114 protein-coding genes, 1 pseudogene and 3 riboswitches (2 of these 118 running past the window's edge) are annotated in these 114,441 nt (G+C 48.4%); of the genes and pseudogenes, 37 read left to right on the top strand and 78 right to left on the bottom strand.

The annotated features are described in order from the left end of the window. From FB479_RS21315 to FB479_RS21295, 5 genes are all read right to left on the bottom strand, one after another. Nucleotides 1–193 carry the 5' end (the start) of a sigma-54-dependent transcriptional regulator gene (locus tag FB479_RS21315; RefSeq protein WP_142066671.1) on the bottom strand. 1,187 nt of this gene lie to the left of the window's left edge, so only the first 193 of its 1,380 coding nucleotides appear in the window; its start codon is at nt 191–193; its stop codon lies off the left edge, out of view. Between the two features lie 8 nt (nt 194–201). Then, a complete protein-coding gene (locus FB479_RS21310) occupies nt 202–2,388 on the bottom strand; it encodes an ATP-binding protein (protein WP_142066632.1) in 2,187 nt (728 codons plus the stop codon). Then, complete coding sequence (locus tag FB479_RS21305) at nt 2,385–3,380, bottom strand: ABC transporter substrate-binding protein (protein WP_142066631.1); 996 nt, start codon at nt 3,378–3,380, stop codon at nt 2,385–2,387. The genes FB479_RS21310 and FB479_RS21305 overlap by 4 nt, the downstream gene beginning before the upstream one ends. Nucleotides 3,381–3,510: 130 nt before the next feature. Next, on the bottom strand, nt 3,511–4,236 hold the full coding sequence (gene yunB, locus FB479_RS21300) for a sporulation protein YunB (protein WP_142066630.1): 726 nt from the start codon (nt 4,234–4,236) through the stop codon (nt 3,511–3,513). Nucleotides 4,237–4,303: 67 nt separating this feature from the next. Continuing rightward, nucleotides 4,304–5,479 (bottom strand): MFS transporter, encoded by a 1,176-nt coding sequence (locus FB479_RS21295; RefSeq protein ID WP_142066629.1) that lies wholly within the window; start codon nt 5,477–5,479, stop codon nt 4,304–4,306. A 403-nt stretch (nt 5,480–5,882) separates the two neighbouring features. Between FB479_RS21295 and FB479_RS21290 the strand changes: the two genes are divergently transcribed. After that, nucleotides 5,883–6,362, top strand: coding sequence for a cysteine dioxygenase (locus tag FB479_RS21290; RefSeq protein WP_106657601.1), 480 nt, complete (start codon nt 5,883–5,885; stop codon nt 6,360–6,362). A gap of 16 nt (nt 6,363–6,378) precedes the next feature. Here FB479_RS21290 and FB479_RS21285 read toward each other — a convergent pair whose 3' ends face one another. Continuing rightward, complete coding sequence (locus tag FB479_RS21285; protein ID WP_142066628.1) at nt 6,379–7,695, bottom strand: globin-coupled sensor protein; 1,317 nt, start codon at nt 7,693–7,695, stop codon at nt 6,379–6,381. Nucleotides 7,696–7,818: 123 nt separating this feature from the next. After that, nucleotides 7,819–8,610: a hypothetical protein gene (locus tag FB479_RS21280; RefSeq protein WP_142066627.1), complete on the bottom strand. Its 792-nt coding sequence runs from the start codon at nt 8,608–8,610 to the stop codon at nt 7,819–7,821. Between the two features lie 436 nt (nt 8,611–9,046). Here FB479_RS21280 and corA point away from each other — a divergent pair, with 436 nt between their 5' ends. Beyond that, a complete protein-coding gene (gene corA / locus FB479_RS21275; RefSeq protein ID WP_106657598.1) occupies nt 9,047–9,982 on the top strand; it encodes a magnesium/cobalt transporter CorA in 936 nt (311 codons plus the stop codon). On the opposite strand, the gene FB479_RS21270 is transcribed toward corA, so the two are convergent. Next, nucleotides 9,983–11,077 (bottom strand): HD-GYP domain-containing protein, encoded by a 1,095-nt coding sequence (locus tag FB479_RS21270; protein WP_142066626.1) that lies wholly within the window; start codon nt 11,075–11,077, stop codon nt 9,983–9,985. It lies immediately after the preceding gene. Nucleotides 11,078–11,236: 159 nt separating this feature from the next. Here FB479_RS21270 and FB479_RS21265 point away from each other — a divergent pair, with 159 nt between their 5' ends. Beyond that, nucleotides 11,237–12,250 (top strand): DUF2804 domain-containing protein, encoded by a 1,014-nt coding sequence (locus FB479_RS21265; RefSeq protein WP_142066625.1) that lies wholly within the window; start codon nt 11,237–11,239, stop codon nt 12,248–12,250. Between the two features lie 72 nt (nt 12,251–12,322). Here FB479_RS21265 and FB479_RS21260 read toward each other — a convergent pair whose 3' ends face one another. From FB479_RS21260 to FB479_RS21240, 5 genes are all read right to left on the bottom strand, one after another. Further along, nucleotides 12,323–12,625 (bottom strand): YunC family protein, encoded by a 303-nt coding sequence (locus FB479_RS21260; protein WP_047073052.1) that lies wholly within the window; start codon nt 12,623–12,625, stop codon nt 12,323–12,325. A gap of 70 nt (nt 12,626–12,695) precedes the next feature. Beyond that, nucleotides 12,696–12,935, bottom strand: a complete 240-nt coding sequence (locus tag FB479_RS21255; RefSeq protein ID WP_142066624.1) for a DUF6154 family protein — start codon at nt 12,933–12,935, stop codon at nt 12,696–12,698. Between the two features lie 46 nt (nt 12,936–12,981). Next, a complete protein-coding gene (locus FB479_RS21250; RefSeq protein WP_142066623.1) occupies nt 12,982–14,436 on the bottom strand; it encodes a bifunctional metallophosphatase/5'-nucleotidase in 1,455 nt (484 codons plus the stop codon). Between the two features lie 24 nt (nt 14,437–14,460). After that, on the bottom strand, nt 14,461–15,285 hold the full coding sequence (locus FB479_RS21245; protein ID WP_142066622.1) for a sulfite exporter TauE/SafE family protein: 825 nt from the start codon (nt 15,283–15,285) through the stop codon (nt 14,461–14,463). A 19-nt stretch (nt 15,286–15,304) separates the two neighbouring features. Then, nucleotides 15,305–16,162: a DUF72 domain-containing protein gene (locus FB479_RS21240; protein WP_142066621.1), complete on the bottom strand. Its 858-nt coding sequence runs from the start codon at nt 16,160–16,162 to the stop codon at nt 15,305–15,307. 52 nt (nt 16,163–16,214) lie between these two features. On the opposite strand from FB479_RS21240, the gene FB479_RS21235 reads away from it, so the two are divergent. Next, nucleotides 16,215–16,721: a M67 family metallopeptidase gene (locus FB479_RS21235; RefSeq protein ID WP_142066620.1), complete on the top strand. Its 507-nt coding sequence runs from the start codon at nt 16,215–16,217 to the stop codon at nt 16,719–16,721. Here the strand turns inward: FB479_RS21235 and FB479_RS21230 are convergent. Further along, a complete protein-coding gene (locus FB479_RS21230; protein WP_142066619.1) occupies nt 16,652–18,055 on the bottom strand; it encodes an aspartate kinase in 1,404 nt (467 codons plus the stop codon). The two genes, FB479_RS21235 and FB479_RS21230, sit on opposite strands and share 70 nt — an antisense overlap. Before the next feature lie 188 nt (nt 18,056–18,243). On the opposite strand from FB479_RS21230, the pseudogene FB479_RS21225 reads away from it, so the two are divergent. After that, nucleotides 18,244–18,845: pseudogene (locus FB479_RS21225) on the top strand (polysaccharide deacetylase family protein). Between the two features lie 62 nt (nt 18,846–18,907). Here FB479_RS21225 and FB479_RS21220 read toward each other — a convergent pair. From FB479_RS21220 to FB479_RS21210, 3 genes are all read right to left on the bottom strand, one after another. Beyond that, a complete protein-coding gene (locus tag FB479_RS21220) occupies nt 18,908–20,449 on the bottom strand; it encodes a flotillin lipid rafts scaffold protein FloT (RefSeq protein WP_142066670.1) in 1,542 nt (513 codons plus the stop codon). Then, nucleotides 20,449–20,988 carry an NfeD family membrane protein gene (locus tag FB479_RS21215; RefSeq protein WP_106657588.1) on the bottom strand — a complete coding sequence of 180 codons (540 nt, stop codon included), beginning with the start codon at nt 20,986–20,988 and terminating at the stop codon, nt 20,449–20,451. The genes FB479_RS21220 and FB479_RS21215 overlap by 1 nt, the downstream gene beginning before the upstream one ends. Before the next feature lie 87 nt (nt 20,989–21,075). After that, nucleotides 21,076–22,512: an aminotransferase-like domain-containing protein gene (locus tag FB479_RS21210; RefSeq protein ID WP_142066618.1), complete on the bottom strand. Its 1,437-nt coding sequence runs from the start codon at nt 22,510–22,512 to the stop codon at nt 21,076–21,078. 146 nt (nt 22,513–22,658) lie between these two features. Here FB479_RS21210 and FB479_RS21205 point away from each other — a divergent pair, with 146 nt between their 5' ends. Then, nucleotides 22,659–23,600: a DMT family transporter gene (locus FB479_RS21205; protein ID WP_142066617.1), complete on the top strand. Its 942-nt coding sequence runs from the start codon at nt 22,659–22,661 to the stop codon at nt 23,598–23,600. Between the two features lie 50 nt (nt 23,601–23,650). Here FB479_RS21205 and FB479_RS21200 read toward each other — a convergent pair whose 3' ends face one another. Beyond that, nucleotides 23,651–24,115 carry an NUDIX domain-containing protein gene (locus FB479_RS21200; RefSeq protein ID WP_007715608.1) on the bottom strand — a complete coding sequence of 155 codons (465 nt, stop codon included), beginning with the start codon at nt 24,113–24,115 and terminating at the stop codon, nt 23,651–23,653. A 16-nt stretch (nt 24,116–24,131) separates the two neighbouring features. Then, nucleotides 24,132–24,668 carry a suppressor of fused domain protein gene (locus FB479_RS21195; protein WP_106657584.1) on the bottom strand — a complete coding sequence of 179 codons (537 nt, stop codon included), beginning with the start codon at nt 24,666–24,668 and terminating at the stop codon, nt 24,132–24,134. Nucleotides 24,669–25,025: 357 nt separating this feature from the next. Here FB479_RS21195 and FB479_RS21190 point away from each other — a divergent pair, with 357 nt between their 5' ends. Beyond that, nucleotides 25,026–25,445, top strand: a complete 420-nt coding sequence (locus tag FB479_RS21190; protein WP_142066616.1) for a hypothetical protein — start codon at nt 25,026–25,028, stop codon at nt 25,443–25,445. Between the two features lie 827 nt (nt 25,446–26,272). Here FB479_RS21190 and FB479_RS21185 read toward each other — a convergent pair. After that, nucleotides 26,273–26,458, bottom strand: coding sequence for a hypothetical protein (locus FB479_RS21185; protein ID WP_142066615.1), 186 nt, complete (start codon nt 26,456–26,458; stop codon nt 26,273–26,275). 317 nt (nt 26,459–26,775) lie between these two features. Here FB479_RS21185 and FB479_RS21180 point away from each other — a divergent pair, with 317 nt between their 5' ends. After that, the gene (locus FB479_RS21180) at nt 26,776–27,180 is read left to right on the top strand and encodes a hypothetical protein (protein ID WP_142066614.1); all 405 of its coding nucleotides are present in this window, start codon (nt 26,776–26,778) and stop codon (nt 27,178–27,180) included. A gap of 798 nt (nt 27,181–27,978) precedes the next feature. Here the strand turns inward: FB479_RS21180 and sufB are convergent. The 5 genes from sufB to sufC are packed head-to-tail and all read right to left on the bottom strand — an operon-like array spanning nt 27,979 to nt 33,174. Further along, on the bottom strand, nt 27,979–29,376 hold the full coding sequence (sufB, locus tag FB479_RS21175; RefSeq protein WP_048034589.1) for a Fe-S cluster assembly protein SufB: 1,398 nt from the start codon (nt 29,374–29,376) through the stop codon (nt 27,979–27,981). Between the two features lie 39 nt (nt 29,377–29,415). Next, nucleotides 29,416–29,853, bottom strand: coding sequence for a Fe-S cluster assembly sulfur transfer protein SufU (gene sufU, locus FB479_RS21170; protein WP_007726380.1), 438 nt, complete (start codon nt 29,851–29,853; stop codon nt 29,416–29,418). Then, nucleotides 29,840–31,066, bottom strand: coding sequence for a cysteine desulfurase (locus tag FB479_RS21165; protein ID WP_142066613.1), 1,227 nt, complete (start codon nt 31,064–31,066; stop codon nt 29,840–29,842). Before FB479_RS21165 ends, sufU begins: the two co-directional genes overlap by 14 nt. Further along, a complete protein-coding gene (sufD, locus tag FB479_RS21160) occupies nt 31,066–32,364 on the bottom strand; it encodes a Fe-S cluster assembly protein SufD (protein ID WP_047073087.1) in 1,299 nt (432 codons plus the stop codon). Before sufD ends, FB479_RS21165 begins: the two co-directional genes overlap by 1 nt. 21 nt (nt 32,365–32,385) lie before the next feature. Beyond that, complete coding sequence (gene sufC, locus FB479_RS21155; RefSeq protein ID WP_047073088.1) at nt 32,386–33,174, bottom strand: Fe-S cluster assembly ATPase SufC; 789 nt, start codon at nt 33,172–33,174, stop codon at nt 32,386–32,388. Nucleotides 33,175–33,456: 282 nt separating this feature from the next. Between sufC and FB479_RS21150 the strand changes: the two genes are divergently transcribed. Further along, entirely contained in the window at nt 33,457–34,032 is a 576-nt protein-coding gene (locus FB479_RS21150; protein WP_185746396.1) for a stalk domain-containing protein, read from the top strand. A gap of 99 nt (nt 34,033–34,131) precedes the next feature. Here FB479_RS21150 and pckA read toward each other — a convergent pair whose 3' ends face one another. From pckA to FB479_RS21120, 5 genes are all read right to left on the bottom strand, one after another. Further along, nucleotides 34,132–35,715, bottom strand: a complete 1,584-nt coding sequence (gene pckA / locus FB479_RS21145; protein ID WP_142066611.1) for a phosphoenolpyruvate carboxykinase (ATP) — start codon at nt 35,713–35,715, stop codon at nt 34,132–34,134. Between the two features lie 293 nt (nt 35,716–36,008). Further along, a complete protein-coding gene (locus tag FB479_RS21140) occupies nt 36,009–37,151 on the bottom strand; it encodes a M20 peptidase aminoacylase family protein (RefSeq protein ID WP_142066610.1) in 1,143 nt (380 codons plus the stop codon). Nucleotides 37,152–37,210: 59 nt separating this feature from the next. Next, a complete protein-coding gene (locus FB479_RS21135; RefSeq protein ID WP_142066609.1) occupies nt 37,211–37,552 on the bottom strand; it encodes an SCP2 sterol-binding domain-containing protein in 342 nt (113 codons plus the stop codon). Nucleotides 37,553–38,064: 512 nt separating this feature from the next. Then, complete coding sequence (locus FB479_RS21125; RefSeq protein WP_007726371.1) at nt 38,065–38,457, bottom strand: VOC family protein; 393 nt, start codon at nt 38,455–38,457, stop codon at nt 38,065–38,067. Nucleotides 38,458–38,479: 22 nt separating this feature from the next. Further along, nucleotides 38,480–38,920 (bottom strand): hypothetical protein, encoded by a 441-nt coding sequence (locus FB479_RS21120; protein ID WP_007726368.1) that lies wholly within the window; start codon nt 38,918–38,920, stop codon nt 38,480–38,482. A 309-nt stretch (nt 38,921–39,229) separates the two neighbouring features. On the opposite strand from FB479_RS21120, the gene FB479_RS21115 reads away from it, so the two are divergent. Continuing rightward, nucleotides 39,230–41,284 carry a methyl-accepting chemotaxis protein gene (locus FB479_RS21115; protein WP_142066608.1) on the top strand — a complete coding sequence of 685 codons (2,055 nt, stop codon included), beginning with the start codon at nt 39,230–39,232 and terminating at the stop codon, nt 41,282–41,284. A gap of 54 nt (nt 41,285–41,338) precedes the next feature. On the opposite strand, the gene gcvH is transcribed toward FB479_RS21115, so the two are convergent. The 7 genes from gcvH to FB479_RS21080 form a co-directional block, all read right to left on the bottom strand. Next, nucleotides 41,339–41,719 carry a glycine cleavage system protein GcvH gene (gene gcvH, locus FB479_RS21110; protein ID WP_106656278.1) on the bottom strand — a complete coding sequence of 127 codons (381 nt, stop codon included), beginning with the start codon at nt 41,717–41,719 and terminating at the stop codon, nt 41,339–41,341. Nucleotides 41,720–41,778: 59 nt separating this feature from the next. Beyond that, nucleotides 41,779–42,231: a redoxin domain-containing protein gene (locus tag FB479_RS21105; RefSeq protein WP_106656277.1), complete on the bottom strand. Its 453-nt coding sequence runs from the start codon at nt 42,229–42,231 to the stop codon at nt 41,779–41,781. A gap of 33 nt (nt 42,232–42,264) precedes the next feature. Continuing rightward, on the bottom strand, nt 42,265–43,455 hold the full coding sequence (locus tag FB479_RS21100; protein ID WP_106656276.1) for an aminotransferase class I/II-fold pyridoxal phosphate-dependent enzyme: 1,191 nt from the start codon (nt 43,453–43,455) through the stop codon (nt 42,265–42,267). After that, nucleotides 43,452–43,817 carry an arsenate reductase family protein gene (locus FB479_RS21095; RefSeq protein ID WP_106656275.1) on the bottom strand — a complete coding sequence of 122 codons (366 nt, stop codon included), beginning with the start codon at nt 43,815–43,817 and terminating at the stop codon, nt 43,452–43,454. Before FB479_RS21095 ends, FB479_RS21100 begins: the two co-directional genes overlap by 4 nt. Before the next feature lie 58 nt (nt 43,818–43,875). Next, on the bottom strand, nt 43,876–44,724 hold the full coding sequence (locus FB479_RS21090; protein WP_142066607.1) for a hypothetical protein: 849 nt from the start codon (nt 44,722–44,724) through the stop codon (nt 43,876–43,878). An 83-nt stretch (nt 44,725–44,807) separates the two neighbouring features. After that, nucleotides 44,808–44,999, bottom strand: coding sequence for a hypothetical protein (locus tag FB479_RS21085; RefSeq protein WP_106656273.1), 192 nt, complete (start codon nt 44,997–44,999; stop codon nt 44,808–44,810). Between the two features lie 47 nt (nt 45,000–45,046). Beyond that, nucleotides 45,047–45,859, bottom strand: a complete 813-nt coding sequence (locus tag FB479_RS21080) for a DUF2797 domain-containing protein (protein WP_106656272.1) — start codon at nt 45,857–45,859, stop codon at nt 45,047–45,049. A 141-nt stretch (nt 45,860–46,000) separates the two neighbouring features. On the opposite strand from FB479_RS21080, the gene FB479_RS21075 reads away from it, so the two are divergent. After that, nucleotides 46,001–46,702 (top strand): polysaccharide deacetylase family protein, encoded by a 702-nt coding sequence (locus FB479_RS21075; protein WP_106656271.1) that lies wholly within the window; start codon nt 46,001–46,003, stop codon nt 46,700–46,702. Nucleotides 46,703–46,758: 56 nt separating this feature from the next. Here the strand turns inward: FB479_RS21075 and FB479_RS21070 are convergent, their stop codons facing one another. Further along, nucleotides 46,759–47,487, bottom strand: coding sequence for an amino acid ABC transporter ATP-binding protein (locus FB479_RS21070; RefSeq protein WP_106656270.1), 729 nt, complete (start codon nt 47,485–47,487; stop codon nt 46,759–46,761). A 210-nt stretch (nt 47,488–47,697) separates the two neighbouring features. On the opposite strand from FB479_RS21070, the gene sppA reads away from it, so the two are divergent. The 3 genes from sppA to FB479_RS21055 all read left to right on the top strand — a co-directional run bounded on the left by sppA (nt 47,698) and on the right by FB479_RS21055 (nt 50,313). Next, on the top strand, nt 47,698–48,663 hold the full coding sequence (gene sppA / locus FB479_RS21065) for a signal peptide peptidase SppA (RefSeq protein WP_106656269.1): 966 nt from the start codon (nt 47,698–47,700) through the stop codon (nt 48,661–48,663). A 30-nt stretch (nt 48,664–48,693) separates the two neighbouring features. Beyond that, nucleotides 48,694–49,185: an RDD family protein gene (locus tag FB479_RS21060; RefSeq protein WP_142066606.1), complete on the top strand. Its 492-nt coding sequence runs from the start codon at nt 48,694–48,696 to the stop codon at nt 49,183–49,185. Nucleotides 49,186–49,302: 117 nt separating this feature from the next. Beyond that, nucleotides 49,303–50,313, top strand: coding sequence for a CAP domain-containing protein (locus tag FB479_RS21055; protein ID WP_255438480.1), 1,011 nt, complete (start codon nt 49,303–49,305; stop codon nt 50,311–50,313). Nucleotides 50,314–50,379: 66 nt separating this feature from the next. Here the strand turns inward: FB479_RS21055 and FB479_RS30575 are convergent, their stop codons facing one another. The 9 genes from FB479_RS30575 to FB479_RS21015 form a co-directional block, all read right to left on the bottom strand. Next, the gene (locus FB479_RS30575) at nt 50,380–50,532 is read right to left on the bottom strand and encodes a hypothetical protein (protein ID WP_170154334.1); all 153 of its coding nucleotides are present in this window, start codon (nt 50,530–50,532) and stop codon (nt 50,380–50,382) included. Nucleotides 50,533–50,668: 136 nt separating this feature from the next. Beyond that, the gene (locus tag FB479_RS21050) at nt 50,669–51,853 is read right to left on the bottom strand and encodes an MFS transporter (RefSeq protein ID WP_106656266.1); all 1,185 of its coding nucleotides are present in this window, start codon (nt 51,851–51,853) and stop codon (nt 50,669–50,671) included. Between the two features lie 28 nt (nt 51,854–51,881). Continuing rightward, complete coding sequence (locus FB479_RS21045) at nt 51,882–53,966, bottom strand: ABC transporter ATP-binding protein (protein WP_142066604.1); 2,085 nt, start codon at nt 53,964–53,966, stop codon at nt 51,882–51,884. A gap of 16 nt (nt 53,967–53,982) precedes the next feature. Further along, a complete protein-coding gene (locus tag FB479_RS21040) occupies nt 53,983–55,725 on the bottom strand; it encodes an ABC transporter ATP-binding protein (RefSeq protein WP_142066603.1) in 1,743 nt (580 codons plus the stop codon). A 136-nt stretch (nt 55,726–55,861) separates the two neighbouring features. Then, nucleotides 55,862–56,437: a GNAT family N-acetyltransferase gene (locus FB479_RS21035; RefSeq protein ID WP_142066602.1), complete on the bottom strand. Its 576-nt coding sequence runs from the start codon at nt 56,435–56,437 to the stop codon at nt 55,862–55,864. A gap of 99 nt (nt 56,438–56,536) precedes the next feature. After that, on the bottom strand, nt 56,537–57,577 hold the full coding sequence (gene mtnA / locus FB479_RS21030) for an S-methyl-5-thioribose-1-phosphate isomerase (protein ID WP_142066601.1): 1,041 nt from the start codon (nt 57,575–57,577) through the stop codon (nt 56,537–56,539). Further along, nucleotides 57,574–58,803, bottom strand: a complete 1,230-nt coding sequence (mtnK, locus tag FB479_RS21025) for an S-methyl-5-thioribose kinase (protein WP_142066600.1) — start codon at nt 58,801–58,803, stop codon at nt 57,574–57,576. The genes mtnA and mtnK overlap by 4 nt, the downstream gene beginning before the upstream one ends. 136 nt (nt 58,804–58,939) lie before the next feature. Further along, a riboswitch (SAM riboswitch) is annotated at nt 58,940–59,085 on the bottom strand. Between the two features lie 96 nt (nt 59,086–59,181). Beyond that, nucleotides 59,182–60,366, bottom strand: a complete 1,185-nt coding sequence (locus FB479_RS21020; protein WP_142066599.1) for an anti-sigma factor — start codon at nt 60,364–60,366, stop codon at nt 59,182–59,184. Beyond that, nucleotides 60,363–60,839: a sigma-70 family RNA polymerase sigma factor gene (locus FB479_RS21015; RefSeq protein WP_142066598.1), complete on the bottom strand. Its 477-nt coding sequence runs from the start codon at nt 60,837–60,839 to the stop codon at nt 60,363–60,365. The genes FB479_RS21020 and FB479_RS21015 overlap by 4 nt, the downstream gene beginning before the upstream one ends. A gap of 173 nt (nt 60,840–61,012) precedes the next feature. Beyond that, nucleotides 61,013–61,189, top strand: a riboswitch (SAM riboswitch). 86 nt (nt 61,190–61,275) lie between these two features. Between FB479_RS21015 and FB479_RS21010 the strand changes: the two genes are divergently transcribed. The 4 genes from FB479_RS21010 to FB479_RS20995 are packed head-to-tail and all read left to right on the top strand — an operon-like array spanning nt 61,276 to nt 64,341. Beyond that, nucleotides 61,276–62,490: a 2,3-diketo-5-methylthiopentyl-1-phosphate enolase gene (locus FB479_RS21010; RefSeq protein WP_142066597.1), complete on the top strand. Its 1,215-nt coding sequence runs from the start codon at nt 61,276–61,278 to the stop codon at nt 62,488–62,490. Then, on the top strand, nt 62,487–63,155 hold the full coding sequence (locus FB479_RS21005) for a 2-hydroxy-3-keto-5-methylthiopentenyl-1-phosphate phosphatase (protein WP_142066596.1): 669 nt from the start codon (nt 62,487–62,489) through the stop codon (nt 63,153–63,155). Before FB479_RS21010 ends, FB479_RS21005 begins: the two co-directional genes overlap by 4 nt. A gap of 3 nt (nt 63,156–63,158) precedes the next feature. Beyond that, entirely contained in the window at nt 63,159–63,815 is a 657-nt protein-coding gene (locus tag FB479_RS21000) for a methylthioribulose 1-phosphate dehydratase (RefSeq protein WP_142066595.1), read from the top strand. 13 nt (nt 63,816–63,828) lie between these two features. Continuing rightward, nucleotides 63,829–64,341, top strand: a complete 513-nt coding sequence (locus tag FB479_RS20995) for a 1,2-dihydroxy-3-keto-5-methylthiopentene dioxygenase (RefSeq protein ID WP_047073142.1) — start codon at nt 63,829–63,831, stop codon at nt 64,339–64,341. 42 nt (nt 64,342–64,383) lie between these two features. On the opposite strand, the gene FB479_RS20990 is transcribed toward FB479_RS20995, so the two are convergent. The 9 genes from FB479_RS20990 to FB479_RS20955 all read right to left on the bottom strand — a co-directional run bounded on the left by FB479_RS20990 (nt 64,384) and on the right by FB479_RS20955 (nt 76,166). Continuing rightward, complete coding sequence (locus FB479_RS20990) at nt 64,384–65,502, bottom strand: Ger(x)C family spore germination protein (protein ID WP_142066594.1); 1,119 nt, start codon at nt 65,500–65,502, stop codon at nt 64,384–64,386. Continuing rightward, nucleotides 65,499–66,599 (bottom strand): GerAB/ArcD/ProY family transporter, encoded by a 1,101-nt coding sequence (locus tag FB479_RS20985; RefSeq protein ID WP_106656254.1) that lies wholly within the window; start codon nt 66,597–66,599, stop codon nt 65,499–65,501. Before FB479_RS20985 ends, FB479_RS20990 begins: the two co-directional genes overlap by 4 nt. Continuing rightward, nucleotides 66,596–68,143, bottom strand: coding sequence for a spore germination protein (locus FB479_RS20980; RefSeq protein WP_142066593.1), 1,548 nt, complete (start codon nt 68,141–68,143; stop codon nt 66,596–66,598). Before FB479_RS20980 ends, FB479_RS20985 begins: the two co-directional genes overlap by 4 nt. A gap of 35 nt (nt 68,144–68,178) precedes the next feature. Beyond that, a complete protein-coding gene (locus FB479_RS30570) occupies nt 68,179–68,370 on the bottom strand; it encodes a hypothetical protein (protein ID WP_185746395.1) in 192 nt (63 codons plus the stop codon). 39 nt (nt 68,371–68,409) lie between these two features. Further along, a complete protein-coding gene (locus FB479_RS20975) occupies nt 68,410–70,188 on the bottom strand; it encodes an acyl-CoA dehydrogenase family protein (protein WP_142066592.1) in 1,779 nt (592 codons plus the stop codon). Between the two features lie 25 nt (nt 70,189–70,213). Continuing rightward, a complete protein-coding gene (locus FB479_RS20970) occupies nt 70,214–71,392 on the bottom strand; it encodes an acetyl-CoA C-acetyltransferase (protein ID WP_142066591.1) in 1,179 nt (392 codons plus the stop codon). Between the two features lie 18 nt (nt 71,393–71,410). Continuing rightward, nucleotides 71,411–73,819, bottom strand: coding sequence for a 3-hydroxyacyl-CoA dehydrogenase/enoyl-CoA hydratase family protein (locus FB479_RS20965; RefSeq protein WP_142066590.1), 2,409 nt, complete (start codon nt 73,817–73,819; stop codon nt 71,411–71,413). A 359-nt stretch (nt 73,820–74,178) separates the two neighbouring features. Further along, complete coding sequence (locus FB479_RS20960; protein WP_142066589.1) at nt 74,179–75,300, bottom strand: S-layer homology domain-containing protein; 1,122 nt, start codon at nt 75,298–75,300, stop codon at nt 74,179–74,181. A 449-nt stretch (nt 75,301–75,749) separates the two neighbouring features. Next, nucleotides 75,750–76,166 carry a hypothetical protein gene (locus tag FB479_RS20955; protein ID WP_142066588.1) on the bottom strand — a complete coding sequence of 139 codons (417 nt, stop codon included), beginning with the start codon at nt 76,164–76,166 and terminating at the stop codon, nt 75,750–75,752. 152 nt (nt 76,167–76,318) lie between these two features. On the opposite strand from FB479_RS20955, the gene FB479_RS20950 reads away from it, so the two are divergent. The 7 genes from FB479_RS20950 to FB479_RS20920 all read left to right on the top strand — a co-directional run bounded on the left by FB479_RS20950 (nt 76,319) and on the right by FB479_RS20920 (nt 82,217). Beyond that, nucleotides 76,319–76,936: a hypothetical protein gene (locus FB479_RS20950; protein ID WP_142066587.1), complete on the top strand. Its 618-nt coding sequence runs from the start codon at nt 76,319–76,321 to the stop codon at nt 76,934–76,936. Nucleotides 76,937–77,286: 350 nt separating this feature from the next. Beyond that, a complete protein-coding gene (gene proB / locus FB479_RS20945; RefSeq protein ID WP_142066586.1) occupies nt 77,287–78,387 on the top strand; it encodes a glutamate 5-kinase in 1,101 nt (366 codons plus the stop codon). 37 nt (nt 78,388–78,424) lie between these two features. Further along, entirely contained in the window at nt 78,425–79,693 is a 1,269-nt protein-coding gene (locus tag FB479_RS20940) for a glutamate-5-semialdehyde dehydrogenase (protein WP_142066585.1), read from the top strand. A 20-nt stretch (nt 79,694–79,713) separates the two neighbouring features. Then, nucleotides 79,714–80,556: a pyrroline-5-carboxylate reductase gene (gene proC, locus FB479_RS20935; RefSeq protein WP_142066584.1), complete on the top strand. Its 843-nt coding sequence runs from the start codon at nt 79,714–79,716 to the stop codon at nt 80,554–80,556. Nucleotides 80,557–80,634: 78 nt separating this feature from the next. Continuing rightward, a complete protein-coding gene (locus FB479_RS20930) occupies nt 80,635–81,441 on the top strand; it encodes a hypothetical protein (RefSeq protein ID WP_142066583.1) in 807 nt (268 codons plus the stop codon). A gap of 103 nt (nt 81,442–81,544) precedes the next feature. After that, nucleotides 81,545–81,871 (top strand): ferritin-like domain-containing protein, encoded by a 327-nt coding sequence (locus FB479_RS20925; RefSeq protein WP_142066582.1) that lies wholly within the window; start codon nt 81,545–81,547, stop codon nt 81,869–81,871. A 13-nt stretch (nt 81,872–81,884) separates the two neighbouring features. Further along, entirely contained in the window at nt 81,885–82,217 is a 333-nt protein-coding gene (locus FB479_RS20920; protein WP_106656241.1) for a spore coat protein, read from the top strand. Between the two features lie 43 nt (nt 82,218–82,260). Here FB479_RS20920 and FB479_RS20915 read toward each other — a convergent pair whose 3' ends face one another. Continuing rightward, nucleotides 82,261–83,709: an aminotransferase-like domain-containing protein gene (locus FB479_RS20915; RefSeq protein ID WP_142066581.1), complete on the bottom strand. Its 1,449-nt coding sequence runs from the start codon at nt 83,707–83,709 to the stop codon at nt 82,261–82,263. 147 nt (nt 83,710–83,856) lie between these two features. Here FB479_RS20915 and FB479_RS20910 point away from each other — a divergent pair, with 147 nt between their 5' ends. The 3 genes from FB479_RS20910 to FB479_RS20900 all read left to right on the top strand — a co-directional run bounded on the left by FB479_RS20910 (nt 83,857) and on the right by FB479_RS20900 (nt 86,197). Then, complete coding sequence (locus FB479_RS20910; protein WP_142066580.1) at nt 83,857–84,471, top strand: LysE/ArgO family amino acid transporter; 615 nt, start codon at nt 83,857–83,859, stop codon at nt 84,469–84,471. An 81-nt stretch (nt 84,472–84,552) separates the two neighbouring features. Beyond that, nucleotides 84,553–85,170: a DUF47 domain-containing protein gene (locus tag FB479_RS20905; RefSeq protein WP_106656238.1), complete on the top strand. Its 618-nt coding sequence runs from the start codon at nt 84,553–84,555 to the stop codon at nt 85,168–85,170. A gap of 19 nt (nt 85,171–85,189) precedes the next feature. After that, entirely contained in the window at nt 85,190–86,197 is a 1,008-nt protein-coding gene (locus FB479_RS20900; protein WP_106656237.1) for an inorganic phosphate transporter, read from the top strand. A gap of 117 nt (nt 86,198–86,314) precedes the next feature. Here the strand turns inward: FB479_RS20900 and FB479_RS20895 are convergent, their stop codons facing one another. From FB479_RS20895 to FB479_RS20880, 4 genes are all read right to left on the bottom strand, one after another. Further along, complete coding sequence (locus FB479_RS20895; RefSeq protein ID WP_142066579.1) at nt 86,315–86,872, bottom strand: DUF4825 domain-containing protein; 558 nt, start codon at nt 86,870–86,872, stop codon at nt 86,315–86,317. Nucleotides 86,873–86,982: 110 nt separating this feature from the next. After that, a complete protein-coding gene (locus FB479_RS20890; protein WP_142066578.1) occupies nt 86,983–88,422 on the bottom strand; it encodes a hypothetical protein in 1,440 nt (479 codons plus the stop codon). Continuing rightward, nucleotides 88,403–88,945 carry an RNA polymerase sigma factor gene (locus FB479_RS20885; RefSeq protein ID WP_087343560.1) on the bottom strand — a complete coding sequence of 181 codons (543 nt, stop codon included), beginning with the start codon at nt 88,943–88,945 and terminating at the stop codon, nt 88,403–88,405. Before FB479_RS20885 ends, FB479_RS20890 begins: the two co-directional genes overlap by 20 nt. Before the next feature lie 16 nt (nt 88,946–88,961). Further along, nucleotides 88,962–90,581: a hypothetical protein gene (locus tag FB479_RS20880; RefSeq protein ID WP_142066577.1), complete on the bottom strand. Its 1,620-nt coding sequence runs from the start codon at nt 90,579–90,581 to the stop codon at nt 88,962–88,964. Nucleotides 90,582–90,846: 265 nt separating this feature from the next. On the opposite strand from FB479_RS20880, the gene FB479_RS20875 reads away from it, so the two are divergent. Next, nucleotides 90,847–91,236: a cupredoxin domain-containing protein gene (locus FB479_RS20875; protein ID WP_106656233.1), complete on the top strand. Its 390-nt coding sequence runs from the start codon at nt 90,847–90,849 to the stop codon at nt 91,234–91,236. On the opposite strand, the gene FB479_RS20870 is transcribed toward FB479_RS20875, so the two are convergent. The 3 genes from FB479_RS20870 to FB479_RS20860 form a co-directional block, all read right to left on the bottom strand. Continuing rightward, a complete protein-coding gene (locus tag FB479_RS20870) occupies nt 91,233–92,447 on the bottom strand; it encodes an MFS transporter (protein ID WP_142066576.1) in 1,215 nt (404 codons plus the stop codon). The genes FB479_RS20875 and FB479_RS20870 overlap by 4 nt on opposite strands. Nucleotides 92,448–92,514: 67 nt before the next feature. Beyond that, nucleotides 92,515–93,450 (bottom strand): 4-hydroxy-3-methylbut-2-enyl diphosphate reductase, encoded by a 936-nt coding sequence (locus tag FB479_RS20865; RefSeq protein ID WP_142066575.1) that lies wholly within the window; start codon nt 93,448–93,450, stop codon nt 92,515–92,517. Nucleotides 93,451–93,510: 60 nt separating this feature from the next. After that, nucleotides 93,511–94,440 (bottom strand): ketopantoate reductase family protein, encoded by a 930-nt coding sequence (locus FB479_RS20860; RefSeq protein WP_142066574.1) that lies wholly within the window; start codon nt 94,438–94,440, stop codon nt 93,511–93,513. Nucleotides 94,441–94,665: 225 nt separating this feature from the next. On the opposite strand from FB479_RS20860, the gene glnA reads away from it, so the two are divergent. Continuing rightward, nucleotides 94,666–96,084, top strand: a complete 1,419-nt coding sequence (gene glnA, locus FB479_RS20855) for a type I glutamate--ammonia ligase (protein WP_142066573.1) — start codon at nt 94,666–94,668, stop codon at nt 96,082–96,084. A gap of 121 nt (nt 96,085–96,205) precedes the next feature. Beyond that, nucleotides 96,206–96,913 carry a L,D-transpeptidase family protein gene (locus FB479_RS20850; RefSeq protein ID WP_142066572.1) on the top strand — a complete coding sequence of 236 codons (708 nt, stop codon included), beginning with the start codon at nt 96,206–96,208 and terminating at the stop codon, nt 96,911–96,913. Between the two features lie 391 nt (nt 96,914–97,304). Here FB479_RS20850 and FB479_RS20840 read toward each other — a convergent pair whose 3' ends face one another. From FB479_RS20840 to FB479_RS20800, 9 genes are all read right to left on the bottom strand, one after another. After that, the gene (locus FB479_RS20840) at nt 97,305–97,391 is read right to left on the bottom strand and encodes a YjcZ family sporulation protein (protein WP_106656226.1); all 87 of its coding nucleotides are present in this window, start codon (nt 97,389–97,391) and stop codon (nt 97,305–97,307) included. 318 nt (nt 97,392–97,709) lie between these two features. Next, nucleotides 97,710–98,264, bottom strand: a complete 555-nt coding sequence (locus tag FB479_RS20830) for a delta-aminolevulinic acid dehydratase (RefSeq protein WP_142066569.1) — start codon at nt 98,262–98,264, stop codon at nt 97,710–97,712. 218 nt (nt 98,265–98,482) lie between these two features. Next, the gene (locus tag FB479_RS20825) at nt 98,483–98,977 is read right to left on the bottom strand and encodes a hypothetical protein (protein WP_142066568.1); all 495 of its coding nucleotides are present in this window, start codon (nt 98,975–98,977) and stop codon (nt 98,483–98,485) included. Nucleotides 98,978–99,148: 171 nt separating this feature from the next. Further along, a complete protein-coding gene (locus FB479_RS30565; protein WP_162837769.1) occupies nt 99,149–99,313 on the bottom strand; it encodes a hypothetical protein in 165 nt (54 codons plus the stop codon). 54 nt (nt 99,314–99,367) lie between these two features. Further along, nucleotides 99,368–100,216, bottom strand: coding sequence for an energy-coupling factor ABC transporter ATP-binding protein (locus tag FB479_RS20820; protein ID WP_142066567.1), 849 nt, complete (start codon nt 100,214–100,216; stop codon nt 99,368–99,370). After that, the gene (gene cbiQ / locus FB479_RS20815; protein WP_142066566.1) at nt 100,213–101,010 is read right to left on the bottom strand and encodes a cobalt ECF transporter T component CbiQ; all 798 of its coding nucleotides are present in this window, start codon (nt 101,008–101,010) and stop codon (nt 100,213–100,215) included. The genes FB479_RS20820 and cbiQ overlap by 4 nt, the downstream gene beginning before the upstream one ends. After that, entirely contained in the window at nt 101,007–101,291 is a 285-nt protein-coding gene (locus FB479_RS20810) for an energy-coupling factor ABC transporter substrate-binding protein (protein WP_106656220.1), read from the bottom strand. Before FB479_RS20810 ends, cbiQ begins: the two co-directional genes overlap by 4 nt. Then, entirely contained in the window at nt 101,288–102,052 is a 765-nt protein-coding gene (locus tag FB479_RS20805) for an energy-coupling factor ABC transporter permease (protein ID WP_142066565.1), read from the bottom strand. The genes FB479_RS20810 and FB479_RS20805 overlap by 4 nt, the downstream gene beginning before the upstream one ends. A gap of 149 nt (nt 102,053–102,201) precedes the next feature. Beyond that, a riboswitch (cobalamin riboswitch) is annotated at nt 102,202–102,395 on the bottom strand. A gap of 133 nt (nt 102,396–102,528) precedes the next feature. After that, nucleotides 102,529–103,620, bottom strand: a complete 1,092-nt coding sequence (locus FB479_RS20800; RefSeq protein WP_106656218.1) for a quinone-dependent dihydroorotate dehydrogenase — start codon at nt 103,618–103,620, stop codon at nt 102,529–102,531. Between the two features lie 151 nt (nt 103,621–103,771). Between FB479_RS20800 and FB479_RS20795 the strand changes: the two genes are divergently transcribed. From FB479_RS20795 to FB479_RS20785, 3 genes are read left to right on the top strand one after another with little or no spacing between them, the layout of a single operon-like run. Then, nucleotides 103,772–104,872: a GerAB/ArcD/ProY family transporter gene (locus FB479_RS20795; RefSeq protein WP_142066564.1), complete on the top strand. Its 1,101-nt coding sequence runs from the start codon at nt 103,772–103,774 to the stop codon at nt 104,870–104,872. Then, nucleotides 104,862–106,244 (top strand): spore germination protein, encoded by a 1,383-nt coding sequence (locus FB479_RS20790; protein WP_142066563.1) that lies wholly within the window; start codon nt 104,862–104,864, stop codon nt 106,242–106,244. The genes FB479_RS20795 and FB479_RS20790 overlap by 11 nt, the downstream gene beginning before the upstream one ends. Beyond that, nucleotides 106,241–107,416 carry a Ger(x)C family spore germination protein gene (locus tag FB479_RS20785; RefSeq protein ID WP_142066562.1) on the top strand — a complete coding sequence of 392 codons (1,176 nt, stop codon included), beginning with the start codon at nt 106,241–106,243 and terminating at the stop codon, nt 107,414–107,416. Before FB479_RS20790 ends, FB479_RS20785 begins: the two co-directional genes overlap by 4 nt. Nucleotides 107,417–107,480: 64 nt before the next feature. Here the strand turns inward: FB479_RS20785 and ald are convergent, their stop codons facing one another. The 3 genes from ald to FB479_RS20770 form a co-directional block, all read right to left on the bottom strand. Then, nucleotides 107,481–108,605, bottom strand: coding sequence for an alanine dehydrogenase (ald, locus tag FB479_RS20780; protein WP_047073211.1), 1,125 nt, complete (start codon nt 108,603–108,605; stop codon nt 107,481–107,483). A gap of 131 nt (nt 108,606–108,736) precedes the next feature. Further along, entirely contained in the window at nt 108,737–109,975 is a 1,239-nt protein-coding gene (locus FB479_RS20775) for a PucR family transcriptional regulator (protein WP_142066561.1), read from the bottom strand. A gap of 83 nt (nt 109,976–110,058) precedes the next feature. Next, nucleotides 110,059–110,628 carry a helix-turn-helix domain-containing protein gene (locus tag FB479_RS20770; RefSeq protein ID WP_142066560.1) on the bottom strand — a complete coding sequence of 190 codons (570 nt, stop codon included), beginning with the start codon at nt 110,626–110,628 and terminating at the stop codon, nt 110,059–110,061. Nucleotides 110,629–110,853: 225 nt separating this feature from the next. On the opposite strand from FB479_RS20770, the gene FB479_RS20765 reads away from it, so the two are divergent. Both FB479_RS20765 and FB479_RS20760 read left to right on the top strand, forming a co-directional pair. Beyond that, nucleotides 110,854–112,155, top strand: a complete 1,302-nt coding sequence (locus FB479_RS20765) for an MFS transporter (protein WP_142066559.1) — start codon at nt 110,854–110,856, stop codon at nt 112,153–112,155. 17 nt (nt 112,156–112,172) lie between these two features. Then, nucleotides 112,173–113,159, top strand: coding sequence for an ornithine cyclodeaminase family protein (locus FB479_RS20760; protein ID WP_142066669.1), 987 nt, complete (start codon nt 112,173–112,175; stop codon nt 113,157–113,159). Between the two features lie 67 nt (nt 113,160–113,226). Here FB479_RS20760 and FB479_RS20755 read toward each other — a convergent pair whose 3' ends face one another. Both FB479_RS20755 and FB479_RS20750 read right to left on the bottom strand, forming a co-directional pair. After that, the gene (locus tag FB479_RS20755) at nt 113,227–113,580 is read right to left on the bottom strand and encodes a response regulator (RefSeq protein WP_106656209.1); all 354 of its coding nucleotides are present in this window, start codon (nt 113,578–113,580) and stop codon (nt 113,227–113,229) included. 119 nt (nt 113,581–113,699) lie between these two features. Further along, entirely contained in the window at nt 113,700–113,891 is a 192-nt protein-coding gene (locus FB479_RS20750; protein ID WP_106656302.1) for a hypothetical protein, read from the bottom strand. A 174-nt stretch (nt 113,892–114,065) separates the two neighbouring features. Between FB479_RS20750 and FB479_RS20745 the strand changes: the two genes are divergently transcribed. Further along, nucleotides 114,066–114,441, top strand: the start of a protein-coding gene (locus tag FB479_RS20745) for a BMP family ABC transporter substrate-binding protein (RefSeq protein ID WP_142066558.1). Its footprint extends 635 nt past the window's final position; only the first 376 of its 1,011 coding nucleotides appear in the window; the start codon lies at nt 114,066–114,068; the stop codon falls past the right edge of the window.

The following is a 114,441-nucleotide window of genomic DNA, read 5'->3' as shown; positions in this document are numbered from 1 at the left end:
AGAGACCGTCCATCCCGGGCATTTTCAAATCAAGCAAAATGACGTGAATCGTTTCGCTGGTTACTAGCTGCTGTGCGCTGATTCCGTCAGATGCTTCCAGTGTGGTATATCCCTTCCTCTTTAATCGACTGGTTAATAGATGGCGGAAATCTGCTTCGTCATCAACGATGAGTATACGAGTGTCAGCGCGCATCTTTTTGTTCATTCCCCCTTTGCCAACGGCAGGTTGACCGTAACAGTCGTGCCTTTGTTTGGCGTACTTTCGATCTCGATTTCTCCGCCTAAATTCGTCACAATCCCGTAGCAGACCGATAACCCGAGACCAGTCCCTTTTCCAGGAGGCTTGGTTGTATAAAAGGGCTCCAAAACATGTGGCAATTCTGCTGCAGGTATACCGCATCCATCATCTCTGATCCATAGACGGATTCGATCATTCGAAGGAGAATCCGTTGCTATCTCAATATTTCCTCGCTCCTGGGTCGCGTACAGCGCATTGGTTAACAGATTAAGCAAGATTTGCTGAAGCTGTCCAGGCGTAGCGAGAAGAAACGGAGCAGAGGCCAACAGAGACTGGTTTACCGTTACCTGTTTGACACGTATTTCATGGGACAGAAGAATGAGAATGTCTGATAGGACTTGATGAATATCTACTTTTTCTACGGTAACTGGTGATTTTCCCGAAAAATGCAGCAATCGGGTCGTGATTTCCTTGCAACGGTTAATTTGTTTGTCCATCGTGTCCAAGTATTGGGTAAGCTCTCCTGTGTCCTGTAAATCTCGAATATCCTCGTCCACTAAACGGTCTCGCAAGTCTTGTCCATACAACGACAGAATGCCTAATGGATTATTGATTTCATGGGCGATGCCCGACGCCAAGAGTCCAATAGCAGCGAGCTTGTCTGCTTGTGCGATAGCGGCTTCCAGCTCTCGTTTCTCCGTGATGTCCTCGATGACCTCCAGAAAAGCAGACGACTCTTTCTCCGGATGCAGAGGGAAAACCTGATGTCGATAAAATCGGGCACGCCCATTCTGATCAACTCTGGAGGAAATAAGGTCGGTCTGCTTTTGGTTTACCATTTGTCGCGTTCGGAGCATGCAACTACTGCATGAACTGAATTGCTGACCAATCGTCTGATGGCAGTCTTTTCCCAGGAGATTAGCCGCATCCTGGAACCACGCCGACGCTGTTTGGTTAATCCAGCGAATGCGAAAAGATTCATCTACGAGAATCAACCCCATCCCCATGCCACTGACGACGAGATCAAGCCGTTTTTTTTCTTCGAGAAGCTGATTGGTCTTCATCTCCAAACTTTGAGCCATTTCATTGCAGGACGCTGCTAGCCTGCCAATTTCGTCTGAAGTCGTCACAGGAATACGTACGGATAAGTCACCACCTGCGATTTTTTGCACAGCGGATTCGATCTTTTCCATTAATCGGCTAAACGAGACAGAAAACACAATGCTAATCCCCAGAACGATGAGTGCGATGAATAAGGTCGTAAAGAGCAGAGATTGTTCCAATTTTGAAAAGGCAGCAAACGCCGTTTGACTCGACTGTTCCAGCATAATGACCCAATGTGTGACAGAAGAGCGCATGGCATAGTTGACCATGCTATCTCCATTGGAAGCCTGATACGTACGGATAACAGGCTTATCCGTTCGATTTGGTAGTGTCCAGGCGGGAGGAACCGCTTGTTCATAATAGGTCAAAGAGCCATCAGAAGGCTTGCCCAGCATAAACGGATCTGCAAACATGCCGCTTTTCCCATCTGTGACAAACAAATAGGCCTCATTTTCATATCGAGCTCGCAGTGTGACTTGTTCGAGCAACTGTTTTACATTGAGCTTTGCGTACATGCCGCCTTTTACACCTTTGGCAGATACATGAGGGATTGCGACCGTCACCAGCAGCTTCCCTTCCGCTGATCGGACAATGCTTCCGATGTATGGTTTCCCCGACTGAATGGTGGGGAGAAGTTGGTTGTCCTGCTCCCTGGGTATGTCCAGCCTTTGGTGTTTCCAGCGATTCAGCAAATACTCCGACTCTCCATCCTGATTAAAAAGCGCGACCTCCTCCATATAAGGGGAGGTTTTCAATAACGTATTCAACAAAAAATAAGCATCATCATCGCTAGGGCGCTCATTGAGAAAACGCTGCTGAACCACCTGCATGGATTGGGAAGTATGTAAAAAAAGCATATCTAATTGCGCCAACGTATTTTCCACGTAGATCTGATTGGCTCTGTCTACCTCTTCTCGAACCTTTTCTTTACTGGTATGCAAATTGATATAACCGAGAATCAGAAAAGGGATGATGGACATGCATAGCCCAAACAGGAGCATCTTTGTCTTCAGTCGATTGATGCGCGGTAGTATGCTCCTCCTCATTTATTCTTCACTCCATACCATTCTTGTGCCAGTGACCACTGTTGATCTGTTACGGTAATCGGAAGCTTGGACAGGGAAGTGGCATTGACAGCTAAACGCACGTCATCGGGCCATTCGATTGACAGAGCGGTAGGAGGAACTCCATCCAACACCCGAGCCACCATATGAGCAGCCTGCATGCCTTGTGCATGAAAGGAAACGCCGTAAGCGGCATACAAGCCAGCCTTCACCTGCTCTGGGTAAGAGCCCATGACAAACAATTGCTTATCGATCAAAAGAGGCAAGCAATCGGTGATCGCGTCTTCCAGAACATAGCTAGGTAAAGGAAGCATGGCGTCGTATTCTCCTGGAGAGAGCCTACTGAGCAATTGTTCTAGGTCTTTTGAGGAAGCAACCTGCTTCACCTGCAAGCGAACGCCAAGCAAGGAAGCAGCTGACCCTGCTTCTACGATAGCTTGCTCTGTCGTAGGAGCATGAGAATCGGCAATGATCAGAATGCGCTTGGCATCGGGCAACAAACGAGTTGTCAGCTCCAATCTTTTCCCAATGACATTCATTTGGCCATTGCTGATTCCACACGTAACCGTTCCCTCGGTCTCAACAAGAGGCAGCTCTACCGATGAGGCGACACCAATAAAAACAATGGGAACCGTCGTTGTCTCCTGTTGAATCAAAAAGGTCTCGTGCGCCCCTGTCGTTACGATTACATCAGGCTTTTTTGAAATCAAGTCCTGGACAAGGGAGCGCTCCTCTTCAAGAGTCGGAACCGTATTCAAATACACAGGCACATACTGAACACGTGCTCCTTCACCGAGACCTAGCGATTGCAATCCTGCCTTCAATCCCGCTACTTTATCTTTTCTATCCTCATTGGCAATCACAATTCCTATCGTGTACGGATCGACGTCCTGTTTCTGCTGACTACTGGACCAATCGAGCAGAGTTCCCGCCACTAACAAGATGAGAAAGAGGATTTTCTTTTGTTTCTTCATAGGTATCACATCCACCCTTCATCATAGCGGCAAATGATTGCAGAAAATGTGAATAATTAACAAACCTTGGTCTCTAACGAAAAAACAAAAAAGCACCAGCAACAGACTGGCGCTTTTTCCTGGTTATCCTTTAAGGAGTGCTGGTCGATGTATCCCCAGGGGCACGCGGCACATCCGGCTTGCCTTCCGGGTTGTTGTACAAATACGTCGGTACATCGCCAATGATCAAGGAGTGCGTGATCGGGATTTTCGTCGTGACCGTCTGCTCCTCAGTCGCAAAAGGGATAACAATGCGCAGATCAACCTCCACAAAAATATATACCGTCGCCAGCACCATATTGATGCCTGCTTCCTTCAGCTCTGTCTCCAGCTTGGTCTTAACCGAGCCAATGGGCACGAAAGTCACTGGCAAATTCGGCCCCATTGATGCCAAAAAGGAGTTCCCCGTAGCCAAACCAAGCGGGATCGTGCGGTCTACTTTTTCTTGCTCGAACTCTTGGAGCTTGTTCTGGACTCTCGCTGTTGTTTCTCCCACGATTCTCGCATATTCCTTGAAGTTGAACTGATACGCTTGAATCTGCCCCTCGTTGTTCTTCTCGATTTTGACAATCTGATTGAAGTCGACGCCTTGCTGCGAAATCCGCTTGGTTACGGCATCTGTTATCGCTTCTTTCGCCAGTTGCTTGGCTTTTTGTGTCGCCAGGATCAAGAGAGTAGGCTCCAATCGATTTTGCAAAAACACAAGTGTCTGTATCGTCAAAACAAAAAAGATAACCAATGCGATCAAAAACGCTTTCGTACGTGAAAGCGGGTTTCTCCAACGCCGACGGGGTCGAAATACGGCCAATCCCGACACCTCCCAACTGGTACATCCTATGGTTAGAAGGTGGAAAAAAGACTACGTGTATCAAGTAGCCAGATTTCTATTTTTTGGGGGAAAAAACAAGATACAAACTAAATCCAATCAGCCCTGCGACAAACATCAATTGGGCAAAGACCAGCATCCCAAATAAAGTGAAGGCACCCGTCATGAATGGAGCGATGAGAAAACCAGCGAAGTACCCGCTTCGACTCAAGAGCCCCTGCACCCCCATCACCTTGCCGCGCAGCTCATTTTGGGCTTGTTGCAAGAGTGTGCTCTCATAAACCTGTGCTGCGCCGGAAAACAGACCCGCGAAAATCAAGAGCAATAGCACAGACACAGCATGGTTTGCCGCGAATGCCCCTGCAATCCCCACGGAAAAAACAGCATAAGCGACGAGCATCCCATTCACCAGCTTCACCCGCAAGCGAGCTGCCACATAGGAGCCAATCAAGCCTCCGACGCTCATCGCCGTCCACATCAATCCGTGCAAGGTAGCATCACTGCCACGCAACTGATCCGCCAAAAAAGGCAACCCGTAATTATACGCAGACGTGCTGAGCGATACGAGAAAAGCTAACAGGCTAATCGTCAGAAGCACAGGTGTTTCCCGCAAGTAACGAAGGGTGACACGAAAGCCGCTCGCTGCTTTTCCTCTGATACCCGCATCAGATGACGTAGCCAGTGCAGTGATTCCCTTCTCCTCCCAACGAAGTCTCGTCAGAATCCATGCAGAGAAAAGAAAGCTGGCGGCATCCAAAGTGATCACAATCGTATAACCGTAGTGATCTGTCAGCCATCCTCCCAGCATGAAGCCCATGATGCCTACCAATGACTCCAGCCTGACCTTTAATCCATTGACCTGAACCAGTTGCTCACTCCCAAAAATTTGTGGCAAAGATGCCTGAAAGCTAATATGAAACAGCGTATACAGCATTCCATTGAGAAAAGCCGCTGCGATTAAAACATACGGCGTTGGATAAATAGCGATGGCCAAAATAGCAAGACCGGCCCCCAAGTCGCTTGCGATCATGGTACGCCTTCTGTCCATTCGATCAGCCATTATTCCTGCCAGGGGGCTAAACAACATCCCCCCTAGCTGTCTTGCGACGAAAAAAGCGGTCATCCAATAAGCACTATGTTCAAATGTAAAAATCAACGCGCTACACGCGATCAAATTCATCCGTGATCCCAAGGATGACAACGCATTGACATACAAATACCATTTCTTATTCATCTGCATCCAAACCTCCCCGATCATGACAGGTGGTTTGAATCAACGCCCCCCCTCTAGTGGGTGCGTACACTGATTATGGCAGTTGACATGCGCATGCCTCCTCTTGAATGAAAATCAGAAAAAGCTTATGTTTCTCGAAATATTTTGATGGGGGACGTTTCCCCAAATCTTCCTGTACGGCATTTGTTGCCGTACCTCCATAATAGGTGGTTAGTGAGCTGATTGTCGATAGCACAAAAAAGACGCTTTTTCTTTAAAAGCGCCCTAAACTCAAGTAATCCTGTTGATTTACAATACAATAATAATAGTAAATAATTTCCTTTTGGACAAGCTCAGGCTATCACTACTCTTGAAATTTGATCATATGGTGTAGGAAGTATGACTTTCGTTTGGGAGGTTATTTATGAATCTGGCACGTCTGGAACAAGCATTTGGCTCCCTCGTTTCGCCTACTCCTGCCCAGCTTAGACACGCTCTCATTTCCCTGTCTCCTTGCATGGAACAACTCCGTCCATACATCCCGGAGCCGCTAAACCTACCCTATGGACGCAAAGTATTATTCTCCACGCCACATGTAGAGGTTGTCTTGATCCATCTGCCGACAGATCAGGAATCCATCCCCCATAATCACGGTGACTCTTTTGGATGGGAATTGGTAGTCTCAGGCACGCTAACGAATATGATTTATGTCCAAACGAATAATGAAAATGAAGTACAACGAGCACAAACAACGCATGTCAGCACGGGTGAATACTATTTTGTAGAACCTGGGGAAATTCACGCCATTCGCAACAATGGACAAAGTCCTGTTATTTCCGTAAACGTTTACAGTCCTCCATTGCGTAATTGCCGCCAATATTGTCCCTTTGAACCGACAACTTAATACTGATTTTTGTTTTTTACAGGTTTTCTGTTATTTCCGATAGCTCATCCGCAGAGCTGGCTACCTGTGCCACCGCTTGGTTCATATCCTCCATGACTTTGAAGAAGTTTTCCAGCTCACGCTGAATTCGTGAGCTCTGTTCTTTACTGTCAGAGACAGCGCTCATGATTCCTTCAAAAAAGGCATTCGTCTCGTTTACTACCGCCGTGCTTGATTGGACCAGCGCCTGAATTTCTACAACGACAGACGAGAGGACCACTGTCTGTTGGTTCGTCTTCTCGATCAGCTCACGCACACCGAAAACTGACTTTTTGGTCTGTTCTGCCAGCTTGCGTACCTCATCGGCTACGACAGCAAATCCGCGTCCCTGTTCGCCAGCACGTGCTGCTTCAATCGCAGCATTTAACGCCAAGAGATTCGTCTGCTCAGCAATTGCCGTCACGACCTCTACAATGCCTTGGATCTTTTCTGCGTTTTCCTCCATCGCGTTCATTTCTTCCGAGATTTGCTTGACGCTGCTCTGAATCAAGCACATTTGTTCCTGTTGTTTTTCCAGCTTTTCTTTGCCTTCACGGGACAGGTCTTGTGCTTTCGTGGAAAAGCCCGTGCCATTTTCAGCAAAACGAAGCACTTCTCTCGACTGTTCTGTCAATTGCACAACAGACGCGCTGTTTTCTTCTGAGACCGCTGCCAGCTCATGCGCAGAATTGGTCAGGAGGATTCGCAGCTCGTCCTTTTTGTCTTGTTCCGCTCGCCGCGCCTTTTCATGCTCGTTTTCGTATTCCTCCAGCACAATTTGCTGTTCGATGTTGAGAATCTTCGTGACAACCGTGAGGGCTTGTACGAATTCGTCCTTGTCCGCGATGTTTTTATGCAAGAGATCTATCAAGGAAACCTGTATGTTTTGGAACGCACTCAAGTACCATTTTGGTTCCAAGCCAATTCTCATATGAATAACCGCAATTCTACTGCGCTGTTCTATGTAAGCACTGTCGATGCGTCCGCAAAACATTTCGGAGATATGGCGGTTCAGCGTTAATTTCAACCGTTCGATCGTGCTGTTTTGGTTGACAATCTTCATTAAAAGCGGTTCTTTCTCAATACTGGCATAAAAATAGTCGACAATAGCGTCAATATTTTGAATGATAAGTGGCTGAAGTGCTTTCACAATGGTCAGGTCTTCTTCGGTCAGGTTGATCATTGCTAGTTGCTTCGTGAGGGTGCTTTTCCCTACAATTTGCACTTCCCCCTTTTCCTTCACCCCCTGAAAAAAAGATTCACTTTTTCCTTTCCCTTTCAAACCAAAAAAGGTGGAAAACGGACATGTGCTCATAGCCTGAACTCCTTTTATCCGAGTACATATATCTCTGGAATATCCTTTCAATTATATACCCCTTTACAAACGGGTGTAAACCGCCCACCTTGACCATGGGCGGTCGTATGAGCCTAGCTACGCCTACATTTCCGCTTTCCTCACGACTGCCCGTTGCAGCTTCCAGCTTGTCTTGTCCCACTTCCAGTACGACTCCACATACGCGATCGTATCGGCGTTGGCAACACCGCTGACCCTCTGCTCCCCTTTTAATTCACAGATGCCATCGCGGTTCTCATCGATGGGCTTGAGCACGCTGAACGTGTTAGGCATGACCTCTACTGGCGAAACCAGCTTCCCGTTCTTGTAGACACCATTTTCTTCATAGATTTTTTTGCGATCAGACAAATCGAGAACAACAGTCTCCCCCGTCTCCTTGATCGTCAATGGCACTTTGTAATGATCCTGATAGGAGCCCGAAATCGTCAAGGGCTGCGGAACAGGCAGAATCGCCGGCTTGTTGTCCTTGTCTGCGAACAAATAAAACTCAGACGTCCCTGCACTGCCCCCAGTCGGCGCCTGAAGCAAAATTTGCTGCACACTCCCTCCGGTAAAATCACAAAAGAACATCTCCGGCTGATAAGCGCCATACGGTGTGGTAAAAAAGGTTGTTTTTTTCGCAACGGGGTCTTGAACCATGATTTTTACGCGTTCGAAGTAAGGACTGTCTGCCGCAAATCTCTTTCCTAGCAACGTAACGAGATCCGGCCGGCCATCGCCTGTCACATCCTGCCGTTTGATCTGGATTTCCTCGAACACAGTCGGAGGAGGCTGTACGTCTCTTGCCTCCAAGGCAAAAGCTGCTTGTCCCCACCCGGCACCTGTCAACATCCATACGATGCAGCCAATCATACCTGCCCTCTTGCTTGTCCACATGTCGATACATCCACCTTTTCATCTGTTCAGTTTATCTGTAGTATGCAAAAAATGGCTTTGGTCAAACCGTCCGAAACGGTAAAATAAGAGGGAGGGATCGTAGAAAGTGAGGAACACTATGGCAATGAACGTGCGGTATTATTTGGAGCGACTGGACTCGTCGGCCGTGCATTGCTGCAGCTCCTCTTGAAAGATGACATATATGGAAAAGTCATCGCTGTCATCCACAGCGGGAAAAAGGACGAGTTAACGTTCATACGTATAGGGTGAAGACTTTCATCGAGGAGGCGAACTTGCATGACGACTCCCAAGCAACAGCGTGCATCACAGGCTCCGCCCAGCCGCCGAGCGCTTCGCTCTGCTTATGAACTGATCCTCACACAGATCTGGCCCCGTCTACCCGCCGCAACCGAAACCACTTGCAGGAGAAACGATCATGAAGATCAGACTGGTACAAAACGGAATCATCACTGAGATAGAAGACATCGAAGAGGCTGCTACTCCACCTGTAAACGGGTTTTACTGGATTCATGCCGCGCCATTCGATTTGGATATTTTACAGCCGCTGTTCGGACTGCATCATCTGGCTATTGAGGACTGCATCGACGAGGAAGAACAGCGGCCCAAGCTGCAAAATTACGATGATCATTACTTTATGGTCATCAATGGCATTACCTTCCACAATCATGATATCTTCTTGCGCGAAATCAATATTTTTTTGGGCAGCAGCACCATCATCACCGTAACGAAGCAGGAGGCCCCCGAATTCGCTACCATGCTGTCGATCATCCGGGAAAAAGAGGTCAATCGCCCCGACGCGTTTCTGTACTACTTGGTAGATCAAATTGTTGATCGTTATTTTGATGTGACCGAAAAAATTGAAGACCTGCTCGAAGATCTGGAAGAACAAATTTTGATGCACACGAAAAAATCCCATCTGGATCAAATTATCGGGCTACGCAGTGAAATCTTGTACGCCCGTAAAATGCTTGTTCCCCAGCGGGATTTGATTGACGCCCTACATAAAAAAGAACTCCCGCTCATTCAGCCTTATCTGCGGAAGTACTTTGGCGATATTGTAGAGGATGCCAGCAAAATTGTAGAGAGCTTTGAAGCGTTTCGCGACCTCATCGGAAACTTGCGCGAAGCGTATCAAGCGGCGCTTGCCGGCAGAGCCAACGATATTATGCGTGTCTTTACCGCCTTGACGACGATTTTTATGCCGTTGACGATTGTGACCGGCATTTACGGGATGAACTTTGATGTGATGCCTGAGCTGCGTTCACCCTACGGCTACTACATCGTGCTGGGATGTATGGCGGCTATCGGCACGACGATGTTTTTTATTTTCAAAAAGAAGGACTGGCTCTGATTATACCAAATCACCACAGGCGATGATCATAAGCGTCAGCATTTTGGACAAGTCACACTCATAAGGATGCTCGATATCCCTACCTTCTTCATCCACCAGAACTCTGACGATCGGGCGGCTCGGCATTCCTTTGTTCGAGTCGACCACGACACCAGACAGCCCATTGTTCAGAGTGACGGTCAGACCAACAGGGTAGAGTGCAATCGTATTTCGCAAAGCCTCTACATACACATGGTCAAACAGTTTGCCTGAACCGGAGTAGAGCACCTCCATCGCTTCGTGAGGAAGCATTCCGCGACGGTATACCCGATGCGATGTCAGGGCATCGAATACATCAGCCACTGCCATCAAGCGACCAAACGGATGAATCTCTTCTTTTTTCAGGTGCCGAGGATATCCGGAGCCATCCCAGCGCTCGTGATGCTGGAAAGCGCAATGGGCTGCAAGCAACGGGATGTCGTCTTGTCGACGAAGCATTTCAAAACCGATCTCCGTATGTCTTTTCATGATTTCAAATTCTTCTTGCGTAAGACGGCCTGGCTTTTTCAAAATGTTGTCTGGGATATGCACTTTTCCGATGTCGTGGAGCATACCGCCAATACTAATCTCCAACACATCTTTTTCCGAACAGCCGGTATTTATGGCGAGAGCTGTGCTATACAAGGCAACGTTAAATGAGTGCGTGAATATGTAATTGTCGAAGGCGCAAGCATCTGCCAATAAATTCATGGCTGAATCACTGTTGTTCAGTTCATCCGCAACGATCTGCATGACATCTCGCAGCTTACGTCCCAAACCCTTGTCCGAAAAAAGCTGCTGCCATTTGTCCGGGACTTGATGAACGGTTCGGAATGTATCATGAATCATGGACATTGCTTGTCTGCGAGTATTTTCGGAAATGACTGTCTCCACGATGATATCATCGGTACGCTTGTCTTGGATGTAGAGACTGTTCACGTTTTTGCTTTTGAGTCGATCTATCATTCGTTGGGTTAGTTCTACTCCGGCCCCAACGAGAATCGTTCCATTCTCTGTATAGATGGAACGAGCCAGTTTATCACCCGGCTGGCATTTTTGAATGGATTTCAGTCGCATTTCCTTTCCTTCGCCTTTCCTCAGGGTATCCCTATTATAGCGTGATTCGACTTGATTCTACATGAAATTTTTTCTAGATTTTCTTTTCATGTCTACCGAGGAAAGACACTGGTGACGAGTTTGTCTGGAAGAATCCTTGTTTGCAAGGGAGATGGTCGTATGCCGCTTGTCGAAAAAGAATTAACGCAGCCTCTTTCATTATGTGACCAAGATGGCCGCTTGCTTCCAGAATCAATTGGCTGGTCCCGCTACCCACTGCATGACTGCCAATTTAGCGGACATTGGCTTCGCCGGAAAAAATGGAATTTTTGGTTTATCACCGCGCCTGAATGTGCGATGTCGATTGCGATGGTCAATCTGGATTACGCTGGCATTGTCTTTGTCCATTTTATTGATCTGACGACAGGGGAGACCGCGGACAGTGCCGTTACGGTTCCTTTTGGTGCAGGGATTCGGCTTGGTGCCACCGTAGATGAACCTTGCCATTTTGCGAGTCGCAAGCTCTCGGTCTCCTTTCAGCCAGAAGCCAGTGGAACAAGTGTAGAAGCGACTGCCATTTGTCCCGGCGATAAGCCTCTCTCGCTCGAAATCGTGATTGATCCGCCATTCGAGTCCTTAAATGTCGTGATTCCGTGGAGTGCGCAGCGATTTCAGTTCACCTCGAAGCAAACGGCCCGACCTGTGCACGGCACCATTGCCTATAACGGGAAAACCTATTTGCTGGATCGGCAGAATGCCTTTGCCAGTCTGGATTTTGGTCGTGGCGTTTGGCCGTATCACACGCGCTGGAACTGGACGACCTGCTCTTTCCGTCACGCGGATGGGGTCGCAGGCTTTAACTTTGGCAGAGGCTGGACGGACGGAACGGGTATGACGGAAAATGGCTTCATGATCGATGGTGTCCTCTACAAGCTGAGTGAACAAATTTGTTTTTCCTACGATCCTGACAACCGGATGCTCCCGTGGACGCTTGCGAGTGAAGAATCGTCTGCCGTACGTCTTACCTTTACACCGCTCTTTGCTCGAACCGAGCACAAAAATTTTGCGTTGGTGCGGACCACTCTCCATCAAGTAATCGGCCGATATGACGGGACACTCTCAACACCTGATGGAAAAACGATTGCGGTGCAAAGCAAGATCGGAATCTGTGAAGAACAAAATGCCCGCTGGTAAACAAGGCCCGAGAAAACTAAAAAACCTTTGTCATGGAACAAAGGTTTTTTTCTATAGGCAACCATTTGTTGTTTAGAGCATTTTCACGACCGCATCCCGACCAATCATGCCAGCCGTAATCCCCTTCTTCTCCGCCGTTGTCGTCACGGACTCCAGCGGCGCATCCAGCAATTCCTGTATGGTCTTGACCCCTACCGCACGACCAGCAAGAATTTCCCTCGCTGCTAACCGTTCGTTCAAGAGCCCCACATCCAGCGCTCCACACATGATGTAGCCATGATCGGTCGTGACAGCCAATAGCGTCGTCTTAGGCAAACGAACGGTGACAGCAATAGCCGTCCCCTCTGGAAAGTGGATTGGCACTACCTCTACCATCAAGATCCCTCCTTTTCTCCCCTGTCTGTTGGCGTTACCATCCTATGACATTCAGAAGAGAAATGTGAGGTTAATGCATCACGGTTGTGGGGGATTGTTCATCATCCATTGCAACCTTTCGTTTCATGACTTCAATCATATATGTCGCGAGCATGTGAAACAGCTCTTCCTCGTCCATTTCCTTGACCAAGTCCAGCAAATCATCCCGAGACTGTTCCGCGAGAATGCCGACGACAATCGCTGTAATGTCCTCCTCATCGCCATTAAAATGTCCTTTGTACAGCTTGTATACCTCATCAATGAAGCGCATCGCTCGTCTCCTCCCGTTTTCGATAGCATTCCCGAAAACCCGGTCTCTACGATTGGTTTTTTGACGTGGACGATATCTTTTCCCAACGTGGACGAAACGCATTTTGCAGCATGTGCTGGTCCTTTATCGTAGTGGCGAGTACTTCACGCAGCATCTCGGGCAAGAAAAACGTAACCTCACTGCCGAGCAGCAAATCGGGAAAAATCCGATTGTACATAAACATGTCGATCGTCCCGACTCGATACAGACGCTCCCGATCCAGCGGTTGCCCGTTGACTTCAATCTGGATAATTTGCGGTTGGTCATCCTCACTGTAGCGGATGTGCAATCCGTCCACACACATCCAGCCTTCTATTTTGCCGCGAAAACCGTACCCACGCAGCTCCCGATAAACCATTTCCGGTTGAATAGCTTGCTCCAGAACAGTGGTGAGCTGTGCACCTGTAATCGTGACCGCGCAAGCATTGATCGGGTGAGGCATACTGTGCAGCAAGTCGGCAAAAGACAAGCTGCCCCGCGGCAAATCTGCAAGCAACAGCCCTCCATTTGCCATGCCGATCTCAGCCCCCGTCCATTTGCGAATACTTGCTGCGATGAAGGAACCATAGGGGGTCTCCTCCGTCCATCCGATGTGCATGTCTTGTTCCAATTGAACAATCGGCTGAAACAAACGATTCTCTGCCCATACTTTCTCACTCTCAATGAACTGGCTCAATGCTTCGTCTACCTGATACTGTTCTGTCTGGAAAAGCTCTGCTTGCACATCTGTAATCGCTTTACGCTTCTGGTCCCAGACGAGCTTTACATGGCCGACATACTCGCCAAATCGCCCCGCTTGTGTGATCAAGGTGCCTCCCAAACGTTCTCCATGAGGCAGCGTCCGGTGAGAGTGTCCGCCCAAAATGATATCCAGCCCATCGATTTCATTTGCCAGCACACAATCTGTCTGATAGCCGAGGTGCGAAAGCAAAATGACAACATCCACAGACGAGCGCAGCGCCGCAATCTGCTCACGCAGAATCGGGATCGGTTCCTTGATCTCCCATCCCATACTTTGATAGGAGGGGCCAAAGGGAATCGTCATTCCCAAGATGGCCAAACGCAGCTCGCCTACGGTATGAATGGCGTATGGTACTGCCCAAGACGGGACAGAATTTGTTGTCGGTTCAAACAGATTGCCCGTAATGATCGTGAATCGAGCATCTGTGTACAGTTCATTCAGCTTGTCTTTTGGGAGTGTGATGCCTTCATTGTTTCCGATCGTCGCGTATTGAATCCCGCTTCTGTTCATGATCTCGACGTTTGTTTTCCCAAAGCTCGCCTCCGATCGGATATCCATTCGATCCATATGGTCTCCAATGTCGACCGTCAGCACATGCTCGCTCCTGCCCTCCCACTCTTCTCGGTGCATGCTCAGGCAGGTTGCAATTCGCGGCATCGTATCAAAATGGCTGTGCAAGTCATTCGTATGCAAAATGTGTAAGGTACAGGTGTCAGCCACGACTTTCCCCTCCCTCTCGTCTCATTATCCAAAAATCGCTTCTCCGATCATTTGTATGGCAATTCCCAATATCAGAACACGCAAAAACAGCACGATGGTGCGACCCTTCATTTTACTGGCGGCAATCGCTCCGAGCTTTCCGCCCGCCCATGCTCCTGGCGCGAGCATCACTGCATACAACCAGTGTACGTTGTCGTGGAAGATATTCGTGATTGATCCAACCACCGCTGATAAAAAGATGACCACCATGGACGTAGCCGTGGCGATGTGTGGCGGGAAGCGAAACAAAATCATCATGGCTGGAACCATCAGGATGCCGCCACCGACGCCAAATAGCGACGAGGTAATCCCGACAAAGAAGGCAATCGTAATCACGGACCATTTGCTATACCCGTACACATATTCATTTCCTTCGTTGTCGACGAAGTGGCGCTGGACTTCCCACTCGATGCTGCGTGGTTTGATTTTGTCTTTGACCATCAGTACGATGAACATGCAGAGCTGAAACAAGCCAAACAGCAGCGAAAAGCCCTCCACTGCTAGTAATGTATTAAGATATACGCCCACAATAGCACCTGGTGCACTCCCGATAAAAAAGAGCAGGGCACTCTCTTTGTCTACTTTTTTTTGCTTGAGATAAGAAAGGGAGGAAGATAGGGCGGTTACCGCGATTACGATCAGCGAAGTCGCCGCTGCTACTTGCGGGTTCATCGATCCAGGCATGTACCAGTTCGCAAAATACAGCAGAGCAGGCACGAAAAAAATCCCACCACCCAGACCCGCGATACTGCCAATGATGCCAGCCACGACTCCGATGATGACAAACAAGATGGCAATTGCTACAAGCATGAACTCCCCTTCTTTCTTGCTACGTAGAGAACAGGTCCATCTGACGAGGATTCAGACCAGTAGGCGCAAGGCCAAGCATCTCCGAAAACTGCTTCGCATTCGCTGCTGCATCTCCTCCAGAGTTATTGTTGAACAAAATGCAGACTTCATCCGCTTCCCGTTCGAGCAATCTGATGTGTTCAACCCACTCTGCAAGCTCTGTCTCACTGTATCGATATAAATAACGGACATCCCGCCAATTTTGTCCCTCTCCGGGATCACGCCAGCCCGCTTTGTTGCGCCCATGAAAGCGGACCAACGCCAAAGATGACTTCGTCACGGCAGGAACAATCGGGACTGAGGCTTTTCCGACTTGGGGTTCATCACATACGACATGTGTCGCTTCGATCTTGCGCAAGAAATCCAGCGTTCGCTCCGAATATCGCGATTCAAACCAGCTTTGATGGCGAAACTCCACCGCAAAGGGATACGCCTGCATGGCTTGGCGGCAAGCAGTCACATACTGGACATGCTCTCGGGTACAATCAAACCACGGCGGATACTGAAACAGCAATGCTTTGAGCTTGCCAGCCTCCACGACCGGCTGAATGCTCTCTTCGAACTGACGAAACAATTCCCGTCTGCTTCCCGAAGCGTCCCCCCGTTGATGTCCCGTCATCCCTTGATGAGGCTTGACGATAAAGCCAAATCGTTCAGGTGTATCCTTCACCCACGATTCGTAATTTCGCTGTGGTAAAATAGCGTAAAAAGAACTATCCACCTCTACAATTGGAAAGTGGCTGGCATATACGGACAGCTTGTCTCGATTGCGTACACCTTGTACATACAATTCATGCTGATCGCCCCAGCCGCAAACTCCCACTTGTATCCTAGTCATCGATTGCTAACCTCCAAATCATGGCCGAATAGAGAAGAAGGACGGAAGCCGAATGAAAAATCCCGCTTGGTTGGGCGAACCCTTTGCGATTAAGAATAACAAAATATTCCTGACGAAAAAAGTAGCGAAACGCCTCCTGGTCGAAGCACAAGAGGCGTTTCCTTATGAGTATTCTGCTTTGCTCGCAGGTTGTGGAGCAACGATTACGGCCTGTGTACCGATGCCCATCTCACCTGAAAAGCATGTATTCGCTTGGGATGGGGCAACATTTCTTCAAGCCTTGCAGCACATCCGCAAGCACAATCTTCAATGGTTGGGGGTCTTGCATACACACCCCCACACGCCTCCAATCCCTTCTGCACGAGACATAGCTGGCTGGCATTATCCCACACTCAGCTATTGGATTGTGGGACTCGCAACCGCACAGCCAGAATGGCGTGTCTATCAATGGGTACAGGATGGAAATAGCAGCTCATTTGAAGCACGCGACTATACACTGACAGAAGCGGCTTGTGACGATGAGGAAACCATTGGTTCTTCTCCTCCAAAAAACTCTTGATACAAAGCAATCACAGCACGATCTGCCTCTTCGGCTTTTACCCCGAACATCATGCTTACTTCCGATGACCCCTGATTGATCATTTCCAGATTGATTTTCGCAGCAGCCAACGCAGTAGTAGCTCTCGCAGTTGTCCCCACAGATTGACGCATGCCCTCACCGACAATCATGACGAGTGCAAGACTGTGCTGAACAGCGACATCATCAGCGAACAGCTCACGGCGGATGCGCTCTACAATCCGCTGCTCCTTTTCTTCCGTGAGATCGCGCTCTCGCAAAATAACGGAAATGTTATCAATTCCAGATGGAGTATGCTCGTACGAAAGCTCTTCCTCCTCCAGAATTTGCAGCAGTTTACGACCAAAGCCAATTTCGCGGTTCATCAAATACTTGCTGACGTAAATGCTGCAAAAGCCGCCGTCACTTGCAATACCCGACACTCTGTTTGTAGCAGAGCCTCTCTCGGCCACAATCATCGTACCAGGCGCAGACGGATTGTTCGTATTCTTGATACATACGGGTATATCTGCTTGATACGCGGGAATCAACGCTTCCTCGTGGAACACACTAAAACCGGAATAGGACAGCTCCCTCATCTCTCGATACGTAATCTCTGTCACCTTTTTCGGATCGGCAATCAGGTTCGGATTGACCACATACACAGAATCGACATCGGTAAAATTCTCGTAGACCTCTGCCTGAACCGCCGCAGCCAGAATCGATCCCGTAATATCCGAGCCACCTCGTGAAAAAGTAACCAGATCACCGGCACGCGAATAGCCGAAGAAGCCAGGAAAAATGACGATTCCCTCTCGCTCTCGCAATGTCGCCAATTTGGCATACGCTTCGGGGAGGATATGGGCATTGCTTGCTTCATCCGTAACCAGCATTCCTGCATCCTTTGGATTGATGTAGGTCGCTACCTCGCCCAAGCTCTGCAAATAATGAGCGACAACTTTGGCGCACGTATCCTCTCCCGCAGCTTTGACCGCATCCATGAATCTTTCCGCGGACAAGCCCGGCTTGTTTGCGAGAACCTCCCCGAGCTCCCCTTCGATCGCTTGACCAATCTCAGCAGAAAGCCCGAGACCTGCCACGATCTCCCGATAGCGCAAGAAAATGGCTTGTTTCGCTTCTTCTGTAGGCTCCCCAGCCAAGAATCGCTCAGCATATGCGATTAACAAATCAGTAACCTTCGTGTCTTCCTTGTGCCGTTTTCCAGGTGCTGATACAACAATGAATCGTCTGTCCCGATCTGCCATAACAATTTGGCATACTTTTTTTATTTGCTCGGCATTCGCCAGTGATGTTCCCCCAAATTTTGCTACCTTCATGATCGATTCCTCCATCTAACTCTCACGTCTTATGCTGTTACTAGCTTAATTTATCCACACAAAAAGAACAAGTGTCTTTTCCACAAGGACAAAAAAGGATATTCATCAAGATTTGTCGCATAGTAACGGTGAGCACATCATCATGAACTGCTACCTAGCACGAAAGTCTCTGGCAACGAGGTGAACGAATAAAAAAGCATATCCTCTTTTTCCCCCTTTTGCTAGCTGTCATTCTTGCTCCTTCCTTCAACGAAACAGCCAGTGCCATTCGGGGAAAAAATCGCGAGTATTACGAAACAAGAGGAGAAATCGTTTGGGAAGTGCCGACGGAGAGCAAGGTAATTGCCCTTACCTTTGACGATGGTCCTGATCAGGTATACACACCTCAAATCGCAGCACTGCTGAAGCAGTATCAAGCGACTTCTACCTTTTTTGTCGTTGGCAATCGTGTGAGCCAGTACCCGGAAATCGTCAAATCTCTCGGGGATATTATGACGAGACCGTTGTCGATACAGCCAAGCAAGCCGGTTTTCTTATGATCATGTGGTCCTGGCATCAAGACACGCGTGATTGGACCGATCCCGGTGTTTCAAAGATCGTCAACAAGGTTTTGAACAACGCTCGGAATGGAGACATCGTGCTATTTCACGATTACGGAGGCAATCGAAAACAGACTTTACAAGCTCTCGAGCAAATATTGCCTGAGCTGAAAAATAGAGGATATCAATTCGTAACGGTCAGCGAATTGTTGAGAGGATATAGACGTGCGAAGCAGGTAGACTATCCTTGATTTTCTTCCCACGAAAAAGTGCCCCTCGCTTAAAAGGGGCACTTCTCCTCTGATCGATTTCGTTATTGCTTTTCTTCCTCCAAAATAGCATCCGTCTCTACCTGAACTTTTACGGGTACAGGCTGTTGCTGTGTGGGCGCGGTACCACCCTTTTGCATAAAGTCTGAGATCATTTTGTTCATATCCAAACCGGATACGTCTTTCAGCATTTCTGGCAGCTGGGCCATCAGCTTCGTAACATTCCCGCTCAGACGATTGACGCCATCTCCCTGACCGCCTCCTGCATCCACGATCGTTACCTTGTCGATCGCCTTCATTGGCTCTGCAATTTTCTCAGCCAGCTCAGGGAGCATTTTCGCAATAATATCGAGTACAGCCGCATGACCGAATTTTTCAAATGCTTCAGCCAGCTTCTCTTTCCCTTCTGCTTCGGCTTCGAGCTTGAGGCGCGTGACTTCTGCCTCAGCGCTACCGCGTGCTTTTTCAGCCTCGGCAATCGCCAAGCCTTCCAGACGCTTCTGCTCAGCATTTGCTTTTGCTTCCGCTTCAATACGGTACTTGATCGCGTCTGCTTCTCTCAGCTTCTTCGCTTTTTCCGCTTCTGCGGCCTGTTCCACAGAGTAACGGTCGGCGTCGGCCTTTTTCTTCACTTCCGCATCATATTGCTTTTCGCGGCGAAGAATTTCTTTTTCCTCCAGCTCAATTTCCTTCTGCTTGCGGACGAGATCGATCTTCATCTCTTCTTCCGTAACCTGCTGCTTGGCGACAGCTTCTTGCAGCTTGTAGGCTTGGTCCGCGCTCGCCTTTGCTTTGTCCTGCTCTTGCTTGAACGCCGCTACCTTCAGCTCTTTTTCCTTTTCTGCTTCGGCAATATTCGTTTCCTTCAGCAGCTCTGCCTTGCGTGCCTCTTCCTCTGCCTGAGCCTGCTTGATCCGTGCTTCTTTGTCCGCATCAGCCTGTGAGATGGTCGCATCGCGCTTCACTGCAGCGATTTGCGGAATTCCAAGGGCAGCTAAATAGCCGTTTTTGTCCCGGACATCCTTGATCGTGAAGCTGACAACGGACAGCCCCATTTTCTTCAAATCCTTTGTCGCTACAGCTTGCACCTCTTGTGCGAATCGCTCACGGTTCTTGTAAATTTCCTCTACCGTCATACTGCCGAGGATTGCCCGCAAATAGCCTTCGAGTACTTCCTGGGCTTCTCCGCGCAGTGCCTCGTCACTCTTGCCCATAAATTGCTCGGATGCGGTCGCGATATCTTCAATCGAGCCGCCTACCTTGATGATCGCTACGCCATCTGCCATGACAGGAACGCCCTGTTCGGTATACACCTCAGGAGTCGATACGTCGAGCTTATGAGACAGAAGACTCAGAAAGTTTGCTTGTTGAAAAATAGGGAGGATAAATGCGCCGCCTCCGCGGACGATCTTCATCTTGCGTCCAGATTCGTCACTGAGTACGTTTTTCGAGCCGAGATAACTACCCGTCACGATCATGGCTTCATCTGCACCCACTGTTTTGTAACGGGCCCAAAAGGCAATACCCAAAACGAGAAAGACTGCGACGACAACACCTACTATCGTCAAAATGCCTGGATCTAACATCATTTCTCATCTCCTCCGCCAGATTCAGTGTAAAAGGGGATTACATACAAGACATGGTCACGCACCTCGACTACGACGACACGGGTTCCTTGCGGGATAATCTCGCCATCAAGACTCGCCGCCATATGGTAAGTGGTTCCACTAATCATCGGCAGCAGCACTTCTCCCAGCCCTTCTGCAGGGATCGTCGTCCCGACTTCCCCCAGCTTTCCTCCTAGTTGACTCATGGAATAGCTCGTGGAATTTTCCGCATGGCTCATCGGCTTTACCCACAGGAAGTACGAGACAAGAGCCAAAGCGCTGCCAATGACAGCAGCCAGCATCAACACGACAAGCGCACCGAGAGAAGTGTAACGAGATAACAAATACCCCGCTCCCCCAAAGGCAGTCATACCGCTGACCAACAAAATGGGCTGTGCAAAAGGCAGATGCAGATGTCCCAGCCAATCTGAGAGCGTATCGCCAAACAACAGCGAGATGACCGTGTAGATTAGACCAAGTACAAGGCAGACCATGTAGACGGTTTCAAGAACGCCCACGACTGTCCCCCCTTTCTAAAATTGCCTCTATAGTGCATACGAGTCAGATGGAAATTAGTTTCATAAATAAGGAAATAATCCCTTTTCTTATCGCTTTTTCTGTTGAAGGACTTTTTGGATGCGTCGAATCCCTTCTTCGATATTCGCGGGGCACTCCCACGAATAGGTCAGTCGCAGCCAGCCCGCTTCGGCTCCATAGACGCTGCCAGGTGTAAAGACGACGCCCTCTCTGATCGCATCATCCAGCAATTCCTTTTCCTCCCTAGGAGCAAGCAACCGACACCAAATATGATAGCTGCCACTCGGCTCATTCCATACGGCGTAATCAGAGAGATTATTGTGCATAGCGCGTACCATCGCTTGTTGCTGCTCCAACAAGTAACGAGACATTCGCTCCTGCTGATTGTTCCAGCTCTCTCGCTCAACAAATTGCCGGGCGAATTGCTGGGAGACGCTGCTCGTACCAAAGTCCATTTGCTGCTTGGCATCGGCTAATCGTTCTACGACAGATCTAGGTCCCACCAGCCAGCCAATCCGCAAGCCTGGCGCAATCGTTTTCGAAAGACTCCCGACATACAGAACAGCTCCTGTCTTGTCGATGGCTTTGATCGGCTTGGGCGGTCTAGGCCTTCCAGCCAGTGTAAGTGCGCCGTAAGCGTCGTCCTCCACAAGTGGCAGGCGCAGCTCCTGACAAATATCGAGCAGCTGAGATCGACGTGCCTCGCTTAAAATCGTCCCGGTTGGATTATGATAGGTCGGGTTCGCGAAAACCATGCGAATGCGATGCTCGCGCTGCAAATCGTAGACAGCCTCGGGTACAATACCGTCCTCATCCATCGGCAAGCGAAATAAACGCAGGCCAGCTGAACTGAATAAGGGCAAGGAATACGAATAAGAGGGTCCCTCCATTGCGATTGCATCTCCAGGATTCAACAGACATAGTGTAATGAGATGCAATGCCTGCTGTGCTCCTGACGTCACCAAAATTTCGTCTGGAGAAGCGTGAATGCCGTAGTTTTCTTGAAGATGCACAGCCAGTGCCTCACGCAGAAACGGCTCCCCCTTTGGATGCGCGTAGCCCAGCTCCAGCTTGAATTCTTTTTCTTCCTCCTGCGTCGTTGGTATCAATGACGGGATCATCGTCGTTGCTAATTCGGCCTTTGCCAGATTGATGATCGAGGAATCGAAGCATGCATCTTGAATTCGTTTCGCAAGTGGATAGGCTGGCAAGAAGGCCCCGCCATTCGTGTAGGTATACCAGTTTGGCATTTGTTTGACGCCCCACAGATCACGACTGACCCAAGTACCGCTCCCTTGCCACGATTGTAAAATACCTTTTGCCCGCAATTCTTCATACGCTGCCGATACAGTCCCACGATTGACGCCAAAGCGCCGTGCCAACACTCTTTCCGGCGGCAGAGATGTACCAGGGGACAACACTCCCAGCACAATCTGGCGTTCCAGCTCTTTGGCGATTTGCATATAGATCGGGACTCCCGCTTCTTTGTCCGGCTTCCATTCCATCCGTATCCGTCCTCCACACTTGCTGTTTTCCTCCCTTTCGACAAATTGGCTTACTGCTCCTGCTGCCAATTGGCTCTACCTTTCATAATCGTTCGCCTCTAAGATGGAACAACAGAAACTTTTATTCGATAAAGGATGGGATTCGGATGAGCGCACAGCTTCCTATCGAGAAGCAACACGTAAAAAAAGAGCAGCCAACTACTCCTGACCGGCTGCATGCAGAGAAAATGGGCTTGCTGTATGGCTTCATCGGGGTGCTTAGCTTCAGCTTGACCTTGCCCGCAACGAAGGTAGTTGTTACCGTGCTCTCTCCCCTCTCAGCAGGGCTGGGACGAGCGTTGATCGCGGCTGTACTGGCTGCTTTGGTGCTCCTAATCAAACGAGTACCGTTTCCTACCTGGCAAGAGACCAAGAAACTGTTGCTCGTATCTGCTGGCGTAGTAGCGGGCTTCCCGTTTTTCTCGTCGTGGGCAATGGAGAGAGTGCCTGCTACCCACGGCGCAGTCATCATCGCACTATTGCCATTGGCTACAGCAGGTGCAGCGATATTTTTTTCAGGAGAACGCCCAACCCGCAAGTATTGGATTTCTAGCGCGATCGCCTGCGTGACGATTATCGCCTACGCGATCAGTTCTGGCTTCGGTGCCCTTCAATGGGCGGATCTCGCCTTGCTCGGGGCGGTCATCAGTGCTGCGATCGGATACGCAGTCGGCGGTGAGCTCTCCAAGACGATGGGCGGCTGGCAGGTCATTAGTTGGTCGTTGATCTTTGCCTTTCCTTTTCTCGTCGTTCCGCTCGCAGGTCCACTATTCGCTGAATTAAAACAAGCCACTTGGCCTGTCTGGATCGGTTTTGGCTATATTAGCGTGGTCAGTATGTTTCTCGGATTTTTCGCCTGGTATCACGGACTGGCACTCGGCGGCGTCTCCAAAGTCAGTCAAATTCAATACCTTCAGCCCTTTTTATCAATCATCGCAGCCTCGATCCTCCTGTCCGAGCCATTGACACTCGGTGCTGTTCTCTCGGCTGTCATTGTCGTGTTGGCTGTCGCAAAAGGAAGAAAAGCTTCCATTCAGCAAAAAGCGTGATCAAAAAACACCGCTCCTCTTCACTAGGAAAAGGGCGGTGTCTCTTGTTTTTATTCTGCTTGGCTCAGCATATTTCCCAAGTACATCGGCTGATAAGTGGGATCTGACAGGACTTGCTTGACTTGATCCGGGCGTGTTTTGTGGTCGTTCGGCAGTTGCTTCCACTCTTCTAGCGTGACCCAGCCAGCCCATTCGATTTCTTCATCGACGATACCACCTGGCGTAGGGTTTGTCTCTTCACCGACGAGCTTCGCCAGAACTCCCACTCCGACAGTATGCTTGCCATTTCCTTCCTGATCGATCCGATCGTCTATCCAGATCAATCGCTCCATTTCCACGAGGAGTCCGGTCTCTTCCATTACTTCTCTTTTCGCCGCGTCTGGAATCGCTTCCAAATATTCTACGATTCCCCCTGGCAGGTTGTAAAAGATGCCTCGTTGTGTCTGCTCACGGATGAGCAGGACTTTCCCTTCGTGCTCCACTACTACGGTGACTCTCAAGCGAATCGCTGACATTTCGCTCGCTCCCTTCTCAGATGGCAGGCGTACGCGTAACATTCAGGGAATCGACACCGGAGTGCGCTAACCATTCCTGTAATGCCATAAGTCCATATTGTTCCAAAAACTTTGCTTCAGAATCCGCGATTGCATGAAGCATCATGAACCTGATTACGTCCTTGCCGTTTGTATAATATTCAAGTCCAGCCTCTTCATAATAGGCAGGGGTCAGTACCAAATGATTCAAAACCGATTTTTCCACGATTGTATCTCCGAGCGAAAAGATGCTCCCAGACTCCATACGGGTGGATTGACTCTCCCACTGATGAATCACCTGGGCCGCTACCCTTGCCAAATGCGTGATCATTCTCTGCTCAAACTGATAGGAATAGACGAGGAGCTCCGTTGCTCCCATCTTGTGCAGCTCAAGTGTGGCATACGTCCACCATCCTCGCTTGCGCGTAGCCGGATAGACGGCAATCAGGATATCCGCATCTTCGGATTGATAAAGCTCTCCTCGACTCCCAAAAAAGCGGTGGCAATGATCCATTAATTGCTTTACCACTATCATATGTGCAACCCCGCTCCAAAAAGTATGAAAACCTCTACGGCTGCCTGCTTATAGAAGGGCAACTGCGCATTTGTGAAAAGGTTTGTGCTCGCCCGAAAAAAGCATGCCTGAATACGTAGGCATACTTCGTTGATGTGGGGCAGCGTCATCTTGTATATACGAACATTTTATCATTGTGTGGAGTGAATGTACATGTTTCAACACGCACAAAAAAGTCCCCGGTTTCCTAGTAACCATTTTATGTAATTTTTCGTAATGCTTGTTAGATAATCATTTCTATTCTCCAAACCAATGGCTAGGGAGAGATTCTGAAATGAAGAAAATGCTGCGTCACCTAAACCAGTAGTTGAAGAAAGTGTGAATGCACAAGTAACCGTAGCAAAGTTTGATATAAAAGCAGATATTCCAAGAGTTTTTTATCCTGGTAATACTGCTCCAGTTTGGGTAACCGCTCATTTTTCAGATGGAACATCTAAATTCGTTTCAAATGACGCTAAAGTAATACAACACTCAGCAGGCTTTTACATCAGTCGACCAGAATATAAATACGGTATTCTTGATGCTGCGAGACCAGGTGAACGCTGGATTACTTTTGAATACGGTGGAGTTCAGACGGTGCAATTTCTCCACAATTACCGTTCATTTCGTGTCTCACTTATCAACTTGAATACAAGGAGATCATTTATCCATGAAATTATTTTTAAAGCTCACAGTGGGCACATTAGCAACTGGCTGGTTCTTTCTTCTTTGGTGTATGCAAATGATTCTTGCAAGTGACATTCCGGTAACAATTTCATTCGATGAAATGCAAGGATTCCTTCAGACTTTTGCCATTACTACTATCCTTGCTCTTGTCTATATCAGGTTTGTAGATGATACGAAATTGCATTATTTTCTTTTATTCCCCATTCTATTATGGGGTATGAACACCATTCAGGATCTGGAGCACAATTACCATCCATACGATACATTAATAAGCTGTGTAAGTCTTATTGGGTGTCTGCTCATCTTTCTATACTCACTATTAAAACAGCGCCGTAAGTTAAACTGACTGGATCATTCCGGCTTTGACATGGTACGATTTAGGAAACGCTTTTGGAGGTGTTCCCGTGTTTAAAACGTTCCAGGAATACACTTACATCGTAGTTATGTCCATTGCGTTTGTCATCGATTGGTTAGCTTCATAGAAGAATTTCTTTCTTTTGCCCGATCCAATGGTCGGGTTTTCATTTTCCCGCTCCACTCTTCTCGCTCCCCATGTATTCTAGTTACAATCGATAGCGATTAACAATGCCTCTTTTAAGTGCTGTATTTACCTTTTCCCTGTATTCTCTTCATACACATTTTGATAAATTGCTCTTTAATAAAGTCCAAATACTTGAGATTTCAAAGCACAAAATGGTAATATTTTCACTAATCAACATTTAGGGGGTGTCTCAAATGAAGTTATATCCTCAGACATCCCTATCAAGGAGAACATGTAATGAAAAATGAACCTGACAAATTATTGTTATTAATCTGTTATGGAATCCTATTTTTTATTGGATTTCTTATTATCGTCGGCATCATAAACTTTATAATTTCTGCATGAGGCGCTTCACTCTTTATTGCTTTTCAGATTGTGACGTTTGACATTTTCTTTGCTTCACTGATGTAGCATGTCTCATTTGGCAACATGGCAACTTTTGAATCTCTCCATCAACGATAATGTAGTAATCTGGAGGGAATTTACCGACTTCGTAGCTAAACGCCTCATCAACTTTCACATCCAACTTACGTCCTGCTTTCATCCCGTTCCCCTCTTGATCAATGTTAATCCACCTGAAAGCTTGTTCAACATAGGAAATTCATTTCGCTTTTTCATCACCACTTGCAGCTTTCCTTGAATTTCGAGAACCATCAGAATAGCATTCAACCAATTCCAATTATCCCGTTATTCGAGTCTTCTCTTTCACCGTACTCTTTATGGGTAATTAATTTATATCCACTCTACACACCGGGAAGGGCAGGTTCAATCGGATGCTGCACCCCTCCCCCTGGGTACAAACGTCATGTTTTGTTTATTGAATAGCACATAAAATCATTTTTTTGGAAACGAGGAGATATAATGTGGACACCATATGAAGAACGATTAAATCATCCAGCCGATTTCCGGGTAAAATATACTTTTTTTCCTGAAGATGCTGGTGGAAGAAAGCCACCGTTCCAAGGATACCGTAGTGATTTTTCTTATGAAGGCGATGACATAAAAGTAACCGGAATATATGCAATCCATCCAGAATTTGAAGATGAGTATGGGAACGTCGTTTTGGACAATACAAAATCTGTTTCCAGAGTAGGAACAGCTAGAATGTGGATTGTTTTCCCGCATATGCGAGAACTAGTTCATTCAAACAGGATTAAGATAGGTGTTACTGGTTATTTCATGGAAGGTTCTAGAAAGGTAGCCTCTGCCGAGGTCATCGAAGTAATAGGTCTACATTCTAATCCAACATCCCTAACATTGGAGTAACACATTCGTGTGTTGTGTGCAGCACTATACCGTTTGTTGTACGATATTTAATGGTGATAAAAATGATCTTTCAATCAGATGTATGTTCTAGGTGCAATTAAAATTGAATTACCGTTGTGTTAAGCCAAGCCTTAAATGCCTTCTCTCCCTGAGCAAAAAGTAAAATCAGACGCAATTGAGCTTTTGATAACTTAAAAATTACCTAGTGTGTTAGATAACAACTTTGTTGGGGAAGATATTTATCGTTACTCTTGAAAACTCTTCAAGGAGGGAACGAATTGGGGAAATATCGCTGTTATTACTGTGAACGTGAAACCGACAGCGTCCGCCAAATCACGTTTTTCCAAGGTAAGCAGGATCGCGATGAACTATTGTGCGATACCTGTCATGCTGATTGGATTGAATCCCTAAAGAGTGAGCCATAGGTAGAGTAACGAACCACACTCCCACCCTTAGTGAAATTGCTACAGGGTGGGTTCTTTTTTTGCCCCATCCTATTCGAAAGAAATAAGGATAGAAAACCATGTACAGCACTTCACGAAAGAACAGCTTACCCTAATTCTCAACTCCCTCAAAAGAACGCAAAATATCAGCATTCGAAGCAGTTAAAAACGGGCGCAAAAATAAAATACGTGCCTGAGCGACAAGGACACACGAGTGTCAAAGTCGCAGCAGACACGTATTTACACGTTACATAGGAAGTTTGAGGACGACGCTTTATCCCTCTACTCCAAATACCTTTTAGAAAAATCTGGGCAAGCCCTATTTGGAAGACCGAAAACCCTTGTGGCGCAAGGATTAACCGATACTTCCCTCCATCTCGAACTTGATGAGACGGTTCATCTCTACCGCGTACTCCATCGGCAATTCTTTTGTGAATGGCTCGATGAAGCCCATTACGATCATCTCAGTTGCTTCTGCTTCTGACAAACCGCGGCTCATCAGGTAGAAGAGTTGATCCTCGGATACCTTGGATACAGTCGCCTCGTGCTCAAGCGTGATGCTGTCGTTCATGATCTCGTTGTACGGGATCGTGTCGGACGTGGACAGTTTATCCAGAATCAGCGTATCGCACTTGATGTTGGACTTGGAGCCTTCCGATTTGCGTCCGAACTGGGACAGACCACGGTAGGTTACTTTTCCGCCATCGCGAGAGATCGACTTGGAAATGATAGTCGATGTGCAATCAGGCGCCAGGTGAATCATTTTCGCACCTGCGTCTTGGTGTTGTCCTTTTCCTGCTACAGCAATGGAAAGAACGGTACCTTTCGCGCGAGGTCCTTTCATGATAACAGCTGGGTATTTCATCGTCAGCTTGGAACCGATGTTACCATCGATCCATTCCATGTTCGCATCCGCGTAAGCAACCGCACGTTTAGTAACGAGGTTGTATACGTTGTTGGACCAGTTTTGGATCGTGGTGTAACGGCAGCGAGCGCGTTCTTTTACAATGATTTCTACAACAGCGGAGTGCAAGGAATCCGTGCTGTAGATTGGAGCTGTACAGCCCTCTACATAGTGAACAAAGGAATCTTCATCGGCGATGATCAACGTACGCTCGAATTGACCCATGTTCTCGGAGTTGATGCGGAAGTATGCTTGCAGCGGAGTTTCTACTTTTACGCCTTTTGGTACGTAAATGAAGGAACCACCGGACCATACTGCCGAGTTCAATGCAGCAAACTTGTTGTCTGCTGGAGGAATCACTGTCGCGAAGTATTCTTTCACGATTTCTGGGTGCAGTTTTACTGCGGAATCCATGTCGCAGAAGAGAACGCCCAGTTTTTCCAGGTCTTCCTGCATGTTGTGGTAAACTACCTCAGATTCATACTGAGCAGATACACCTGCGAGGAACTTTTGCTCTGCTTCTGGAATACCCAGCTTGTCGAAGGTTGCCTTGATTTCTTCCGGCACCTCATCCCAGCTACGGCCTTGCTTTTCAGAAGGCTTTACGTAGTAGGTGATGCTGTCAAAATCGAGGTCATCCAGATCGCCGCCCCATTTTGGCATCGGCATGCTGTTGAAGATGTCCAATGCTTTTAGACGGAATTCCAGCATCCATGCTGGCTCATCCTTGATCTTCGAAATTTCTTCGACGATCTCGCGGGTCAAACCCTTTTTGGTACGGAATACAGAAACGTCCTTATCGTGAAAGCCGTACTGATACTCCTGTATTTCTGGGCCTTTAACAGCCATCGTTGCTCACTCCTTCGTGTTCATGTCCCTTACCCATCACTATTCCTGCTCCGCCTGTTTGACACCTTGCTCCAATGCTTTCCAAGCCAATGTCGCGCACTTGATTCGCGCTGGGAACTTGGCAACGCCAGACAAGGCTTCGATATCACCAAGATCAATCGAGTCATCGATTTCTTTGCCTTGCATCATATCGGAGAATTTTTGCGACAGCTCCAGTGCTTCTGCTACTGGCTTGCCTTTGACAGCATCTGTCATCATGGATGCAGACGACATGCTGATCGAACAGCCTTCGCCGAGGAACTTCGCGTCCACCACTTTGCCGTCCTCCACTTTCAAGGAGAGCGAGATGCTGTCGCCACAGGTCGGGTTATTCAAATTCACAATGAGTCCGTCGGATTCTTCCAGCTTGCCGCGGTTGCGCGGTTTCTGGTAGTGATCCATAATGACGCGGCGGTATAAATCATCAAGAGAAGACATTGCCGAAATACTCCTTCGTCTTCTTCAAGCCCGCGATCAGCACATCTACTTCTTCTTCTGTGTTGTACAGATAGAAGCTTGCCCGAGCGGTAGCCGTCACATTCAGCCAACGCATCAGCGGTTGTGCGCAGTGATGACCGGCACGAACTGCGATTCCGTAACTGTCCAGCACCGTCGCCAGGTCATGCGGATGTACTGTATCCAGGTTGAATGTAATTAAACAGCTGCGGTCCTGCTGTGGGCCGTAAATCTTCAATCCTTCTATCTCGCGCATTTGTTCCATCGCGTACTTGACGAGATGTTTTTCATGACGCTCGATATTGTCCATTCCGATCTCTTCCAAAAAGTCGATCGCTGCTCCCAAGCCGATAGCTCCTGCGATGATCGGAGTTCCTCCTTCAAATTTCCAAGGAAGCTCCTTCCACGTGGAATCGTACATATCCACGTAGTCGATCATTTCTCCACCGAACTCCATCGGCTCCACACGCTCCAGCACCTCACGCTTGCCGTACAGAACACCTACGCCTGTCGGACCAGCCATCTTATGCGCTGAAAACGTATAAAAATCGCAATCCAAATCCTGGACGTCGATTTTCTTGTGTGGAGCACCCTGCGCTCCGTCAACAAACAAAAGTGCGCCATGCTGATGAGCGATTTGGGCAATTTCCTTGATTGGGGTAGTATCCCCCAATACGTTGGAAACATGGTGAATGGCAACGATCTTAGTATTGTCCGTAATCGTTTCCTTGACCGCCTCCAGAGTAACGGTTCCGTCCTCTGCCAGCGGAATGAACTTAAAAGTCGCTCCGGTCGCCTTGGCTGCCTGCTGCCAAGGAATGAAATTGGCGTGATGCTCCACCAATGTGGTCACGATTTCATCTCCTGGCCCCAGGTACTTGCGAGCATAGCCGTACGCTACCGTATTACAAGCAGAGGTCGTACCACGCGTAAAGACGATTTCTGCGGCTTCACGGGCGTTGATGAAGGCGCGAACTTTTTCACGCGCGCCTTCGTACCCATCTGTCGCTATGTTGCCCAAGGTGTGCACACCACGGTGCACATTGGAGTTATACTCCCTGTAGTATTTATCCATCGCCTCGATAACCTGAATCGGTTTTTGAGAGGTTGCACCATTATCCAAATAAACGAGCTGATGTCCGTTTACTTCTTGGTGTAGGATGGGAAAATATTTCCGAAGCTCCTTGGCGTTCATTAGCCTAACTTCCTTTCAAGCGCCTGACGGAGTCTGTTTTTCACTTCTTCTACTGGAATCTCAGCAACAACTGGCTCCAGGAAGCCGAGAATGATCAGACGTTCTGCGCCTTGACGGGAAATACCACGAGACATCAAGTAGAAGATAGACTCTTCACTAAAACGTCCTACCGAAGCTGCGTGACCCGCTTTAACGTCATCCTCGTCGATCAACAGGATCGGGTTGGCATCACCGCGAGATTTATCGCTCAGCATCAGGATGTTTTCCGCCTGTACGCCGTTTGCCTTTTCAGCGCCTTTTTCGATTTTCGTGATACCATTCAGGATACTCACTGCTTCATCCGTCATAACAGCCTTGCTCACCATGTCAGACTCCGTGTGCGTGCCGATATGCTGAACTTGGGAAGTGAGGTTTTGGCGTTGGGAACCAGTACCTACAGAAATGGATTTGGTCTCTGCGATCGAAGCAGTTCCCTTGAGGATGGTAGTGTTGTTGGCAACAGTATTGCCATCATTCATCTCACCCAAAATCCATTCCATTTTTCCATCGCGCTCAACAGTTGCACGACGGAAGCTGTAGTCGTGAACGTCCACAGACAGAGAACGCACAGAAGCTACTTGCACAGATGCGCCCGCGCCTACATATACTTCAACTAGGCTGTTCGCAACCATACTTTTGCCTTCGCCAGATACATATGTATCCACGTAGGTTACTTTGCTGTTCGCTTCTGCCACGATCAAAACATGTGGAGCCAACAGAGCATTGTCGCCTGCGATTTCATACACAGCTTGCAGGGGAACATCTACTTCCACGTTTTTCGGAACGTAGAGGAATACGCCACCATTCACAACTGCGGTATGAAGAGCAGTCAGCTTGTGCTCATCAAGTGCGATAACGTTCAGCAAATATTTTTGCACGAGATCGCCATGTGATTGCAGAGCATCAGCAAAAGTCGTGAAGATCACGCCTTGTGCCTTCAACTCATCGGATACTGCTTGAAAAACGGTAGAAGCATTTTTTTGTACCAACAGGTTTTTTACACTGTCGACATCGATTTGTGCTTTTACCAAATCGCTCAGTTCATTCGCCGCTGCCACCTTCGCAGTGGTTTGGAACGGATCGAAATCAACGGTATTCCATTTATCAATCTTCGTTTTCTCCAAGGCAGGGAGCGCCAGCTCTCCCGCCGCCTTCAGTCCAGCGAGGCGCTTTTCCAGGAACCAGGCAGGCTCCTGATTAGCTTTGGAGTACTGGGTGATCGCCTCGGAATCGAAGCGTAGCTGTACATCCACACTCATTTCACTGCTGCCTCCTTCTTCCTACACGTTGGCGTTTACGGTTTCGTCCTCGATGCCGAGCTCTTCCTTGATCCAGTCGTAGCCTTCTGCCTCCAGGCGTTCAGCCAGCTCAGGACCACCGGACTTCACGATACGACCTTGCATCATGACGTGTACGAAGTCAGGCTTTACATAGTTCAGCAAACGTTGGTAGTGCGTAATAATCAAGAACCCACGGTCTGCGGAGCGCATTTCGTTTACTCCAGCGGCAACGATTTTCAATGCGTCGATGTCCAAACCGGAGTCGATTTCATCCAGAATACAGATGCTTGGCTCCAAGAGCATCATTTGCAGAATCTCGTTACGCTTTTTCTCACCACCGGAGAAACCCTCATTCAGGTAACGGTGAGAGAAAGATTCATCCATTTCCAGTGTGTTCATCTTTTTGTCCATCTCACGGATGAATTTCATCAGGGAGATTTCGTTGCCTTCGCCACGGCGCGCGTTGATTGCGGAACGCAGGAAGTCAGAATTGGTTACACCGCTGATTTCGGACGGGTATTGCATCGCCAGGAACAGACCTGCACGTGCGCGCTCGTCTACTGCCATTTCCAACAAGTCTTCGTCATTGATCAGCACTTCGCCATCGGTTACCTCATATTTTGGGTGACCCATCAACGTAGATGCCAATGTCGATTTACCGGTACCATTTGGTCCCATGATCGCGTGCACTTCGCCGCCCTTGATCTCCAAATTCAGGCCTTTGAGGATCTCTTTGTCCTCGATCTTGGCGCGAAGGTTTTTTATTTGCAAATGCGGTACTGCTGTCATCTGAATTCCCTCCATACACGTCAAAAGTGAGTTGGTAAATTCTCAATCCATTCTCAATAACTATCTTATAATAAGAATAATTATAAATCAAGGAATGAAACATATCTGTATTTTTTATATCATTATATTTAGAAAGTCAAATTTTGCGCATGAATCCCTTCCTAAATATTCTTGCCTCCGCAGCATTTTTCCCTTTGTAACTTTTAGGCATACATTTCCGTCTAAATTCCAGGTACTTTTTGTAAAAAACACCACTGGATAACTGGAAAGGGATGGATCATTTTGAAAAAGAGTAACAAGAAACTCGCAATTGGACTAGCTACTGTCTTACTACTCGTAGGTGGTACCACAGTCTTAGCAAAAACGGGCACAGAGAAAGTATCTGCTCGTTTCTCCAACATTAAATTGATAGTCAATGACCAGGTCATCAAAACGAAAGCAGAACCATTCATATATAATGGAAACGTTTATGCACCTGTAGCGACTGTTGCCAATGCACTCGGCATTAAGCAGGAATGGGACAATAAAACTCCTGCTGTCCGTTTTTCAGGCGCTGGCGGAAACAACGGTGGCAGTAGCATTCCAGAAGCAATTGTCAAGCAGGCAAAAGACACCTTGCCGCTTCCTTGTGACACTTCCGATGTAAAAGGCAGCTTGTACTATTGCGGACCAGAGAAAGAAGTCGTTTCCAAAGGTTATGTCAATCTGACAGGAATGAGTGATCAGGAGTTTCTCGTTATGTATCGCTATCACACTATTGAAGGACTCCCTTCGGAAGCTTACCTGACTCTTTTCCGTCAGTCAAATGGAAAAGTTATACCAATCAATACCTCGAAAGTATTCGATGGCAGCATATAACATGAGATAAAAACCGTCGGTCACAGGCTGACGGTTTTTCTGTTTTCACGAAGAAAAAACGGATAGACCTTATCGTCTACCCGTTTCTTTCTTGTTCGATTACTTTACTTTTGGACCCGCATTCGCAATATCTGCTGCATTCGGGAATTTTTTCTCAAAGTTCTCAATGAAGCGTGCAGCCAGATCAGCCGCTTGCTTGTCATAATCTTCCTTGTTTGCCCATGTATTGCGAGGTTGAAGAACTTCAGCGGGAACGTTCGGGCAAGAAGTCGGTACTTGTACCCCGAAAATCTCGTCAGCTACATAGTCTACCTTTTCCAGCTCACCGTTCAATGCTGCTGTTACCATCGCACGTGTGTAGGACAGCTTCATACGTTGCCCAACACCTACCGGGCCACCAGTCCAACCAGTGTTCACCAGGTATACTTGAACCTTGCGCTCGTCAATCTTCTTACCGAGCATTTCCGCATATACTACCGGATGCAGTGGCAAGAATGGAGATCCGAAGCAAGTAGAAAACTCTGTTTGCGGAGCAGTTACGCCACGCTCTGTCCCTGCCATTTTGCTGGTGTAGCCAGACAGGAAGTGGTACATCGCTTGCTCTTTATTCAGCTTGGAGATTGGAGGCAATACACCGAACGAATCGGCTGTCAAAAAGACGATGACATTTGGTTGCCCGCCCACGCCTGGAATCACAGCACCCGGAATTGCTTCCACTGGGTACGCAGCGCGTGTATTCTCTGTATATTTGGTGCTATCGTAGTCTGCTACACGAGTCGCTTCGTTTACGTCTACATTTTCAAGTACGGTACCGAACTGGATGGCTTTCCAGATTTGCGGTTCGCCTTCTTCAGACAGCTTGACGCATTTTGCATAGCATCCGCCTTCGATATTGAACACGCCATTGTCAGACCAGCCGTGCTCATCGTCACCGATCAAGAAACGGTCTGGGTCAGCAGACAGCGTTGTTTTTCCTGTACCGGACAAGCCGAAGAACAGGGCAACGTCTCCGTCTTTGCCTACGTTCGCAGAGCAGTGCATCGAGAGTACGTTGCGCTCTGGAAGCAGCATGTTCATTACGCTGAAGATCGACTTTTTCATTTCGCCAGCATACTCAGTGCCACCGATCAACACAGTCTTTTGCTCAAAGCTCAATACGATGAAAGTCTCGGAGTTCGTTCCGTGTACCGCAGGATTGGCTTTGAAATTAGGCGCATAGATAACCGTGAATTCTGATTCGTGCGCAGCCAGTTCTTCTTCAGACGGACGGATGAACAGCTGACGCGCAAACAGGTTATGCCAAGCGAATTCGTTCACTACGCGGATTGGCAGGCGATAGGTTGTATCTGCACCCGCAAAGCCATCGAAGACAAACAGTTCATCTTTTGATTGTAAGTATTGGAGCACGTCTTGTTGAAGTGCTTGGAATTTTTCAGTACTGATTGGTTGGTTAACCGGACCCCAGTTGATTTTATCGTGTACGGAAGCTTCGTCCACCACAAATTTGTCCTTTGGCGAACGGCCGGTAAACTTCCCTGTTAGCGCATTGAGCGCCCCCTTATCGGTCAAAATCCCTTCGCCACGCTTCACTGCCATTTCAACAAGATTAGCTACAGGCAAGTTATGATACACTTTTGTAGCTCCAAGAATGTCAGTAAGCTTTTGAACCGTATTGGTTTCCATGTGTGAACGATCTCCTTCCCAAAATGTGTACCATTTATTGTGACTTTCTAATTGTCGCTCGATTATGTAATTAGTATATCACATTTAGTTAAATAAGCTACATAATTTTATAATCTCTTATGGAGAATGTGTGAATAACCCTCCTCATGCGTATTATTCCCCAACAGCAGTATTTTGTCCACAAACCAGTCAGTCTATCGACTATTCGTGAAGTACGCAGAGACATTTTTCCCACAAAAAGAGCAACACCAAGAGTTTACTCTCTTGGTGTTGCTCTCACAAGGCATAAAGATTTACGTATTTTCAAACGTTTTTACGACTGTTTGACACAAAATCGCCACACCTTTTTCCAATGCAGAGCGGTCAAAATGCATCAGCGGGTGATGAAGCCCCGGCACTAAATCACATCCGAGAGCCAGCATCGTCGCCTTGATTTGAGGACGCTCCACCGTATAATAGTGGAAATCCTCCGCCCCCGGACTGACAGGCGCCGCTCGCAAATTCTCTTGCCCGAGCACATCTACAATCGCCTGCTCCATAAATGCCTTTGCTTGATCATCGACCTCTGCCGCCACCATGCGAGAGCCGGATTCTACCTCTATGCGTGCCTGAAAAGACATCGCAACTCCGTCGATCATTTGACGAACGCGATTCACGAGGTCATCCATCGCCTGATTCGTCTGCGCTCGCAGATCGAGGGCAAAACGCGCTTTGTCCGGAATAATGTTGTAGCTCTCTCCCCCGGCTTGCAGCATGGTCATTTTGACAGTGGCCGGCACCATTGGATTGATATGTACTTGACCGAGACCTGAAATAATCGCCCCCGCTACTTCAATCGCATTGATCCCGAGATGCGGTCTCGCTCCGTGCGCAGCGACTCCTGTGATTTCCCCGTAGAGAAACATGGCTGCACCGTTGTAGATCGCGGGTCCCGCCGTTCCATTCGCCATTTCCTGAATCGGTCTTAAGTGAACACCGTACAAATAATCGATGTCATCGACGACACCCTTCTCCACCAGCTTCAATGCTCCCGTTCCTTTTTCTTCTGCTGGTTGGAACAAAATTTTTAACGTTCCCGACGGTTGATATCCAGCGGCAACCAATGCTTCTACCGTTTCCACGATCAATGTCATATGGGCGTCATGACCGCAGGAATGATTCGCGCGCCATTCACCGTTTACTTCTTGCCAGAGAGCATCGATATCTGTGCGCAAGCCAACAACTGGCTTCCCTTCGCCCCATTCAGCCACTAATCCTGTACAATCGTCAAAAGTCGTAACACGCAGTCCCAAGGCACGCATGCGCTCCGCCAAATAACGAGTCGTTTCTACTTCCTTCCAGCTTATCTCCGGATTCTCATGCAGATGACGGAATGTTTCGGCAATAGCATCTTTACGTGCGGCAACCGTCTGTTGCAACGACATAACAGTAGACATCAAAGCGCCTCCTCCAAAACCGTTTTCTTCCTATTATATCACACTGCCCCATGGACAGTTCACCGACAGGTCAGTCGCAAAATGGCATCGAGCTTCAATTGGTCGCGCAATGGCCCTGCTATTTGCACCTTTTCTTTAGCTAGAACATAGACGAGCTCATCGCCGCCAAACAGCATGTGCATTTGTTTTTCCTCTCCCCTGATGATCAAATCGGCAGACTGCTCTTCTGTCCATACATCCCAGGATGCAACGCCTTTTGCTATCGTCAATTGCCACTGTGACGGTGAATCATCCACTACAATTCCGATCCTGCGCTCCCATCCTGCTGTTATGAATCGCAAGTGTGCTTTTCCTTGCAGTCGCTCGCCCAGTTCAAAAAGCAGTCTGCCCATTCCGATCATCTGTACGCCACCCCTCTCTTCCCAATTGGGTTCGGGGCCTGTCAGGTCGAATCCTTTGGCGAGGAATGAGAGTCACTGTCGGCTGTTGTCAGGGGAGCCATCTTTTTCTCGACATTTTAGAAAGACCTTTAGAGAGGGCTTTTTTAGTCAACATAGTGGAGGAGAAGAAAAAGCACAGTTCTCTTCGACTCTGACACGCCCGCAAGGGGGATTGACTGGCCGTCTACACTTAAAAAAGGGGACCGTCGAGCCAAAGCCACCCTACGGGCGGACGCTTCTCAGGGAAGAAGTGTTCGACAACCGGGTCCCCTTTTTTAAGTTCCGACTGGGTAGGCGTTGTCAAGGTCTGCGAGGTCTGCGAGCTCTGTGCTTTTTCTTATCACCAGTTATGGGCGTTCATCGGTACTTTTAAAAACGTAAAGAAGATCATCCACAGCTTTTTTTCAGCACCGCAGTAGTAAGATGGCAAAAAATAAAAAAGCATCCGCTTTACGCAGATGCTTCCTGAAACACTACTCATCGAACTCGTCTTTATCGAGTCGCACCTCAAGGTGGTGACCATCGGGTGTCTCAAAGTACAAATTATAGCTAGTAGGCTGTGTAATTGGGCCACGATAGCAAATATTTTCTGCCTCCAACTTATCGACCAGATAGTCCAGCTCAGCACGGCTCTGCACAGAGAAGGCGAGATGATCGACCTGCCCTACGCCGCCTTTCCCAGCTTCCCCGCCATGAGGATGAAGACCGATCCGTGTGTATGTGCCAATTTGAAAGTAGACAGGTGCTCCTTCCGTCATATTCTCTTCCGGGATAGGGACTTCCAAAATGTCCTTAAAAAAACGAGCTACCTTCACAACATCACTACAATTCAATGCGATGTGGTGAACGGCTTTCAAATGAAACATTCACACTGCCTCCCACGTCAACTCAGGTCATGCGCTCTTGTGCGACATTAGCTTTTCTTTTATTGTACTGCTTCAATCGCTCGCTTAACCGTCTTAAACGAATCATCAATGCTTCCCGCCAATCGTCATCCTGCAACTCCTTGGCGATCCCGAGCAGATCAAGTGAAATATCAATCTGCTGCTTTAATACTTCGGCGAAGCTGGCCGCTTCATCCGTCATGGTACAATTCTCAAACAACTCGGATGTATTGTCAACACTCACAAAGTCAGCAAAATCCACTTCTGGAGCCTGATCTCCCTGAGCATATTCTACTAAAATTTCGTATTCTCCCTCAATACCGGGATGAACCTCAATTCTGTCACATACAGGACAAAACATGATGGGGACATTGTGTACAAGCGTTTTATAATGACGGACTGAGCCTACGGAACCTACCATTCCAGCACCACAACAAAAACTCATATAGTCTCCCTCCTTCTTCGCCAAATGAAACGTCCATATCCGTTCTTTTGGTCGAAACTCTGTCTGTATCCGCATTGTAGCTTATATACCCATTAACACTCCACCCGCAAATGATACCAATGAAGGAAATCAAATAAAGATTTGGTTTATCTATTTTACTCGATTTGCTTCGATTTCCGCAACATTTTCTGATTAGTATGAATTTTTTCTCTCATTTGCCTAAATTCATCATACAAGGTAGTCTTGATCTATCCGATAATAAGGAATAATAATCATTTTAGCAAAAATTCAAAAGGAGAGCGGTTTGTCATGCTTCGTTTCAAAAGTCTTCGTGCTCGAACACTGACCATTACCTTGCCTGTCATTATCTTGACTCTTTTACTCGTCGTGGGAATCGGTTTCTGGTTTTCTGTCGACCAACTAAATCGGGAAATTGAAGACAAAATGAATTATCAACTAGATATGGTCGGCAGTAATGTGGAAAAGCAACTGGAAGCCCATAGCAAGGTAACGCTGAGTATGGCTCGCTTTATCGAAATGGGTCCTGTTACAAATTCGCTAGAGCAGTTAAATTCCCTGCTGTCCAAAACCGTTCTCATTAATGATACGACGGTCGGAATGGGAATTTTCATGGAACCTTACGCTTTTGACCCGAACAAGAAACTCGTTGCTACTTACGGGGCTAAGACCGACGGCAAGGTTAACATTACAGATGAGTACAGCAGCGACTCCTATAACTATCCAAATCAAGACTGGTACAAGGTCGGTATTTCGACCAAGAAGGAAACCGATTATTCCGAGCCGTACTATGACGAGATTTCCAAGGTCTCTATGGTGACGGTAGTCGCTCCTTTTTACACGCCGGATAAAAAGCTTCTGGGTGTGGCCACAGACGATATTACACTCACTGACGTGGAAAAGCTCGTCTCCAGTACAAAAGTAGGCGAAACAGGCTGGGCATTTTTGGTGGATAAAAAAGGGAGGTACCTCGCTCATCCTCAAGCAGACAAGCTGATGAATCAATCCGTTCAATCTGACGAGAATGCTTCCTTGGCTGCAATCGGTCCTTCTCTTCTAGAAGAGAAGTCAGGAATGAAGACGTTTACCGATGAAAACGGCATCAATCGTGTTTATTTTCAAGAGCTCGGAGATACAAACTGGACAATCGCTCTGGTCATGCCGGAAAAAGAAATTGCCGATCCTCTCTATGACTTGTTCTTTGAGCTATGTACCGTAAGTCTGATCGGTCTTTTGATCATGATTGCTGTCATTTATTACTTCAGCAAATACCTGACCAAACAAATCGATCGCGCCAACCAGCTGTCGCATGCCCTCTCCAATGGCGATTTTACCGCTTCTATGGACATTCAAACAGCTGATGAGATGGGGGTTATGGCAAATCGCTTCAACTCCATGACGGCAACCTTGCGCGAAACGCTGGGTCAAGTCAGCTTCAACGCTCAACAGGTTGCTGCTACGTCTGAGCAATTAATGGCAAGTGCGGAACAGACGAGCAAAGCAACAGAGCAGATCGCTCAATCCGTTCAAGAAATTGCCTACGGTACTGAGCAGCAAGTGGATGCAACCGTTCAAGGCTATGAAGTCATCAACGAGATTGCCGTACACATCGAAGCGATGGAAAAAGGCATCGAGGATGTAAATCTCTCTACACAAGAAGCGAACCGCCAAGCCAAAGATGGCAATCAGATGGCAGCCAAAACGGTCGAGCACATGGATGTGATCCATAGCCAGATGGCCAAGACTTCTACCATTGTCAATGCGCTAGGCCAACGCTCCCAAGAAATTGGGGAAATGATCTCACTCATCACCACGATTGCCAATCAAACCAACCTGCTCGCTCTGAACGCTGCTATCGAAGCAGCTCGCGCGGGAGAACAAGGACGAGGCTTTGCCGTTGTAGCCGACGAGGTGCGCAAGTTGGCCGAACAGTCCAGCTCTGCCGCCGAGCAGGTCAGTCACATCGTCACCGTGATTCAGCAGGACACAGGCTCGGCGATCTCGGCAATGAATCATGGCTCTTCTATTTTGGGAGAAGGCATGACTCTTGTTCGCTCAACAGGAAATGCATTTGAGCAAATTACTGGCTCCACGTCGGAGCTGCTCGTACGTATGAATGAAGTGACAGCGGAAATGAGCAAGATCAGTCAGCAAATGCAGACGATTGTATCCGCCATTACGCATATTACACAAATCGCAGAACAATCAGCGGGCAACTCTCAAACGGTTGCAGCAGCAGCAGAAGAGCAAACCGCTTCCATGGAGGAAATCTCTTCAGCTGCAACGATGCTCGCAAAAATGGCAGAAGAACTTAATGATGCAGTACGAACATTCAAGTTGGAGTAATTCGTCCATAAATAAAGAAAAGCCGGAGCACAAAAGCCCCGGCTTTTTTGTTTCCTATTCTTTTACCATCGCTTCGTACTTGTCTGCATCCATCAGCTTGTCCAACTCAGCTGCATCAGACAATTCCACGACGATCATCCATGCTTGCTCATATGGCGAGGAGTTCACCAGTTCAGGTGCGTCTTCCAGTTCGCCATTTACTTCTACTACTTTACCAGTTACAGGAGCGTACAGCTCAGAAACGGTTTTTACCGATTCTACACTGCCAAACGGCTCATCCTGTTGGATTGTCGCGCCTACCTCAGGCAACTCGACAAACACGATGTCACCCAGCTCTGATTGAGCAAAAGAAGTGATTCCGATGTACGCCTTGTTTCCTTCTACTCGCACCCACTCATGCTCTTCACTGTAACGTAGATTTTTCGGGAATTCCATCGTTTACATATCCTCCTATCGGGTACAATCCATTACACATACATAATTAGACGAACATTCTAGGATTCCTCTTCGATCCCCAAAATTCTGAACAAGCGTTTTTTTACCAGTTCGAGACCCTTTTCTCCTGCCTGAAAGTGACGTAACTGAAGAGCCTCGTCAAACAAGTAAAAAGCGGGGACGTATTCATTCTGGAATGCATCGGCTGTCTTTCTATCATTATCGATTGCAATAGGGTGTGTCAAATGTTGTTCTGCAATCGCTTTCTTGATCATCTCGATATCTGTATCTTTTTCCGAATGAGGCATATGAATTCCAATGACCTTCAAACCATTAGCAGCGTATTGATCTCGCCATTCGTTTATGCTTGGCATCGATTCCTTGCACATGTAACAACTGACGGACCAAATATGCACCAAGACAGGACTTCCAGCTAAATCAGCTTTGGTTACTTGCCCATTGATCCACTCCGTAATCCCAGGAAAGTCAGGCATTTCTTCGCGCAAACGCATGAAAGCTCATCCCCTCTTTTTTCACTTCAACCGCTACACACTAGTTTTCATGCGAAGAATCCCGGATTGATCGATGGCAGCTACAGCCTCTAACAGGATCTCGGGAGGTTGGACGAGGGCCATTCTTACATACCCTTCTCCTTCTTCGCCGAAGGCACTTCCCGGAACGACCACGACTCCGGCTTTTTCCAGTAACGCGAAGGCAAACTCTCGCGACGTCCAGCCGTTCGGTACCGCTGCCCAGACGAACATGGTCGCCTTGGGAGATGGGATGCTCCATCCTGCTTTTGCCAATTCCCCTAGCAGTACATCACGCCGTTCCTGGTAAACGGGCGCGACTGTGTTTGTCCCACCCGATTCCCGATCATTTCGCATAGCCTCAATGGCCATTTGCTGTACAGGCAAAAAGACGCCGTAATCGATATTGGATTTTACAATCGCAAGCGGCTTGATGATGTCTGCATTCCCTACAACGTAAGCGATCCGGCAGCCTGCCATGTTGAAGCTCTTGGAAAACGAGTTAAATTCAATTCCCACTTCCTTCGCTCCTGGCACTTGCAAAAAGCTCGGCGCTTGGTAGCCGTCAAACACCATCTCCGAGTAAGCCAAATCATGAACTACGATAATGTCAAAACGTTTGGCAAACGCCACGACCTCTTCAAAAAACGCAAGGGTAGCGACCGCGGAAATTGGATTATTCGGATAGTTCAGAATCATAAACATTGCACGAGCCGCAATCTCCTCCGGAATGTCTGCCAGCTTTGGCAAAAAATCATTTTCTGCCCGCAGAGGCATCCGGTAAGGTACCGCCCCCGCCAAATGAACACTGCCTTCGTAGATCGGATACCCAGGATCAGGTACGAGGACGATATCTCCAGGATCGGTCCATGCCAAAGCAAAGTGAGCCAAGCCATCCTGAGACCCCATCAAGGAATGAACCTCCCCATCTGGCGCCAGCTCCACCCCAAAACGATATTGATACCAGCGGGCGACCTCTTCTCGGAAGGCCGCCGTTCCATCGCTCAATGGATAGCGAAAAGCAGCTGGTTGCTGGATGGCATGGATTAACGTTTGCAGAAGCTTCTCGTCAGGCTGCTGATCAGGACTGCCAATGCTCAAGTCGTATACTGTTCTTGTTTTGGCAACTTCCCGTTTGCGAGCCTCCATCTCTGAAAAAATATCGGCTGAAAGATGGTTCAGTCTTTTGGAAGGTTGGCGCATCATGCCTTCCCTCCCCAAGCCTTCTCCAGTTCTTCTTCTTTGAAACCAAGGGTTACAGTACGATCGTTTGTGATAAGTGGCCGTTTGATCAGCTTGCCATTGGAAGCCAACAGCTCAAGCATTTCATCCTCTGACATCGTAGGAAGCTTGTCCTTTAAGCCCAGCTCGCGGTAATGGACACCACTCACATTGAAAAACTTGCGTAAATCGAGACCGCTTGTCTGCCAAATTTGGCGCAGCTCCTCTTTGGACGGCGGTGCATCAACAATCGGAATTTCTTCAAAGGGAATATTTTGATCCGTGAGCCATTTTTTCGCTTTGCGGCATGTATCACATTTGTTGTACAGGTAGGCTTTCATCGTCATATGTATTTCCTCGCTTTTGGTTTATGTCGTCGTTTCTTTCATTGTAAAAGAAGTACACCTAACGGACAACGGTTACCGTATTGTAAAACGTCACGCCAGATTCTGCAGTTTCCGGCACTTCAATCAGCAAGTAGTTATTAAGTATGGAACGATCTGCCCCTTCTCCAAATTCATATGTTTGATAATGGACGAGCATTTCTTCCACCCAGATTCTAATTCCCTCAATCTCCACCGAATCTGTTTCGCTCTGGGATGTTTTGATCAAGAGATAGGTTTTGCCGTTTAGAGCAGTGTTAAATGTATGGCCCTGACTGTTCTGAATAAGCGGCTTCGCCCACGCTTGGATTTGCAAATCGGCTTCGGCTAGCTCCATCACTCGATAGGTTGGATACATATCTTCCGGCAGCAGGTCTTGCTCTTTCTCCACATCCGTCCTATATCCAGCCGTCATGTTGTATCCTTCTACCGTCCACAATTGCCGATGATTACTCCTTTTTTTCATCGTCACCTCGTACAGCATGCCGTCTGTCGTCGCTACAAGAATTCTCCTGGGATTTAATTGACTGCCTATCGTTTGAAAGCTCTCGATTTCCGTTTTCAACTCACTCTGCACAAAACGGCGGAGAACTTTTTTGTAGTTATGGTTGTCCGGATCTTTTTGCATTTGTAACAGCTCAGCTTCGTTATACTCGAGGCCTACACCCTTGTCGTCTGTCCAATCAAACGCTTCAACAACGGCGTCACGGTCCACCAACTTCTGACTCGCTTGTGTGGAAATAACTGGCGTTGCAAGTGCTGCTTTTTTCGTATTCATATTTCCGATTTGTTTTGCTCCGATTTCGTACATCCCCCACATGCAACCGATTAGCACCATCGCTACCCAAAAAGAATGCAACCAGACGTGCATACCTCTGCCTCCTCACGTATTCACCGTGCTAAACAAAAACGACAGCCATCACTGTCTTCTGGCTGTCGTTCATACGTAAACTGCTATTGCGGCATGTTGCTTTCATTGCGCCTGCTTTTCGCAGTCTCTTCTTCATTCGTCCGAGCATCCGGGTTTACCTGCCACATTTGCGAAAGCGGCGAGAAGGGCACCCCTAGTTGCTTGGCATTCTGGTCTTCCACAGCCTCAGCCAGTGTCCCGGTTAAAGGCATGGTGTACTCAATGTGCTCATCCATCTGCCCATCCTCCTTCACATGTCCTAGTGTGAGGAGTTTGCACGTCATTATGCAGACGGTTTTGCTTTGATCTCGACTTGATAGCCAGCGTGCTTTCTCGCCTGGAATACACCATTGTCAAAAATCAAATACTGTGCTTTCACACCGATCAATCGGCCGCCGAGCTGTTCTTCTTTATCGAGTGTCTTGGAATTGATTTTATCCAGAGACTCCAGGATCGGATAGGCAATGTCTACCCATTCATCCTCGCGATATTGGAATGCTTTAAACTGTTCAGGAAAATGACCGTACACTTCGTCACGCATGGCGAGCAAGTCTATTTCCTTCACATCTCCCTTGAGCATTTTGCGCCAGTTGGTCTTGTCCGGCAAAAACTGACTCAAGTGGAATTCAAGCTCCCCAGCCATTCGACGCGTCGGAACCTCTGCAATTGGAATCGCGCGAATTGCGCCTTGATCCACCCAGCGTCTCAATTCATTATGCTTGCGAGTCAATCCTACCTTTATATCACTCGACACTGCCAGATAGACAAAATGAGGAATCATGCAGTATCTCTCGCCGAAGCTCTCGTCCCGGCAAGTCCCCAAGTCAAAATGACATTCATGCGGCTTGACGATGCACAAGTCATTTTCCGGCAGTTTGGTAAAACAGGGATAGCAATACCCGCTGTTAAACGTCTTGTTTGTTTTGCGGCCACAGGCAATGCAGTTTTTTTCACCTAAAAACGAAATCGTCAATTCACTGCCCAGCCATTCATTAAGCGGAAGGCGATCTTCACCGATATTCAAATAGTAGTCTACCGGCTTGTCCCCTCCATGGTACTCGTGTGTTAGTCCTTGCAAAATACCGCGGAGTTCCACCAAACTCTCTCCTCTCCTATGTACGGTTCTTTCATTTTAACATAACCGCCGCATACTCTGACCGCTGTTTTCTTTTGGTAGCATGTTTTCCCTGGCAGGAGGTGAACCTAATCACATCCCAGAAGAAGGAGGCGATTGTCCATGCGCAAATGCATACGGTACGCCTTACTTTTCGCCTGCCTTCTTGGCTACGGCACCCTACCTGCTTTCGCCCAACAAACACTGCCTTCGTATGAGCCGATCCACAGAATCGACACAGAGAAAAAGGTCGTCGCTCTTACTTTTGATGATGGGCCGGATGCTATCTATACGCCCAAAATTCTTGAGGTGCTGCATCAGTACAACGTTCGCGCTACGTTTTTTGTCCTTGGCTCACAAGTGGACAAGCATCCAAAGGTCATGCAGTGGATTTACAAGGCTGGGCATGAAATCGGCAACCATGGCTACCACCATTTTGATCTGAACAAGCTGACCGAGCATGAAGTATACGAAGAAATCAAGCATGCAGAACGCTCCATTTTGAAGACAACCGGTATTTTGGCGCAATATTACCGTCCCCCCTACGGCATCCTGACACATGACGTCATGAATGCGGTTCAATCCAGTGGCTACGACATCATTGTCTGGTCCGTTGATCCTCGTGATTGGTCTTTGGCACGCACGGCTAACGTCATTGCCAAAAGCGTCAAGAGCAATGTCTCCTCCGGGGATATCATCCTGTTTCATGATGGGGGTCTGAACCAAGCGCAAACAGTCGCTGCGCTCCGGGAGCTCATCACGGATTTGCGTTCGCAAGGCTATCGATTTGTCACGGTCAGTCAATTGTTGGATGCAGCAAAATAATACGGCACCAGTGCCTCGTTTTTCATGAAACAAAACGAAGCACTGGTGCCTTTCTTTTACGCCAATACCTTGCCCAAGAACGAACGCAAGCGATCGTTAACGTTATTGCCAAAAACCTCACTGGGATGACCTTCTGCCATAATAATACCTTGATCCATAAAAATGATTCGGTCGCCCACTTCCTTGGCAAAATTCATTTCGTGCGTCACGATCACCATTGTCATGCCTTCTTTGGCTAAATTTTTGATGACGGCCAGCACCTCTCCTACAAGCTCCGGGTCCAGGGCGGATGTCGGCTCATCAAACAGCATAACCTTTGGATTCATGGCGAGCGCCCTTGCGATTGCCACTCGTTGCATCTGCCCCCCCGACAGCCGCTCGGGATACACATCAGCCTTATCCTGTAGCCCTACCTTCTGCAAGAGAGCCAAGCCTTGCTTGCGAGCTTCTTCCTGAGACATTTTCTTTACTTTTACAGGGGCCAGCATGACGTTTTCCAGTACCGTTTTATGCGGAAAAAGATTAAAGCGCTGAAAGACCATCCCGACCTCTTCTCTGACTTTATTAATATCGGTCTTGGGGTCTGACAAATCATGTCCGTTGATAACAATCCTTCCGCTGCTCATTTCCTCCAGCTGATTCAAGCAACGTAAAAACGTGCTCTTTCCCGAGCCTGACGGACCAATGACACAGACTACTTCCTTTTCTGCTACCTGAGTCGTAATGCCCTTCAACACTTTCAGATCGCCGTAGTTCTTCGTCAAATTCGACACCTGTATAATCATTTGTCTGTCCCCCTATTGCGATAGAACAAGCTTGTAGTTCTTGTATTTCTATTTTACCGCAATAGTCAAAAGATTGCATGAATTTACTATCCAGCCTTTTGGTCGTCATCCTCCATCCACGTATCCGATCGCGTCAATCCATTTTTTCCAGTGCTCGTCCCATGCGTAACTCTGCCCTCAACGGCTCATGCTAAGTGCGAGGTGGTTTTCATGCATCGAAAAAAATGGGTCACTCTCGTCATCGTACTGGTCGTTTTTCTATTAGGGCTTTTGGTGGAGGGTATTTACGGGACTTACACGGAGCTCGTCGACCATCCTGGTTTCGCTTGGGAAGAAAATGTCGTATCGGGCTATGGCAACAGCAAAATTGTGCAGCTGTTTGTCAACGGCGTGATTTCGGGACAGCAAAGCACCGCTGGGCTGCCCTCGATGACGGAGCTATTGACTGAACAGCTCCGCCGAATTGAAGAGGATGAGCTGGTAAAAGCCGTTGTCCTTCGCATTGATAGTCCAGGCGGAGAGGTCGTCGCTACAGATGAACTGCACAGACGCTTGCTGAAGCTCAAGCAGGTCCGCAATCTTCCCATCGTGGTCAGTATGGGCTCCACAGCAGCCTCAGGGGGCTATTACTTGGCCACAACAGGCGATGCGATTTTTGCCAATCCCAATACATTGACCGGTAGTCTCGGTGTGATTTTCAATTTGGTTAACTACAGTGAAGCAGCGAATAAGCTGGGTGTGCATCAATACGCGATCAAAAGCGGACGCTTTAAGGACATCGGCAGTCCAGCCCGGCCCTTGACCGACCCCGAGCGGCAAATTTTCCAAACACTCGTCAACGAAAGCTACAACAATTTCGTCGACGTTATCGTCAAAGGCCGCAACCTCTCCCGTCAACGCGTACTGGAAATCGCTGACGGCCGTGTCTATTCCGGTGAGCAAGCAAAACGCCTGGGGCTCATCGATGAATTCGGTGATTTGGAGGAAGCGACACGCTACGCCCTCTCTTTGTCTGGAGAAAAAGAAGCCATGGTTATCCGCTATGCAGATCAGCTCTCCATCAGCAAGCTGTTATTCAGTATGAAGCAGTACTGGTCGAATCCTGATCCGCTGGGGCTCAATCGAATATGGGACCGCCAAAATTCACCTCGCCTACTGTATCAGTTCATGCCCTAGCCTGTTAAAACAAAAAAGGAGTGGCTTCCGATGAACCAGCTTCCCAACGAAGAAAAAGCACATGATCCCGATTCCCTTGCCCCCTATTCAGAAGCCCATCCACAACATTTGTATGCGGGCTTCTGGATTCGTGTGGTAGCGTCGCTCCTTGATTCGCTGTTCTTGATCGGCATTAGCTATCTCATTTTCAATCCGTTGCGACGTTTTTTTGCCGTTCCATACGCCTCTTTTCACTTCATTGATTTGTTAGAGGTGTTGTTTGATCTCCTCTATATGATCTTGCTGACTTGGTGGACCGGACAAACCTTGGGAAAGCTGATCACAGGCATCCGTGTCATCAGTGCCAGACAGGCGCGAGGCAATCTGACTGGCGGACAGGTATTTTTACGCGAAGTCATCGGCAAATTCGTCTCTTCACTTGTATTCGGACTGGGCTATCTATGGGTTGCCTGGCACCCACGAAAGCAAGGCTGGCATGATCTGATCGCCAAAACGTATGTCATCCGGGATCGTCGACCATAACCTCCGCTCTATTGCGGGGGTTTTATTTTTGCATCCTTGGTCCCTATTTTTGTGGCTGCTTCCTGCCGATACCATTACCAACAAGGCAGATTCTATCCCAACCGAGGAGGAAGATACATGCGTAAACACAAAGTAACCAGCATCCTCGCCCTGAGCCTTTCGCTGGCTCTGCTCGGCCACGTTGCCCCTGTCCTTCCTGTTTCAGCTGCACCTGCTGTCCCTCAAGCAGCAGCCGTTAAAACGAATAACGTCTATAACCTTCAGCTAGGAATGAGCACAGCACAGGTAGAACAAACATTAGGCAAGCCTGCTCGCATTGATCCTAGTCATACGGGCGTGGAATGTTGGATTTACAATCAAGATTTGAACAACTATATTCAAGTCGGCATGCAAAATGGCAAAGTCGTGACTTTATTTACCAATGGAGCCAAACTGAATCTGAATGGCATCACGATTGGCTCTACCACAAAAGACCTGCAAAACAGCTGGGGTGCACCGCAAAACACGCTGACGATCATCCCAAGTCTGCGTATCCAAAAAAATACCCTTACTCATCCGACCTATGTACAGAACAATCAGGCGATCACCTTCTCTATCGATCAGCTGGGTGGAAATAAGGTCGCAGGCGTGCGCATCTCTACTCCTGAGCATTTTGCCACCATTGCGATTGGCTTGATGTATCCCATTTCCTATTCGAAATTACCCGAACTGCCTAAACTGACAGACACACAGATAAAGCAGGCAGCGCTCGCATACGAGAAACAAAATTTGGACTTGCTCAACGTGGCGAGGCAACGTGCCAAGCTGCCTGTTGTCACTTGGGATGAACAAGTTGCAGCAGTGGCCAGAGCACACAGCCAAGACATGGCCCAGCATAACTTTTTCAACCATACTTCCCCCTCTACGGGAAGTCCGTTTGATCGTTTGAAACAAGCCGGCATTCGTTACAGCTCAGCTGGTGAAAATATTGCCTACGGACAGCTAGACGGGATCGAAGCCCACATGAGCTGGATGAACTCCGCAGGCCATCGTCAAAACTTGCTCTCTCCAAAATTCAAGCAGCTCGGTGTCGGTATTGTTATGAAAGACGGTCGCCCGTATTTCACGCAAAATTTTGTCACCCGCTAACCCTACAGAAAAAAGACACGCCGTCGTCAATGGCGTGTCTTTTTTTGGGTGAAAACAAGAATAAAGCTATGGCTGCGAAGTTGCATTTGTAGTGGCAGGTGCAGGTGCAGACGGTGTCGGAGTCTGGCCGTCATCTGAGAAAAACGGGATGATTACCAGACTAAGCACGAAAAATAAGATCCAGGCAATGCCTCTTCTGAAAATGCATGGTGTCAGCATCGGGTAACCCCTTCCAATCATGCTGTTCTACTTACTATTCATACGCTTCCCTCCTTGATGCCCGTTTATGCTTTTTTGGGCAAAAAAAAATAAAAGCCTCGCCAAAAAGCTTGGCGAAGCTTATCCATCCTTGTCTTTACCCCTGTTTTTGCAAGGGCATCGAATACGTCTGTTCCTGGGTTGCTTTTTGTTTGAAAAACAGACAAGCTGCCGCAAAAACAATGAGCAGCGATCCCATCAGCCAAAAGATCGTCCACGGCTCCCACACGTCCATCAGCAGGCCATTCACATTCGGAGCCAAAATACTTGCGACACCAAAATTGACGCCCGCGATGATTCCTGCGGTAGGAACCATCGATGCTGGTAAAATATCTGCCGAAAAAGCCAAGCCCAGCGAGTAAAAAGAACCGACAGCCGCTCCTGCTATGGCCAACAACAGCATCATCAGCCATACGTTTTCACCTGCAAACGGGAACAGGAAGAAGGCCACTCCCCCAACAAGAGCGCACACGAGCATGACCTGCTTGCGTCCTATTCGGTCACTCAATGCCCCCAGCGGCATCTGCAAGATAATACTTCCCACGACAAACGACGGAAGAATCAAGGAAACCCATTCAACGGACAAACCGGTACGCAAGGCATAAACGGGGAAACTGCCGTTAAGTGACGTCTCCATGAATCCGTACAAAAACGAAGGAATGAGCGCCAGCCAAGCAAGCCGCAAAACAAACGCATATTTGTTTTGCTTCTTTTCCGTTTGTTCGATCTGTTCGGGGAACTCATTTTTGATCCTGGATAATAATAAGAAGGCAACCAGATACAAAACGAGCAAGCCGCCAAACGGTACCCAAATCCCCAAATGCAGCACGCTTAAGCCTAATGGACCAATACTAAAGCCCACTCCATAGGCCAGCCCGTAAATGGACAGATCGCGTCCCCGATTCTCGGGAGCTGCAATCTTGGTCACCCACATTTGGCTGGCGTAATGTAAACCGCTATCGCCCACACCCATCAATAAACGTAAAACGAACCAGATCGCCAAATGGTTGAACATCGGGATGAGTGCTGTTGCGATCGTCACCAACAGCAACCCCCATAAGATCGTGGCCCGGTATCCAATGCGCCGCAGCGGGATTTCCAAAAATGGATTGACCATGACCATCCCAATATACAAAGCAGCGGCGTTGAGTCCATTCATCACGGATGAAACACCTTGTTTTTCCAATAAAACCGTCAGCATCGGGATCGTCAAGCCTTGACTTAACCCCGCAATGCCGACAACCAAAATCAACACCCAAAAGGTGTAACGTGACTGTGACATGGTGTTGTTTCTCCTTCCTAGCTCCCTACTAAGCACTCTCTACGGAAGCACTCCCCTGTTGAAGCTGATACATTTTTTGATAAAGACCATTTTGCGCCATGAGTTCATCATGTGTACCTCGCTCCATGATTTCTCCACGGGACAAAACAAGAATCTGGTCGGCATGCTGAATCGTCGACAATCGATGTGCAATGATGAATGTCGTCCTACCTTTTGATAGTACATGCAACGCTTCCTGAATAGCTAGCTCTGTTTCACTGTCAATGCTTGCCGTTGCTTCATCCAAGATCAGCATCGCGGGATCAGCAGCCAATGCCCGAGCAAAGGAAATCAATTGGCGTTGACCGGCGGATAGCGTCATGCCTCGCTCGACGACTGGTTCGTCATAACTGCCCGGCAGCTTGGAAATGAATTCGTCAGCACGTACCGCTTTTGCAGCCCGCTTCACTTCTTCATCCGTAACCGTCTCATTATACATACGAATATTGAATCCAATGCTTCCCGTAAACAAGAACGGGTCCTGCAAAACGAGTCCGACATGACTGCGCAATGAGTGCGTATCAATCTGTCTCATATCTTGCCCGTCGATCAAAATGCTTCCTTTTGTCACCGGATAGAACCCGAGCAGTAAATTCATCAGAGAGCTTTTTCCCGATCCGGTGTGCCCCACCAGTGCAATCGTCTGACCAGGCTGCGCCGTAAAGGAGACGTTTTTCAAGACGTAATCGTCACCCTGATATGCAAAAGAGACGTTTTCAAAAACAACCTCTCCACGCGGGCGCTCGATTTGTGCACCCGTTTCTTTCTTCTCTGGCACCTCATCCATAATTTCGAAGACGCGTCCCGCCGAAATGGTCGCCTGCTGCATTTGGGACAACCGATTCATGATCATGTTGATCGGTTCGAAAAAACGTCCCATGTAATCGACAAAAGCAAAAAGCGCACCGAAGGAAATCGCGCTGTGGAAGGAAGTCGAGCCGTAATACCATACGATCAGAGTCAAGGAAATTTTCCAGATCAAATCTACCGCTGGGCGCAAAAGCAAGGATTCCAGATTGATTTCTTTCATCCGCACCTTGAAGTAGTCTTCGTTTACATCCGCAAACTCCTTTTGTACACCTTTCTCCCGACGAAAAGCCTGCACGATCGTCATGTTCTGGATCATTTCATTGATCGTTGTGTTCATATCACCGAGCTTCGCGCGAATCACTGCATAGTAGCGAGAGCTGTACCTTTGATACACGTAGACTAACAGTACGAGCACTGGCACCGTCAAAAAGCAGAAGAAGGCGAGCTGCGGCTGCAAGATGTAGAGCGCGATCAAGATTCCAATTAAATAAAGACCGTTTTGTACAAATGTGGCGAGCACACTTACATACAGCTCACGGATGGCTTCTGTATCATTGCTCACACGAGAGACAAGCGCACCTACTGGCGTTTTGTCAAAAAAGGCAACCGGGAGCTTTTGCAAATGGATAAACAGCTTCATCCGCATTTGCTGAATGATGCGCTGGGCGATCTTTTGCAGCCACAAAATCTGGACGTAGTTGAAACCAGCTGAGAGCAAGATCAGTACTCCATAACCTACGGACAGCCAGATAATCGGCAGGACATCCCCCTGATACATAGCCTTGACTTCCGCTGCGGTCAGCCGAATGCCTGTGAAGGTCGTGTTTTGTCCTGATTGATCCTTCGTTTTTACCTCGAAGCGCTCCCTGCCGTTTTCTGGCGCAATCGGGGTGAATTGCTTCTCCCCGTTTTGATTCACTTTGCCGGAAATCAAGTAATAGGTCGTGCCTTCTGTCAGCACGGTTACTTCTTTTTGATTGATACTGTCCAAAGCAAGACCTGTCTCTGCTGCGACATCTTCACGAATATAGTTCGTACCGTTCACTGAAGCGACTTGCCCCGCTGCTTGTGGTGGCACTTCGTCCAATTGATACCAAGGCTTTTGAATCGCCAGAATGTGATTATCAATCATGACCTTGGCTAAAAAAGGCCCCGCCAGCTCTGCACTCGTTCCCAGCAAGAGCAGGAACAGCGCTCCCAGTATTTGCTTTTGAAATGGTCTGGCGTACTCGGTCAAACGCCCCCATACATTTTCTTTGCTCATGAAACGCTTCCCCCTTTCAACCAGCCACATCCTGTTCCATTTGCTGACGACGGTACTGCTCTGCATACCAGCCGTTGCGCTGCATTAGCTCATCATGTGTCCCCTGCTCGACGATCTGCCCCTCATCCAGCACGAGAATCAGTTGGGCGTGCTGTACGGCAGACAGTCGATGAGCCGTAATAATGGTCGTTTTATCCGCGCGCTCCTGTCGCAGATGACGAAGGATACTTTCCTCAGTCCTCGCGTCCACAGCCGATAAAGAATCGTCGAGAATCAGGATACCCGCATCCATCAACAGAGCGCGTGCAATGGAAATCCGCTGTTTTTGCCCCCCGGAGAGGGTGACCCCCTTCTCTCCAACCATGGTTTGCAATCCATCTCTGAATTGGGCCAGATCTCTCTTCATCTCCGCAAGCTCCAACGCATGCATCACTTCCTCGGTCGTCGCTTGTGGTTTCCCGAATGTAACATTTTCTGCAATCGTCCGTGAGAACAGCAAATGCTCCTGAGGCACGTAGCCGATTTTTTCCCGCAGCGTATCAAAAGCGAGTCCTTCGATCGGGATGCCCCCGATAAACAGAGCTTGTTCCTTCATCTGATATTGATGCAATAAGGCACGGCATAGCGTCGACTTGCCGCTTCCCGTCCGCCCGACAATCCCAAGCGTCTCTCCTTCGCCTAAACGAAACGAGATGTCAGTGAGTGCCGGCTTGTCAGTGCCTGGATACGTAAAGGAAAATTGGCGTGCTTCTACAGTATTGGCGATTTGGTTTGCAATCGGATTCGCTGCCTCCGTCACATCTGGCTGCTCTACCATTAGCTCTGTAAAACGCTTGTGGGAAGCGCCGCCTCGCTGCAACACATTGACTAGCCAACCAAAGGCGAACATCGGCCAAATTAAAAGTCCCAAGTATAAATTGAACGCAACCAAATCCCCTAAGGAGATGGCGCTGGTGAACACCAAATACGTCCCATAGGCCAGACCAATCAAAAAGCTGAAGCCAATAATAATCGCGATCGTCGGCTCGAACAGGGCGTCGATCCGCGAAACGCTCACATTTCGCTCCAGCGTTTTTTCACTGACCCGGCGATATGCCTCGATATCGGCCTTTTCCTGAACAAATGCTCTCAATACCCGAACGCCCGATACGGATTGTTGGACATGATCATTCATCTCTCCGAAGGCTTCCTGCGCCAAGTAAAAACGCTCATGCAGCAACCTTCCATAGTAAGCCGTTGACCAAGCCAAAAATGGCATCGGGATCAGTGCAGCCAGCGTGAGCTTCCAATCAATCGCGGTCACCATGACGCCCAGTGTTAACAAGGTCATGAACAGCGCATCAACAAGCGTTAGCACCCCTGTGCTAGCCGTTTGTTCAATGGCAGGAATGTCGTTGGTAGCGACGGCCATCAGATCGCCACTGCGTTTGCGATGAAAAAACGACGGGGTCATTCTCGTCAAATGGGCAAACAGTCGCTCGCGCAGCGTCCTCTCCAGAATCAAGGCTCCCCCATTTAACAAGTACCGCCAGAGAAACCGCAATCCATACAAGCTAACACCCAACACGAGCAAGATGACCACTGTTTGCGTCAAGTCAGCGTCCGTCAGGGAGCTGTTGCGAATCGAATCCACCGTGTCCCCGATTAATTTCGGTGGCCAAAGCATGAGGACATCGATGATAAACAGCACAGAGATTCCAATGACATACCGTTTCCAATAGGCTCGGAAAAACCAAGATAATTGCCGAAGTGTCTGCATGTAAATCACCTCTATTTATTCAAACCTAACAGCAGGACTAAAAAAAGGGCTTGCGAATCACGCGCAGCCCTCTTGATCTGTCCTCACTATCGTAATTTACAGAATTTTCATTGTCAATCAAAGCATACAGTTCAATCTAAATTTTTTTATCGGTTTTCCAGTCAAGCCATTCCTCTTTTAACAGGCTGTATGTGGCATGATCCACGTAATGATCGTAAAGGAATTCATTCCGTCGGAGTACCCCTTCCAGTTGAAACCCTAAACGTTCCGGGATCGATCTGCTCTTGTAGTTTTCCGTAGCAGCCTGAATCGTTACTTTTTCCAAATCCCATGACCCGAAGATCAATACGTCCAAGTAGGTCGCCACTGCTTCTGTCATCAGGCCCTTGCCCTGAAATTGCGCACCCAGCCAATAGCCAATGGACGTCTTTTTGTTGATCCAATCCACCGTATGTACGCCGACTGTACCAGCCAGACGTCCTTGGTACCAAATGCCGTAGTTGATGCCGCGATTATCGTTGTACTGATTGATCGTCGCTTGGATGAATTGACGCGAATCCTCTACCTTCTTCGTATAATTCAGCCACGGCAGCCATTCCATAAGATTCTCCCGGTTCGAATCCGTAAGCAAAAATAACTCCTCAGCATCAGCTAATTCTAATTGTTTCAAGTACGTATCTTTATTGATTGCTATCCGTTGAATCGTTTGCATACGTATCTCCCCTTTTCTTGGATATTTTACTGGAAAACGCCAAAATGAGCAAAAAGCGCCCGCCAGCAGCAATACGGCGAACGCTTATTAAAAGTTCTTTTATTTTTTGCTATTGCCGATCTCTTCCGGCTTGAAAATGCCTGTCTCCGTGACGATCGCTGTAATGTACTTCGCAGGCGTTACATCGAACGCAGGATTGTACACCTTGATATCGTCTGGAGCAACCTGTTTGCCCAAGCCATGGGTAATTTCCTCGGATGGGCGCTCTTCAATCGGAATATCTGCGCCTGTCGGTGTCTCCAGATCGACAGAGGACAAGGGAGCTGCCACGTAAAAAGGAATGCCGTGAGCTTTTGCCAATACCGCTACCCCATACGTACCGATTTTGTTGGCGACATCTCCATTCGCTGCTACGCGGTCTGTACCCACGATGACAGCCTCTACTTTCCCTTGAGACATCACCATCGCCGCCATGTTGTCGCAGATCAGCGTCACATCAATCCCTGCTTGCTGCAATTCGAATGCAGTAAGACGGGCGCCTTGCAGGACAGGACGGGTTTCGTCCGCGTACACCTTCAGATTCCAGCCGCGTTCCTTTGCCAAATAAAATGGAGCAGTAGCCGTACCGTACGCTGCTGTAGCCAATGCCCCTGGATTACAGTGCGTGAGAATTCCCATCCCGTCATGCAACAGAGTGAGCAAATGCTCTCCGATGGTCCGGCATACTTCAGCGTCTTCCTTTTGAATCGCCAGTGCTTCATCCAGCACTGCCGCCTTCAACTCGGCAATAGACGCTCCACTTTCTTTTTCAACACGAGCCTTGATGCGATCCAACGCCCAGAACAGATTCACGGCTGTCGGACGGGAAGAACCCAAATAATCTGCCTGCTGGTTCAGTTCCTGCCAAAACTCGTCGTAGTTACCCGCTTCACTGCCACGAATACCAAGGTAGAGCCCGTAAGCCGCTGCCATGCCAATCGCTGGTGCGCCACGCACTTCCAAACGGCGGATGGAACCCCATACTTGCTCGGAGGTAGTCAAGTTCAAATAAATCGTTTCTACTGGCAGACGCGTCTGGTCAAGCAAGACCAATGCATCATTCTCCCACTTTACAGGTGCCAATTGGGTGCTGGTTGTCATACTGTTGTAGCCTCCTGGTAGTAGCGTTCAGTTACTGTGCGTACGATGTCCGTGATATCTGTCGATTCGTCGATGCCGCCGCGACCGAGAATCAGCGCTTCTCCAATCGAGAGAGCCAGACGCTCTGCTTCTGCGCGAGTCCGGTCGTCTTCAATGGCATTCAGATCTGCTACGCCTGCCAAGCCGATGACACGGCGCAAGATTTTGCATCCGGCATAGCCTGCTGTATCCTGAATCAAGCGTTTCACGTAGCTTTGCCACAGTCCTTCGACATGGGCGCTGCGCTCTTTGGCGTGCTTGTGCCAGAGCTGAACGAATTGCGAAACGAATTCATTCCAGACATCCTCGACCGTTTCCAGTAAGTATTCGCGGTACGCTTCCCGTTCTCCTTGATCTTTTTGCAAACCGTGCTGTCCTGCGTAGTTGAGCAGCAGATTGGCAATGACCGCCCCGATGTCAAAACCGATTGGGCCGTAGTAAGCGAACTCCGGATCGATTGCTTTCAAGCTGTTTTCCGTGATGAAAATACTTCCGGTATGCAAGTCGCCATGCAATAGCGCTTCCGAGCGGGTAAGGAAATCGTATTTCAGCTTGGCGATTTCCAGCTTCAGCGGCCTGTTGTTCCAGATCGCCTCGACTTCCCGGCGAATCAACGGGTTGAAGTCGTTGGTAGGCGCATTTTCATACGGATCGGTAAAAACGAGATCTTCTGTGATTTTGCATAATTCTGGATTTATGAATGTTCCGACTAACGCTTTTTTATCGTACGGATGTGCACCCAGATCGGATGTGAAGAACAAGGTTTGCGCGAGAAAACGACCAATTTGCTTCGCGAATAGCGGGTACCGCTTTCCTTCGATCAGACCTTTGCGCATGATGATGTGGTCCCCGACGTTTTCCATGACAGTCAACGCAAGTTCCCCGTCGAAATGATACACCTGTGGCACCAAGTCTGGAACGTATTTGTACTGAATGCGGAGTGCCTCGCTCTCGATGCGAGCCCGATCAATCGTAAGCGGCCAAGATTCTCCCACGACGCGGGCAAAAGGCAGTGCTTGCTTGACAATGACGCTCTTACCGGTTGCCGGCTCCTGAATATCAAAGACCAGATTGAGGTTGCCATCCCCGATTTCGCGGCTGGTCAGCTCTGCTCCTTCGCTAAAAAGACCCGGTATTCCTTTTACGTACTCCACTGCTTCCTGTTCAGTCAATGCGCGATATGCCATGATTCCAAAACTCCCCTCTACGTATTTTTCCTCTATCTCTACTTGTTTGGTTTGTGTCCCGAGAGTGAAAAAAAAGACCTCTTTTCCCGAAGAAAAGAGGTCGCTGTCGTCACGTGTAAGAACCGTGTTGATGTCCCCCTTATCTTCCAGACCACTTTTGTTTCTGCAGGAATTAGCACCGTGCATGTCGCCTGTTAATCAGTCGCTTCCTCGCGTCTGAATGGCGTCATGTCGGTTGCCGGGTATCATCGGGCCAGTCCCTCCACCTTCTCTGGATAAGGTATCCAAAACGTATTCGGTTTTTGATTTAGTTTGAATCATACAACCAACGCTTCCACGATGTCAACACCCTTTTGTGCAAAAATTCGCACCTTGCAATTAGTAGGTGTAATGAGTTCCCGATACCGCTGGCCGCTCCCAATTCCACCAATCTACCTTGCCTAGAAACGCTGCTGTTATCGACTTTTCGGCTTTGAGTTTCAGCAGTTCCTTGGTTGGACCTGTTAGGACAGCTCCGTAGATGCGAACCCCGTTTTTATGCATGTAGCTGTATCGCTCTGCTATCTGTAGATCTCTGCCAAAGAGTAAGGATTTTCCGATATCGCGAGCCAGTTCTTCTTGCTCTGACAAATACCTCATTTCCTCCAGATAGTTTGCGATTACTCTGTCCCCATCCCCTTTTTCATATGCACCACCGTAATCCATTTCTCGCTGGGCAAATCCCCATACTTCCCCGGAACCAAATAGCACATCTCCGGCATCGCTTTCAGCCTGCTTGAGCTCTACCCCTGTGTCTACTGCAAGCCAGACTGTATCTTGACCCGAGGAGGTAACATGGCGGGTAACCAGTTTATAGTACTCCTCGTACGTCAGGAAGTGGTCAAAAGATATCGCAAGCTGCGAAACAGTTCCCTCGGGCAGCTTCTCCATTGTCGTCCAGACAGGTAAAGTCAGAGACATGGTATCCTCCGTTTCCCCCTCTGTCGGATAACGGAAAAACAACTTTTGCTCCCTGACCCCGTTCGTCCATTGCGGCTTCGCATTCACATTCCATAGCACATTCGTACTCTCAAAACGACCCGCGTTCTTTTCTTCTCCCCCAACCCTCTCACGCAGTTCCATGCTGATATTGCCGTACAGCAATCCAACTTGTGAACCGCTACTCCCCACTCTCACACCTGGCTGCGTAAAGTTGACCATCGACTTCGCAACGCGGAACAGATCTTCATGCATCAATGACCCGACCCAGCCATTCAGAATCAACAACACAACTCCGGCCAAAAAGGGAAGCCCTATAGTGAATCCAGCGTTGGACAACCGATTTTTCCACTTCCCCCGGCGAACAATGGCGCGCTGTTTTTCAGCTGACAGCGTTTCAGGCTGTTTGGTTTTCACGTTGTCCTCTCCCATTTCTTCCCCCAGCAAAAGCCTCTCCAACCGCTGTGCATATTCCTCGTCAGCAGCTATTTCCTCCTCGAATTGTTTTGAATCTTCTTCCGCCATTTCCCCACGCAAATAAGCAAGCAGTCTTTGCTCGCGATTATTCTCATCCTTGTTCATCATCGGCTTTCCTCCCTCCACAACTGCCGCATCTTTTGCCGTCCCCGAAACAAGGAACGTTTGACGTCTGCCAGCTCGATCCCGAGTACCACGGCCATTTCCGCGTAGGAAAACTGCATGGCAGATAACAAAATGACCTGTCTCTGCTTTTCCGGAAGCTTCTCCAAATAATCATGAGCCACTTCCCACAGCTCCTTGTTCACGACATGCTCTGCCGGATCGACCGCAGATTGATCACGCCGCTCTGGCAGGGCTTCCACAAACGCAAATCGTTGTTTCGTCTTCTTGCGATAACCGTCCACGAAAGCGTGATAGGCCACCTTGAACAGCCAGGGCCGTACTTTTTCTCCACGGTAGTCGTCCAAGGAAGAGAAGGCACGACAAAAGGTTTCCTGTGTCAAATCCTCTGCCAGCCTCTCATCTCGTGTCAGCCGGAAAAGATAGCGGTAAATATCGTTTACATGCAGCTGGTACACATCCTCCAGACCTACTTTCCCAAGCCGTTCACACCCCTTCCTCCCTTACCACGAAGGAATTGCCAAAAAGTTTCACCTTCGTCTTATTTTTCTAATAACCTGCTGCACATTCTCTGCAAAAACAAAGATTGACTCCTGACAATGAACGTCATATCATGGGGGGAAACGAATAACTCTTATCGCGAGCTGGCTGAGGGACTGGCCCTATGATGCCCGGCAACCGGCGCTATACCATGAAACGTACGATGATAATGCGTACCTTGGATAGCGAAACGGTGCTAATTCCAACGGATAAGAGTCGAGATGGAGCGTCTTTGGCTCGTCTCGGCTACTGACCCGAGAGATGAGAGGAGACGAGACGCTTTCATAGTCGACAACCGCCTCCCTGCTCAAAGGGGAGGCTTTTTTAATTCATACAAGGAGGATTAGACGTACCATGAGTGAACAACGTATCCTCGTTACCTATCTCACACAAGCAAAAGACTTGAACAAGAAAGCCCAAGCCATTGCTGTTGGTATGACAGTCGGCTCCTGGACGGACCTGCCGCTTGCCAAGCAAGCTGAGCTAGCACCGTATCTCGGTGAAGCCGTGAGCGCGACACCACTTGCGACACTGGAAAACGGAGAAACACGCGGTCTGATTACCGTCAGCTATCCGACTCGTAATTTTACAGCGGACATTCCATCCTTGTTGACTGGAATATTCGGCAAACTATCGATGGATGGCAAAATCAAGCTCGTCGACATCGTTTTCCCTGACTCATTCCTCCAGGCTTTTCCGGGACCGAAGTTCGGCATTGATGGTCTGCGCGAACGTTTAGGGGCACATAACCGTCCGCTCTTGATGAGCATTTTCAAATCGTGCCTGGGTCTTCCTTTCGACGATCTGAGGACGCAATTCCGGGCGCAAGCCTTGGGTGGAGTCGATCTCGTGAAAGATGACGAAATCTTCTTTGCAGATGACCGTGCTCCTTTTATCGAACGGATCAAAGCGTTCAAGCAAATCGCCCAAGAGACGGAAGCCGAAACAGGCAAGCCCGTCCTCTATGCAGCCAACTTGACTGGACCTGTGCATGAGCTGAACGAAAAAGCGAAACGTGCAGTAGATGCGGGTGCTGACTGCCTCTTGTTCAACGTGCTGGCCTTTGGTTTCGATGCCCTGCATCGTTTGGCAGCCGATCCTGATGTACACGTACCGATCATGGCACATCCAGCATTGGCAGGCGCTTACTATCCATCGCCTGACTACGGCATCGCCACCCCGCTTCTGCTCGGAACGTTGATGCGTGTAGCTGGGGCAGATTTGGTGCTCTTCCCATCTCCTTATGGCAATGTCGCCTTGGACAAAACAGAAGCGTTGCGGCTCGCCAAGCATTTGACCGACCCGCTGAACGGTGTCCGCCGTTCCTTCCCGGTTCCGTCTGCCGGCATTCATCCAGGGCTGGTTCCACAGCTGTATCAAGACTTTGGTTTAGATCAAATCGTCAATGCAGGAGGCGGAATCCACGGTCATCCCGGTGGAGCAACCGCAGGAGCGAAAGCGTTCGTTGCTGCGATTGAGGCTGTCACCGCTGGCCGAACATTGGAAGAAGCCGCAGCGGAATCACAAGAGCTGGCGATCGCCCTGGAAAAGTGGGGTGGCGCACGATGAGCAAAAAGCTCGTCCTGTTCTGCGATTTCGACGGAACGATTACCGAAAAAGACAACATTGTAGCGATTGTCCGCAAGTTTGCTCCCCCTGAGTGGGAAGCCTTGACGGAGCAAATCCTTTCACAAAAAATAAGCGTTCAGGAAGGGGTCGGCAAGCTGTTTCAGCTCCTGCCCTCCTCCTTGCGCCAGGACATTATCGATTTTATTGTCCAAGAAGCGACCATCCGCCCAGGATTTGCTGAATTCGTGAGCTATTGCCGCGAAGAAGGCATCGAGCTGTTGATCACGAGTGGCGGCATCGACTTTTTCCTGGAGCCTATCCTGGCACCTTTCGATCTCTCCGATGTGCCGATTTACTGCAACGGCAGTGATTTCAGCGGAGAGCGCATCACCATTACGTGGCCCAACGCTTGCGATGAACATTGCTCGAACGGCTGCGGCATGTGCAAGACGACAATCATCCGCCGTTACGATCCAGCATCCCATTTCCGCATCGTCATCGGCGATTCCATCACGGATTTGGCTGGAGCCAAAATCGCTGACTATGTGATTGCCCGTTCCTTCCTCGCTGACAAGGCGGAAGAGCTGCAATTGCCGCATAGCAAGTTTGCCACGTTCCACGATGTGATTCGCATTTTACAGCAAGTCCAACAGGAGGTTGTCTAAATCATGACCGCAACACTCGAACAACGTCTGGATGCCTTTCGCCGTCTGGATGACGCCAAGCTGACATTTGCCCGCCGGGACTGGTTTCCCGGCACCAGTGGCAATCTCTCCATAAAGATACAAAATGATCCCTTGCAATTTGCCGTAACGGCAAGTGGCAAAGACAAAACCAAGCTGTCCCCTGAAGATTATCTGGTCGTGGATCAAGACTCGCGTCCGGTGGATGAAACTGCACTCAAGCCTTCCGCGGAAACACTCATCCACGCTGTCGTCTACAAAACGTTCCCGAAGGCAGGTGCTTGCTTCCACGTCCATACCGTGTGGAACAACCTCATTTCCGAGCTGTACTTTGGACAACGCGCTTTCTCCCTTCAAGGACAAGAGCTGATCAAGGGACTTGGAATCTGGGAAGAAAACGCGCGCATTACTGTTCCGATTGTTGAGAACTTTGCCGATATTCCGACCTTGGCTGCCGAAATTGAAAAAGTGATCACACCAGAAGTTCCTGGCGTACTCATCCGTAACCACGGTATCTACACCTGGGGCGGAAATGACTTCGAAGCCAAGCGCCACCTGGAAGCTTTTGAATTCCTATTCGAGTATCACGCCCGCTGGCTGCAATTGCGCCAAGCAGTCGTGTCCACTACAACCACCAATTAAGGAGGAATAAACGATGGCACAAATTCGTTTTCACGACAACAATGAGTACATTTCAGCACCCGAGGAAGTTGTCTCCTTCCTGGACACTCAAGAGATCATTTACGAAAAATGGGGCGTGGATCGACTTGATCCAAAGCACCGTGATAACTACAGCCCAACCGACGAGGAGAAACAAGAAATTCTCGACACGTTCAAGCCGGAAATCGATGCGATCAGCAAACGTCGCGGTTACTTGACAGCAGACATTATCGTCCTCTCTGACAAAACGCCTAACCTCGACGAGTTGCTGGTGAAATTCAAGGGCGAGCATCACCACACCGACGATGAGTGCCGCTTCTGCGTCGATGGTCACGGTATTTTCGCTATCAAAGGCAAAGACGGTCGCTACTTCGACGTCGAGCTGGAGCCAGGCGATCTGATCTCCGTACCGCCGAACTACCGCCACTACTTCACCCTGATGGACGACCGCAAAATCAAAGCGATTCGCCTGTTCGTCACTCCTGCAGGCTGGGAAGCGATCTATTAAATAAGCAACACCCTGGTCCCGTTCGGATACCAGGGTGTTTTCTTATTTTATGACTCCATTTCCTTTAATCGTCACTTCTGGTTTCAATTGAACCGTTGCTTTTGAAAAGGCTGTCGGCCAGTCATCTTTAACTTTTTTCCATTCCTCATATTCATAGGCTCGCGCATAAAGGCCAAAACCAAAAGGATCCGTCTTGGCTTCCTGGCATTTTTTGATAAGCTGGGCATAGTTCTTGTGGAGTTCTTCGGCAATCATCTGTTCCAGCTTTTTGTACTCTTTTTCCATGTTGAAAGGAAACAGCCTCTCTGATATAGACACACGCAATTTCAACTGAATATCGAAATGGAATGTACCGTCTCGATAGGTCGTCTTCACTTTTTTGTTGACGCCTTTTACAAAAAAGCTGACTCTTTCCTTTACAATGGGATTCTGATCGCTTGGCAACTTAACCGGGAGAGTGACGGATATTTCTCCCTGTTTTCCATGAAGAAGCATCTGCAAGAGAATTGTATCCCGCGGCTCGATCAATCCGGCATAAGCTCCTTTTTTCGTTAACAATGCGGTTCCCATTACTCTCACCGCATGCTTCGTCTTCTTCAACTCCGATATATGGGGCGTCATGCCTTTTTCAAACATTTGCCGATGAAATTCCTGCGCTCTGGTCTTTACCGTCAGATTTCTTTGATTGGCTGTATCAATTAATTTCGTCATATGCAGCGCAAGGCGAGGTTTGTCCTTTGGCTTGTATTCAAACAGCTCGTTCAAAGGGCCATCAAGCATGACCATTCGTGCGTTGACTGTGAACTTCGCATCACGAAAAACGACATCCAATAACCGAAACCAATCCGGGTGCTGCAATAAACGCTTTCCCAGCACAATCAATTGGATTTTGCCTGATACGGTCAGAGCCGTTACGATCTCATCAAAGCCCATTCTCGCTTCTCGCATGCTAGATGCCCGGAGGCCGAATTCCTCTGTTTTTTCTTTTGCTTCCCTGCTGAACACTGGGCTTGTCATATAAATGAGGAGTTCATTTTTTTCATTCAAATCAATTCCGATCATAAGAGAAAGGGTTGCATCCTCGAGATTCAATCGATCGTAACACCCGGTTAGCATCACGATCAAAACGAACGACAAAATGATCCGTATAAACCGCTTCATGCTTCTTTCCCCCCCGCTCCTCGCTTTGACAGCCAAATTGGTCCCCAAGCCAATAGTGGAAGTAAGTAAGCAATTATCAGTCCAACAAAACTCCAGGTCTCTGTCATTTTTTTCAGGTCAACAAAAGAAGGCGTATACACCCAAGCCACAACCGATAGTAGCATCAGGAGCACCCATAAATGCTTTCGATGATCCCGGCTATTGAATAACTGGCTTGTAGAGAAAACGGTGAAATACAGGTAGGTCAATCCCGTTGTCGATAAAATGAACAAGTAAAACGCGAGAAAAATAATATCGATGCGCTCCAGAAAGCGATATTCTATCACCTTCCACAAGTTCAGCGTAGGCCATACATATTCAACGATCTCATCCGGGCAGAAAAAAGCAAAGCAAATGATTGTGATGTACAAATAAACGAGCAAGGTCAGCGTGTTTGCCACGACAATGCCGACTGATGCGTATTGTTTTTTCTGCAGAAAGGGGTAAACAAAATACGCCATTTCAAACCCAAGAAAGGACAAAACCGTAGTCTTGCTGGCTGTCAATATCGGCATCCACCCCTCTTTTATCAGAGGCAAAAAGTGCAACCAATGTGCGTCCTTTAAAGCGGTCGCGAGGACAAGCGGCATCCAGAGAGTGAGATAAAACACCAGCTCAGAATACCTCCCAATCACACGCAGTCCCCCCTGTACGACGATATAGGCGGGAATCGCAAGCAGGATAACAATGATGTACGCAGGTGTCTGTGACAATATCCATACATTAATGATCGCAGTGGTATTGGCAATGAGGACGGTCGTTGCAAGTGCAAAATACATGCCCATCAATATCGTCGCCACTTTTCCCAAATACTTGCCCAACAGGAGGTGGAATATATCGATGATCGTCTTATCCGGGTAACGTTTCATCATATTCGTGGTAACGAGGCTTACGAGCACGGCTGCTGCCCATCCAATAAACAAGGACATCCATCCGTCTGTCCCCGCCTGTTCCGCCAATTCTCGCGGTATTGTCAAGACACCGATCCCGACCTGCGTCCCGTGAATGAGAAGGATGTATTGGAGGACGGACAGCTCGTAATATGCGTACTTTTTCATTTCGCATCCCCCTCTGGCTGATTATCCCCTTGCCGCTTAGCCTGGACCGTTCTGGCTCCCTTGGGGCGATCAAGCATCTTCCACATAGGCAAACGAACAAACAGGTCTTTCCAATCTGAGAAGCGTACAGGAGCCAGAGGACTTCCATAGGGGACACCCAGGGATTGTAACGAAATCAAATGACCAATTAGGGCCATAAGCCCCACTACAATCCCGACGATTCCAAACATCGCCGCCAAGACCATCATGGCAAAACGGATGAGTCTGATTGCGGAAGACATATCGTAATTCGGGATGATAAACGAAGATATCGCGGTAAAAGCCACGACAATCACCATAATGTTACTTACGATTCCGGCTTGGACGACTGCTTGACCGATAACGATACCGCCGACGATACCGACTGTTTGTCCAATTGGAGCAGGCAAGCGAATCCCAGATTCCCGGAGCATTTCCAGTGTGAGCTCCATGAGCAGCGCTTCCAGCAAAGGAGGAAACGGCACTTTTTCGCGCGACTCTCCGATCGACAGGATCAAATCGAGCGGGATGACCTCATAATTGAATGAAATCAACGCAATATAGATCGCGGGCAAAAAAGTGGCCACGATAAAAGCCAGGTATCGAAGCAAGCGAATAAATGAAGCAACAGGCCAGCGTATGCTGTAATCATCGACATTTTGGAAAAAGGAAACAAAAGAAACGGGAGCAATCATTACGCTTGGTGATCGATCAACGACAACGGCAATCTTCCCTTGAAGCAAATGAGAGCTGGTCGTATCAGGTCTTTCCGTTGTGATGAACTGTGGAAAAGGGGAGTATGGATTATCCTCGATATACTCCTCCAGCTCTCCTGTATTGAGGATCGAATCAACCTTGATTCGTCCAAGCCGATCTTCCAGCTCCTGCAGCACCTGCGGATTGACGACATCGGCCAAATACATGATAGAGAGCTTTGTCCCCCCTCGTTCTCCGATCCAAATCTCTTTGATTTTCAGCTCGCGGTTAGGAATATAGCGGCGAATTAAGGCGATGTTTTGGGAGTCGGTTTCGACAAATCCTTGATGAGCTCCCTTCAGTGAGGCCTCCAGCTGCGGGTCTTCAAGAGCCCTCTGCGGCCATCCATTTGTCTCGACCACGAGCGCTTCTTTTCGTCCCTCGATAAATAGAACGCTGCTTCCCTTCAAAATATCGTTTTCTACGGTCTGAAAGTCGTATACAACGGACACCTTACCAACGGATAACAGGTCAAAAATACTGGGGCTTTCTCCTTCTCTATGAGACAACAGGGGACGAAGCACGTTATTGTTTATAGAGTTTTTGTCAACCAATCCGGTTAGATAGACAAGTGTGACCTTACCACCCGCATGTCGGCTGTCAAACGTCCGTATCACCAAATCAGGCGTCATCGTAAAGATCGCATTCAGCTCAGCAATATTATCGTCTAATCGCTCACTGATCTCACGAACATGGATAGGCGCACTCGAGTGGCTAATCCTGTCTTTGACCGATGTCTTTTTTCTTCTTAGCCACCCTCTCATCGCCATTTCGTACACTCCCGCCCTTTGCGAAGTATGTTCTGTTAGCGTTCGTGAGAGCTTCCCAAAATATGCATGCGAATTGGCACATCCTGCCGCCAAATCGAATAAATCCCAACGCCCTGCAAATACTGTTGGGAGTACGAGTGATTTGAACCAACCATATCATTCAGTACTTGTTGCCGCAGCTCATGCAGCTTTTCGTCAACGAACAGATAAACAATGAAAAGGAGCAAAGTCTGAGCTTTGCTCCCTTTCCCATTTACTGTTTGGAACTACACCACATATGCTCCCGCTTCGATCACACGATCCGCAATGGAACGCTTGAGTGCCACCGTGTTGATCGGCGTGCGGCGAGTCAGCTTTTTGAGGATCGAGAGGCGCAGACGAAGCTCGTCGCCCTCTTCCATCGCCGCCAATGCTTCTTTTGCCCAGCCTTCGATACGATCGAACGCCTCATGCACATACACAGCGGTCATTTCCAGCTTTTGCTGCTCGGCTTCGATGCCATTTGCTGCCATTGCTTTCTCTGTCCGCTTCACGATGCTGTCCATTGCATACAGCTCGATCAGCATGTCAGCCGCGAATGCCAAGAGTTCCTGTTCTTTGGACATCGCCTGTTGGTATTTCATCAGCGCAGAACCAGCCACCATCAAAATGATTTTGCGCGTGATGTTGATCAGATGCTTCTCCATAGCCAAAGGGGCATCTTCAATCTCTTCCGGATAATAGCTCATCAGATCTGCTTGCAGGCTGCTTGCTGCTTGCATAAGCGGCAGCTCGCCTTTCATCGCCTTTTTCACGAGCGTATCCGGGATGAGCATGCGGTTGATTTCGTTCGTTCCTTCGAAAATGCGGTTAATCCGCGAGTCACGGTACATGTTCTCGATCTCATACTCGGACATAAAGCCGTATCCACCGTGGATTTGCACGCCTTCGTCCACGCAGTAATCCAAAACCTCCGTGGCAAATACTTTATTGATCGAGCATTCGATTGCATAATCGGCAATCGCCTTCGCAACCTCCGCGCCATCATCTGCTTTCTCACCCAAGCGAGTCAGCGCTGTATCGAACAGACCCACTGTCCGATAGACGGAGCTTTCAGCCGCATACGTTTTCACTGCCATGTTCGCCAGTTTGTTTTTGATTAAGGTAAAGTTGGCAATTGGTGTTTTGAACTGCTTGCGTTCTTTTGCGTAGTTTGTAGCGAGTTCCACCGCTTTTTTCGAGGAGCCGACTGCGCCCACTGCGAGCTTGTAACGACCAACGTTCAAGATGTTGAACGCGATCACGTGACCTCTTCCAGGCTCACCGAGCAGATTGGCTACCGGCACAGGTACATCTTGCAAAATGACTGTGCGTGTCGAGGAGCATTTGATCCCCATCTTCTTCTCTTCCGGTCCAAACGAAACACCTGGGAATGTGCGCTCGACGATAAAGGCAGTAAATTTCTCGCTATCAATTTTCGCGTATACGATAAACACATCAGCAAAGCCAGCATTTGTGATCCATTGCTTCTCTCCGTTGAGAATATAGTGCGTGCCATCTGCGGAGAGCGTCGCTGTCGTTTTCGCACCCAGCGCATCTGAGCCAGAGCCTGGCTCTGTCAGGCAGTAAGCAGCGATTCGTTTTCCAGACGCCAGATCAGGCAGGTAACGCTGTTTTTGCTCCTCGTTTCCAAAGTACACGATCGGCAGTGAGCCGATACCGACATGGGCGCCATAGCTGAGTGCAAAGCCGCGAGCCAGCGAGAACTTTTCTGTGACGAGTGCAGTGCTGACTTTATCCAGCCCCAGTCCCTCGTATTTCTCCGGAACGTCACCGGCTAACAGACCGAGCTCCCCTGCTTCCTTCAACAGACGAACCGAAATATCAAATTGGTGGTTTTCAAGCTCTTCCAGATGAGGACGAACTTCATTGTTCACGAAATCCTCTGTCGTCTTGGCGATCATCTTTTGCTCTTCGGTGTATTCTTCTGGCACGAATACATCATCAGCTGAACCTGCATCGATCAAAAAGCTTCCACCGCGGATCAAATCTTTTGTTTCTGCCATTACTATCCCTCTCCTTATTTTAAAATTAGATCATCTCAAAAACGCCAGCGGCTCCCATTCCCCCGCCGATACACATCGTAACGACTCCGTATTTGCCGCCTCTGCGCTTCATTTCATTCAAAAGCTGGACGGTCAGCTTGGCACCACTGCAACCGAGTGGATGCCCTAATGCGATTGCCCCGCCATTTACATTGACCTTTTCAGGATCGAGTCCCAACTCGCGAATCACGGCAATCGATTGAGAAGCGAATGCTTCGTTTAACTCAAACAGATCGACATCCTCCAAGCTGATTCCCGCCAGCTTCAACGCTTTTGGAATCGCGACAACCGGACCAATCCCCATGACGTCAGGGTCTACACCGCCAACCGTAAAGGAACGGAACTTGGCAATCGGCTCGACACCCAGCTCGGCTGCTTTTTCGGCAGACATCACGAGAACTGCTGCCGCGCCGTCGCTCGTTTGCGAAGAGTTTCCTGCCGTTACGCTGCCTTGCACGTGAAAGACCGGCCTGAGCTTGGCGAGTGCCTCCATCGTCGTGTCCGAGCGCGCTCCTTCATCCTTGTCAAAAATACGTTCCTGGACGTGGACCTTGCCAGCTTCATCCACGAAATGCTGCTTGACTGTCAATGGTACGATTTCATCTTGGAATTTCCCTGAAGCAATCGCAGCCGTCGCACGCTGATGGCTTTGCAGAGCAAAAGCATCCTGATCCTCACGAGAAATGTTGTACCTCTTCGCTACTTCTTCAGCCGTATGCCCCATGCTCATGTACGCTTCCGGCTTCGTTTCAACCAGAGTCGGATTGAGTGCAATTTTGTGACCGAGCATTGGCACCAGACTCATGCTCTCCACCCCGCCAGCGACAACCACATCGGAGCTGCCGACCATGATCTGCTGAGCAGCGTAAGCAATCGTCTGCAAACCGGAAGAGCAAAAGCGATTGATCGTGATTCCCGATACATTTGTCGGCAATCCGGCACGCAGTCCGATCAAGCGAGCCATATTCATGCCTTGCTCGGCTTCCGGTACAGCCGTCCCCATGATGATATCCTCGATATCCGCCGGATCGAGCTGTGGCACGCGTCGCAACAGGTCGCTTACAACTGCGGCTCCCATATCGACTGGATGAAAATCCTTGAGACTTCCTTTTTTCGCTTTCCCGATAGCGGTGCGGGCCCCCGCGACAATAACTGCTTCTCTCATCGTTATCCCTCCCTCTTCCTAGTTACGCAAAGGCTTGTTTTTGGTCAGCATATGCTGCATCCGTTGCTGGCTTTTCGGTGTCTTGATCAGTTCGAGGAACGCTTGCTTTTCCAGCTCCAGAATGTAGCTTTCTGTCACTTCTGTACCCGCCGGCACGTTACCACCAGACATGACATAGGCAACTTTGCTTGCGATCAGTTCATCATGCTCGGAAATATATCCACTCTTCTTCATGGCATAAATATTTTGGCGCAGGTTCGCATAACCCGTTTCTCCGATGACGCGAATTTTGCGTGGCGCTGGCGGCGTGTAGCCCTCTTTATCCATCGCGAGCACCAGCTGCTTCGCATCGTATAGCAGATGATCAGCATTCACGCTGATGCGGTCAGTCGGTCGCAGGTACCCCAGATTGATGGCTTCCTGACCACTCGTAGATACCTTTGCCATGGCAATGGCTTCAAACGCCTTCGCAACGAATGGGAACGGATCAACTGGCACGCTGCCTCCCTCTGGAACGTTTTCCATTGCTCGGAACAGCATCTCCTTCGTTCCTCCGCCACCTGGCAGAAGTCCTACTCCCACCTCTACCAGTCCGAGGTACGTCTCTGCCGATACCTGCACGCGATCCGCGAGATAGACCACCTCGACACCGCCGCCCAGTGTCATGCCGAACGGCGCTGCGACGACTGGACGATGCATGTAGCGCAGTGCCCGTGCTGTTTTGTGGAAGTTCGTGACGAGCATATCGAGCTCCAGCCAGTTCTCATCCTGAGCTTCCATCAGCGCCATGGCGAGATTCATCCCGACGCAGAAGTTTTTGCCTTGATTACCGATAACTAGGCCAGCGAAGTTCTTTTGCACTTCCTCTGCGGCCTGGCTTGCCATGTGCAGGACATCCATCCCGAGTGCATTGTGCGGGGAGGTGAATTCCAGACATGCGACTCCATCGCCCAAATCGATCAAGGCGGCACCCGCATTTTTCTTGATCAGCTTGCCTTGTTCCTTAAGGGCGGCCAGGTTGATGTTTTCCTTGCTCTCTTCGATGTCCTTGTAAGTGCCTCCGATAGAAAACACACTGCGCTTTCCTTGCTCTTTTTGATAAAAGGAGGTTTTCCCACTCGCGAGCAGCTCCTCAACGAGTGCTGGAATCTTCTCGTTTTCCTCACGCATTCTTGCCACTGACTTTTCGAGACCGATAGCATCCCATGTTTCGAACGGCCCCATCTCCCAGCCGAAGCCCCACTTCATGGCCTGGTCAACAGAGACGATATCGTCTGCGATCTCATGCGCCTTTTCAGCAGAGTACAGCAGTACCTTTTTGAAGACACTCCAGACGAACTCACTGCCCTTGTCCTTGCCGTATGCGAGCGCTCTCAACTTCTCAGGCAAAGTCTTGGCTGTTTTGGCTGCTTCGAGGGAAGCGAACTTCGGCCTCACACTTGGACGGTATTCCAGCGTGTCAACCGACAGAGCCATAATCTCTTTGCCTTTCTCTGTCTTCACCTGCTTGAAAAAGCCTTGACCAGCCTTTTGCCCGATCCATCTTTTCTCCACCATTTGCAGAACGAACTCCGGCACTTCAAAAACCGAGCGCTCCTGCTCATCCGTGCTTTTATTCCTGACGTTACCAGCCACATGTACGTACGTATCCAGTCCGACGACATCGAGTGTGCGGAACGTCGCGCTTTTTGGACGGCCGATGACCGGTCCTGTCAACGCATCTACCTCATCTACCCCAAGCCCCAGTCGCACCATTTCGTGGATCGAAACCTGCAATCCATATGTACCGATGCGATTAGCGATAAAGTTAGGCGTATCCTTGCAAACGACCATTCCTTTGCCGAGCACATGCTCACCAAAATGCTTCATGAAAGAGATAACTTGCGGGTCTGTATCAAGACCTGGGATCAGCTCCAACAGTTTCAAGTAGCGCGGTGGGTTAAAAAAGTGCGTGCCGAGGAAATGCTTGCGGAAGTCATCAGAGCGTCCCTCTGCCATTTCGTTGATTGAAACCCCGGACGTATTGGAAGACACGATGGTCCCTGGCTTGCGATGCGCTTCTACCATGGCGAAGACGCTTTTCTTCACCTCGATGTTCTCGACAACTACCTCAATAATCCAATCGACCTCGCTCAAGCAAGCCAGATGGTCTTCGAAGTTACCAACTGTAATCAGGTCGATGTTCTTTTTATCGTAGAGCGGCGCCGGCTTCTCCTTCAAAAGTCGGTCACGGCCCGCTTGTGCGATCCGGTTTTTCACCACGCTATCAGACAAAGAAAGTCCTTTTGCACTCTCATCTGCTGTTAATTCACGCGGCACGATGTCCAGTAAATAAGTGGGAATACCGACGTTGGCTAAATGTGCTGCGATCCCGGCGCCCATGACGCCTGAACCGAGAACTGCCGCCTTGCGAATTTTGCGTTCCATCTCCAAATCCTCCTTTTTAAAAACCTAGTCATGGCTTATTCATGGTCAAAAGAATGGCCTCGCAACAGTGAATACCTAATATTCAGACTAGCAGATCATTTTTAAAACTTCTACTTTCTCTATAGATATTCCTGTGTACATCAGCACATGTCTCATGTTGAATGAATGCTCATTCAGTGTGTGGGTTAAAAAATGACATCCCACGTTTTGGCTGTCTTACACGCCCGGAGATGCTACGCTCCCACCAACTGAATCACCGTTCAGTTTTTATTGTAATCGAAAATTCTGTCAGTTGCAATCGTCACTTCACGAATGAAAAGAAAAGGGGCACTCTGTTGTCCAGTCCCCCTTTTTCTGTGCTACTTTTGCGAGTAAATCAGTGTGGTGATCTTGCGTCCGTAAGTATTGGACGCGTCTTCTTCCAATCGGTATTCAATCTGGAAGTCTCCGTTTTTCGGGTCTAGGTAATGAGCTATTACCCAAAGGGCTTTCGAATTGTTTTCGTCTGCCTTGACCGATACTTTTACCGGTCCATTGTAGGAGGGCACTTGCTCCAGCTTTGCCATGCTTTTGAGCGCATCGTCTGTAAAGAGCGCAGATAGCTGCTTCTGATTTTTTGTTTCGTACGCCAAATTCGCTGCTCGTAAATACACCTGCGCGATGTGCTGCTGATTCGCAGGCGAACCCCGGAACTGTGAAGCTACATCTATCCGGTAATAATCGATCAGTCGATCCATGACAACGACGTATTCCGCACGTGTCAGGATCTTGTTCGGAGAAAAGGTCTTGTCCGTGTGAAACAGATTGAATTCCCGGATAGCCAGTGGGTACGGTGAATATGTATCCCGATAGAATCGGTCGCGTTTCCATTCGTAATGGCTGTTAAAGAAAGAGACTGCATCCTGTGGTTTAATATTGGCTGTACGGAATTTTTGCGGTGCCAGCATGTGAAATAGTATCAAGCTGGCCTCTTCTCTCGTCAATGGCCACTGCATCCCGGCACTGGACATCCACCAGTCCGGATTTTCCTTCTCTTGCTTTTTCATCAGGTGCCCGGTTTCAGCCAAATATAGATAGTACAGCATCCGGTCTCCGGGATCAAACTTGCCCAGATCGTCCGTTTCGATTTTCATCATGGTCTTCAGATTGCTCAGCAGTTGATCTACTTCCCCCCGGAGTAGATAGCGATGATCCAGGTTTGGCTTACGTTCTGGCTTTTCTATCGGACCATATACCGTTTCAAATACGCGATTCAGCATAGCCAAAGCTTCGCCTCGAGTAATCGGCTTGTTTGGGTAAAAAGGCTGATATCCCTTCCTCTTTACGATGCCCAGATCCGCCATTTCGTCGATGTGCTCACGCGCCCAATGTCCCTGTATGTCCGTATACATGCCAGGTGCAGCCGCATTCGCACTCCCTGAAAAAACGCTTTGCACCACTAGCAGTGCCAAGAGAAAAACGATTGCAAAACGTTTTACCATGACTTACGATAACTCCTTTCTTTCCATGATCATTCCTTACTCCCTTTTTTTGGAATTCGCCCCCAGTAGCATCCATTCCTGCCCTATTGGTCTATTTTCCTGGGTCTGATCTCTCTCTTTCTTGTATCGGGAGGAAAACGGAACTTTGTTATACTTTTTCAAAACAAATGAAAAAGAGCCGCACTTTTTATGAGCGGCCCAATTATATCCTTTTTCTCTATGCGCTGACTATCCTTCAATCTGCTCTAACCAGCCTGATCCCTTGGTCACGAGCAGCCGATATAAGAAAATGTTGATGAGAGTGAACAGGACGATAATCCCAAGAGAGGTCCCTGTCATGGATATCCCTAAAGAAAAACTGGCGAGGACGACTAGGCCTCCTGCCATAAGGCCTAATTACCAGTGGGAAAAGAAAAAAAGCCGTCGGTTATCCCTACGGCTCTCATAATTTAGTCTTGTGGTACAAAACTGCCATCACGCAGCATAGTCAATTCACCCATGATGAATGCTAAATCTTCGCTTTCGCCGAACTTGCCACTTTCCTCCAACGCTTCCAAACGACGCAGAAGCATGTTGGCAAAGTCTTGAATCTGTACCGGATGTGCCTCCATGTCAGCCTCATCCAAAATTTCAAAACTAGTCAAGGCTTCCAAGTGGGTCACGATACGGAAACCGCCGATTTCCCCGAGAAACTCTTGCTTGTTCATTTTTGATTTCTCCAATTTTTGCAGCATGGACAAAATATCATTCGCTACCACGCTCGGAAAAGCAACCTGATAAAAGTTGCGATTTTTCGCTTCCTCGGTTTTGATAATCAGAACATCAATACCGTCCAGCTTCTTCGCTTTTTTGCCAAACCCAAACATATATTCCACCTCAATCGTTCGATCTGTCCAACTCTCTCCATGATAGACATAATCCGAGAGTCAGACAACCCCTATCCATATATTAACTGGGCTATTTGTCTTTTTTGACACACACGCTAACGTTATACGACTGCTCCCAAGTGAGGTGTGCCATGAAAATCAACTGGAAAAACTGGATGTTTATTCTCGCTCTCTCTTTGCTCGTCACAGGATGCATGACGCAAGTAAAGCAGGAGCAGGAAAAAAACAAGGCCAAAACACAGAGCAAGCCTGCCAAGCAGTCTGCCATCCAAAAGCTTGGCGATAACAAAATGGATGTCGTCCTCTTTTTGAAGCAAGCCGAGCATCAACTGGAAAATGTATATTATGCTGCTGCGGACAATGGGAAGGGAAAAACTGTGTTTGAGGATGGTCTTGTCTTTCGCGAATTGCCTGAGCGCTTCGACAGTAAAGACAAGATAACGGATTACTTCGGTCGTTTTTGGAGTCGCCCAATGGCAGAAGCCATGTACGACAACATGACAACCAAGCTGGTAAAGGAAAAACTATACGTAGCAATCCCCCGTGTCGACTATCCGACTTTGATCTCGGTTCGAAACACGACTGTCCAAAAAAGCAATGGAGAACTCAGTGTGACCGTGGAAGATGCAACCGATTCCTCCTTTGCTTCTGACCGCACGCTTCGCTACCGACTCGTGCGCGATCAAAAGAGCAAACGGTTCGAAATCAAATCACGGATGGGCGCTTACGGGAATGAACAATTTCAATAAGCCTCTTGACATTTCTGGCGGACCAAGCGAATAATAGTGAATTAATAAGCACATAGTGAGCGGCAATGACGGGGAATAGTAAAACCGCCCTTCAGGTCCAGAGAGCGAAATCCACCGGCTGAGAGGTTTCGTCCTTGAATCGGTTTGAACCCACCCCAGAGCATCCAGGGAAGACCTGGACAGGTTTCTTTCACCTGTTATCAAAGAAAGAGAGCCGGGCGTTTCTTGGCTGAAGTATGCCTTCAGTCCAAAACGTCAAATAAGGTGGTACCGCGTGAGGTTATCAAGCCCTTTCGTCCTTATCAAAGAGACGAGAGGGCTTTTTTGTATGCAAGAAGGGGGTTTTACGCATGAAAAAGGGGAAATTGCGTTTGGTAGTAAAGGTGGGGAGCAGTTCGATTGCAGCAGGTACAGGCGGTGTTGATCCGGCGAAAATGTCGCTGCTCGTCTCCGCTATCAGCCAATTGCGTGAAGCGGGTCATCAGGTTGTCTTAGTCTCCTCGGGAGCTGTCGCCAGCGGCTATCAAAGTCTCGGCTATCAGCAGCGACCGCGATCCTTGGCAGCCAAGCAGGCAGCCGCGGCCATCGGGCAGAGCTTGTTGATGCAAACCTATACGCAAATGTTCGGCGCCCATAACTTCAGCGTGGCGCAAATCTTGCTGACACGCGGTGACTTTTCTCACAAGGAACGGTATCAGCACGCATTCTCCACGTTGTCACTGCTATTGGATAAAAACATTTTGCCAATCATCAACGAAAACGACACGGTATCCGTAGCGGAATTGACCTTCGGAGACAATGATATGCTTGGTTCTCTCGTCGCTGGTCTCGTCCATGCCGATTTGTACATGATCCTGACTGATACGAATGGCTTGTACGACAAAGACCCGCGTTATCATGCGGATGCCAAACACATGGGCTGGCTCGAATGTGTGACGGACGAAATCGAGGCACTTGCAGGCGGAGCTTCCCAACTGGGAACAGGCGGTATGCGCTCCAAGCTGATCGCAGCCAAAACCGCCCAATCATTAGGAATTCCGAGCTTTATCGGAAAATTGACGAATACCACGGGTTTACTGGAGGTCCTCACTGGCAACGGGAATGGCACCTACGTCAACTACCATCCAGAAGCACCTACTACGAACGGCGTTCCTACACGCAAGCAATGGATTGCGCTTCACTCCCCTACCCGCGGAAAAATCACGGTTGATAGCGGTGCAGCGGAAGCGATTTTGGAAAACAGCAAAAGCTTGCTCTTGGCAGGTGTCCGCGATGTATCCGGTATGTTCGAGCAAGGTGAGGTAATCGAGGTTTACTGTGAGGGTACGTTGATCGGTCGCGGTATCAGCAGATTCACTGCAGCACAGTTAAGTGATTTTCTTTCCCCTGATAACGTAACGCGACACAGCGGTACTGTCATACATCGCGATGAATGGACGCCTGTCATCTAAACAATCCATGCAGATAGAAAAAGGAGTTGGAGAAACCATGGAAAGCTTGAAGGAAAAAGTGCATACACAAATGAGCCTGGCCAAACAGGCTTCACGAAAAATGGCAATACTCTCTCGCAAAGTAAAAGACCAGGTGCTCGTCGCAATCGGCAACCAGCTGCTGGCTGATGAGACTGTCATTCTCTCAGAAAACGCCAAGGACATCGCCCTCGCGGAAGCAGATGGTCAGCCTGCCTCCTATCTGGATCGTCTCCTGTTGACGCCGGAGCGAATTGCACAGCTCGTGGATAGCCTGACGCAACTGGTATCCCTCGATGATCCGGTCGGGGAACGGATCGACTCATGGACACGGCCAAACGGACTTTTCATCGAACAAATCCGCGTCCCTCTCGGTGTCATTGGAATGGTGTACGAAGCCAGACCGAACGTCACCGTAGACGCAGCAGCTATCGCTATCAAAACAGGCAATGCGATCGTCTTGCGTGGCAGCCACAGCGCTGTTCACAGCAATCTCGCATTGGTGACTAGCATTCGTCAAGCGCTCACTGCGACCGGACTTGACGCGGAAGCGGTGCAGTACTTGCCTTTTGCCGAACATGCCTCTGTCGATTACTTGTGCACCGCCAATGGTCTCGTCGATGTCATCATCCCTCGGGGTGGCGCAGGACTGATCCAGCGGGTTCTGCAAATCGCAAGCGTTCCTGTACTCGAAACAGGCGTTGGCAACTGCCACATTTATGTGGATGAAGCCGCTCAATATAACATGGCTGAAAGCATCGTGATCAATGCCAAAACAAGTCGGCCTGCCGTCTGCAATGCTGCCGAAACACTGCTCGTACACCGCAGCTGGCCACAGGAAAACCAACGTGCCTTGCTTCAAAAACTCCTGGCGAAGGGCGTTGAGCTCCGTGCTTGTGAGCGTACGATAGAGCTGCATTCCGACCTAGCCGCTCAATTGCACCATGCTACATCAGAGGACTGGGATACGGAATACTCTGCGCTGATTCTGGCGGTTCGCACTGTCGATAGCTTGGGCGAGGCCATTGACCATATTACAGCGCATACTTCCGGCCATTCCGAGGCAATCGTAACGGAAGATGAAATCACAGCCCGTCAGTTTTTGACTGCGATCGATGCCACAGCGGTGTATCACAACGCCTCTACCCGCTTTACAGATGGTGGAGAATTCGGCTTTGGTGCGGAGATCGGCATCAGCACGCAAAAGCTTCACGCTCGTGGGCCAATGGGCTTGCCAGCACTCACTTCTTACAAGTATGTCGTACGCGGAAACGGCCAAATTCGATAGTCCAAAGGGAGGGAATCACCATGAGTAACCAAACAACAGCGATTACAGAAGGGCGGATCGGCTTTCTCGGTGCAGGCTCGATCGTGGAGGCCATGCTTTCCGGTATCGTAAAGAAAGGCTTACTCCCTTCTGAGCGTATTTCCGTCACCAACCGCAACAACATGGAGCGTTTGGAGCAGTTGGCAAATGACTACGGGGTAACTGCTGCCCAGGACAAATTTGACGTAGTCCGCTCTTCCGATATTTTGATTTTGGCCATCAAGCCGAAGGATGCAGCAGAGGCTTTGCAGGATTTACGTGGGGTCGTTCGTTCTGACCAATTGATCATTTCGGTGGTCGCTGGCGTCTCTACCAGCTTGATCGGAGAGTGGGTCGGTGCAGAGTGCCCGATCATCCGCACAATGCCCAATACATCGTCTGCGGTTGGTCTGTCTGCTACAGGAATGTGCGCGAATCCTTTTGTCCAGGAAGAGCACCGCGAACTGGCTACCAAACTTTTCGAAGCAATTGGCACCGTATATGAAGTCGCCGAGGAAGAGCTGGATATCATTACTGGATTGTCTGGAAGCGGTCCTGCTTACATTTACTATTTGGTCGAAGCCATGATGGGGGCGGGTGCCACAGCGGGACTGGATCGGGAAATGGCACGCCAATTAACACTGCAAACCGTGATTGGCGCGGCACATATGCTGCTCGATACACGCGAAGAGCCTTCCATTCTCCGCCAAAAAGTAACGAGTCCGGGTGGAACGACCCAGGCAGGACTGGAAGTATTGGAAGCCTATCAATTCCAGGAAGCCGTCACTGCAGCCATTCTTCGTGCTGCGGAAAGATCGCGGGAGATGGGGGCACAATATCAGTAAAGTCGTTTTGTCCCCCTTCCTTGTCATGTATAATAAAAAAGATCAAGCATAGTCGAGAAAAATGACGAAGGAGGTCCCATGGAAATTTACGCCTTGTACGGCACCAGTGGAACAGGAAAAAGCACCAGTGCATTAGAACTTGCTCACCGAATGAACATCGACGCCATTATTGATGATGGCATCCTGATTTACCAGGGACGCAAGGTGGCCGGAACCTCTGCCAAATATGAGAAGACAAAAATTCAGGCGGTAAAACGAGCTATTTTTCATTATAAGGAGCACGCTGAAGAAGTCCGACAAAGTCTTGGCGAGATTCAACCAAGCCGACTACTCGTATTAGGAACTTCGCAGCGGATGATTGGTCGTATCGTCGAAGCCCTGCATTTGCCTTTTCAGGTGGACTTCATCCCGATTGAATCCATCAAGCCTCCTCAGGAAATCGAGGCTGCCCGCTACGTAAGGGAAACAATGGGCAAGCACACAATACCGATTCCGCGTGTGGAAGTAGAAAAAGATTTTCTCCAGCTCCTCATTTCTTCTGCCCAACAGATTTTCAGCTCGAAAAAAGAAGTCATTGGGGAAACAACCGTGGTTCATCCTCCGTTTTCAGGCGGACGCATCATGATTCATCCTCAGGTGTTACGAAAAATCGTGCAAGCGGCCTGCGACCAGTTTGACGAGGTCCATCATGTGGTCAAAATCGTCTCCAGCTTTGAGGATTTGCCTCGGTTTCAGGTTTCGATTGCTCTTAAACTGCCTTACCTGACAAATATTCCAGCACTTATCTATGCACTTCAATCTACGTTGTACAAAGAAGCTCAATATTGTCTCAATATCGCTCCTGCCAGCATCGACATCGTCGTTTCTTCCTTGGAGCTATCCTGATCCGGTCCTTTGCGACCGGATTTTTTTTGGCTGCAATCCTCAGGGGTTACATCCTCACTTGTTGCTTATCCTATACATGATTCCATCTGAAAGGAGCAACCCGATGCCATCCATCCTGCCTTCCAAGCCCTTTACACAAGCACCGATTCCCGAACCTCCCAAGGTCATCTCGACGAAGGACTTGAGCTACCTCAAGGATGCTTTGTCATGGGAACTGATCGCTTTCAAAAAGCTGCATGCTTTCGCACAGCAGGCTACTGATCCTCAGGTCAAGCAATGTCTGGAGCAGCAAGGACAAATGCACCAGCGACACTACCAAAAACTGCTGAGTCACCTGCAAAACAACAACACCGCAGTAATGGCGACCCTTCCGCAGACACAGTCCCAGCAACAGCAACAGCAATCCCAACCACAACATCAAATGCAATAAGGGAGGAATCGGGATGCCAAACCAAAACCAGATCGCCAATCCGCAATCCGGTCAGCTGCCACAAGTAAAAGGTCCGCAAATGAACGATCGTGACTACCTCAACGACTGTCTGGCTACCTGCAAATACTTGACAGATAACTTTAACGTCGCCGTTCGTGAAGCCAGCCATCAGCAGCTTTATGATGACATGCTGCAAATTTTGAATGAAACCCATCAGTCAGCACGCGATGCTTTCAATCTCATGTTCCAAAAGGGATGGTACAAGCTGGAAGCTGCCCAGCAGCAACAACTGCAACAAGCTTATCAGCAGTATAGCGGGTACTCCACGCAGTTCCCCTACCACTGAAATAACGGAAGACACCTGACATAACACAGGTGTCTTCTTCTCATTATCTCCTGCCACGCAGAAGGTGTGATAATACAAACAGCGCCTTTTCCATGTCGGCTTCCTCTGCGTACACGTAGGACAAGCGAAGATGATGACTATCCGTATGATCATAAACAAAGCCGGGGTTTAACAGGACACCTTTTGCCAGTGCTTCTGTAAAAAGCTTGCGCATCGAAACCGCCTGATGCAGACGCAGCCAAATATAAAAACCGCCATGTGGAATACGCCAATCTGCCAAATCGTCAAACCAGCGGGCAAGCCATTCACACATCCTGTCCCTTCTGTGTCGCAGTGCCGCTCTTAGCTGATCCAGATGCCGGGAATATCTCCCGCTTGTGAGCCATTCTGTCGCCACCCATTGGGAAATAGCACTCGCTCCGTAGTCCGTTTGCATTTTCACATCCGCGAGGCGTTCAATGACAGGCTCTGGCCCTACAATCCAGCCAATCCGCAGCCCCGGACTGAGTGTTTTGGACAAGCTGCCCAAATACAAGACTAACCCGCTCTGATCCCTCGCCTTCAACGGCAAGGCCCCCGGCTCGTCTAACCACAATTCTCCATAAACATCGTCTTCCAATACAGGCAGTCTCTCCCGCTCACAGGCAGCCAGGACTTGCTCCCTTCGATTCTCTGACAGGCTAATCCCCGTCGGATTGTGGTAAGCCGAAATCGTATAGAGCAGTGCCGCGTTATGCGCCTGTTTTTGTCTCGCTAACACTTGGGGAGAGATTCCTTCCGCATCCATCGGCACACCAACCAGACGCATTCCCGAGGATTGAAACAAAGGCAGTGAGAATAAATACGAAGGCTGTTCGAGCAAGATGGCAGATCCACGGTGAAGGATGCCAATCGATATCAACTGCAAAGCTTGAAGGGCCCCCGAAACGATCAAAATAGAAGCCGGAGAAGCTTCGATCCCCCTGCTCCGCAAATGATCGCTGATCGCCTGGCGCAAAGGCAACAGCCCTTTTGGCTCCGAATATCCGAGATGAGTCATTCTGCCCTGCAAGCTAGCCATGACCTCTTCCATCTCCGCAACTGGAATCAAGCTCGGCGAAAGCTCCCCTGTCCCCAAGCGAATGTACCTCGGGTCTGGCTCATAACGATTGATATCCTGAATCGTCGGCGAGTTGGGGAGATGCGCCCCTGCCTGAACGTAGCCTAGCCAATTGGGTGGAGGGGCGGTCGTCAATAAGGACCACGTGTTGTTGCTAACGACGGAGCCACTGCCTACTGTCGCTTCAATGAATCCATCCGCTTTTAGCTCTTCCAACGCCGTCACCACCGTACTGCGGTTTACATCAAAGGCTTGCGCTAACGCTCTTTGTGTTGGCAATTTACTATTGATCGGCCATTCACCGCCTGCGATTTTCCCCTTAATATAAGCCACGATCTGCGCGTAGATCGGGATGTCAGATGATTTGTCAGGCTTCCAGTCTATCGTCAGCACAGGCACATTCCTCCTCGTTTTATCATTGTACAAATTGGTTGGTTTGGATGTAAACCAATTGGCTGGAGACAACGGATTCACAACCGTGAATAATGACAGTAATGCAGATGGCCTTTGCATCGAGAGAGAAACGGGGAGGAAATGATCATGCTGGAAGCGATTTTGCACGGTTTTGTGCTTGCTTTTGGACTTATTTTACCGCTCGGCGCACAAAATGTTTTCGTTTTTAATCAGGGGGCTCTACAACCTACATTACTTCGCGCCATGCCTGTCGTACTGACTGCGGCACTCTGTGATACGCTGCTCATTTTATTGGCGGTATTGGGAGTCTCTTTGGTCGTATTGACAGTCACATGGCTGAAAACGGTTCTGTATATCGTCGGCTTCTTCTTTTTGGTGTACATGGGGTATTTAACTTGGCGCAGCCGTCCAAATACGGAGGATGAAGAAAAAGAGCGCTTTTCAGCCAAAAAACAGATCATGTTTGCTGCCTCTGTCTCCCTGTTGAACCCGCATGCGATTCTCGATACGATCGGCGTGATCGGCACCAGTTCACTCAGTTATACCGGAACAGAAAAATGGGGCTTTACGTTTGCCTGTATCCTCGTATCCTGCCTCTGGTTTTTTGGCCTTTCCGTAGCTGGTCGCACGGCAGGACGATTGGACCGTTCTGGAAAATTGCAGCGCGGCCTCAACATGGTTTCAGCTGTGATTATGTGGGGAGTGGCCGCCTATATGGCAGCCCAATTACTCTTAACGTAAAGAGTTAGTGAAAAAGTGCATAATCCCCACCTCCTCCACTCAAAATACTCCTATTCGGGTTTTTGAAGTGGAGGTTTGTTTATGCTTTTTACCAAATCGGACGCACTCTTGGATGATTTGTATGAGATTGCGAAAAATGTACATCAAACAGCGATCTATTTTAATGAATACAAGATTACTTCATTAGAGACTGTCAAAACCTTTTCTACAGAGATGAAGGAGTACGAAACAAAAGGCGACAAGCTTATCCATGAAATCATCGTGCAAATCAACAAAACATTTATTACCGCCATCGAGCGTGAGGACGTCCTGGACCTTGCCGTCAAGCTGGATGATGTGCTGGATGGATTGGAGTTTTGCGCTTCGAGGCTCTATATGTACGACATCATAGAAGCAGATGAAACGATGGTGAGATTCGGTCAACTCATCGAAGACGCTACCAAGCAAATTCTTCTCGCCATCGAACTACTCCAAAAGCAAAAGCTGGCCGATATGAAGGAGTACATCATCCGCATTAACGATTTGGAAAGCGAAGGGGATGAATTGGTGAGGGGGAGCATCAGGCAATTGTTCAAGACCTCAAGCGATCCGATTCACATCATGCAGCTCAAAGAGGTTTACGAAGTGCTGGAAGATGTCATGGATCATTGCGAGGATGTCGCCGATGCGATGGAATCCGTGATCATGGGCAACTCTTAAACCAAGGAGACCTACTTTCATGCATACGAGCCTTCCTCTTGTTATTGCGGTTATTATCCTGGCTGTTTCCTTTGACTTTATCAACGGATTTCATGATACAGCCAATGCCATTGCAACCACCGTATCCACCAAAGCTCTCCCGCCTAAGATTGCCATTGGCCTGGCGGCTATCATGAATTTTATCGGTGCCCTGACATTTACCGGGGTCGCGAAAACAATCGGTGGAGATATCGCCGATCCAGCCAAGTTGGAATTCGGTGTGCTTGTGGTCATGGCTGCTCTCCTGGCTGCGATCCTTTGGAATTTGATTACGTGGTGGTACGGTATCCCCAGCAGTTCGTCTCACGCTCTCATCGGCTCACTCGTAGGTGCTGTCCTCGCTTCCGCCGGGAGCGCGCAGATCAATTGGGCTGGTTTTTTAAAAATATTCCAGGCGCTCATTTTGTCACCGGTTATCGCGCTGGTTGCCGCTTATCTCATGATGAATTTGGTCTATTTCATTTTCAGTCGGGTCATGGTTCCCCCCACCAAGGTCAATCGGGGTTTTCGCCTCTTTCAAATTTTCACGGCGGCCCTGCAATCCTTTACGCATGGAACGAATGACGCACAGAAAGCGATGGGCATTATCGTGTTCGCGCTTGTAGCCGCAGACCTGCATGCAGATACGAGCACGATTCCTTTCTGGGTGCAGTTCATTTGTGCCCTCGCGATGGGATTGGGAACCTCTGTCGGAGGCTGGAAAATCATCAAGACGGTCGGGGGCAAAATCACCAAGATTGAACCGATTAATGGGGCCACTGCCGATCTCACCTCGTCTTCGATCATTTTTACCTTTACGCAGTTAGGCTTGCCTGTTAGCTCAACCCACGTCATCTCTTCCGGGATCATGGGGGTCGGTGCAGCCAAACGGCTAAAAAGCGTCAATTGGGGCGTTGCCAAACGCATCGTGATCACCTGGTTTATTACGCTTCCGATTTCTGCCTTGCTCGCTGCAGCAACGTATTTGTTGCTACACGTATTTATCTAAAAGCAAAAGGGACGAGTATCAGGCTCGCCCCTTTTTTCTTTTATCTTAATGGAAAGCCTAAGTAAGACTCTCCATTTTGTAAAGTAACCTCCAAGGAGTTTGGCTTCAGATGACTGACTATATACGCTCTATTTCCATCATTCCCTCTTCAACAAATTGGTCATCCCGCAACTTGTCCTGCACACCTGTCTTCCACTTTTCTTTTGTCAACAGCGATGCCAAATCCTCACCGAAGAGACCTTGAATAGCAACTCGTGCGGCAACAATCGTAGTATCTGAAAAACGATATTCGATTGTTTGCAAATTGTCTACCAGCGCAAAGGCTGACACGGAGTTATACAGCATCGCTTGCTTGAACAATTTTGCCTCGACATCGGTCGTCTTGTCCTCGTAATGGATCTCAATCGTAAACTTCTCCGGACGAAGCTGAAAGGTTCTCTTGAGCTGATCCAACGGCAGATGATTGAACATGACCAGATTCGAAGTAGCGCCCATGTATTTGTTTTTGTATGGCAAAATAGATTCCAAATCGTGAGTCAGCGGGCTTTGCTGAGCCAATTGATATTGCTCGGATTGAGCTTCGTTCTCCGGGATAATCATGATCTGAATGACCATGAACAGGACAACCCCGATAAGAACCAAGGCAAGCATGATTTTATTTCGCAATGACGTCACCTTCCCCTACATCGTAATTCAAAATAAGTCGCGGTATGGCGTGGAGCCACAGTGGTATAAGGATGGAGAGAAAAGGCAGCGCATATGAACAAATAGGCAGCCCGGTCGTTTTATTGTTTCACCTGGTACACCAGATAGGGTGCTGGCGTCCGTTTTCCGTTTAATTCCGGCCAAACATAGAGCAGTTCCAGTGAGGGACTATTCCCCTTGTTAGGCTCTGTAGATAACTCGCCTATCTCTGAAAAATTCCCTTCCAGGCCTACTACCTGTCTGCTGGTGCTATCCACCCAAACCTTATACTTGTGACTCTCCGCTAATGCTCCTTGTGTAATGGCAATGAAGTCTAGCCTGATTGCTGAGTCTTCCACCGCCGAGCCCTCCATTGCAAGCTGCGTGATTTGTCTTGGCAAATAGTACGCCAGTTTTTTGGCACCGATTTGGGCTGCTTCTGCTTGGGACAGATCCGAGGAAGTATGTGACTCCGTATTTGTTCTCATCCGATACGCCAGCAGTTGACCAGATTTCTTGGCAAACCTCGCAGTGAGATAAGTAGCATCTGTCATTTTCCACGTATATTCCATGTACGAGTCGTGTTCTTCTGTTGATAATGGACGGTTAACCTCTTCGATACCTACACCGAACTCTTTTTGGATCAGAGTGGCTATCTCCTCATCCGAGTTGGCCATGAGCAGCTTACCTTGTGCCTGAATCGGGATGAAGCTATAGCTACCAGTTGCTGCCACGCTCTGAAAGCGACGATCGAGGACTTCCCCGTTCAATGCATTGATATAGCCTGCAAAAGTCGCTACTTCTTCTTGCTTCAAACTGGCTGTCAGCCTTTGTACTGCTTCCTCTTTGGAAATTGCCTTTTCCGGGTTGGGGAATATCGAGAGATCCGCTTCTGCATCGAGATTCTCCTCAATGACCATACCCGCTGGTGATCCATCTGACTCCAAGTGAACCTTCACGACACTGTCGGCGAACGGTATACCGTTAATCACGCGTTGAAAAACAGCCGTATCTTTTTCCTGATGGTTAGAAGCGAGTTGATATTGCTTACTCTTATCGCCTAATTTCTGCTTCATATATTGCTCCACAGACAGCGTCGGCGTATTGCTTGCCGTGATTGCCGTTTTTGGGAGCGATTGTGATTGCGTAATGACACTCTGTTCTTTCTGTTTGGGCTGTTCTTTCACCTGGCTTATTTTCCGCTGCTCGGCAACAAGAGGAATATTCCTTTGCTCCGGTATGTCCTTCTCTTTTGCCAGTAAAGGCGCATTCTCTGCACGCTGCTCCGTACGTACACTGCTAGTCCCATCTGGTGCTTCTTTTCCGTCAGGCACAGCTACCAAGAGAGCCAGTACGACAGTTGCAGCTGCACCTCCTGTCATCGACAAGATACGGCCCACTTTTTTCCTCTGCTTCATCTGCCTTGCCTGTTTAACCAACGTCTGATCCAAATAGGTGACAAATTCCTGACGAGGGGGTGGGTCTTGCCTTCTTAACCCTCGCAGTTGGACCGTCAGCTTCTCATCCTCTAGCCCACTCATTTAGAAAGCCCCCTTCCTCCGTATCATCCATCATTTCTTTGACCAGCTTTAATGCCCGATGGGTGTTTACTTTCACCTTGGATTCCGATACACCCAGGATTTCTGCTGTCTCCTTGATGCTGTATTCCTCGATGCAGCGCAAAATCAGAACCAGACGATAATGGGGCGCTAGCTTTTGGATCGCTTGCTTCAGCTCACGAACGTTTTCCCTCTTGGTCAGGACGTTTTCCGGACTCCCTTCCTTGGTCGCCAGCTTCATCAGCCAGTTTTCTGAGAAAAAGGATTTGACCTTCTGCTTGCGATGCTGGTCGATCGCCGCATGCTTGGCAATGGAGAAGAGCCATGTTTTCAGAGTGACTCTGCCATCAAATCCGGCGAGCCCTTTTAACACTCTCGTAAAAACCTCCTGCGTCAAATCCTCGGCATCATTCTGGTTGCCGGTAAAATGGAGCAGAAAGTAGTAAACGTCCTGATAGTGAGCATGATAGATCGCGCTAATCCGCTGCTCGATATCCTCCTGCACGGGTTAGCCTCCTGTCTTAGTACGGATTGTAATGAATTTCACCTGTAGTAGTAAATTTGCCGGTTAGGGCATCAATTTCTCGGTGGTCTAGAGATATGGCTGTTCTGTACACCAGAATGGGTTGATAACTTGGGTTATCTGACAAAATATCGGCATCCGGTGTGAGATATTGCAGCTCCAGTGGACGCACTTTCAAGTATTCCTTTAGCCCCTGCTCATGTGATACAGCTTTTTTGGGGTCAGGCAGAATGAGTGGTTCCCAAGATACATCCTCCATATGCAGACCTTTCACCTCTCCCGTGATACGGTCTATTCTGATAAAAATCTCATCATCCAGAACGGGAATCCCTTCGTGCACATTTGCAAACTTGAAGCCCAGCACAGCACCTCTCTGTTGAAACTCTGCTGTCCCAATTGGCATCACTTCTTTTAAATGCTTTGGTCCGTACTTTTCCAGCGCAGCAATAGCTAGTTTCATCGATTCTTCTGGCGTTAGCCATTTCTTTCCGTTTGGATCTTCTTTAGGGAATTTTATTCCTCCCTTTCTCTTGTCAACCACACGGTAGCTCACGAATCGTCCTGTTTCTTCCTCCGTTTCAATTTCAGCATCAAAGTCTTTATTGATTTCATGTGTATATTTCTTACCTTTCGTATCTTCAGAAACGCCTTCTTTTATTTTTTCAGCTTTGCTCTCGATCCTAAAAGCAGCGAACATAGCTACTGCTTCCTCTGTCGTCTTTACGGTTACTTCCTTACCGACAGGATTCACTCTGACAATGGGGTTATATGCACTCCCCGAACCTTCATAATCAGGAACTTCCTTGCCTGTTTTGGCATCGATAAATTCCGAGAATTCCGATTTGTAGCGTAAGGTAGGAGAGCCATACAAGTATTTCTTCGTTTTCTCGTCCCATCTCTCTACTGGCTGTTTCAAATAAAAGAGCTTCAGGTGTTTGGCGAAGGCTTTTTCAGCCTGATCCTTGGATATGGCTTCCTTAGGATCAGCAAACTTCAAATCTTCGAGGGCTGGTGCATCATCGCCCCCGAGATCATATAAGCCTGACCCTTTCGATATGACTTCCCCCTTGCTGTTTACGGTTAGATTAACATTCACATTCAAATATGGAAGACCGTTTACCTGTTTAGTAAACAAAGCTTCATTTTGATCCGAATAATTAGGGTTATATTTGAAGCCACCCATATCTGCTCCGTACCATTGCTTCATAAAATCTGTTGTTTTGCTGACTACCTTGTCATGCTCAATCTTCGGCCTTCCTTCTTCGGGAAATTCCTCGTTGTAGCGAAAAGTATCGGGATTCCCTTGTTTATCCAAACTGAATTCAAAAGACGGTTTCTTCTTCTCCTTGGACGTTTGCAAGATGATGGTTATACGATTCGTTCCATCATTTTTTTCTAAAATCTTAAGCGTACTGTAAGAAAAATCGGCTAAATACGGCAGCCTTTCCTTTACCTTTTGGATTGCAAGCTCTACCTTCACTTTCCATTCAGGTGTAAGCTCCTTTGCCTTGCTCTCCTCCGCAAGCACTTGACCATTATTCGTCAGATGGATTGGCGTAGTAGCAAGTAGAGTTGCAGTTGTTACCGAAAAAATCACTTTATTCAGCTTTTTCATCATGTACATCCTCCCGTATTTTTTTCAACGTTAATTAATCGTAAGAAATAGCAAAAGGTTACAAAAAATACAAAATAAAAAAAGGCTGTTGAATCAATCATCAACAGTTGCGGCCATACAAAAGCTGATCATACCCGAAACGATTTTTTTCATACGTTTTTCCACCCCTTCTTCAATCGAATAGGGAAAAAGTGTTTATCCCCCTCACTCCGGGGACAGGATAATAGTAACTTCCCATGCTATGGTCCTCAAAGGAGTTGAAAGCAAAATGTCTCGTCACTGGTATCGGCAGCTTCGTTATCCACTCATCGCTCTGGCTGTGACATTAACGCTACTTTGGACACATCATCACCACCGCCTGCCCGCTTCGTACGCTGTCGCGACGCGGACACATACCGTTACGATTTCTAGCGCTGGCTTTGTGCCCAATCAATTGACTGCACACGAAGGAGAGCGCGTCTCGTTGATGATCGTCAACACCGATACGCGCCCTCACAATCTATCCATTCGTGATCTGAATCTTACATCCACAGAATTGAAGCCAACCCAATCGACTCTCTTACAGTTTTCAGCCGCCAAACGCGGTCGGTATCATTTCGTATCAGACGCACCTGGCTATCCGGAAACAGGCTTCCAAGGCATGCTCGTCATTGACTAGGCTTGCACTTCTTCGTCTGGTGAGATTTGCTTCCACCGTCCGAATTTTATCATGAGCAGAGGAATGATCCCGATCGTAGTGATGATTCCAAAAAACAAATAAATGGCTAGCACCGAAAACGAATCTTTCATCCACCCTGCTACTAAATTGCAAAACATCGAACCAAGCCCGCCTCCCACTGAAAAGAAGATGGCCAGCGCCGTCACCTGAAGGGATGCGGGCGTATTTTCGCGCACAAATTGGGCCGCTGTTGCCAAATAAAAACCTACTGAAATCCCCTGGACAAAGAACATGGCAATCACGGCAGTGGTACTTGGAGCTGAGCTATACCAGAACCAGCGCATTGCGCAAAAAATCGCAGATAGCAAGAGCGTCAGCTCCAATCCCCACCTGCGGACAATATAACCCGCCAGCTTCATAAAAGGAGCCTCACTGCCTGCAAACAACAAGAAGGCAAGACCAATTCCGGCAACGGTCCCTCCGATATCCTGATAAAACAGAGAAAACCAAATATTATTGGCGTTTACAGAACCCATCATGCAAAAGGATGAAATCAAAAACAACGCAAATCGCGGAATTCGGGCCAAATCCCTTATCCCCGCAAGCATACTGACACGAAACCGCGAAGCCTCTGTCACTTCTTCCGGAACCTTCTGAAGAAACAGAATGGCAAACAGAAACGCCAAGCAAAACGAGTAAAAAAGAACATGTGGCCCCCACTGCTCAACGAGAAGACCGGTGATGAACGCCGCTAACGCAAAGCCGATTGCTCCCCACAAGCGAATGTCGCCAAACTGAATGCCATGTCCCTTGGCATAACCGAGAGCCAAGCTATCTGAGATGGGAACGACGGCACTTTGAAAAAACGACAACAGGATGTAGAGCAAGAAGACGTAGACAAAGGTAGAGACACCCGTAAAGAGAAGTCCCACCAACCCGGTGATGGTCAATGTCAGAATCAGCACAGTTTTGCGAATTTGAAAGCGATCACAGATCATACCCCACATCGGCTGTGCCACAATGGAAACGATCGGCGCAACTGCACTGATGAGACCAATTTGGGTCCCGGTTAGATGGATGGATTCGTAGTATTGCGTAATGAGCGGAGCAAAAGCGCCAAGCCCGTAGTAAATAAAAAGATAAAGGGCGCAAAGACTTACGTATCTGCCTTTTGCGCCCCCCAGCCCGAAAGCGGAAAGTGATTCTGGCATATAACTCTCCTATTTTGAGGTTAGTTAACCGTGTAAGAAAACATAACACAGAGCATGCCTACATGATTTATTTTACCGTTGGCAATATTTTCGCCATGTTGACCGTCCGCTTCTTTTCCCATGTAGTCGGGTTGAACTCATCGAACTGCTCCAAGAAGGTGATGACTTCCTTCGTCAATGGAGTCGGCGTCGAAGCGCCAGAAGTAACCGCCACATTTTTCTTTCCACGCAGCCATTCAATGTCCAGCTCAGACAAATCAGCGATTCGATACGACGGGACATTCGCGATTTCTTCCGAGACCTGTGCCAAACGATTGGAGTTGTTGCTGCGCGGATCGCCTACGACGATGCACAAATCCGCTTCTCCTACTTGCTCCGCTACAGCTTCCTGACGAACCTGCGTAGCGAGACAAATTTCATTATGAACTTCCACGCCAGGAAAACGCTTAAGAATGGCGTCCATCAGATGTTTGACGTCCCATTGGCTCATTGTCGTCTGATTCGTGACGATCAGCTTGTTTGTTGGTAGATCGAGCGCGTCCAGCTCTTCCAGCTTTTGAACAAGATGCACGTGATCCGGCGCGATCCCCATAGCCCCCTCTGGCTCTGGATGTCCTTTTTTCCCGATGTAGAGCACATGATAGCCATCTGCTACTTTTTCACGGATCAAATCATGTGTCTTCGTTACATCCGGGCAAGTCGCATCGACGACGGTCAGGCCTTTATCGCGTGCTTTCTTGCGCACCTCAGGAGATACGCCATGGGCAGTGAAGATTACCGTTCCCTCATGAATCTGATCCAACAGAGCGAGCCGATCCTCCCCATCCAATGTTTTTATCCCTTGTTTTTCAAACGCCTCGACGACGTGAGCATTGTGTACGATCATGCCCAAGATATGAATCGGGCGGGGCAAGTCAAAGTTTTGCGCTGTTCGCAGTGCCAAGACCATGGCATCTACTACACCGTAACAATATCCACGGGGTGAAATCTTGATGACTTCCATCTTTACCCCTCCTACTTTTAATAATGCGTGAGTGAAAGAGATTTCACCCAGTATTATACCTTATTTGTCTCCTGCACGCTTCTGTTCATAAACCTTCAGATTATTGTAGACAACTTTTAAAAGCGGTGTGGACAAACCTTTTTGTTCTGCTCTCTCCAAGAGATAGCCTTGAAGATGATCCGCCTCCACCGGAAGACCTTTTTCCATGTCACGCAGCATGGACGATTTCGTTTGGGGACGCTGATTTTGGAAAGTCTCCATCTGCTTATCGACGATATCCGGCTTGATTGGTGCCTCCAAAGCGTTCATGACAGAAGCGATTTCATCTGCGAGCTGACGCGTCAGCTCTACGCCCCAAGCCGAATCCCGGATTGGTCCAACCGCGGAATTCATCAGTGTGGTAATACCGGAAAACGTCGCAATAAACAAGTATTTGTGCCAAGCTTCCCGTTGAATATTTGCGCTTGCACGTATCGTTCCGTTGATCTTGGAAAAGGCTTGCTCGATTCGCTCTACACGCTCGCTTTTTCCGCCTTCCCACTCACCGAAAACCGCATCATGAATAGGACTTGTCTGCACGACATCTCCGTCAGCATTCAGCGTCGTCTCAATGAAACAAAGACCCCCGAGCACGCGCTCCCGGCCAAAACGACCCCACAGCAGCTCCATATGCGCGATTCCGTTCAACAGCGGAATGACGACTGTGTCCTCGCCTACGTAAGGAGCAATGGCATCGACGCTATCTTCCAGCGTGTAAGCTTTGTTGGACAATAGCACAACATCAAATGGACCTGCTTCCTCACCCGCTTGGATCAGTTGCGGCTGCTCCAGAAGCAAATCCCCATGAATGCTCTGAATGCGCAAGCCTCGCTCTTGCAGCTGTTTGTATCTACGTTCGCGCACAAGAAATGTTACATCTATCCCCGATTCAACCAGCCTGCCACCAAAATAACCGCCAATGCCCCCCGCTCCCAGTACGAGAACCTTCATCTATATCGCCTCCGCGTTTATAAGTCTTGGTTTGTCTACATTTTATTAGAAAGTAACCATTTTCTAAACCCCAGAATATGATGTTAGAAAATCTAACAATAAACGTCAGAAAACCTCTTGACGAACAATGAGAATTGTCGATATAATTCGGAATATAGAAATCAAGGAAAACCCGAACGTTGATAATGAATTCATAACTTTAATTCGTGAATGGAGTGAATCATATTGGATATGAAAACAGTCTTGTCCACAATTGACGCAGAAAAAGTGGAATATGTAGATTTTCGCATCGTTGACCTCCTCGGCCGCCAACACCATGTCACCGTTCCTGCCTACGCGGTAGATGAAGGAACATTCCGAAATGGCGTCGCATTTGACGGCTCTAGTCTTACCGGCTATAAGTCCATCGAGGAAAGCGACATGGTAGCGATGCCCGATCCGGCAACCGCCTTCATCGATCCATTTGTAGAAGCCAAAACCATGAATATCATCTGCAACATCGTCAATCCAGACAACACCGTCTACACACGCGATCCACGCGGTATTGCACTCAAGGCTGAAGCCTATCTGCAACAAACCGGCCTCGCTACCGCCGCTTACTTTGGTCCAGAATCCGAGTTCTTCCTTTTTGACAACGTACGCTATGCCTCTGGTCCATCTGGCTCCTTCTTCCACATCGATTCAGAAGAAGCTTTCTGGAACACAGGTAAAGAAGGACAAAACCTCGGCTACAAAGTACGCAACAAGGGCGGATACTTCCCTGTTCAACCAACCGACTCCCAAATGGATATCCGCAATGAAATGTGCACGTTGATGACGAAATGCGGTATGCTTGTAGAGCGCCATCACCATGAGGTGGCAACAGCCGGTCAAGGTGAGATTAATTTCCGCTTCGATACACTGACTCGTACAGCAGACAATCTATTGCTGTTCAAATACATCGTGCGCAACGTAGCTGCGAAGCACGGCAAAACAGCTACCTTCATGCCAAAACCAATCGTTGGTGATAACGGTTCAGGGATGCATGTTCACCAAAGCTTGTTTAACGGCGATACCCCGTTGTTCTATGAGCAAGGCGGTTACGCAAACCTCAGTGAGACGGCGCTGCACTACATTGGCGGTATTTTACACCACGCCCCTGCACTCATTGCCTTGACGAACCCAAGCACCAACTCGTTCAAGCGTCTGGTTCCGGGATACGAAGCACCAGTGAATCTGGTCTTCTCCAAAGGAAATCGCTCTGCTGCCGTTCGGATTCCGATTGCTGCCGTTACGCCAAAAGCTTCCCGCATTGAGTTCCGCACCCCGGACTCTACTGCTAACCCGTACTTGGCTTTTGCTGCCATGCTAATGGCCGGCCTCGATGGCATCAAGCGCAAGCTCGACCCGCGTGCACTGGGCTTTGGGCCATTGGATAAAAACATCTATGACTTGTCCGATGCGGAAAAACACGAAATCAAGAGCGCTCCCGGCTCTCTCGCAGAAGCACTTGTCGCACTTGAACAAGACCATGACTTCTTGCTCGAAGGGGATGTTTTCACAAAAGAAGTAATTGAAGGCTGGATTGCACAAAAACGCGGTGAGATTGAGCAAGTTGAGCGGACGGTGAATCCGAAAGAGTATGAACTGTATTACGACCTATAAGTTGCAGGAAAAAGCCCTTCTCTGATGAGGAGGGCTTTCATATGCGTTCGAATAAAAGACGATTCTCAATCACAAATTAAAAGCAGATTGTCAAAAACAGATGATGGGATGCGCATTGATCATGTTGATTCAAAAGATAACTCGCTTTGTCATAAAAGGTGCTGCGATTATCCTTCTGACCGTAAGTATTTCAGCCGCTACCGGCCAGAAAATCGCTTACGCCGATCCTTCGTTACCAATCATAAGCGATCAAGGTATTTATACAATTGAGGTCTATCCGAGAAAACATCAACTGATCATCCGGAAGCATGGGAAAGTATTGAAAACCTATGCGGTTGCAGTTGGTAATCCTTCAACACCTACACCTGTTGGCGAATATAAAGTCGTAGCAAAAGGAAAAGATTGGGGACCCTCATTCGGTCCGAGATGGCTGGGGTTAAACGTCCCATGGGGAATTTATGGCATCCACGGCACAAACAAGCCTCATTCAATCGGCCAGCATTTAAGCCACGGTTGTATTCGTATGAGAAACAATGACGTAATCGAATTATTCAAGATAACTCCACTCGGAACAAAAGTAACGATCTATGGGCATTTATTGGGGGACCCAGGCCATGATCCTAGGAATTTAGCGGAAGGCGACGTTGGTGGAGATGTACAGCTCATCCAGTCTCGATTGAAGAGCGCTGGTTATTTTCACGGGGTCTGTGATGGTAAGTTTCGTTCCTCTACAACTGCTGCTCTTAAGAAATTTCAGCGCGATCGAAAATTAAGGCCAAACGGTGTCGTGTCCAGCAAGGTTTACGAAGAGCTGGGATTGCTGGAATAACTCCCGACAAGCTTCGTAATTCCTACATGAACCTTCTAAACATATTTCCAATCCCATTCGATCCTTGGAAAGTTCTGAATACCTCGTTTGCTATGCGTACACCATTTAAAAGGGTATCTATATCAAGGTTTAGATTAGAAACCCTTGGCGAACGAGACTCTCTTCTCGCCCGACGGCTCGTCTTGGTCCACTCTTGATAATACCGCCCAAGGGAATCGGGATTTTTATGCAGCTTTCTGATCGAGACCTTATTCGACTTGAGCCAATCTGCAAATTCAGGGCTAAAGCCATTCATTTGTCTAGCCACCTTTTACTCTCACCTCGTTTCATAAATGAATAATGCAAAGGGATTGTATGTCCCTTTGCATTACTCTTTTGCTACACATATTTCCTAATCCCAAGAACATCCAACAATGACAAGCAAAACGAACAAGACCAGGATCAGAGCAAAGTCATCAAAGCCATTAAAGATACTCATTATGCCTCCCCCTTTCCTTAGACAACACTACTGTATGCGTTTCGCAGATGTTTTGCCTGTACGATGACCTATTAAGCAAAAAGGAGCAAGCATTTGCCCCAATCGTCCCTTCTCCCTCGTACATGTAGACGATCGTGTATCCTTCCTCTCCCTCTTTCCCAACCTCAGCAAGCAGTTCTCCTTCCCCGCCTACTATTTTTTTACTTCCATGGCGAAAACCACTATGACAATTCTCGACAAAGACGAATCGTACGCCTACGACTTCTCGTGCATAAAAACGCAAAAAGAGCCTAGTACAAGGCTCCCTTTGCGTTGCATTTACTCTTTTACATAAAGCTGATACATCTCGGTTTCTTCATCAGTTGCTTTTGCGATTCGAAAAGCTTCTTCCACGCTTTTCTTGTTTTGAATTACCTCGTAGAAAAAGCGCAGTGCGAACATCAGCGCAGAATTTCCGTCCGGGTAATCATCTGGCCCGATATACGTATGGCAACCTCTGTCGAGAAAGGCCTTCGCTAATTCGGGATAACCAAGCGAGCATCCGTTACCTACCACGATTTTTCCATCCAGCTTGGCAAAACGTCTAACCTCGTCAGGACCAAAATCACCCTTTGGTTCTCCTTCCTCGTAAACGTCCTCACCCAGCTCTGGCATAATGAGGCTTCCCTCATCGCCATGGAAATTCAGAACAATCATGTCGGTATTTGGGTATAGGTCGCTGCCATTCAATACATCGATCAAATCGCTTGGTCGACCAATCCAGTACGTAAAGACTCGAGCTCCAAAATACTCGAGTGTATTTCGGATTGCGTGGCTATCCAGATCCGTATCCGGACCGATTACTAAGGCTACATTCATTTCAGGTTTACTCATCGTGATATTCCTCCATTTTGTTGTAAGCGGTTTTTATTTGTGGGTAAACAAAACCATTTACATGGAGGGGGTCGGGCCATCTGGTGAATGGCAAGACGTTACTTCTTGGTCATCATGAATAGGTAAACTCCTCTTCCATTGGAAATTTTTAAAATTTCAAGCAGTATATCACTCAATATCTGGAAAGTAAAGCTTTTCCGCCTCTCGTTTTGCAGCGATTACGCAAACCCTTTTTTGATTTTGGTCTTCATGTCACGATACAGCTCTCCGTAAGTAATGGCATGTTCGATATGCGAATAGGAAAGCACGGAATCGCCATCTTTGCTCTCGCAGCACGCAAAGAACAAGCTTTCCATCAGATTGTGATTTTCGATGGAGTTGGTAATATGGACGCAATCCTCAATGGAATCATGAGCGTCATGCTTGTAGAAAAGAAACGTCCCTTCTTTGAACGCCCCTTTTTTGTTGGCGTCTTTCCAGATGAGCATGCCCAAGGTAATAAAATACCCTTCTTGGAAGCGGATGACGCCTGTAATGACAGAATTTATCGTAGTCGGAATGATCGCAATTGAATCATTGAGCTGATTGACGTATTCATACAACGCTTTATTGGATTCTCGAAGATCAGCGATCGGTATATGAAGGAGCTGCTTGTCTCTTAATTTTTCTACGAGTTGCTGAACGCATAGCGTCTTATTCAAAGTTGAAATCACAACCTCATCACTTCTCCCATTGTAAGTAAGTGCCTTCTTTACGTTATTCGTGATGAATGGACATATCCCTACAAAATCCGCACAAATCTTCTTAACTTTTCAGCGAGAATCATTCCATGAAAAAAGCCCTTCACGCCTTTTATGTGGCGAGAAGGGCTCTTTGGCGCAAATTTACGCCTTTCCTTTTAGGTAATCATCCTTTATCTTCTTTTCCTGTTCGGCGGTGGTCATCTCTTTCTCCAATACTTGATACATCAGTTCATCCTTTACATCACGAGAGATTCCTTTTTCCTGATGATTCGGGACAGATGAACTCGAGACAGAGTCATGTTGCATACGCGTACCTCCATGGCTTTTTGGGGTTAGCTTACCCGAAAGCGCCCGCTCCATTCACCATACCCGCTGAACACTGAGCCTTTTGCGCAGCTCCTCGACCGAACGCGGAATATTTCCGCCCAGTTCGCGCTTCCACTGCTCAGGCAGTGCCTCCCACACATCGACAAGCAACGGCATGCCCAGATGAAGACTCTCGAGCATCACTCTGTTTTCCAATGCCTCCTGCGGATCTCCCGCGAAAACAAGCCTGCCTTCATCCATGATGCAAATCCACTCCGCCCATTCAAACGCAATATCCATATCGTGTGTCGCCATCAAAACCGTCGTTCCTTGCTGGTGAATGGCATCGAGCTCCCGCAGCAAATTTTTTGTCTGATAGCGATCCAGATATGCAGTAGGCTCGTCCAACAGCAAAAGCTCAGGCTCCATGACCATAACCCCCGCGAGTGCCAGACGCCGTTTTTGTCCCAGGCTCAAATGATGTATCGGAGCTTCTGCCAGCTCTCTCAACCCGAATGCATCCAGCACCTTTTCTACCTTTGCCCGGATTACGTCTACAGGCAGCTTCTGATTGCATAAACCGTAGGAGATATCTTCCGCGACCGTGCTTGCGATCAGCTGATGCTCGGGATCTTGAAAGACCAAGCCTACCTTTTGTGTCAATTCTTGCAGTGCAGCGCGTTTGTAGACAAGCGGTTTCCCCTTCCACAGCACCTGTCCCTGCTGTGGCTCGATGATCCCGTTTCCATGCAAGAACAAGGTCGACTTCCCACAGCCATTCCGTCCCAAAAGGACACATTTTTTCCCTTCTGGAATCCATAAGGACAGCCCAGACAGAACGGGTCCCCGCCCCCCCGGATACGTGTACTGCAAATCAATAAACTCCAACAACCTTGATGTCATAACCGCCAACCTCCTGTCCACCACTCAAGCAGCACCAGCAGCATACAGCCTGCGATTGACTCCCACTCATAACGGCGCGAGCGAGCATGGGTATGAAACGAGAGCACCTGCATGCTCTCCCCGAAGCCTCTAGCCGCCATTCCTTTGTGCAGGGCTTCGTATTTGCGCATTGCTCTGACAAACAATTGCGCAACGAGAATCCCCGCATCCCGAAGCGTCGCGCGGAAGCCGCGATGACCTCCGCGCGAACGCTGAGCAATCCAGAGCTGGTGAGAAATCGTTACTAACACAAAAATAAACCGATACATGATCATTAATAAGTCAGTCACAAGGACAGGCATACGAAGTCGGCGAAGCACCTGCAGGATTTCGGCAAACGGCACGGTAAACAAAAGGAAGGCAAAGCAGGATAAGCTTGCCATGGTACGCCAAAATAAGATCCAAACTTTACTGAAGGAGGACATCGGCACATAGAGCACATACGATCCCACTTCCCATGCTGTTGCGACCTGGACCTGCACTTCACCTGCTCTCGCCCCTTCTACCATTAGGGCAGGGAGCCCCGCCGCAAAAAACGAGAGCGACACCATCATAAAGGCACAATAGATACGGACAGGAATCTGGGCATACACCACTACCCATACCGTCATCCAGACAACAACGGCCATCTGCATCCATACATGTCCCACCAAGACGAGCAGTAACAATGCACTCGCCAGCAATAGCTTATGAGCTGGCGGCAGACATTTCAGCCTGTTTTGATAAGAGAGAGAATCAAGCTGCAGCCCGTTCATTTTTTCCGCTTATCCAACCGACCTTTGTACAAGCCCACGGCGTAGCCGATCACTCCCGCTCCCAACGCCGCCTGCACCGCAAACAATAGACTCTCCGTCTCTCCCCCTGGCGGTTCTATCAGCGGCTGGAACCACGGTTCGTAGCTCGGAGCGATCTCCTTGATCGCTTCCTCTGCCACGCCGTCTGCGCCGCCAAATTCCGAATCCTGCACCAGCAACAGCGGGACAATCGCCAGTACGATTACCCCCAAGAGTAAAAGCCAGTTCCATCCTTTTTTCACAGCGATTCCTCCCGTTTGAGCAAACGAAGCTGTGTAAGCTCTTTTGCGTTGTAAGATAACAACCAGTTCCAAACAAGAACGGTCAACAGACCTTCACTGATTGCGAGCGGTACTTGCGTGAATGCAAAAATTCCTGCGAATTTGGCAAACGAGGCCAACACTCCACCAGATTCAGCTGGAAATGCGAGTGCCAGTTGAATCGAAGTCACCACATAGGTAGCAAGATCAGCCAAGGCAGCCGCTGCAAAAACAGCCAGACGCTGGCTTCCGCCCACTTTCATGATCATCTGATAGATTCCGTATGCCACAAGTGGTCCTACTACTGCCATGGATACAGCATTTGCCCCTAGCGTAGTCAAACCTCCATGTGCTAAAAGTAAGGCTTGAAACAAGAGCACCATGCTCCCTAACACAGACATCGCAAAAGGTCCAAACATAATGGCGCCAAGGCCCGTTCCAGTCGGGTGAGAGCTGCTGCCTGTAACCGAAGGGATTTTCAGTGCAGATAAAACAAAGGCAAACGCTCCTGCAACACCAATAAGGAGCTTCATTTCGGGATGTTCTTTTACAATCTTGTTAATCGAACGAATCCCAAGAATAAAAAATGGCAAGAAGACAGCCCACCAAAACAAGGCCCAGGATAATGGCAAATACCCTTCCATGATGTGCATCGCGTGTCCTGTCTCTGGTTCATTGAGCAGAAAATACAGGACAAAGCCCGCGATCATCAGACAAGTAGTTACGAGACGAGATCGATTCATGTTCATTCCTCCTTAACTGGCTTTCGTTCGTTCTTTTCCTAACAAACAAAAAAATCCCATCCATCAATGGACGAGATGTGCACACAAAACAACAGACTGATTATACAGCCTCATTGCCTCGTATTCACCGCTCCTTTCCGCGAAGGTTTTGTGGGTGTGGCTACTAGGTAGGTCTCCTGGCTTCCAGATCCATGCGCTCTTTGTCCTTCCCCATACGAAAATGAGTGGTATCCTTATCAAAGAGAGCTCCCTGGTTACAGTGGCGGGACCGCTCGGGACTTTCACCCGATTCCCTGTTACCCTTTATGCGTCACATAAAGGCACCTAACGCCGACAATATGCAATTGACAGACAATTCATGTTTGTCCCACATCATTATACCGAATCACTACATAAATCGGAAGAATATAAGCAAAAACGCATAAACCGATGCCCCACTACAAACGGAGCCATCGATCTATGCGTACTTGTTCTATCTATTCTTTTGCGTCTACGCCAATTACTTCACTAATATGTTTAAAACCATCGCGTTGCATGAGCTTGAGCAGTTTTTTGTTGATTTGCTTGGCGATACCTGGGCCCTGATAAATCATCCCCGTATACACCTGAACGAGACTGGCTCCTGCTCGGATTTTCGCGTAGGCGTCTTCACCGCTATAAATGCCGCCAACACCAATAATTGGCACCTTGTCTCCTACTTCTTGATAAATCTCCTTCACCCAAGCAGTGGAACGCTCCGTAAGAGGTCTTCCGCTCAAGCCTCCTGCTTCCTCGGCAAATCGATGTCCGGAAACCGCCTCGCGTGACAGTGTCGTATTGGTAGCGATAATTCCGGCAATTCCTTCTTCTACAGCAGCGTGAACAACATCGCGCATGTGCTCATCCGACATGTCTGGCGCTACCTTCAGCAGAATCGGTTTTTTCTTGATGGAACGCGCTTCCATTTCAGTTGCCTTTTCCCTTACTGCACGCACCAAATGACGCAAGCTCTCTGTTTCCTGCAAGTCACGCAGATTCGGGGTATTCGGAGAACTGATGTTAATGACGAAATAGTGACCGTATGCATAGAGCATGTCCATACATTTGCTATAGTCGATGGCCGCTTCTTCATTCGGCGTTACTTTGTTTTTCCCAATGTTAATCCCAATCGGAACATCTGAGTATGCGTAATCGACCAAATGCTGGGAAGCCAGATACGCACCGTGATTGTTGAAGCCCATCCGGTTAATGACAGCCTGATGTTCCGGCAATCGGAACAAACGCGGCTTCGGATTGCCTGGCTGTCCCTGCGGCGTCAACGTCCCAATTTCCACAAACCCAAAACCAAGGGCACCCAATGCATGATAGACTTCTGCATTTTTATCAAAGCCGGCTGCAAGTCCGACTGGATTCGGAAACGTCATTCCCCATAGCTTATTCTCCAACCGCTGGTCTTTTACCTGATAGATCATCTTCAGGATGCTTTTGCCTGGAGCAGAATCCTCCACCAGCCTTAAGGCACCAATTGTCTTTTCATGAATCTCTTCCGCATCTTGCTGGAACAGATATTTTCTTATGAGCTGATACATCGGCTGCACTCCTTACTCCGTTTCTACCTTTTTACCTCATAGTAGAATACCATACTTTCTCGGGAGGATGTAACCTTTATACCTGATACATATTTCCAAGCAAGAAGGCAAATCCTAACAGCACCACCACGCACAGGGGGACAAGTCTTTCATGAAAGTGGACGGAAAAATCGGGATTGGTCAAGCCATTATGGTGATGATGCTGACGATCGGCATTACGAACCACGTAACCGTCATCCCCCTCTTATTGAGCAAAGCAGGCAGAGATGCTTGGTTAAGCGTGTTGCTTGCAGGTATTCCTTTTTCCTTGTGGGTGTATCTTTTGTTTGTGATCAATCGAAGAATAAAGCAACAAGCATTGTCTGAATGGCTTCAGCAGCGAACAGGAAATATTGTCAGCCATCTCTTGCTCGCTCCGATCATGATCTGCCTGTACCTGATGGCGTTAACCAATCTAATCGATACCCAGACATGGACTACGGTCAACTACCTGCCTCGAACACCCGAGTGGGTGACCGCATTCGCCTTGATGGGATTATGTGTGCTCGCAGCTATCGGGGGAATGACTTCTATAGGAATCACAGCAGGAATCCTTCTGCCTATCGTCGTGTTGCTCGGATTTTTCGTCGCTTTTGGCAATATTCCCAAAAAGGATTATAGTCTTTTACTGCCGCTTTTCCAGAACGGTATTCGTCCTCTGCTGCTTGGGATACTCTACGTTGGCGGCGGTATTACCGAGCTGTTTCTGCTGCTATTGCTACAGCATCACGTACGCAAGCCACTCCGCCTCGTACACTATTTCGTTATGCTCGGCATTACGCTTCTGTTGACACTCAGTCCGTTGACGGGGGCGATTGCAGAATTCGGACCTGTCGAGTCTGCGCGTCAACGTTTTCCTGCATTTGAACAATGGCGGCTCCTCACCATCGGAAAAGACATCGAAAATATGGAGTTCTTCTCGATTTTCCAGTGGCTCTCTGGCGCTTTTATTCGAATTACCATCTGCTTGCTGCTCCTGGGAGAATTACTCACGATCCGTACCAGAAAACAACGCAAATACACGATCCTGTTTCTCGGGGGGAGCATGATCGCCTTTACCAGCCTCCCGTATAGTGACATGCAGTTTGTTTCCTTCCTGACGCACGTATACTATCCGCTTTACTTCGTCATTATGATCATTGTCTCACTCGCACTCATCCTGATTTCCCTGCGCAAACCATCCAAACAGGAGGGAATTGGCCATGACCCTTGAAGAGGAACTGCGAGCAAAATTCGCGCATTGTGCGGACGTCGTTTTTATGCGTACGGTCACATCTGAAGACCAGCCTGTGTTGATGCTTTATTGCGAAGGACTTGCAGACGTTCGTCACTTACAAGATACGGCATTGCCACAGCTTGAGCGTTTCCTGGCTGAGGGTGATTTGCGCTCCCTGCCCCTCACCCCTCTCTTCACGAATCCAGAGCTGTGGATTGAGCGACTTTTTGCTGGAGATTTGCTGATTTTCATTGGTGACACTCCTCCGTTTGCCTGGGACATCGCCAATCGGCCAGAACGCAGCACGGAAGAAGCCAATACAGAGATTTCGATCAAAGGTCCCCGGGACGGCTTCGTCGAGGATCTTTCCACGAACGTGGCTCTTATTCGCAAGCGTATGCGAACGATTACCCTGGCCTATGAGCCTTTTATTCTCGGAACGCGCTCGCGAACAAGAGTCGGAATGCTGTATATAACAGACGGGGTATCTGTAGATCTGGTAGAGATGATGCGCGAGAGGCTACACAAATGTGCATCAAAAAAAATTGTGAACAGCGCCATTCTGGAAAAAATGCTGAGCGACAACACTCGTTCGCTGTTTCCATTGGTTGATTATACGGGACGTCCTGATTTTGCGATTTACATGCTGCTGCAAGGCAAGGTCATCGTGTTGGTAGACGGTTCGCCCTTGGGCATCGTGGCACCTGTAACCTTGCTGGAACTGATCAAATCTCCTGAAGACGATCAATATCCTGTTACCTATGTATGGCTGGAACGCATGCTGCGCCTGGGGGGATTTTGGATCGCGATCTTTCTGCCTGGCTTCTGGATTGCGCTGACCGCCTATAATGTAGAGCAATTTCCTTTTCAATTACTCGCTACCGTTACACAAGGCAGAAAAGGGCTGCCGTTTTCCGCGCCGATGGAGCTATTTATCATCCTGTTTATTTTTGAGTTTCTTCGCGAGGCAGGTGCCCGTCTGCCCAAAAACGTCGGGCAAACACTGGCACTGGTCGGCGCACTGATTATCGGCGATGCTTCCATTCGTGCTGGGCTGACATCGCCCTCGATGCTGTTTATCGGCTCCCTTACCGTCGTCGCCTCCTTCACACTGGTCAATCAGGCATTAAGCGGAGCCGTTACCGTGGCTCGTTTTGCCGTTTTTTTCCTTTCTGCGACCATCGGCATGTACGGCTTTGTCCTCGCAATGATTGCCATTGTGTACTATTTGTCCACCCTGACCTCATTTGGCAGATCATATATTTTAATGGGTTCTTCCAACTCTGTGTCCACACTGTTCATTGTCATGTTCAAGTCTATGACCAGTTTTCTTCGGACGAGATTTGCTAAGGGTGGCGATAACAAATGAAGGGTATGCGCATTGCTATTGCTTTGCTGCTGTTGGCATCAACTCTTCTTGGCGGCTGCTGGGACCAGAAATCGATTCAGGACCTTCGCTATTTATCTGCGATAGGCATTGATTTCGTCAACAATCAGTATGTTTTATACGCACAGTCCACTGATCTGTCTACGGTCGCAAAGCAGGAGTCATCCACTACGATTCAGTCTCCACCTGCGACCATTTCGATCGGAAAAGGGGAAACACTTCAGTCTGCATTCGACAACCTGCAAAAAAATTCACAGATACCTATATTTCTCGGCTTTGTATCGTCACTCATCTTTCATGAACGCCTCTTGGAAAAGGGCGTTATCACTACCCACGATATTATGAACCGATACGGTCTGATTCGTTATACAAAATGGGTGTTTGCGACACGGGAGCCGATTGACAAAGTGTTAAGTACCCACTCTTTAGTCGGGTTTTCACCGTTGACCTCTCTCCTGCATCAGCCATGGGATGTTTACCAGCAGCGTTCTTTTATTGAGCCGCTGCAATTTTATCGATTTATCTCGATTTTTTGGGAGCCGTCGAACACCTTATTATTGCCAAATCTCACGCTTAACCAGCGTTCATGGAAAGAACATAACCAATTTATTTCTCGTCTCTCCATTGATGGAGTCCACGCCATCCATCGGGGGCATTGGAAGGGTTACTTCCCAAGTAGGGATTTAATGGGGCTTCGGTGGATGAATCCAGACACGAGATTTGCTGGACTCATTATCAGACAGAACAAAACCCCCAAAGCGACGATGCGCATCGAGCACGTTCAATTGGATATCGTTCCGATTACCACAGAAGAGCATCCTCGTTTTCAGGTAAATGTCCATCTCAAGGGATTTATTCGTGAACTGATGAGTACGGTTACGCCTGCTTTCATTCGAAAAAACTCCGAAGAGCAGGTAGCCGAGCAAATTCGCGGGACGTTTCTAAAAGGAGTCAAAGCAGGAGCTGATCTGTATAGCTTGGAGGAAAGTCTGTTTAAAAAAGACTACCAGGCATGGCGAAAATACGAAATGCGCAAGCGCAATAAGCTCACACCGGATTCGCTTATCCAAATCCAAGTAAATATGTACTTGAGTGATTCCGGAAAAATGAAGATGGATGCACTCAAATACCCTGACCCGCTTAAGCCCGAATAAAATGAAAAAACTGCTTGCCTCAAGCTCGGGCAAGCAGTTTCTTCTCTATGCTTATAAGATCAACCTAGTTTTTCACCAGCAAAACTTCTTCGATAGAAGCATACGGCAAGTTATGAGCATCAGCTACAGCCTTGTAAGCTACTTTGCCGTCGATGACGTTTACGCCTTTTGCCAATGCTTTGTTGTCACGAATCGCTTGTGCGTAGCCTTTGTTCGCCAATTGTACCGCGTAAGGAACGGTTACGTTGGTCAGGGCCAATGTAGATGTACGAGCGACTGCACCAGGCATGTTGGCTACAGCGTAGTGAATCACACCGTGCTTCTCATAGGTTGGCTTGTCATGCGTCGTGATGCGGTCAACGGTTTCAATCGATCCGCCTTGGTCAATCGCTACGTCTACGATCACAGAACCAGGTGACATCTCTTTTACCATGTCTTCTGTTACCAGACGTGGAGCACGAGCACCTGGAATGAGTACAGCGCCTACCAGCAAATCTGCTTTTTTCACAGCGTTTGCGATGTTGAAGGAATTGGACATCAGCGTTTGAACGCGGCCTTGGAACAAGTCATCCAGTTGGCGCAGACGGTCTGCGTTTACATCGATAATCGTTACATTTGCACCCAGTCCAAGCGCCATTTTCGCTGCGTTTGTTCCTACGATCCCGCCGCCGATTACGACTACCTCGCCTTTTGGTACGCCTGGTACGCCACCGAGTAGAACGCCTTTTCCACCGTATTGCTTTTCCAAGAATTGTGCGCCGATTTGAACGGACATGCGGCCTGCTACTTCAGACATCGGCATCAGCAGAGGCAGAGCTCCATTGTCGAGCTGGATGGTTTCGTAAGCGATTGCAATCACTTTTTTATCGATCAATTCACGAGTCAATTCAGGCTCTGGTGCGAGATGCAAATAAGTGAACAGAATCAGACCCTCGCGGAAATATCCGTATTCAGCAGGGAGTGGTTCTTTTACTTTCATTACCATGTCAGATGCCCATGCCTCTGCTGCTGTTTCTACGATCTCAGCGCCTACTGCCTTGTAATCTTCATTCGTAAAACCACTGCCTTGCCCTGCACTTGTTTCTACACGAACTGAATGTCCGTTTTGTACCAAAGCAGCTACACCTGCTGGGGTAATGGCTACGCGGTTCTCATTATTTTTAATTTCTTTTGGAATTCCAACGATCATGATAAGTATGTCCTCCTTGGAAACGCCAATTTCTTTGCGGTTACTATTATTGTACAGCGTATCTTCGGGCATACTCCTTGGAGATTCCTTTAATTTTAGCGTCTTTTCATTTGTGAAAATTCACAAACAAACTACTGTTCCCCATCTAATTTGGCTATTTTCAACTCTAAATATAAGGCAGCCCGCTGGTTCATATTGTCGAGGTCGACACGCATGATCTCCTCAATTCGTCTCAGTCGGTAGCTCAACGTATTGATGTGGATATGCAGGCTCTCTGCTGTCTTGTTGACCTTGCCAGCGGCATCCAAAAAAGTCTCCAATGTCGTCAAGAGCGTAGTCTGGTTATCGCGATCGTACTGTCTGAGCTTTTCCAGCCGTTCATTCTGATAGCCCTGCTCCTCTTCCCACTGCTTTAGTTGTAGTAAATAGCGATAAATCCCAAGCTCGTGGTACCCGTGAATCCCCTCATTTTCCTGCGGGAACAGCTTCTTGATCTTGAGCGCATGCAGTGCTTCCCTGTAGCTTTTCACAATATCCGTATAAGACTTGTAATCTCTCCCGTACCCGGCACTCACCTGGCGTCCTTCCGTGACATGTGCTTCGAGCTTGCCGAGCGAGTCGGAGAGGAACTGTTCCACCTTGCGAATGAGTACGTCACTCTTGTCCTTTTTCGCATCGGACAGACCAATCAATAAGACAATTTGCGAACCGTCGACAACCCAGTGCAGCTTGTCACGCATTAATAACGGATACAAGTACTGATCCAGACGAGCTCCTGCCGCTTCAATAATACAGATTAAATAAGAGGTCGGAAGCTGCATCTGCAAGGTGTCCGCTTTTTGGCGAATGGTAGCCTCACTGCTGTGATTTCCCAGTAACAGCTCCCACAGAAATTCCTTGCGTCGCTGCTCCTCCGCCTTGCGTTTTCCCTGCCGCTGGATGAGACGCGAGACGGCTACGCGTGCTGCCTGACGAAGAATTTCATCATCTTCCTGGGTAATCGGTCGATTCACCTCTTGTGCCCAAATGTAACCGAGCACATCGCTCCCTCTGCGAATGGCAATCGCCACACGCTTTCCCAAGCCGATTTCGTCCTTGGCCGGGATGTGTACAGGGTCGTCCTGTGTTAACAGCTCCTGAAATACGCCGTCCTTCCAGAGGCGCGTCAGCACTTTTTCCGGTACCCGTCGCCCCATGATGGTAGACCAGCGCGCTTCATCTGTGCTTTCTCCGTGTGAGCTGTAAGCAATCAGTTTGTGATCGGCATCTTCAACCGTGATCGGATTTTGCAAAAGTTCTCCAATGACATCAGCTAATTCATCGATATCAGCATGCTGATACTGTTGAAAATAGTTAGGCTCTACGGGCACACTTTCACCTCTTTACCGCTCTTTTCTACGCGTTCCTTTATTATATAGTAGAAAACATGACTTCGCTAAACGCTCTGTCTCAATTAATAAGGAGCGGTCGGAATCATGTCGCTGTCATGCGAATTGACACAAAGGAATCTGGTGACCTCGCCTGTACGGTTCACCCAGTTGTGCGGGACGGATGAATCCATGTGAATGCTGTCTCCTGGGAACAAATCATGCTCCTCTTCCCCCAGCAAAAGAGTCAGCACACCCTCGAGGACGTAAATAAATTCTTGACCCTTGTGCACAAAAGGCGTGCCTTTTTCTCCATGCGGTGAAAGCGTAACGAGAATCGGTACCAGCGACGGATTCGCCAAATGACCGGACAGGTCCTCATACACAAAAGGCGCACGCTGAAGTTGGGATCGCTCTTTCCTCGCCCTGCGTACCTGCCCATTCCCTCCACTCGCCTCACCCGAAAAGAAATAGCCCGGGCTTACTCCCAAGGCTTCCGAAATTTTTTTCAAAGACTCTAACGTAATGGAAGACTTCCCACGCTCTACTTGGGACAAAAAGCTGATCGACAGCTGTGTTTTTTCCGCAATTTGTTTGAGTGTCTTCTTTTTGCCGACACGAAGCGATTTGATTAATACACCAATGGTAGGTTCCATTTGCATACCTCGCCGTAAAAAGGATAGGTCTATCATACTCTTTCCTGAAAAAAGTTGTAAAGTTAGCATAAGTATCAGTTTTTACTATTGCTACAAATTATATTGCATTTTATAATCTTTATTATTATCAGATATGTAATCGCTTTATCCCCAAGAATTGAAGTGCTACTTCACTCATAAATTGAAGTGACACTTCAATATTTACCGACAAAGGAGGATTACCCGATGGCATTACAAACACAGGCGGTCGTTTCCAAAAAGGTTCAAAACAAAGCATTGGTCGCGAGCCTGATTGGCAGCTCTATTGAGTGGTTTGACTTTTTTCTGTATGGAACCATGGCATCGCTCGTCTTCAACAAGCTATTCTTTCCTTCTTCTGACCCAACTGTAGGCTTACTGCTCTCTTATCTCTCATTTGGTCTTCCCTTTTTCATCCGGCCATTGGGTGGCGTGATCTTCAGTCATATCGGGGACAAAATCGGTCGTAAAAAGACGCTGGTCTTGACGTTGTCGCTGATGGGAGGCGCTACCGTCTTGATCGGTTTGCTGCCTGATTACAATGCCATTGGCATCTGGGCTCCGATTCTTCTCGTGCTGATGCGCTTGATTCAAGGCTTGGGGATCGGCGGTGAATGGGGAGGTGCATTGCTTCTCGCCGTAGAGTACTCCGGCAAAGGCAGACGCGGCTTTTTTGGAAGTATCCCGCAAATGGGTGTAACGATCGGCATGCTGCTCGGTACGTTGGCCATTTCTTTGATGAGTGCGCTTCCCGATGATCAATTCATGTCTTGGGGCTGGCGAATTCCGTTTCTGTTGAGTGCAGCACTTGTCTTTTTAGGACTCTGGATTCGCAATGGCATCGATGAAACGCCAGCTTTTCAGGAAGCAAAAAAGACGGGGAACATTGCAAAAGTTCCCATCGTAGATACATTTCGCTATCACTGGAAAGCTGTTCTGATTGCCGTAGGAGCCAAAGTGGTAGAAACGGCGCCGTTCTATATTTTCTCGACGTTTATTATTGCCTACGCGACGAACTACTTGGGCTACGACCGAATAACGGTACTCAATGCCGTGACGATCGCCACATTAGTGACAACCATCGCCATTCCGTACATGGGCATGCTGTCAGATAAAGTAGGCAGAAAGCCATTGTATATCGCGGGAACTGTAGCCATGATGCTGTTTGCATTCCCGTACTTTTATATGCTGTCATTAAAATCTGCTCTGTGGCTTACCGTCGCTACTGTCATCGGGCTCGGGATTCTCTGGGCTCCAGTCACAGCTGTATTGGGTACGATGTTCTCCGAGATTTTCAGTACGAATGTACGCTATACTGGGGTAACGGTTGGCTACCAGCTCGGTGCTGCTTTGGCGGGCGGTACTGCTCCGCTGATCGCTACTGCCTTGTTAAGCTCTTTTAACTCCTGGATGCCAATTGCTTTGTACATCGTAGTTTCCGGGGTTATTTCTCTCATTGCGGTTTCTGCTACGAAGGAAACAAAGGATTTGGATTTGGACGAATCCTGATGGAAAGGAAGAATGAGATGCTCGTATTAAGCCGTGAAAACATTGCACAAATCTACACGATGAAAGATTGCTTGGAGGATGTGGAGCACGTATTCCGTGAGCATATGCTGGGAAACGTCACCACCCCTGTTCGCACTGCCATTGACCATCCGAAATACGGAGCAACCAGTCTATACATGCCGTCCTATTTGGAAACGGACGATTACGTAGCGGTAAAAATCATCAGCATTTTCCCGGAGAATCACAAGCACGATATCAAAGCACTCCAAAGCGTGATCGTATTGACCGAAGCAAAAACGGGACAGCATGTGGCGATGATGGACGCGAGCCTGTTGACGATTATGCGCACAGGTGCAAGCAGTGGCGTTGCAACCAAATACTTGGCAAAAGAAAATGCGCAAAGCTGCGCTGTATTAGGATGCGGGGCACAATCGATCGGACAGATTCAAGCCGTCATGGAAGTCCGTCCGCTGACAAACATTTATTTCTATAACCGTACGCGTGAGAAAGCAGACGAAATGAAACAAACACTGCTCTCCCTCTACCCGGAGTGGCAAGGCGAAATCACGGTTATGGATGATGCCAATGAAGCGGTTGCGAACGCCGAAATCGTAATTTGCAGCACCAAGGCTACCAGCCCATTGTTTGATGGAACACGCTTGCGTCCCGGCACGCATATCAATGCCATCGGCGCTTTTCTTCCCCATATGCAGGAGGTTGACTTGACTACTGTACAAAACAGCAAAGTTGTGGTCGATACGCTGGAGGGAGCCCGGCACGAAGCAGGCGATCTGCTCATTCCGATTGAACGCGGCGAATGGAGCTTTGATCAGATGCACGCTGAGCTGGGAGACATTCTGATTGGGAAAAAGCCCGGCCGAGAAAACGATGAAGAAATCACGCTGTACAAATCGGTGGGTGTTGCCTATTTGGACACAGCCGTTGCCAAAACGGTCTATGAACGTGCGAAAGCAAACGGCATTGGGACAGAAATCAGCTTGTAAATCTTGTCTTATAGAAAAAATAGCCGCCTTCCCACCTGGGATTTGGCGGCTGTTTGCTTTTTCCTGTTTACAAAAGTCGTGCGATTGCATCGAGAATCTGCTCTTTTTGAAAAGGCTTCACGACGAAATCACTCGCTCCTGTTTTCATCGCTTCCAGCACCTTCTGCCGGTGCCCGATTGCCGAGCAGATCAAAATTTTGGCATCACGGTCAAAGTCCAAGATGTGACGCATGGCTTCAATCCCGTGCATGTGCGGCATGGTAATATCCATGGTGACAATATCTGGCTTGAGCTCCTTGTACTTTTCAATTGCCTCCAAACCATTGCTCGCTTCTCCACAAACTTCATGTTGTTCGCCTAACATATCCGTCAGCACTCTTCTCGTGAAGGCTGCGTCATCTACAATCAGCAATCGGGCCATGCAGTCTTATCCCCTCGCATCTCGCTTGCTATTCTACTTCCTACTTTTGCAGAAATCGCAAGCCTTGTCCACGAGAGAAAATGACTTCTTTTGTCGAATAGCGCGAAATCCGATCGGCATTATGAAATAAATCCGATTCGCTCGCTGCTCTCTTTCGAATCGCTGTCGCTGGCGGGTTCGGCTGTCCCGCTAGACGCCAGAGGGCTGTTTGGTTTTGGGTGTGGAGTGGTCTCTCCAATCTCCGGTCGGTCGACCTGTGTTACCTCATCAGGAATATGAATCTGGGGGATTTCCACTATATCGTTTTCCATCGCGTGTACGCCTCCCTTCTGTTCCCTCTTGGCAGGGGGATATGTTCTCCATATGATTAGCCTGTCCGTATCCCTTTTTTCCATGCACAACCTTCAGAGAACCGATATAATAGGCATGACGTGTATCTATATTTTCAAATGGATTATGCTTTTTTTTCTATGGAGGAATCCCGCATGCCAAAGCTGCTGCCATTTCCCGTCTTATTTACCGGTTTGGTAGTCGGGCTGCTTCTGCTCATTACCAGTCAATTCGTTACAAGCATGAAGCATCTCGATAAAGTCATAAATAAAAGCAGCCATTCTTCTGACAAAGTACGTGTCGCCCTATTGCTGGAGGGCCCCACTTATGATCAGGGCTGGAACAGCAGTGCACTGGAGAGTATGACAGAACTGCAAAAAAGATTTAACTTTTCACTCGAAATCGCTAATAATATAAAACCGGAGCAGATCACGAAGGTGGCTGAGAAATATGCAGCCAACGACTATGATCTCATACTCGGTCATGGCCTCATCTTCTCTGATCCTTTTACAGACGTGGCGCTTCGCTATC

It is taken from the genome of Brevibacillus sp. AG162, assembly GCF_006715575.1.
GTDB lineage: Bacteria > Bacillota > Bacilli > Brevibacillales > Brevibacillaceae > Brevibacillus > Brevibacillus brevis.
This window is presented reverse-complemented; position numbering and strand designations above follow the sequence as displayed.

What these genes read in the sequence shown, in the direction of transcription:
- FB479_RS20995 (WP_047073142.1), top strand. Translation starts at nt 63,829, where the DNA reads ATGGCACAAATTCGTTTTCACGACAACAATGAGTACATTTCAGCACCC.
- FB479_RS20920 (WP_106656241.1), top strand. Translation starts at nt 81,885, where the DNA reads ATGCCAAACCAAAACCAGATCGCCAATCCGCAATCCGGTCAGCTGCCA.
- FB479_RS21020 (WP_142066599.1), bottom strand. Translation starts at nt 60,366, where the DNA reads ATGATGAACAAGGATGAGAATAATCGCGAGCAAAGACTGCTTGCTTAT.
- FB479_RS21285 (WP_142066628.1), bottom strand. Translation starts at nt 7,695, where the DNA reads ATGAGCACATGTCCGTTTTCCACCTTTTTTGGTTTGAAAGGGAAAGGA.
- FB479_RS21085 (WP_106656273.1), bottom strand. Translation starts at nt 44,999, where the DNA reads ATGGATGAGCACATTGAGTACACCATGCCTTTAACCGGGACACTGGCT.
- FB479_RS20950 (WP_142066587.1), top strand. Translation starts at nt 76,319, where the DNA reads ATGAAAATCAACTGGAAAAACTGGATGTTTATTCTCGCTCTCTCTTTG.
- FB479_RS21210 (WP_142066618.1), bottom strand. Translation starts at nt 22,512, where the DNA reads ATGGAATGGAAGCCGGACAAAGAAGCGGGAGTCCCGATCTATATGCAA.
- FB479_RS21235 (WP_142066620.1), top strand. Translation starts at nt 16,215, where the DNA reads ATGAAAAATCCCGCTTGGTTGGGCGAACCCTTTGCGATTAAGAATAAC.
- FB479_RS20760 (WP_142066669.1), top strand. Translation starts at nt 112,173, where the DNA reads ATGCTCGTATTAAGCCGTGAAAACATTGCACAAATCTACACGATGAAA.
- FB479_RS21095 (WP_106656275.1), bottom strand. Translation starts at nt 43,817, where the DNA reads ATGACGATGAAAGCCTACCTGTACAACAAATGTGATACATGCCGCAAA.
- FB479_RS21005 (WP_142066596.1), top strand. Translation starts at nt 62,487, where the DNA reads ATGAGCAAAAAGCTCGTCCTGTTCTGCGATTTCGACGGAACGATTACC.
- FB479_RS21180 (WP_142066614.1), top strand. Translation starts at nt 26,776, where the DNA reads ATGTGGACACCATATGAAGAACGATTAAATCATCCAGCCGATTTCCGG.
- FB479_RS21245 (WP_142066622.1), bottom strand. Translation starts at nt 15,285, where the DNA reads ATGCTTGTAGCAATTGCCATCTTGTTTGTCATCATCGGAGTCGTGGCT.
- FB479_RS21220 (WP_142066670.1), bottom strand. Translation starts at nt 20,449, where the DNA reads ATGTTAGATCCAGGCATTTTGACGATAGTAGGTGTTGTCGTCGCAGTC.
- FB479_RS21100 (WP_106656276.1), bottom strand. Translation starts at nt 43,455, where the DNA reads ATGATGCGCCAACCTTCCAAAAGACTGAACCATCTTTCAGCCGATATT.
- FB479_RS20860 (WP_142066574.1), bottom strand. Translation starts at nt 94,440, where the DNA reads ATGAAGGTTCTCGTACTGGGAGCGGGGGGCATTGGCGGTTATTTTGGT.
- FB479_RS20785 (WP_142066562.1), top strand. Translation starts at nt 106,241, where the DNA reads ATGAAGGGTATGCGCATTGCTATTGCTTTGCTGCTGTTGGCATCAACT.
- FB479_RS20765 (WP_142066559.1), top strand. Translation starts at nt 110,854, where the DNA reads ATGGCATTACAAACACAGGCGGTCGTTTCCAAAAAGGTTCAAAACAAA.
- sufU (WP_007726380.1), bottom strand. Translation starts at nt 29,853, where the DNA reads ATGTCTTCTCTTGATGATTTATACCGCCGCGTCATTATGGATCACTAC.
- FB479_RS21200 (WP_007715608.1), bottom strand. Translation starts at nt 24,115, where the DNA reads ATGTCAGCGATTCGCTTGAGAGTCACCGTAGTAGTGGAGCACGAAGGG.
- FB479_RS21195 (WP_106657584.1), bottom strand. Translation starts at nt 24,668, where the DNA reads ATGATAGTGGTAAAGCAATTAATGGATCATTGCCACCGCTTTTTTGGG.
- FB479_RS20990 (WP_142066594.1), bottom strand. Translation starts at nt 65,502, where the DNA reads ATGAAGCGGTTTATACGGATCATTTTGTCGTTCGTTTTGATCGTGATG.
- FB479_RS21120 (WP_007726368.1), bottom strand. Translation starts at nt 38,920, where the DNA reads ATGAGTTTTTGTTGTGGTGCTGGAATGGTAGGTTCCGTAGGCTCAGTC.
- FB479_RS21295 (WP_142066629.1), bottom strand. Translation starts at nt 5,479, where the DNA reads ATGAATAAGAAATGGTATTTGTATGTCAATGCGTTGTCATCCTTGGGA.
- FB479_RS20960 (WP_142066589.1), bottom strand. Translation starts at nt 75,300, where the DNA reads ATGGTAAAACGTTTTGCAATCGTTTTTCTCTTGGCACTGCTAGTGGTG.
- FB479_RS21265 (WP_142066625.1), top strand. Translation starts at nt 11,237, where the DNA reads ATGCCGCTTGTCGAAAAAGAATTAACGCAGCCTCTTTCATTATGTGAC.
- FB479_RS21165 (WP_142066613.1), bottom strand. Translation starts at nt 31,066, where the DNA reads ATGAACGCCAAGGAGCTTCGGAAATATTTTCCCATCCTACACCAAGAA.
- FB479_RS20940 (WP_142066585.1), top strand. Translation starts at nt 78,425, where the DNA reads ATGGAAAGCTTGAAGGAAAAAGTGCATACACAAATGAGCCTGGCCAAA.
- FB479_RS21055 (WP_255438480.1), top strand. Translation starts at nt 49,303, where the DNA reads ATGCGTAAACACAAAGTAACCAGCATCCTCGCCCTGAGCCTTTCGCTG.
- FB479_RS20965 (WP_142066590.1), bottom strand. Translation starts at nt 73,819, where the DNA reads ATGGAACGCAAAATTCGCAAGGCGGCAGTTCTCGGTTCAGGCGTCATG.
- FB479_RS21240 (WP_142066621.1), bottom strand. Translation starts at nt 16,162, where the DNA reads ATGACTAGGATACAAGTGGGAGTTTGCGGCTGGGGCGATCAGCATGAA.
- FB479_RS20820 (WP_142066567.1), bottom strand. Translation starts at nt 100,216, where the DNA reads ATGACATCAAGGTTGTTGGAGTTTATTGATTTGCAGTACACGTATCCG.
- FB479_RS20770 (WP_142066560.1), bottom strand. Translation starts at nt 110,628, where the DNA reads ATGGAACCTACCATTGGTGTATTAATCAAATCGCTTCGTGTCGGCAAA.
- sufC (WP_047073088.1), bottom strand. Translation starts at nt 33,174, where the DNA reads ATGACAGCAGTACCGCATTTGCAAATAAAAAACCTTCGCGCCAAGATC.
- FB479_RS30565 (WP_162837769.1), bottom strand. Translation starts at nt 99,313, where the DNA reads ATGCAACATGACTCTGTCTCGAGTTCATCTGTCCCGAATCATCAGGAA.
- FB479_RS21185 (WP_142066615.1), bottom strand. Translation starts at nt 26,458, where the DNA reads ATGAAAGCAGGACGTAAGTTGGATGTGAAAGTTGATGAGGCGTTTAGC.
- FB479_RS21270 (WP_142066626.1), bottom strand. Translation starts at nt 11,077, where the DNA reads ATGCGACTGAAATCCATTCAAAAATGCCAGCCGGGTGATAAACTGGCT.
- FB479_RS21035 (WP_142066602.1), bottom strand. Translation starts at nt 56,437, where the DNA reads ATGCAAACGATTCAACGGATAGCAATCAATAAAGATACGTACTTGAAA.
- proC (WP_142066584.1), top strand. Translation starts at nt 79,714, where the DNA reads ATGAGTAACCAAACAACAGCGATTACAGAAGGGCGGATCGGCTTTCTC.
- FB479_RS20750 (WP_106656302.1), bottom strand. Translation starts at nt 113,891, where the DNA reads ATGGAAAACGATATAGTGGAAATCCCCCAGATTCATATTCCTGATGAG.
- FB479_RS21105 (WP_106656277.1), bottom strand. Translation starts at nt 42,231, where the DNA reads ATGCGTTTGCGCGAAGAAATGCCTGACTTTCCTGGGATTACGGAGTGG.
- FB479_RS20755 (WP_106656209.1), bottom strand. Translation starts at nt 113,580, where the DNA reads ATGGCCCGATTGCTGATTGTAGATGACGCAGCCTTCACGAGAAGAGTG.
- ald (WP_047073211.1), bottom strand. Translation starts at nt 108,605, where the DNA reads ATGATCGTTGGAATTCCAAAAGAAATTAAAAATAATGAGAACCGCGTA.
- FB479_RS21280 (WP_142066627.1), bottom strand. Translation starts at nt 8,610, where the DNA reads ATGTGGACAAGCAAGAGGGCAGGTATGATTGGCTGCATCGTATGGATG.
- mtnA (WP_142066601.1), bottom strand. Translation starts at nt 57,577, where the DNA reads ATGACAACCAGCACCCAATTGGCACCTGTAAAGTGGGAGAATGATGCA.
- FB479_RS21075 (WP_106656271.1), top strand. Translation starts at nt 46,001, where the DNA reads ATGCGCAAATGCATACGGTACGCCTTACTTTTCGCCTGCCTTCTTGGC.
- FB479_RS21010 (WP_142066597.1), top strand. Translation starts at nt 61,276, where the DNA reads ATGAGTGAACAACGTATCCTCGTTACCTATCTCACACAAGCAAAAGAC.
- FB479_RS20870 (WP_142066576.1), bottom strand. Translation starts at nt 92,447, where the DNA reads ATGCCAGAATCACTTTCCGCTTTCGGGCTGGGGGGCGCAAAAGGCAGA.
- FB479_RS20900 (WP_106656237.1), top strand. Translation starts at nt 85,190, where the DNA reads ATGCATACGAGCCTTCCTCTTGTTATTGCGGTTATTATCCTGGCTGTT.
- sufB (WP_048034589.1), bottom strand. Translation starts at nt 29,376, where the DNA reads ATGGCTGTTAAAGGCCCAGAAATACAGGAGTATCAGTACGGCTTTCAC.
- FB479_RS20905 (WP_106656238.1), top strand. Translation starts at nt 84,553, where the DNA reads ATGCTTTTTACCAAATCGGACGCACTCTTGGATGATTTGTATGAGATT.
- FB479_RS20970 (WP_142066591.1), bottom strand. Translation starts at nt 71,392, where the DNA reads ATGAGAGAAGCAGTTATTGTCGCGGGGGCCCGCACCGCTATCGGGAAA.
- FB479_RS21070 (WP_106656270.1), bottom strand. Translation starts at nt 47,487, where the DNA reads ATGATTATACAGGTGTCGAATTTGACGAAGAACTACGGCGATCTGAAA.
- FB479_RS20955 (WP_142066588.1), bottom strand. Translation starts at nt 76,166, where the DNA reads ATGTTTGGGTTTGGCAAAAAAGCGAAGAAGCTGGACGGTATTGATGTT.
- FB479_RS21115 (WP_142066608.1), top strand. Translation starts at nt 39,230, where the DNA reads ATGCTTCGTTTCAAAAGTCTTCGTGCTCGAACACTGACCATTACCTTG.
- FB479_RS21290 (WP_106657601.1), top strand. Translation starts at nt 5,883, where the DNA reads ATGAATCTGGCACGTCTGGAACAAGCATTTGGCTCCCTCGTTTCGCCT.
- FB479_RS21040 (WP_142066603.1), bottom strand. Translation starts at nt 55,725, where the DNA reads ATGCAGACACTTCGGCAATTATCTTGGTTTTTCCGAGCCTATTGGAAA.
- FB479_RS21140 (WP_142066610.1), bottom strand. Translation starts at nt 37,151, where the DNA reads ATGTCTACTGTTATGTCGTTGCAACAGACGGTTGCCGCACGTAAAGAT.
- FB479_RS20980 (WP_142066593.1), bottom strand. Translation starts at nt 68,143, where the DNA reads ATGGCGATGAGAGGGTGGCTAAGAAGAAAAAAGACATCGGTCAAAGAC.
- FB479_RS20925 (WP_142066582.1), top strand. Translation starts at nt 81,545, where the DNA reads ATGCCATCCATCCTGCCTTCCAAGCCCTTTACACAAGCACCGATTCCC.
- FB479_RS21205 (WP_142066617.1), top strand. Translation starts at nt 22,659, where the DNA reads ATGAGCGCACAGCTTCCTATCGAGAAGCAACACGTAAAAAAAGAGCAG.
- FB479_RS20865 (WP_142066575.1), bottom strand. Translation starts at nt 93,450, where the DNA reads ATGGAAGTCATCAAGATTTCACCCCGTGGATATTGTTACGGTGTAGTA.
- FB479_RS20930 (WP_142066583.1), top strand. Translation starts at nt 80,635, where the DNA reads ATGGAAATTTACGCCTTGTACGGCACCAGTGGAACAGGAAAAAGCACC.
- FB479_RS20800 (WP_106656218.1), bottom strand. Translation starts at nt 103,620, where the DNA reads ATGTATCAGCTCATAAGAAAATATCTGTTCCAGCAAGATGCGGAAGAG.
- FB479_RS21230 (WP_142066619.1), bottom strand. Translation starts at nt 18,055, where the DNA reads ATGAAGGTAGCAAAATTTGGGGGAACATCACTGGCGAATGCCGAGCAA.
- FB479_RS21305 (WP_142066631.1), bottom strand. Translation starts at nt 3,380, where the DNA reads ATGAAGAAACAAAAGAAAATCCTCTTTCTCATCTTGTTAGTGGCGGGA.
- FB479_RS20790 (WP_142066563.1), top strand. Translation starts at nt 104,862, where the DNA reads ATGACCCTTGAAGAGGAACTGCGAGCAAAATTCGCGCATTGTGCGGAC.
- FB479_RS20805 (WP_142066565.1), bottom strand. Translation starts at nt 102,052, where the DNA reads ATGAATCGATCTCGTCTCGTAACTACTTGTCTGATGATCGCGGGCTTT.
- sufD (WP_047073087.1), bottom strand. Translation starts at nt 32,364, where the DNA reads ATGAGTGTGGATGTACAGCTACGCTTCGATTCCGAGGCGATCACCCAG.
- FB479_RS21135 (WP_142066609.1), bottom strand. Translation starts at nt 37,552, where the DNA reads ATGATCGGAATGGGCAGACTGCTTTTTGAACTGGGCGAGCGACTGCAA.
- FB479_RS20850 (WP_142066572.1), top strand. Translation starts at nt 96,206, where the DNA reads ATGTTGATTCAAAAGATAACTCGCTTTGTCATAAAAGGTGCTGCGATT.
- FB479_RS20975 (WP_142066592.1), bottom strand. Translation starts at nt 70,188, where the DNA reads ATGGCAGAAACAAAAGATTTGATCCGCGGTGGAAGCTTTTTGATCGAT.
- mtnK (WP_142066600.1), bottom strand. Translation starts at nt 58,803, where the DNA reads ATGGCATATCGCGCATTGACTGAACAGGAAGCAGTGGAGTACGTAAAA.
- FB479_RS20890 (WP_142066578.1), bottom strand. Translation starts at nt 88,422, where the DNA reads ATGAGTGGGCTAGAGGATGAGAAGCTGACGGTCCAACTGCGAGGGTTA.
- corA (WP_106657598.1), top strand. Translation starts at nt 9,047, where the DNA reads ATGAAGATCAGACTGGTACAAAACGGAATCATCACTGAGATAGAAGAC.
- FB479_RS21260 (WP_047073052.1), bottom strand. Translation starts at nt 12,625, where the DNA reads ATGGTAGAGGTAGTGCCAATCCACTTTCCAGAGGGGACGGCTATTGCT.
- sppA (WP_106656269.1), top strand. Translation starts at nt 47,698, where the DNA reads ATGCATCGAAAAAAATGGGTCACTCTCGTCATCGTACTGGTCGTTTTT.
- FB479_RS21125 (WP_007726371.1), bottom strand. Translation starts at nt 38,457, where the DNA reads ATGTTTCATTTGAAAGCCGTTCACCACATCGCATTGAATTGTAGTGAT.
- FB479_RS21255 (WP_142066624.1), bottom strand. Translation starts at nt 12,935, where the DNA reads ATGCGCTTCATTGATGAGGTATACAAGCTGTACAAAGGACATTTTAAT.
- FB479_RS20830 (WP_142066569.1), bottom strand. Translation starts at nt 98,264, where the DNA reads ATGAGTAAACCTGAAATGAATGTAGCCTTAGTAATCGGTCCGGATACG.
- proB (WP_142066586.1), top strand. Translation starts at nt 77,287, where the DNA reads ATGAAAAAGGGGAAATTGCGTTTGGTAGTAAAGGTGGGGAGCAGTTCG.
- cbiQ (WP_142066566.1), bottom strand. Translation starts at nt 101,010, where the DNA reads ATGAACGGGCTGCAGCTTGATTCTCTCTCTTATCAAAACAGGCTGAAA.
- FB479_RS21000 (WP_142066595.1), top strand. Translation starts at nt 63,159, where the DNA reads ATGACCGCAACACTCGAACAACGTCTGGATGCCTTTCGCCGTCTGGAT.
- FB479_RS20875 (WP_106656233.1), top strand. Translation starts at nt 90,847, where the DNA reads ATGTCTCGTCACTGGTATCGGCAGCTTCGTTATCCACTCATCGCTCTG.
- pckA (WP_142066611.1), bottom strand. Translation starts at nt 35,715, where the DNA reads ATGGAAACCAATACGGTTCAAAAGCTTACTGACATTCTTGGAGCTACA.
- FB479_RS20840 (WP_106656226.1), bottom strand. Translation starts at nt 97,391, where the DNA reads ATGAGTATCTTTAATGGCTTTGATGACTTTGCTCTGATCCTGGTCTTG.
- FB479_RS20985 (WP_106656254.1), bottom strand. Translation starts at nt 66,599, where the DNA reads ATGAAAAAGTACGCATATTACGAGCTGTCCGTCCTCCAATACATCCTT.
- gcvH (WP_106656278.1), bottom strand. Translation starts at nt 41,719, where the DNA reads ATGGAATTCCCGAAAAATCTACGTTACAGTGAAGAGCATGAGTGGGTG.
- FB479_RS30575 (WP_170154334.1), bottom strand. Translation starts at nt 50,532, where the DNA reads ATGCTGACACCATGCATTTTCAGAAGAGGCATTGCCTGGATCTTATTT.
- FB479_RS20880 (WP_142066577.1), bottom strand. Translation starts at nt 90,581, where the DNA reads ATGATGAAAAAGCTGAATAAAGTGATTTTTTCGGTAACAACTGCAACT.
- FB479_RS20795 (WP_142066564.1), top strand. Translation starts at nt 103,772, where the DNA reads ATGAAAGTGGACGGAAAAATCGGGATTGGTCAAGCCATTATGGTGATG.
- FB479_RS21045 (WP_142066604.1), bottom strand. Translation starts at nt 53,966, where the DNA reads ATGAGCAAAGAAAATGTATGGGGGCGTTTGACCGAGTACGCCAGACCA.
- FB479_RS21060 (WP_142066606.1), top strand. Translation starts at nt 48,694, where the DNA reads ATGAACCAGCTTCCCAACGAAGAAAAAGCACATGATCCCGATTCCCTT.
- FB479_RS21090 (WP_142066607.1), bottom strand. Translation starts at nt 44,724, where the DNA reads ATGCACGTCTGGTTGCATTCTTTTTGGGTAGCGATGGTGCTAATCGGT.
- FB479_RS20910 (WP_142066580.1), top strand. Translation starts at nt 83,857, where the DNA reads ATGCTGGAAGCGATTTTGCACGGTTTTGTGCTTGCTTTTGGACTTATT.
- FB479_RS21310 (WP_142066632.1), bottom strand. Translation starts at nt 2,388, where the DNA reads ATGAGGAGGAGCATACTACCGCGCATCAATCGACTGAAGACAAAGATG.
- FB479_RS21050 (WP_106656266.1), bottom strand. Translation starts at nt 51,853, where the DNA reads ATGTCACAGTCACGTTACACCTTTTGGGTGTTGATTTTGGTTGTCGGC.